At 73.1% G+C, this 97,179-nt stretch carries 90 protein-coding genes, 1 tRNA gene and 2 pseudogenes (1 of these 93 cut by a window edge); 48 read left to right on the top strand and 45 right to left on the bottom strand.

Annotation, left to right across the window (positions count from 1 at the left end; all coding sequences use genetic code 11):
- Positions 1–224: the 3' portion of a DegT/DnrJ/EryC1/StrS family aminotransferase gene (locus ABTZ99_RS13975; RefSeq protein ID WP_499611401.1), read on the top strand. The gene continues 895 nt to the left of window position 1, outside the view; only the last 224 of its 1,119 coding nucleotides appear in the window; the start codon falls outside the window, past its left edge; it ends in the stop codon at positions 222–224.
- 33 nt (positions 225–257) lie between these two features.
- On the opposite strand, the gene ABTZ99_RS13980 is transcribed toward ABTZ99_RS13975, so the two are convergent.
- From ABTZ99_RS13980 to ABTZ99_RS14005, 6 genes are all read right to left on the bottom strand, one after another.
- A complete protein-coding gene (locus ABTZ99_RS13980) occupies positions 258–1,262 on the bottom strand; it encodes a histidinol-phosphate transaminase (RefSeq protein ID WP_499611403.1) in 1,005 nt (334 codons plus the stop codon).
- Complete coding sequence (locus tag ABTZ99_RS13985) at positions 1,259–2,551, bottom strand: FAD-dependent oxidoreductase (RefSeq protein ID WP_499611405.1); 1,293 nt, start codon at positions 2,549–2,551, stop codon at positions 1,259–1,261. Before ABTZ99_RS13985 ends, ABTZ99_RS13980 begins: the two co-directional genes overlap by 4 nt.
- On the bottom strand, positions 2,548–4,206 hold the full coding sequence (locus ABTZ99_RS13990; protein WP_498780302.1) for a prenyltransferase/squalene oxidase repeat-containing protein: 1,659 nt from the start codon (positions 4,204–4,206) through the stop codon (positions 2,548–2,550). The genes ABTZ99_RS13985 and ABTZ99_RS13990 overlap by 4 nt, the downstream gene beginning before the upstream one ends.
- Positions 4,203–5,222, bottom strand: a complete 1,020-nt coding sequence (locus tag ABTZ99_RS13995) for a UbiA family prenyltransferase (RefSeq protein WP_499611408.1) — start codon at positions 5,220–5,222, stop codon at positions 4,203–4,205. The genes ABTZ99_RS13990 and ABTZ99_RS13995 overlap by 4 nt, the downstream gene beginning before the upstream one ends.
- A gap of 30 nt (positions 5,223–5,252) precedes the next feature.
- Positions 5,253–6,272, bottom strand: a complete 1,020-nt coding sequence (locus ABTZ99_RS14000; RefSeq protein ID WP_499611410.1) for a polyprenyl synthetase family protein — start codon at positions 6,270–6,272, stop codon at positions 5,253–5,255.
- An 81-nt stretch (positions 6,273–6,353) separates the two neighbouring features.
- Positions 6,354–7,367, bottom strand: coding sequence for a methyltransferase (locus ABTZ99_RS14005; RefSeq protein WP_498780307.1), 1,014 nt, complete (start codon positions 7,365–7,367; stop codon positions 6,354–6,356).
- 74 nt (positions 7,368–7,441) lie between these two features.
- Here ABTZ99_RS14005 and ABTZ99_RS14010 point away from each other — a divergent pair, with 74 nt between their 5' ends.
- A complete protein-coding gene (locus tag ABTZ99_RS14010; protein WP_499611412.1) occupies positions 7,442–8,305 on the top strand; it encodes a TauD/TfdA dioxygenase family protein in 864 nt (287 codons plus the stop codon).
- Here the strand turns inward: ABTZ99_RS14010 and ABTZ99_RS14015 are convergent.
- A complete protein-coding gene (locus ABTZ99_RS14015) occupies positions 8,299–9,468 on the bottom strand; it encodes a cytochrome P450 (RefSeq protein ID WP_498780310.1) in 1,170 nt (389 codons plus the stop codon). The genes ABTZ99_RS14010 and ABTZ99_RS14015 overlap by 7 nt on opposite strands.
- A 75-nt stretch (positions 9,469–9,543) precedes the next feature.
- Here ABTZ99_RS14015 and ABTZ99_RS14020 point away from each other — a divergent pair, with 75 nt between their 5' ends.
- Both ABTZ99_RS14020 and ABTZ99_RS14025 read left to right on the top strand, forming a co-directional pair.
- Positions 9,544–10,704, top strand: coding sequence for a nucleotide disphospho-sugar-binding domain-containing protein (locus ABTZ99_RS14020; RefSeq protein WP_499611415.1), 1,161 nt, complete (start codon positions 9,544–9,546; stop codon positions 10,702–10,704).
- Positions 10,701–11,885 carry a cytochrome P450 gene (locus ABTZ99_RS14025; protein WP_499611417.1) on the top strand — a complete coding sequence of 395 codons (1,185 nt, stop codon included), beginning with the start codon at positions 10,701–10,703 and terminating at the stop codon, positions 11,883–11,885. The genes ABTZ99_RS14020 and ABTZ99_RS14025 overlap by 4 nt, the downstream gene beginning before the upstream one ends.
- On the opposite strand, the gene ABTZ99_RS14030 is transcribed toward ABTZ99_RS14025, so the two are convergent.
- From ABTZ99_RS14030 to ABTZ99_RS14040, 3 genes are read right to left on the bottom strand one after another with little or no spacing between them, the layout of a single operon-like run.
- Positions 11,845–13,248, bottom strand: a complete 1,404-nt coding sequence (locus ABTZ99_RS14030; protein WP_498780316.1) for a condensation domain-containing protein — start codon at positions 13,246–13,248, stop codon at positions 11,845–11,847. The genes ABTZ99_RS14025 and ABTZ99_RS14030 overlap by 41 nt on opposite strands.
- The gene (locus ABTZ99_RS14035; RefSeq protein WP_499611419.1) at positions 13,241–14,476 is read right to left on the bottom strand and encodes a beta-ketoacyl-[acyl-carrier-protein] synthase family protein; all 1,236 of its coding nucleotides are present in this window, start codon (positions 14,474–14,476) and stop codon (positions 13,241–13,243) included. Before ABTZ99_RS14035 ends, ABTZ99_RS14030 begins: the two co-directional genes overlap by 8 nt.
- The gene (locus ABTZ99_RS14040; protein ID WP_498780319.1) at positions 14,473–14,733 is read right to left on the bottom strand and encodes an acyl carrier protein; all 261 of its coding nucleotides are present in this window, start codon (positions 14,731–14,733) and stop codon (positions 14,473–14,475) included. The genes ABTZ99_RS14035 and ABTZ99_RS14040 overlap by 4 nt, the downstream gene beginning before the upstream one ends.
- Before the next feature lie 125 nt (positions 14,734–14,858).
- Here ABTZ99_RS14040 and ABTZ99_RS14045 point away from each other — a divergent pair, with 125 nt between their 5' ends.
- The 6 genes from ABTZ99_RS14045 to ABTZ99_RS14070 are packed head-to-tail and all read left to right on the top strand — an operon-like array spanning position 14,859 to position 21,536.
- Positions 14,859–16,331 carry an AMP-binding protein gene (locus tag ABTZ99_RS14045; RefSeq protein WP_499611422.1) on the top strand — a complete coding sequence of 491 codons (1,473 nt, stop codon included), beginning with the start codon at positions 14,859–14,861 and terminating at the stop codon, positions 16,329–16,331.
- Complete coding sequence (locus ABTZ99_RS14050; RefSeq protein WP_499611424.1) at positions 16,288–17,064, top strand: hypothetical protein; 777 nt, start codon at positions 16,288–16,290, stop codon at positions 17,062–17,064. Before ABTZ99_RS14045 ends, ABTZ99_RS14050 begins: the two co-directional genes overlap by 44 nt.
- A complete protein-coding gene (locus ABTZ99_RS14055; RefSeq protein ID WP_498780322.1) occupies positions 17,061–17,549 on the top strand; it encodes a phosphopantetheine-binding protein in 489 nt (162 codons plus the stop codon). Before ABTZ99_RS14050 ends, ABTZ99_RS14055 begins: the two co-directional genes overlap by 4 nt.
- Positions 17,546–18,925 carry an AMP-binding protein gene (locus tag ABTZ99_RS14060; RefSeq protein ID WP_499611426.1) on the top strand — a complete coding sequence of 460 codons (1,380 nt, stop codon included), beginning with the start codon at positions 17,546–17,548 and terminating at the stop codon, positions 18,923–18,925. The genes ABTZ99_RS14055 and ABTZ99_RS14060 overlap by 4 nt, the downstream gene beginning before the upstream one ends.
- Entirely contained in the window at positions 18,922–19,812 is an 891-nt protein-coding gene (locus ABTZ99_RS14065) for a thioesterase domain-containing protein (RefSeq protein WP_499611429.1), read from the top strand. The genes ABTZ99_RS14060 and ABTZ99_RS14065 overlap by 4 nt, the downstream gene beginning before the upstream one ends.
- Positions 19,809–21,536: a condensation domain-containing protein gene (locus ABTZ99_RS14070; RefSeq protein ID WP_499611431.1), complete on the top strand. Its 1,728-nt coding sequence runs from the start codon at positions 19,809–19,811 to the stop codon at positions 21,534–21,536. Before ABTZ99_RS14065 ends, ABTZ99_RS14070 begins: the two co-directional genes overlap by 4 nt.
- A gap of 12 nt (positions 21,537–21,548) precedes the next feature.
- Here the strand turns inward: ABTZ99_RS14070 and ABTZ99_RS14075 are convergent, their stop codons facing one another.
- Positions 21,549–24,821, bottom strand: coding sequence for a hypothetical protein (locus ABTZ99_RS14075; RefSeq protein ID WP_499611433.1), 3,273 nt, complete (start codon positions 24,819–24,821; stop codon positions 21,549–21,551).
- A 313-nt stretch (positions 24,822–25,134) separates the two neighbouring features.
- Between ABTZ99_RS14075 and ABTZ99_RS14080 the strand changes: the two genes are divergently transcribed.
- The 5 genes from ABTZ99_RS14080 to ABTZ99_RS14100 all read left to right on the top strand — a co-directional run bounded on the left by ABTZ99_RS14080 (position 25,135) and on the right by ABTZ99_RS14100 (position 29,579).
- A tRNA-Arg gene (locus tag ABTZ99_RS14080) sits at positions 25,135–25,208 on the top strand.
- Between the two features lie 310 nt (positions 25,209–25,518).
- Positions 25,519–26,547 carry a pectate lyase family protein gene (locus tag ABTZ99_RS14085; protein WP_498780328.1) on the top strand — a complete coding sequence of 343 codons (1,029 nt, stop codon included), beginning with the start codon at positions 25,519–25,521 and terminating at the stop codon, positions 26,545–26,547.
- 14 nt (positions 26,548–26,561) lie between these two features.
- Positions 26,562–27,566, top strand: coding sequence for a pectate lyase family protein (locus ABTZ99_RS14090; protein WP_499611437.1), 1,005 nt, complete (start codon positions 26,562–26,564; stop codon positions 27,564–27,566).
- 19 nt (positions 27,567–27,585) lie between these two features.
- Positions 27,586–28,581, top strand: a complete 996-nt coding sequence (locus tag ABTZ99_RS14095) for a pectate lyase family protein (RefSeq protein WP_499611439.1) — start codon at positions 27,586–27,588, stop codon at positions 28,579–28,581.
- Positions 28,578–29,579, top strand: coding sequence for a pectate lyase family protein (locus ABTZ99_RS14100; RefSeq protein ID WP_499611442.1), 1,002 nt, complete (start codon positions 28,578–28,580; stop codon positions 29,577–29,579). The genes ABTZ99_RS14095 and ABTZ99_RS14100 overlap by 4 nt, the downstream gene beginning before the upstream one ends.
- Positions 29,580–29,655: 76 nt before the next feature.
- Here ABTZ99_RS14100 and ABTZ99_RS14105 read toward each other — a convergent pair whose 3' ends face one another.
- Both ABTZ99_RS14105 and ABTZ99_RS14110 read right to left on the bottom strand, forming a co-directional pair.
- Complete coding sequence (locus ABTZ99_RS14105; RefSeq protein WP_498780335.1) at positions 29,656–30,327, bottom strand: lytic polysaccharide monooxygenase auxiliary activity family 9 protein; 672 nt, start codon at positions 30,325–30,327, stop codon at positions 29,656–29,658.
- A 205-nt stretch (positions 30,328–30,532) separates the two neighbouring features.
- Entirely contained in the window at positions 30,533–31,765 is a 1,233-nt protein-coding gene (locus ABTZ99_RS14110; protein ID WP_499611445.1) for an SGNH/GDSL hydrolase family protein, read from the bottom strand.
- A gap of 222 nt (positions 31,766–31,987) precedes the next feature.
- Between ABTZ99_RS14110 and ABTZ99_RS14115 the strand changes: the two genes are divergently transcribed.
- Positions 31,988–33,154, top strand: coding sequence for an endo-1,4-beta-xylanase (locus tag ABTZ99_RS14115; RefSeq protein WP_498780339.1), 1,167 nt, complete (start codon positions 31,988–31,990; stop codon positions 33,152–33,154).
- Positions 33,155–33,274: 120 nt separating this feature from the next.
- On the opposite strand, the gene ABTZ99_RS14120 is transcribed toward ABTZ99_RS14115, so the two are convergent.
- The 3 genes from ABTZ99_RS14120 to ABTZ99_RS14130 all read right to left on the bottom strand — a co-directional run bounded on the left by ABTZ99_RS14120 (position 33,275) and on the right by ABTZ99_RS14130 (position 35,503).
- Positions 33,275–33,691, bottom strand: coding sequence for a DUF3995 domain-containing protein (locus ABTZ99_RS14120; protein WP_498780341.1), 417 nt, complete (start codon positions 33,689–33,691; stop codon positions 33,275–33,277).
- A 232-nt stretch (positions 33,692–33,923) separates the two neighbouring features.
- The gene (locus ABTZ99_RS14125; RefSeq protein WP_498780343.1) at positions 33,924–34,490 is read right to left on the bottom strand and encodes an NAD(P)H oxidoreductase; all 567 of its coding nucleotides are present in this window, start codon (positions 34,488–34,490) and stop codon (positions 33,924–33,926) included.
- Positions 34,487–35,503 carry an NADP-dependent oxidoreductase gene (locus ABTZ99_RS14130; protein ID WP_498780344.1) on the bottom strand — a complete coding sequence of 339 codons (1,017 nt, stop codon included), beginning with the start codon at positions 35,501–35,503 and terminating at the stop codon, positions 34,487–34,489. Before ABTZ99_RS14130 ends, ABTZ99_RS14125 begins: the two co-directional genes overlap by 4 nt.
- Positions 35,504–35,608: 105 nt before the next feature.
- Here ABTZ99_RS14130 and ABTZ99_RS14135 point away from each other — a divergent pair, with 105 nt between their 5' ends.
- A complete protein-coding gene (locus ABTZ99_RS14135) occupies positions 35,609–38,707 on the top strand; it encodes an AfsR/SARP family transcriptional regulator (protein ID WP_499611449.1) in 3,099 nt (1,032 codons plus the stop codon).
- A 4-nt stretch (positions 38,708–38,711) separates the two neighbouring features.
- Here ABTZ99_RS14135 and ABTZ99_RS14140 read toward each other — a convergent pair whose 3' ends face one another.
- The 5 genes from ABTZ99_RS14140 to ABTZ99_RS14160 form a co-directional block, all read right to left on the bottom strand.
- Entirely contained in the window at positions 38,712–39,314 is a 603-nt protein-coding gene (locus tag ABTZ99_RS14140; protein WP_499611451.1) for a hypothetical protein, read from the bottom strand.
- On the bottom strand, positions 39,311–40,930 hold the full coding sequence (locus tag ABTZ99_RS14145; protein WP_498780348.1) for a vWA domain-containing protein: 1,620 nt from the start codon (positions 40,928–40,930) through the stop codon (positions 39,311–39,313). Before ABTZ99_RS14145 ends, ABTZ99_RS14140 begins: the two co-directional genes overlap by 4 nt.
- Complete coding sequence (locus ABTZ99_RS14150; protein ID WP_498780349.1) at positions 40,927–42,078, bottom strand: toxic anion resistance protein; 1,152 nt, start codon at positions 42,076–42,078, stop codon at positions 40,927–40,929. The genes ABTZ99_RS14145 and ABTZ99_RS14150 overlap by 4 nt, the downstream gene beginning before the upstream one ends.
- Positions 42,078–43,154, bottom strand: a complete 1,077-nt coding sequence (locus ABTZ99_RS14155) for a hypothetical protein (protein ID WP_498780351.1) — start codon at positions 43,152–43,154, stop codon at positions 42,078–42,080. Before ABTZ99_RS14155 ends, ABTZ99_RS14150 begins: the two co-directional genes overlap by 1 nt.
- Positions 43,155–43,226: 72 nt before the next feature.
- Entirely contained in the window at positions 43,227–44,429 is a 1,203-nt protein-coding gene (locus ABTZ99_RS14160; protein ID WP_499611454.1) for an MFS transporter, read from the bottom strand.
- Positions 44,430–44,487: 58 nt separating this feature from the next.
- Between ABTZ99_RS14160 and ABTZ99_RS14165 the strand changes: the two genes are divergently transcribed.
- On the top strand, positions 44,488–44,949 hold the full coding sequence (locus ABTZ99_RS14165) for a helix-turn-helix domain-containing protein (protein ID WP_499611457.1): 462 nt from the start codon (positions 44,488–44,490) through the stop codon (positions 44,947–44,949).
- On the opposite strand, the gene ABTZ99_RS14170 is transcribed toward ABTZ99_RS14165, so the two are convergent.
- The 3 genes from ABTZ99_RS14170 to wrbA are packed head-to-tail and all read right to left on the bottom strand — an operon-like array spanning position 44,943 to position 46,881.
- Positions 44,943–45,089 (bottom strand): hypothetical protein, encoded by a 147-nt coding sequence (locus tag ABTZ99_RS14170; protein WP_498780356.1) that lies wholly within the window; start codon positions 45,087–45,089, stop codon positions 44,943–44,945. The two genes, ABTZ99_RS14165 and ABTZ99_RS14170, sit on opposite strands and share 7 nt — an antisense overlap.
- A 35-nt stretch (positions 45,090–45,124) precedes the next feature.
- Positions 45,125–46,246 (bottom strand): serine hydrolase domain-containing protein, encoded by a 1,122-nt coding sequence (locus ABTZ99_RS14175; protein ID WP_499611459.1) that lies wholly within the window; start codon positions 46,244–46,246, stop codon positions 45,125–45,127.
- Positions 46,246–46,881 carry an NAD(P)H:quinone oxidoreductase gene (gene wrbA / locus ABTZ99_RS14180; RefSeq protein WP_498780359.1) on the bottom strand — a complete coding sequence of 212 codons (636 nt, stop codon included), beginning with the start codon at positions 46,879–46,881 and terminating at the stop codon, positions 46,246–46,248. The genes ABTZ99_RS14175 and wrbA overlap by 1 nt, the downstream gene beginning before the upstream one ends.
- Before the next feature lie 75 nt (positions 46,882–46,956).
- Here wrbA and ABTZ99_RS14185 point away from each other — a divergent pair, with 75 nt between their 5' ends.
- Positions 46,957–47,415 carry a MarR family winged helix-turn-helix transcriptional regulator gene (locus tag ABTZ99_RS14185; protein ID WP_498780360.1) on the top strand — a complete coding sequence of 153 codons (459 nt, stop codon included), beginning with the start codon at positions 46,957–46,959 and terminating at the stop codon, positions 47,413–47,415.
- A gap of 131 nt (positions 47,416–47,546) precedes the next feature.
- On the opposite strand, the gene ABTZ99_RS14190 is transcribed toward ABTZ99_RS14185, so the two are convergent.
- The 3 genes from ABTZ99_RS14190 to ABTZ99_RS14200 all read right to left on the bottom strand — a co-directional run bounded on the left by ABTZ99_RS14190 (position 47,547) and on the right by ABTZ99_RS14200 (position 53,054).
- A complete protein-coding gene (locus ABTZ99_RS14190; RefSeq protein ID WP_499611463.1) occupies positions 47,547–50,306 on the bottom strand; it encodes a discoidin domain-containing protein in 2,760 nt (919 codons plus the stop codon).
- Between the two features lie 224 nt (positions 50,307–50,530).
- Complete coding sequence (locus ABTZ99_RS14195) at positions 50,531–50,989, bottom strand: pyridoxamine 5'-phosphate oxidase family protein (RefSeq protein ID WP_498780364.1); 459 nt, start codon at positions 50,987–50,989, stop codon at positions 50,531–50,533.
- Positions 50,990–50,993: 4 nt separating this feature from the next.
- Entirely contained in the window at positions 50,994–53,054 is a 2,061-nt protein-coding gene (locus ABTZ99_RS14200) for a diguanylate cyclase domain-containing protein (protein WP_499611466.1), read from the bottom strand.
- A 280-nt stretch (positions 53,055–53,334) separates the two neighbouring features.
- Between ABTZ99_RS14200 and ABTZ99_RS14205 the strand changes: the two genes are divergently transcribed.
- Positions 53,335–53,991 carry a thiaminase II/PqqC family protein gene (locus ABTZ99_RS14205; protein WP_499611469.1) on the top strand — a complete coding sequence of 219 codons (657 nt, stop codon included), beginning with the start codon at positions 53,335–53,337 and terminating at the stop codon, positions 53,989–53,991.
- A gap of 135 nt (positions 53,992–54,126) precedes the next feature.
- Here ABTZ99_RS14205 and ABTZ99_RS14210 read toward each other — a convergent pair whose 3' ends face one another.
- The gene (locus tag ABTZ99_RS14210) at positions 54,127–56,271 is read right to left on the bottom strand and encodes a putative bifunctional diguanylate cyclase/phosphodiesterase (RefSeq protein WP_498780367.1); all 2,145 of its coding nucleotides are present in this window, start codon (positions 56,269–56,271) and stop codon (positions 54,127–54,129) included.
- Positions 56,272–56,407: 136 nt separating this feature from the next.
- Positions 56,408–56,602, bottom strand: a complete 195-nt coding sequence (locus tag ABTZ99_RS14215; protein WP_499611473.1) for a hypothetical protein — start codon at positions 56,600–56,602, stop codon at positions 56,408–56,410.
- A 106-nt stretch (positions 56,603–56,708) separates the two neighbouring features.
- On the opposite strand from ABTZ99_RS14215, the gene ABTZ99_RS14220 reads away from it, so the two are divergent.
- The 4 genes from ABTZ99_RS14220 to ABTZ99_RS14235 all read left to right on the top strand — a co-directional run bounded on the left by ABTZ99_RS14220 (position 56,709) and on the right by ABTZ99_RS14235 (position 60,308).
- Positions 56,709–57,881 (top strand): metallophosphoesterase, encoded by a 1,173-nt coding sequence (locus ABTZ99_RS14220; protein ID WP_499611475.1) that lies wholly within the window; start codon positions 56,709–56,711, stop codon positions 57,879–57,881.
- A gap of 200 nt (positions 57,882–58,081) precedes the next feature.
- Positions 58,082–58,519 (top strand): tyrosinase family oxidase copper chaperone, encoded by a 438-nt coding sequence (locus ABTZ99_RS14225; RefSeq protein ID WP_499611477.1) that lies wholly within the window; start codon positions 58,082–58,084, stop codon positions 58,517–58,519.
- Between the two features lie 34 nt (positions 58,520–58,553).
- On the top strand, positions 58,554–59,375 hold the full coding sequence (locus ABTZ99_RS14230; RefSeq protein ID WP_499611480.1) for a tyrosinase family protein: 822 nt from the start codon (positions 58,554–58,556) through the stop codon (positions 59,373–59,375).
- Positions 59,376–59,396: 21 nt separating this feature from the next.
- Positions 59,397–60,308, top strand: coding sequence for an NAD-dependent epimerase/dehydratase family protein (locus tag ABTZ99_RS14235; protein WP_498780374.1), 912 nt, complete (start codon positions 59,397–59,399; stop codon positions 60,306–60,308).
- Here ABTZ99_RS14235 and ABTZ99_RS14240 read toward each other — a convergent pair.
- Together ABTZ99_RS14240 and ABTZ99_RS14245 are read right to left on the bottom strand one after the other, a co-directional pair.
- Positions 60,305–60,556, bottom strand: coding sequence for a hypothetical protein (locus ABTZ99_RS14240; protein WP_499611483.1), 252 nt, complete (start codon positions 60,554–60,556; stop codon positions 60,305–60,307). The two genes, ABTZ99_RS14235 and ABTZ99_RS14240, sit on opposite strands and share 4 nt — an antisense overlap.
- A 73-nt stretch (positions 60,557–60,629) precedes the next feature.
- Positions 60,630–61,121: a DUF4383 domain-containing protein gene (locus ABTZ99_RS14245; protein WP_499611486.1), complete on the bottom strand. Its 492-nt coding sequence runs from the start codon at positions 61,119–61,121 to the stop codon at positions 60,630–60,632.
- Positions 61,122–61,218: 97 nt separating this feature from the next.
- On the opposite strand from ABTZ99_RS14245, the gene ABTZ99_RS14250 reads away from it, so the two are divergent.
- The 10 genes from ABTZ99_RS14250 to ABTZ99_RS14295 all read left to right on the top strand — a co-directional run bounded on the left by ABTZ99_RS14250 (position 61,219) and on the right by ABTZ99_RS14295 (position 71,567).
- Positions 61,219–61,617 carry a TOBE domain-containing protein gene (locus tag ABTZ99_RS14250; RefSeq protein WP_498780379.1) on the top strand — a complete coding sequence of 133 codons (399 nt, stop codon included), beginning with the start codon at positions 61,219–61,221 and terminating at the stop codon, positions 61,615–61,617.
- Positions 61,617–62,360 carry a molybdate ABC transporter substrate-binding protein gene (gene modA / locus ABTZ99_RS14255; protein ID WP_499611488.1) on the top strand — a complete coding sequence of 248 codons (744 nt, stop codon included), beginning with the start codon at positions 61,617–61,619 and terminating at the stop codon, positions 62,358–62,360. Before ABTZ99_RS14250 ends, modA begins: the two co-directional genes overlap by 1 nt.
- Entirely contained in the window at positions 62,357–63,163 is an 807-nt protein-coding gene (modB, locus tag ABTZ99_RS14260) for a molybdate ABC transporter permease subunit (RefSeq protein ID WP_499611491.1), read from the top strand. Before modA ends, modB begins: the two co-directional genes overlap by 4 nt.
- Positions 63,160–64,209 (top strand): ABC transporter ATP-binding protein, encoded by a 1,050-nt coding sequence (locus ABTZ99_RS14265; RefSeq protein ID WP_498780384.1) that lies wholly within the window; start codon positions 63,160–63,162, stop codon positions 64,207–64,209. Before modB ends, ABTZ99_RS14265 begins: the two co-directional genes overlap by 4 nt.
- Positions 64,210–64,319: 110 nt before the next feature.
- Entirely contained in the window at positions 64,320–65,372 is a 1,053-nt protein-coding gene (locus ABTZ99_RS14270) for a medium chain dehydrogenase/reductase family protein (protein WP_499611495.1), read from the top strand.
- A gap of 216 nt (positions 65,373–65,588) precedes the next feature.
- A complete protein-coding gene (locus tag ABTZ99_RS14275; RefSeq protein WP_498780387.1) occupies positions 65,589–66,452 on the top strand; it encodes a geranyl diphosphate 2-C-methyltransferase in 864 nt (287 codons plus the stop codon).
- A gap of 13 nt (positions 66,453–66,465) precedes the next feature.
- Positions 66,466–67,548, top strand: coding sequence for a family 2 encapsulin nanocompartment cargo protein terpene cyclase (locus tag ABTZ99_RS14280; RefSeq protein ID WP_499611548.1), 1,083 nt, complete (start codon positions 66,466–66,468; stop codon positions 67,546–67,548).
- Positions 67,549–67,594: 46 nt separating this feature from the next.
- On the top strand, positions 67,595–69,007 hold the full coding sequence (locus tag ABTZ99_RS14285) for a family 2B encapsulin nanocompartment shell protein (RefSeq protein ID WP_499611498.1): 1,413 nt from the start codon (positions 67,595–67,597) through the stop codon (positions 69,005–69,007).
- Between the two features lie 92 nt (positions 69,008–69,099).
- Complete coding sequence (gene argS / locus ABTZ99_RS14290; protein WP_499611500.1) at positions 69,100–70,872, top strand: arginine--tRNA ligase; 1,773 nt, start codon at positions 69,100–69,102, stop codon at positions 70,870–70,872.
- A gap of 92 nt (positions 70,873–70,964) precedes the next feature.
- Entirely contained in the window at positions 70,965–71,567 is a 603-nt protein-coding gene (locus ABTZ99_RS14295; protein ID WP_499611503.1) for a DinB family protein, read from the top strand.
- 138 nt (positions 71,568–71,705) lie between these two features.
- On the opposite strand, the gene ABTZ99_RS14300 is transcribed toward ABTZ99_RS14295, so the two are convergent.
- Positions 71,706–72,611 (bottom strand): oxidoreductase, encoded by a 906-nt coding sequence (locus tag ABTZ99_RS14300; protein WP_499611505.1) that lies wholly within the window; start codon positions 72,609–72,611, stop codon positions 71,706–71,708.
- Positions 72,612–72,742: 131 nt separating this feature from the next.
- On the opposite strand from ABTZ99_RS14300, the gene ABTZ99_RS14305 reads away from it, so the two are divergent.
- Positions 72,743–73,624 (top strand): helix-turn-helix transcriptional regulator, encoded by an 882-nt coding sequence (locus tag ABTZ99_RS14305; RefSeq protein WP_499611508.1) that lies wholly within the window; start codon positions 72,743–72,745, stop codon positions 73,622–73,624.
- A gap of 28 nt (positions 73,625–73,652) precedes the next feature.
- Here the strand turns inward: ABTZ99_RS14305 and ABTZ99_RS14310 are convergent, their stop codons facing one another.
- From ABTZ99_RS14310 to ABTZ99_RS14320, 3 genes and pseudogenes are all read right to left on the bottom strand, one after another.
- Positions 73,653–74,498, bottom strand: a complete 846-nt coding sequence (locus ABTZ99_RS14310; protein ID WP_499611511.1) for a phosphotransferase — start codon at positions 74,496–74,498, stop codon at positions 73,653–73,655.
- A gap of 92 nt (positions 74,499–74,590) precedes the next feature.
- Complete coding sequence (locus tag ABTZ99_RS14315) at positions 74,591–76,330, bottom strand: glycoside hydrolase family 13 protein (RefSeq protein ID WP_499611514.1); 1,740 nt, start codon at positions 76,328–76,330, stop codon at positions 74,591–74,593.
- Positions 76,331–76,374: 44 nt separating this feature from the next.
- Positions 76,375–76,542: pseudogene (locus tag ABTZ99_RS14320) on the bottom strand (MMPL family transporter); the annotation flags it as partial.
- A 100-nt stretch (positions 76,543–76,642) separates the two neighbouring features.
- On the opposite strand from ABTZ99_RS14320, the gene ABTZ99_RS14325 reads away from it, so the two are divergent.
- The gene (locus tag ABTZ99_RS14325) at positions 76,643–76,927 is read left to right on the top strand and encodes an ANTAR domain-containing protein (protein WP_499611516.1); all 285 of its coding nucleotides are present in this window, start codon (positions 76,643–76,645) and stop codon (positions 76,925–76,927) included.
- A gap of 7 nt (positions 76,928–76,934) precedes the next feature.
- Here ABTZ99_RS14325 and ABTZ99_RS14330 read toward each other — a convergent pair whose 3' ends face one another.
- The gene (locus ABTZ99_RS14330; protein ID WP_498780400.1) at positions 76,935–77,633 is read right to left on the bottom strand and encodes a GNAT family N-acetyltransferase; all 699 of its coding nucleotides are present in this window, start codon (positions 77,631–77,633) and stop codon (positions 76,935–76,937) included.
- A gap of 154 nt (positions 77,634–77,787) precedes the next feature.
- Here ABTZ99_RS14330 and ABTZ99_RS14335 point away from each other — a divergent pair.
- The 3 genes and pseudogenes from ABTZ99_RS14335 to ABTZ99_RS14345 all read left to right on the top strand — a co-directional run.
- Positions 77,788–78,012: pseudogene (locus tag ABTZ99_RS14335) on the top strand (MFS transporter); the annotation flags it as partial.
- Between the two features lie 55 nt (positions 78,013–78,067).
- Positions 78,068–78,310, top strand: a complete 243-nt coding sequence (locus ABTZ99_RS14340; protein ID WP_499611551.1) for a hypothetical protein — start codon at positions 78,068–78,070, stop codon at positions 78,308–78,310.
- Entirely contained in the window at positions 78,280–78,705 is a 426-nt protein-coding gene (locus ABTZ99_RS14345) for an MFS transporter (RefSeq protein WP_499611519.1), read from the top strand. Before ABTZ99_RS14340 ends, ABTZ99_RS14345 begins: the two co-directional genes overlap by 31 nt.
- On the opposite strand, the gene ABTZ99_RS14350 is transcribed toward ABTZ99_RS14345, so the two are convergent.
- A complete protein-coding gene (locus ABTZ99_RS14350) occupies positions 78,706–80,313 on the bottom strand; it encodes a TlrC/CarA/OleB/SrmB family ABC-F type ribosomal protection protein (RefSeq protein ID WP_498780404.1) in 1,608 nt (535 codons plus the stop codon). It lies immediately after the preceding gene.
- A 219-nt stretch (positions 80,314–80,532) separates the two neighbouring features.
- On the opposite strand from ABTZ99_RS14350, the gene ABTZ99_RS14355 reads away from it, so the two are divergent.
- The 5 genes from ABTZ99_RS14355 (at position 80,533) to ABTZ99_RS14375 (ending at position 85,534) form a co-directional block, all read left to right on the top strand.
- On the top strand, positions 80,533–81,540 hold the full coding sequence (locus tag ABTZ99_RS14355) for a protein kinase family protein (RefSeq protein ID WP_498780405.1): 1,008 nt from the start codon (positions 80,533–80,535) through the stop codon (positions 81,538–81,540).
- A gap of 1 nt (position 81,541) precedes the next feature.
- A complete protein-coding gene (locus ABTZ99_RS14360; RefSeq protein ID WP_498780406.1) occupies positions 81,542–82,522 on the top strand; it encodes a hypothetical protein in 981 nt (326 codons plus the stop codon).
- A complete protein-coding gene (locus ABTZ99_RS14365; RefSeq protein ID WP_499611523.1) occupies positions 82,522–83,757 on the top strand; it encodes an adenylosuccinate synthetase in 1,236 nt (411 codons plus the stop codon). The genes ABTZ99_RS14360 and ABTZ99_RS14365 overlap by 1 nt, the downstream gene beginning before the upstream one ends.
- An 18-nt stretch (positions 83,758–83,775) precedes the next feature.
- Entirely contained in the window at positions 83,776–84,411 is a 636-nt protein-coding gene (locus tag ABTZ99_RS14370; RefSeq protein ID WP_498780410.1) for an NUDIX hydrolase, read from the top strand.
- Positions 84,412–84,559: 148 nt separating this feature from the next.
- Complete coding sequence (locus tag ABTZ99_RS14375) at positions 84,560–85,534, top strand: heme-binding protein (protein WP_499611526.1); 975 nt, start codon at positions 84,560–84,562, stop codon at positions 85,532–85,534.
- Positions 85,535–85,598: 64 nt separating this feature from the next.
- On the opposite strand, the gene ABTZ99_RS14380 is transcribed toward ABTZ99_RS14375, so the two are convergent.
- From ABTZ99_RS14380 to ABTZ99_RS14395, 4 genes are read right to left on the bottom strand one after another with little or no spacing between them, the layout of a single operon-like run.
- A complete protein-coding gene (locus ABTZ99_RS14380; protein WP_498784126.1) occupies positions 85,599–86,867 on the bottom strand; it encodes a ferritin-like domain-containing protein in 1,269 nt (422 codons plus the stop codon).
- Positions 86,864–87,670 carry an HvfC/BufC family peptide modification chaperone gene (locus ABTZ99_RS14385; protein ID WP_499611529.1) on the bottom strand — a complete coding sequence of 269 codons (807 nt, stop codon included), beginning with the start codon at positions 87,668–87,670 and terminating at the stop codon, positions 86,864–86,866. The genes ABTZ99_RS14380 and ABTZ99_RS14385 overlap by 4 nt, the downstream gene beginning before the upstream one ends.
- Positions 87,660–88,496, bottom strand: a complete 837-nt coding sequence (bufB, locus tag ABTZ99_RS14390; protein ID WP_499611532.1) for an MNIO family bufferin maturase — start codon at positions 88,494–88,496, stop codon at positions 87,660–87,662. Before bufB ends, ABTZ99_RS14385 begins: the two co-directional genes overlap by 11 nt.
- Positions 88,496–89,224, bottom strand: a complete 729-nt coding sequence (locus ABTZ99_RS14395) for a hypothetical protein (protein ID WP_498784131.1) — start codon at positions 89,222–89,224, stop codon at positions 88,496–88,498. Before ABTZ99_RS14395 ends, bufB begins: the two co-directional genes overlap by 1 nt.
- A 349-nt stretch (positions 89,225–89,573) precedes the next feature.
- On the opposite strand from ABTZ99_RS14395, the gene ABTZ99_RS14400 reads away from it, so the two are divergent.
- On the top strand, positions 89,574–90,017 hold the full coding sequence (locus tag ABTZ99_RS14400; protein WP_498784133.1) for a PRC-barrel domain containing protein: 444 nt from the start codon (positions 89,574–89,576) through the stop codon (positions 90,015–90,017).
- A 91-nt stretch (positions 90,018–90,108) separates the two neighbouring features.
- Here the strand turns inward: ABTZ99_RS14400 and ABTZ99_RS14405 are convergent, their stop codons facing one another.
- The 3 genes from ABTZ99_RS14405 to pdxR all read right to left on the bottom strand — a co-directional run bounded on the left by ABTZ99_RS14405 (position 90,109) and on the right by pdxR (position 93,391).
- Positions 90,109–90,960, bottom strand: a complete 852-nt coding sequence (locus ABTZ99_RS14405) for an alpha/beta fold hydrolase (RefSeq protein ID WP_498784134.1) — start codon at positions 90,958–90,960, stop codon at positions 90,109–90,111.
- Between the two features lie 76 nt (positions 90,961–91,036).
- On the bottom strand, positions 91,037–91,771 hold the full coding sequence (locus ABTZ99_RS14410) for a hypothetical protein (protein ID WP_499611536.1): 735 nt from the start codon (positions 91,769–91,771) through the stop codon (positions 91,037–91,039).
- Positions 91,772–91,969: 198 nt separating this feature from the next.
- Entirely contained in the window at positions 91,970–93,391 is a 1,422-nt protein-coding gene (pdxR, locus tag ABTZ99_RS14415; protein ID WP_499611539.1) for a MocR-like pyridoxine biosynthesis transcription factor PdxR, read from the bottom strand.
- Positions 93,392–93,437: 46 nt separating this feature from the next.
- Here pdxR and ABTZ99_RS14420 point away from each other — a divergent pair, with 46 nt between their 5' ends.
- Positions 93,438–94,379 carry an aldo/keto reductase gene (locus ABTZ99_RS14420; RefSeq protein ID WP_499611541.1) on the top strand — a complete coding sequence of 314 codons (942 nt, stop codon included), beginning with the start codon at positions 93,438–93,440 and terminating at the stop codon, positions 94,377–94,379.
- 58 nt (positions 94,380–94,437) lie between these two features.
- Here the strand turns inward: ABTZ99_RS14420 and ABTZ99_RS14425 are convergent, their stop codons facing one another.
- Positions 94,438–94,893 (bottom strand): Lrp/AsnC family transcriptional regulator, encoded by a 456-nt coding sequence (locus ABTZ99_RS14425; RefSeq protein WP_498784142.1) that lies wholly within the window; start codon positions 94,891–94,893, stop codon positions 94,438–94,440.
- 76 nt (positions 94,894–94,969) lie between these two features.
- Here ABTZ99_RS14425 and ABTZ99_RS14430 point away from each other — a divergent pair, with 76 nt between their 5' ends.
- Positions 94,970–95,902 (top strand): SMP-30/gluconolactonase/LRE family protein, encoded by a 933-nt coding sequence (locus ABTZ99_RS14430; RefSeq protein ID WP_498784144.1) that lies wholly within the window; start codon positions 94,970–94,972, stop codon positions 95,900–95,902.
- A gap of 276 nt (positions 95,903–96,178) precedes the next feature.
- Positions 96,179–97,179: LacI family DNA-binding transcriptional regulator (locus ABTZ99_RS14435; RefSeq protein ID WP_499611544.1), on the top strand; the 1,001-nt coding region annotated here is incomplete at its 3' end.

Here is a 97,179-nt window from a genome sequence, read left to right on the forward strand (position 1 = left end):
AGGTCGACGACCGCGACGGGTTCATGCGCCGCATGGAGGAGGCGGGCATCATGGCCAGCCAGGTGCACGAGCGCAACGACGTCTACACGACGGTGCGCGAGTACGCCGCGCTGCTGCCCGGCCTGGACAGCGTGGGCGCGCGGATGGTGTCCATCCCGGTCGGCTGGTGGCTGACCGAGGACGAGCGCGGGCACATCGCGTCCACCATCAAGGCGGGCTGGTAGGGACGCGCGCCGCGCCGGGGCCCGGCGCGGCGCTCACCTCCGGGAGCGGGCGAAGGCCAGGAACCGGTCGTTGGCCTCGGCCGTGCCGACCGTGACCCGCACACCCCGACCGTCCAGGCACGCCACCAGGATGCCCGCGGCCCGGGCGTCGGCGGTGAACGCGGCGCTGTCCTCCCCCAGCGGCAGCCACACGAAGTTGGCCTCGCTGTCGGGCGCGGTGTACCCGGCGTCGCGCAGCCCGGCGACCAGCCGGGCGCGCTGCGCGGCCACGTCGGCGCACCGCCGCGACAGCTCCTCGGTGACGTCCGGGTCGAGCGCGCGCAGCGCGGCGGCCTGGCCCAGGGAGTTGGCGAAGAACACCATGCCGGTCATCCGCGCGGCCATCACCCGGTCCGCGGGCAGCACCGCGTAGCCGACGCGCAGCGCGGCCAGGCCGTAGGCCTTGGAGAAGGTGCGCAGCACGCACACGTTCGGGTGGTCGCGGTACAGGTCCAGCGCGTCCGGGAAGTCCGGGTCGGTGACGAAGTGCCGGTAGGCCTCGTCGATCACGACCGGCACGTCGGCGGGCACGCGGCCGAGGAACTCCTCCAGCTCGGCGCGGCCCAGCGCGGAACCGGTGGGGTTGTTGGGGTTGCAGATCAGCACGCACCGGGTGGCGCCGGTGACGGCGTCGGCCATCGCGCGCAGGTCGTGCCGGTAGCCGTCCATCGGCACGGGCACGCCCTCGGCGCCCGCGTTGGCGACGATCAGGGGGTACCCCTCGAACGACAGCGCCGCGTGCACGACCTCCGGCCTCGGCCCGAACGACTGCACCAGGTGCTGCAACAGCCCCGCCGAGCCAGGTCCGACGAGCACCGCCTCCGGGGCGACGCCCAGGTGCCGGGCCAGCCCGGCGGTGAGCGCCCCGGCCAACCGGTCGGGGTAGCGGTTGAGCAGCGCCGCGCCCTCGGCGACCACCTGCCGCAGCGCGGGCAGCGGCGGGTGGGGCGTCTCGTTCATGGACAGGTCGTGCAGCCGGTCGGCGTCGACGGCGGTCATCGGACCTCGCTTCCCCTCGGGTCGGCCGCGGGCAGGTCGTGGGCACGCCGGTCGGCGAGCACGCCCAGCTGGTAGAGCCGGTCGACGAACGTCAGCGGCCGGACGTCCGTGCCGGACATGTTGCCCGCGGTGCGCCGCAGCAGCCGGGGGTTGGCCGCGGTGCGGCGCATCATCCGCGCGCCCAGCAGCCGGGGTGCGCCGGACAGGGCGGTGATCATGCGGGCGGCGTTGTGGCTGACCGTCGCAATGTGGTCCAGGCTCGGCCGCCGGGCCGCCTCGTACGCCGCCAGTGCCTCGTCCACCGCCGGCTCCTCGCCCATCACCGACCGCGCGGCCAGCACCTCTCCCAACGCCTCGGCCAGCCCTTCGGCATCGGCCAGCGAGCTGTTCACGCCCTGCGCCGCCATCGGGTGCACGGCGTGCGCGGCCTCGCCGACCAGCGCCAGGCCGGGCACGGCCAGCCGGCCCGCCCGCAGCCGGGACACCCCGAACAGCTGCCGGCGGTGCAGGCTCGCCTCCAGCGCGGGCGCGAGCGGCGCGAGCGCGGGCACCTCGGCGAGCACGCCGCCGACCCAGCGGCCCAGCTCGGCCAACCCGGTGGCGCGGAACTCGTCGGGCGCGACCTGGACGTAGAGCCGGCAGCGGCGACCGGGCAACGGGTAGACCAGCCGCAGGCCACGCGCGGTGCGGTAGGCCGTCACCTCGCCGGGCACGTCCGCGTCGGCCACGTCGAAGGCCAGCAGCCGGTGCGGGTACTCGTCCCGGTCGACGCTGATCCCGGCGTCCTTGCGCAGCGCCGAGGACATGCCGTCGGCCGCCACGACCAACCGCGCGCGGACCTCGCCGCCGTCGACCGCCACGCCCGCGACCCGTCCGCCCTCGCGCAGCACCCCGTCCACGCGCACGCCGCGGACGATCTCCACGGTCTCGGGGAGCGAGCGGGTGATCGCCGCGCACAGGTCCTCGTAGGCCGCGCACAGCACCTGCCGGTGCGGACCGGGCAGGGTGCCGTACTCGACGGCGAGCAGCGCGGTGCCGTCGCCGTCGCGGATGGCCAGCCGGTCCACCGGGCGCGCGTCGGCGGCCCTGAGGTCGTCCAGCGCGCCCCAGTCGTCGAGCACGCGCACCGCGCCGGGCTGGAGGATCTCGCCCTTGGCGGTCGGCGCGGGGGTCTGCCTGCGGTCCAGCACCAGCACCCGCAGGCCGGTCCCGCCCAGCGCCCGCGCGGCGGCCAGCCCGGCCGCGCCCGCGCCGGACACCGCCACGTCGACGGTCCCCGGGAGCGTCATCGGACGGCGGCCCGGTACTCGCCCAGCGCCTTGAGCGCCACGGCCTGCGTGACCACGCCGTTGGCGTAGCGCACGTGGTGGCGGATGTAGTTGCACACCCGCGTGGGCTCCCACCCGCCGTCCGGTCCGGCGGCGGCCACCAGCCAGGCCGCGCCCCGGTCCACCGCGTCCGCGCCGGCTCCCGCCGCCAGCAGCGCCTGGACCGCCCAGGACGTCTCTTCGACCGAGCCCTCGGTCCCGTCGCCCGGGCCCCACGAGCCGTCCGGCAGCTGGGTGCGTAACAACCAGTCCACCGCCTTGCGCACGACCTCGTGCCCGTCGTGCCCGGCCCGCGCCAGCGCGGCGACCACGACGGCGGTCCCGGACGTGTGGTCGCGGTACCACAGGTTCTCGAACGTGCCGTCCGGGTTCTGCGCGGTGAGCAGCCACGCGACGGCGGAGGCCACGGCCGGGTCGTCGGCGGGGCGGCCCGCGTCCAGCAGGGCCTGGATCGCCTGGCTGGTGATCGCGGGGCACGGCCCGTCGTTGGCGAGCTTGGTGTCGCGCACCCACAGGCTCCACGAGCCGCGCGTGTCCTGCCGCCCGGTCAGCCACTCCAGCCCACCGCGCAGGTGGGCGTCCTCGGCGGCGCCGGGCAGCCCGGCCAGCGCGCTGAGGATCTCGGCCGACTCCAGCGTCACCGGCCAGCCGCGCCGGGTGGAGAAGCTCCAGCCGCCCGCCGGGACGTCCAGGATCGTGAACGGCTCGGTGGTGCGGGCGGCGTGCAGGAAGTCGCGGGCCGCGCGCAGTCGGGGGTCCGCGGCGTACCCGGCGGCGACCAGGCCGGTGGTGGCGTAGCCGGTGCGGGTCAGGTCGAGGTTGGCCACCGCGTCCCACGCGCCCTCGGGCCGGACCGCGGCGCGCAGCCAGCCCGCGATGGCGTCGGCGATGTCGGGCGCCTCGCCGGAGCGCGCCAGGCCGAGCAGCACCAGGGCGGCCGGCCACGGGTCCTCGCTGAGAGCCCCGGTGCGCCCCTCGTGCTCGTACACCGCGCGGACCAGTCGCAGAGCCGCCGGACGGGCCAGGCGCAGGGTGAACCGGCGGACCGGCCCCGTGGGCAGCAGGCCGTCCTGGGCCAGCGCCAGGCCGACGAACGGCGTCGTGCGGAACGAGATCAGCCGCCGCCGCAGCTTGTCGGCCAGCACGATCTCCAGCGGCAGCCGCCGCAGCGCACCCGCCTCGGCGGTCAGCCCGGCCAGGGTCAGGAACTGCCGGCACATCAGAGCCACCGCGCGGTCGGTCACCGCGTCCACCCCGCCCAGCGCAGCCAACGCGGCACGCCCGGCAGTCACGGCCGTCGCGCTGACCTCCGGCGAGACGACGCGCAGGGCGGCGGTGGCGATGGCGGTGGGCACGGCCTCGCTGGGCGCGCCGTCCACCCCGCCCCAGCCGCCGTCGTCGCGCTGTCGGTCGCGCAGCCAAGCCGCGCCGCCCGCGACGAGGTCGGCGTGGGCGACCGGGTCGGCGGCGTGCAGCGCCGTGATCGTGCCCGCGGTGCCCAGCACGGAGGCGGGCGGGTCGTCGGTGAACGCGCCGTCCGGGCGCTGCCGGGCCAGCAGCGCCTCCGCGCCGCGCTCCACGGCCTTCGCGACGTCGACCAGCGACACGGCTGTCATGTCTTGTCCTCCAACGGGATCAGGCGGCGCGAGCGGGCCCCGGGCGGCCGGGACGTGCCCAGCTCGTGCCTGCTCCGCATCGCCGACTGCGTCCACCATGTCAGCGCGGCCAGCGGCAGGGCCAGCCCCAGTTGCCAGCCGACGCCCAGGCCGAGGCCGACGGTCGCCGAGGCGAGCACGAGCCGTTCGACCACCAGCACTTCGTGGCTCCGCAGCGCGACGACCACCGGCACGTCCGCGCGCCGCCGGACCAGGGGCGCCAGCGCGAGCACGCCCAGCGCCGCCACGACGGCCAGCGTCACCAGGTACGCCGTGCGGTCGCCGACCGCGGACAGCAGCCCGCCCGCCACTGCCGCGCCGATCACCGCCAGGTACAGCGCGAGGACCGTCCACACCGCGAAGGGCGTGCCGCGGCGCACCGGCAGCGTGCCGTAGCCGCCCGCGCGGTCGCCGTCCACGTCGCGCAGCGCGCCGACCAGGTTGGACGCCGTGTCGTGCAGCCAGAACACCGCCGCCATCGCCACCACCGCGGCGATCCCCGACGACGGCCACGTCCCGGCCACGCACACCCCGTACACCAGGGCGATCGCGCCGAGCGCGCCGCGCACCAGGTTGCCCGCGATGCCGCGCGCCTTGGCCCAGCGGCTGTAGGCGACGATCCCTAACACGCCGAGCACGGCGGCCAGCAGCGTCGGCCACCCGCCCAGCACGGCGATCGCCGCCACCACCAGCATGCACAGCACACCGCACGCCCGGGCGACGCGCGGGCTCAACCGTCCCGACGGGATCGGTCGGTGCGGTTTGCCGATGGCGTCCAGGTGCCGGTCGAAGTAGTCGCCCAGGTAGTGCCCGCCCAGCCAGCCCGCGGTGGGCGCGGCCCACGCCGCGAGCAGCCGCCACGGGTGCCCGGCCGCGCCGGCCAGCACCGCGCCACCGAGCCCGACCAGCCCGACGTACCAGAGCGTGTAAGGGCGCCACGTCTCCACGTGCGCCCGGACCGCCGCGCCGAAGCCCACGTCCTCACCCCCGGCCGAACGGCGGTGCGCTCACCGCGCCCCGCTCGTGGTCCAGCGCGCGATGTCGGCCAGCGCGGTCGCGTGCGGCGACGGTGACAACCCCGCCAGCCCGGCCAGCGCCAACTCCACGTGCGACACCATCCGCCGGCGCGCGCTCTGCACCGCGCCGGAGGCCGTCACCAGGTCCCGGACCCACCGCACGTCGCCCTCCCGGGCGGCGCGGCGGCCCAGGACGTCCCGCAGCTCCCGCCGATCGGCCTCGTCGGCCGCCTCGTAGGCCAGCAGCACCGGCAGCGTCGGCCGTCCGTTGAGCAGGTCGCTGTCGCCGGGCTTGCCGGTCTCCTCGGGCGTGGCGACGAAGGTCAGCAGGTCGTCGCGGATCTGGAAGGCGATGCCGACGTGCTCGCCGTAGGAGGCCAGCATCGTGCCGGTGTCCGCGCCGGCGCCGCCCAGCGTCGCCCCGATGTAGCAGGCGGCCCGGAACAGCGCGCCGGTCTTGAGGCGCACCATCTCCTCGTACCAGCGCGCGCCCTCCTCCAGGTCGCCGACGAGGCGCGACTCCAGCACCTGGCCGCGGCACAGGTCACGGCCGACCTCGGCCAGCTCGCCGACCGCCGCCACGACGCGCGCGGGCGAGGCCGACCACGGTTCGTCCACAAGGGACTCGAAGGCGCTGAAGATCAGGCCGTCGCCGGTGACGATCGCGTTCGGGACTCCGTAGGCGGCGTGCACCGACGGCCGACCGCGGCGCACGTCGTCGCCGTCGATGATGTCGTCGTGCACGAGGGTCGCGGTGTGGACGTACTCCAGCGCGAGCACGGCCGCGGTGACGCGGAGCGGGTCGCCGCCGACGGCCTGCGCGGTGTGCAGCGCCATCAGCGGGCGCAGCAGCTTCCCCGCCGGCACCAGGGCGAACCGCGCCATGGAAGCCAGCTCGTCGGTCGTCTCCGGCCAACGGCGGCGCAACTCCTCCTGGAGGAGCCGTCCCGACTCGCTGCGGGCCAGACCGTCGAGGAAAGTCCGATACTGCGGTGAGTCGGAAACGGTCATGCGCGTCCGCCCTTCGACAGGCGACAGGTTTGACGCTCAGCGTGACGGTAAGGCGCGGGGAATCCCGCGGCAAGAAGCCGATCAGCGCAACGCCGACCGGAACTCCATGAGCGCCAAGCCATCCGAGCCCGCGAACGTCCGCGCCGGCGCCAGTCCGACCGACGCGGCGAGCGCGTCGTGCGCCGCGCGGTCGCGCTCCCGACCGCCCACCTCCACCAACATGCGGAGGTCGAACGGCGACAGGTGCGGCACGTGCGGCTCGGTGGGCAGCACCTCGACCACGAGCACTCGTCCGTCCGGACCGGCCGCTTCGGCGCAACGGCGCAGGATCGTCGCGGCGGACGCGTCGTTCCAGTCGGTCAGCACGCGCGAGACGACGTAGACGTCCGCGCCTGCGGGCAGCGGCTGGAAGAAGTCGCCCTCGACCACCTCGACCCGGTCGCCCAAGCCGTTCTCGGCGAACCGCGCCGCCGCCGTGGCCACCGGCTCGGCCCGGTCGACCAGCATCCCGCGCAGGTGCCCGTGCGCCGCCAGCAGCTCGGCCAGCAGCGCGCCCGAGCCGCCGCCGACGTCGGCCACCAGCCCCGCCTCCGGCCACGGGTAGAGCTTCGCCACCTGCGGCGCGGTCATCGCCTGGAGCCCGGCCATCAGCCGGTCGAAGTGCGCGCGGTACTCCGGGGTCGCGTCCAGGTCGGACCAGAAGTCGCGGCCGTGCACCGACGCGTAGCCCGGTTCGCCCGTGCGGACCGCGTGCGGCAGGCCGAGCGCGGCCAGGTCCATCCGCGCCGGGAAGCCGTCCAGGTCGAACCTCGTGCCGTAGCCGGTGTCGCCGCGGTCGCGCAGCAGTTCGCCCAGTCCGGTCAACGCGAACACGTCCGGTGAGACCTCCGCGAACACCTCGCGGTGGACCAGGTGGCGCAACAACCTGCCCAACGCGTCGCGGTCGGCGCCGCAGCGCCGCGCCAGCTCGGTCAGGTCGGTGGCGCCGTCGGCGATCAGGTCGGGCACGCGGAGCGTGACCGCCGTGCGCACGGCCATCGGGGTGACCAGGTCGGTGAGCGCGTCCAAGCGCTCCCCTGCGTTCTCGGGCGGCATCGGCGCAGCGTCCCGAACCGCACCACCGCAGTCAACCCGTGGACCAAACCCCCTTCGTGGCACAGAATGGCCCGATGACGAGTGTGACCGCCCCGGAAATCCGGCTGGTGTCCGGCGCCCTCGGCGCGGAGATCAGCGGCATCGACCTGAACACGTTGACCGACGAGCAGTTCGACCTGATCCGCGATCGGCTGCTGCGTCACCAGGTGGTGTTCCTGCGCGGTCAGGGGAACCTGACGCCGCAGGCGCACATCGACTTCGGGCGGCGCTTCGGCGAGGTGGAGCTGCACCCCTACCTGCCGCGGCTGGAGAGCCACCCGGAGATCGTCGTCATCGACTCGGAGGACGGGGCGAAGGTCGACGTGTGGCACACGGACATGACCTTCCACGAGAGCCCGCCGATCGCGTCGGTGCTGCACCTGAACGAACTGCCGCCCCACGGCGGCGACACCATGTGGACCAACCAGTGCCTGGTCTACGAGTCGCTGTCGGCCCCGCTGCGCGACCTGGTGGACGGCCTGACCGCGATCCACACCATCCGCGTGGGCGACGAGTTCTCCAGCCGCGCCGAGCACCCGGTGGTGCGCGTGCACCCGGAGACCGGCCGTCGCTCGCTCTACCTCAACCGCCTGTTCACCTCGCACATCCCCCAGTTGTCGCGCAACGAGAGCGACGCCCTGCTGGAGTACCTGTTCCGGTTCTCCGAGGGACCGCAGTTCACCTGCCGCTTCCGCTGGCAGCCCGGCGACGTGGCCATGTGGGACAACCGGGTCACCCAGCACTACGCCGTCAACGACTACCGCGAACGCCGCCGCGGCCAGCGCATCACGGTGCTGGGCGACGTGCCGACGGGCAACCCGCCGCGCTGGGAGCACTACCAGCCCGCGCCGGGCGAGCGGTACTGGCCCGACCGGGTCAACGCGGTGGAGAGCTACTGATCCTCCCGCCACACCACCGGGAACCTCTCGATGCCCCCGTTGATCCGGTCGTGGCGCCACGGCAGCTCCTCGACCCCGATCGCGGGCGCGAGCCCCGGCAGGCGGCGCAGCAGCGTCGCGATGGACAGCTCGACCTCCATCCGGGCCAGGGCCGTGCCCAGGCAGAAGTGCGGCCCGTAGCCGAAGGCCAGGTGCGCCGTCCGGGCCACCCGGTCGATGTCGAACACGTTGGGGTCCTTGAAGACCCGGGGATCGCGGTTGGCCACCCACGGGACGGCCATGACGCGGTCCCCGGCGCTCATCGCGACGTCGCCGACGGTCACGTCCCCGGTGACGACCTGCACCCGGAACATGCTGCTGACTGCGGTGTACCGCAGGATCTCCTCCACCGCGGCGGGGATCTTCTCCGGTGACCGCACCAGCTCCGCCAGCTGCTCCGGGTGCTGGAACAGCACCCGCACGCCCGCGGCCGTCGAGCCGACCTCCAGGCCGCCGCGCAGCAACCCCATGGCCAGCACGATGATCTCGTCGTCGGACAGGCCGTGGTCGTCGCCGCCCTCCAGCCACACCGACAGCAGGTCGTCGCCTGGCTCGACCCGCTTGGCGGCCAGCTGCCCCGCCAGGTAGACCCACAGCGACTTCGCGGCCTCCGCGGAGTTGTAGTCCACCACCGAGTTCAGGCCCGCGAGCCAGCCGTAGAACCGCTCGCGGTCGGCGGCCGGGACACCGATCACCTCGCAGATCACCAGCAGCGGCAAGGGCGCGACGAGACCGCTGACCAGGTCGGCGGGCCGCGGCCCGGCGATCATCGCGTCCACCAGCTCGTCCACCAGGGCCTGCACGCGCGGGCGGTAGTGCGCCATGCGGCGACCGCCGAACGCGCGGCTGCCCACCCGGCGCACCGCCGCGTGCGCCGGGCCGTCCTGGTTGAGGTCGCGCAGCGGCGGCTGGTCCGGCGGCGGCCGGTGCAGCACCCGGCTGAACCGCGGGTCGGCCAGCACCTTGACGCACCCGGCGTAGTCCAGCACGAGCCAGGCGGGCTCCCCGTCCGGCAGCAGCACCCGGCTCACCGGGTCGGTCTCGATCATGCCGAGGAGTTCCGGCGACAGCTCGCCGGTGAACGGCTCGAAGGGGTACCGGCGCAATTCGGGTAAGGCGGCCACGGCGGATAAGACTGCGCCCGAACCCCCGCTGCGTCAACGGATTCCGCACGCCCCGTGCGCGGGTTAGCATGCCGGGTGCGCATTCTGATCTCGACCTGGGGCTGGCGCTCGCACTTCTACTGCCTGGTGCCGTTGGCGTGGGCGCTGCAGGCCGCCGGGCACGAGGTGCTGGTGGCCACCCAACCCGGGCTCGCGCCGGTCGTGGACGAGGCCGGCCTGGTCGCCGTGCCGCTGGGTCCGCACCTGGACTTCGAGGCCGTGTTCACCGACCGGATCGGCAAGGTCGGTGGCGGCACCGGCGCGCCCGATCCGGACGGTCCGACGATCACCCCGGACGGCGGTGTGGTTCAGATGGCCGACGCCTGGGTGGACGACCTGGTCGCGTTCGGACGGTCCTTCCGGCCGGACCTCCTCCTGTGGGAGCCGTTCAACCTCGCCGCGGCCGTGGCGGCGGCCGTGCTGGACGTGCCCGGCGCGCAGGTCCTGTGGGGACCGGACCACGGCTCCACGCTGGCGTGGGACCACGAGGGCGTCTTCGGCCCGCTGGCACGCCGCTTCGGGATCACGTCGTCGGACGTGCGCGTGGCGGGCGGCCTGATGATCGACCCCGTGCCCGCGCCGCTCCAGGTTCCGCTGCCCGTGCCGAGCCTGCCGATGCGCTACCTGCCCTACAACGGCACCCACGTCCTCCCGCCGTGGCTGCACGAACCGCCGAGCCGCCCGCGCGTGTGCGTCACCGGCGGCACGGTCGCCGGGCCGGGGCTGTCCGAGCGGGCCGATCTCGCGGACGTCATCCGCGCCGTGGCCGACCTGGGCGCGGACGTGGTCGTCGCCGTGGCCAAGGCGCACCGCGACGCGCTGCCCCCGTTGCCCGACACGGTGCGGGTGGCCGACGCGCCCCTCGCGCTGCGCCTGGCGCTGCCCGGCAGCGCGGCGTTCGTCCAGCACGGCGGTGCGGGCACGATGATGACCGCCCTCGTCCACGGTGTGCCGCAACTGATCCTGCCGCAGGTCGGCGACGAGCACTTCAACGGCGAACGCCTGCTGGTGTCCGGCGCGGGCCTGGTGCTGGAGGAGCCCGACGTCGCGTCGGTGCGCGACAGCGTCGCCGCGCTGATGGACGGTGGGCCGTGGCGGGAGGCCGCCGAACTGCTGCGCGACCGCATCCACGCCATGCCCACCCCCGCCCAGGTGGTCGACCAGCTCGTTGCCTACGCCGAAGGACGCCACCCGTGATCCGCTTCCCGCTCCCGCCCGCGCCGTCGCTGCACCACCCGTCGCCGGAGTACGCGCGCCTGCGCGCCGAGGACCCGGTGCCGCGGGTGGAACTGCCCGACGGCACCCTCGCCTACCTCGCGACCCGGCACGCGGACGTCCGGAAAGTCTTCAGCGACCCCAGGTTCAGCCGTGCCGCGGCCACCGGGCCGAAGGGTCCGGAGTGGGAACTGGGATCGCTGGCCGACGACTCGCTGCTGGGCATGGACCCGCCCCTGCACACCAAGGTCCGCCGCGTGGTCGGCAGCGCCTTCACCGCACGCCGCGTCGAGGACCTGCGCGCGACGGTGGCCGGGCTCGTGGACGGCATGATCGACCGCCTCGAACAGGCCGGCCCCGGCGCGGACCTGAGCGCGCACGTGTCCGCGCCGCTGCCCATCGCCGTGATCAGCGGGCTGTTCGGCGTGGCCGACGAGGAGCAGGACCGGGTCAAGGAGTGGTCGGACGCGCTGGTCGGCGATTGGCGGGCCGACCCGGGCCCGCCGCGCGCGGCGCTGGCCGCGTTCGGGGAGCTGATCGGGAAGCGGCGCGCGAACCCCGGCGACGACCTGATGAGCGCCTTGGTCGCCGCGTGGGACCGGGAGGACTCGCTGTCCGAGCGGGAACTCGTCTCCGTCACCGCCGGGCTGCTCGCCGGCGGCCACGAGTCGACCACCAACCAGATCAACCTGTTCGTCACCGTCCTGTCGAGCCACCCCGACCAGCTCGCCGCCCTGCGCGGCGACGACCCGCACGCCGTCGCGGTGGCCGTGGAGGAGCTGACCCGCTACATCCAGCTCGGCGAGAGCGGCATCCTGATGCCCCGGGTCACCCTCGAGGACATCGACCTGGGCGGGGTCCCGGTGCCGGCGGGCTCGGTCGTGCTGCCCGCCGTGGTGTCGGCCAACCGCGACGAGTCGGTGTTCCCGGACGCCGACCGGCTCGACCTCACCCGCTCCCCCAACCCGCACATCGCCTACGGCGCCGGCCCGCACCACTGCATCGGCGCTTCGCTGGCCCGCATGGAGCTCCAGGAGGCGCTGGGCGGACTGCTGCGCCGGCTGCCCGGCCTCCGCCTGGCCGTGCCGGAGTCGGAGCTGCGCCTCAAGCCCGGCCTGGTGGTCAGGAGCTTCCGGGAGCTGCCGGTGACGTGGGGCCGATAGCGGGCGCGGTCGGGTCGAACGCGGCCGCCAGCGCCACCTCCTCGACCGCGTGGAGCATCGTCTCCACCTGGTCGGTGGTGAGCACGGCCATGTCGAACACCATCTGGAGGTGGATCGTGCCGGGGCGGTCCTCGACGCTGATGAACAGCTGGTCGGGCATCGCGTCGAGGTGGCCGTCCCAGGACAGGAACGTCCGGGGCAGCTCGGCCCGCACCCGCTCCTCGGTCACGGGCTCGCCGTCGGTCAGCTCCTCGGCGTCCGGGCGGGTGCTGAACCTCAGGTCGCTGATGCGGCAGGTGACCGCGGCCGGGTGGCCGCGTTCGGCGTCGAGGCGGTCGACCAGGCGGTCGAGCTGGTCGGGGTCGTAGTAGGCGCGCATCCACGCCGCCGTCGCCGCGTGCCGGGTCCGCGCCACCACCTCGTCCACCGTGCCGCGCAAGTCCAGCGTCACCACCGAGTTCTGGCTCAGCGTGCCGATCACGTCGGCGAAGCCCGGCCGGAACCGGTTGCTGACGATGACGTTGGTGGTGAGCGGGTCCACGCCCGTGGCGCGGCCGATCGCGATGGCCAGCACGGCCAGCAGCACCCGCGCGGTGTCGGTGCGCGTGCGGCGGGCGATGGCCAGCACGGCCAGGTGGGCGGCGGAGGACCTGAACCGGCCGTGCCAGTAGCGGTGCCCGAGCCGCCCTTCCGGGTACTTCGGCTCCCCGAACGTCGCGCGCGGCAGGTCCCGGAGTTGGCGCTCCCAGTAGCGCATCGCGCCGTCGCTGGTGCGCCGCGCCTCGGGCGTCTGCTCGCGGCGCGCGAGGTCCAGCGCGGTGACGGCGTCGGGGGCCGGCCGGCGGTCGGCCAGCTCGCCGACGCCCAGGCCGGTCATCAGCAGCAGCGTGCCCGTGCCGTCGGCGACGAGGTGGTTGACCGCGAACACCAGGTGCGCCGCCTGGCCGCGGTGCTCCAGCACCGCCAGCCGGACCAGCCACGGGGTGTGGCCGTCGAACGGGGTCATCATCCACTCGAACCAGATCTTGTGGCTGTGCCCCAAAACCTCAGCGGGGTCCACGTCGTCGTCGAAGGCGGTCACCTCGACGTCGATCTCGCCGGATTCCACGACCACCTGGCACGGCTCGCCGTCGTCGCCGACGCCGAGCCTCATCCGCAGCGCGGGGTGGCGGCACATCATCGCGCCCAGCCGGGCCGCCAGGTCCGCGACGGTCACGCCCTCGGGCAACGGGTGCGCGCCGCTGTTGTTGTGCGGCCAGCCGGTCGCGCGCATGTCGCGCATGATCGCCTTCTGGCCCCACGTCAGGGGCGCGGTGCCCGCGCCGGGTCCGGAGAACGGGACGGTGACTCGGCGCTCACGCATCGGCGCGCCCGAGGATCACGCTGACGTTGTGGCCGCCGAAGCCGAACGAGTTGGACATGACGGTGCGCGCGGGCGCGGCGAGGGCCTTGTCCCGGACGTGGTTCAGGTCCATCGACGGGTCCGGCTCGTCCAGGTTGTGCGTCGGGGGCAGCAGCCCGTGCCGCAGCGCGGCGATGCCGATGGCCGCCTCCACCACGCCGGACGCGCCGAGCATGTGCCCGGTGACGCCCTTGGTCGAGCTCACCGGCGGCATGGCGCCGCCGAACACGCTCGTGATGGCCTTGGCCTCCGCGGCGTCACCGGCTTTGGTGGCGGTGCCGTGTGCGTTGAGGTAGTCGACGTCCGCGGTGGTCAGGCCCGCGTCGCGCAGGGCGATCTCCATGCTGGCCGCGGCGCTGGAGCCGTCCGGGCGCGGTGTGGTGGGGTGGTAGGCGTCGTTCGTCGCGCCCCAGCCCAGCACGTCGGCGTGCGCGGACGCGCCGCGCGCCCGCGCGAACCCCGGCCGCTCCAGCACCAGCACGCCCGCGGCCTCGCCGAGCACCAGGCCGTTGCGGCGGCGGTCGAACGGCCGGCTCGCGGTCGCCGGGTCGGGCCAGCCCTTGGCCAGGGCCAGGGCGTTGCCGAAGGCGTCGGCGAAGGTCGGGAACAGCGGAGCCTCCGAACAGCCGCACACCACCACGTCCGCCTCGCCGGCGCGCAGGATGCGCAGCGCCTCCCCGATGGACTGGCCGCCGGCCGCGCAAGCCGTGCCGACCGACGAGGTGTAGCCGCGGATCCCGAACTTGATCGCGGTGCGCGCGGCGGCCATGTTGGGCAGCACGCCGGGCAGCATGAACGGGCTGACGCCCAGCCGTCCCCGCCGCGACCGCTGCACCGCCTGGTCGGCCAGCGTGTCCAGCCCGCCGACGCCCGACACCACAACGGCGACCCGGTAGGGGTCCACGTCACGGCCCACTTCGAGGCCCGCGTCCGCCAACGCGTCCTCGGCCGCCCGCAGCGCCATCACGATCGACCGGTCCACGAGCCGCGCTTCCTTGGCCGGGATCACGCTGTCCGCGGCGATCGGCGGGGCGAACGCGGCGACGTCCACGACGCCGCGCAACACGTGGTCCTCCGGTGGAGCGGACAGCCCGGAGCGGCCCGCGCAGACGGCGTCGAACACCTCGTCCACCGCCGTGCCGACCGGCGTGACGAGCCCGATGCCGGTGACGGCGGCCCGCGCGGTCACGTCGCGGCCGAGGTGCTGATCCGCTGGGCGACAACGGCGCAGAACTCGCCGACGGTCAGGCCGGCGAAGGACTCGGCCTCCTCGACCTCGAAGCGCACCCCGTACCGGTCCTCCACCCGCAGGGCGAGTTCGGCCAGGGCCAGCGACTCCAGGTCGGCGCCCGCGGGGCCGAGCACGGTGTCCTCGTCGATCCCGTCGGTGCTGTACTTCATCTCGGTGAGCGACTCCAGCAGGAAGTCGCGGATCTCAGCGGTCATCGTCCACGCGCCCTTTCCCGGCCGGTGAAGGGAGAGTTTTTGCCATCAGGTCCCGGCCGTCAAGCAACCGTTCGCCGAACCGACGCTATGGACCGCGCTCGCTTCGGGACCGCAGAATGTGCGGCATGGCGACGACCGCGCTGGACCTGGTGACCGGCGTCGGCGCGCCGCCGCCCTCGGCCGCCGTCGTGCCGCCCGGCGGTGGCGCGCTGACCTACGGCGAGCTGTCCGACCTGGTGGAGCAGGTCGGAACCGCGTTGCGGCACAACGAGAAGGCCCTCGTGCTGTGCGCGGGCGACCGCGACCTGCCCACCGTGCTGACCTATCTCGCCGCACTGCGGTTGGGCCACACGGTCGCATTCCTTCCCGCGACCGCCGAGGTCTTGTCCGCCTACCGGCCCGATTTCGTCGTCCCGGCGCCCGGCGCGCACGACGACCTGACGGCCGCCGGCTACCGGCCGACCGGCGAATCCCCGGTCGGCGCAACGGTCTTCCGCCGCACCTCCGGCGGTCCGCTCACCCCGATCTCCGACGAGACGGCCCTCCTGCTCACGACTTCGGGGACTACGGGAAGCCCGAAGGCGGTTCGGCTGTCGTACTCGGCGATCGCCGACAACTCCCGTGCGATCGTGGACGCCCTGGGCATCACCGCGGCCGAGCGCGCCGCCACCACGTTGCCGATCACCCACGCCTACGGGCTTTCCGTGCTCAACAGCCACCTGATCGCCGGGGCGAGCGTGGTGCTGTCCGACAGCCCGCCGCTGGCGCTCGCGACGTGGGACCGGCTGGCCCGCACGGGCGTGACGTCGTTGGCGGCCGTGCCGACCACCTACGCGGCGTTCGGGCCGGCGCACGTGAACCTCCTGGAGCGCACGGCGATCCGCACGATGACCCAGGCGGGCGCACGGCTGCCCGACGAGCTGACCACCCGGTTGGCGGGGATGATGCGGCGGCGCGGCGGCCGGTTCTTCACGATGTACGGGCAGACCGAGGCGACGTCCCGGATGGCCGTGCTCGACCCGGCCGACCTGCCCGAGCGCCTCGGTTCGGTCGGACGGGCCGTGCCGGGCGGCGTCTTCACCATCGCCCCCGGCCCACCGCACGCCCGGGCCGTCCCCGGCGAGGGCGCGGTGCGCTACCGGGGGCCGGGCGTGATGCTGGGCTACGCGTCGTGCCGGGAGGACCTGGCCCGGGGCGCCGAAGTGGACGTGCTGGACACCGGCGACCTGGGCTACCTGCATGCCGGCTACCTGTACCTGACCGGCCGCACCAAGCGCATCGCCAAGGTGCTCGGCGTCCGCACGAGCCTGGACGACCTGGAGCGCCTGGTGGAACGGCCGGAGCACCCCACCGCGGTGCTCGCCGACGACGACGTGGTCTACCTCGTCGGCGCGGGCGACTCCGCCGTTCACGAGCGGCAGCGACGGCACTTGGCCGATTCGCTCGGCGTGCCGAGCCGGCACGTTGTCCTCCGGCAGGTCGACCGATTACCGCGCACGCCCGGCGGGAAGGTCGACTACCCGGCACTGGCCGAAGTCATCGGGAGGTCCGGCGGTGGAGCTGAGCAGTTGGCGTCGACTGTCCGACCGGGGACCTGACCTGGTGCTGTGCCTCGACTTCCCCGGCGGGAGGGCGTCCGCGGGCTTCCCCGACCTGGCGGCCTCGTCGACCGTCGACGCCTCCTTCCTCCACGTGGGACGGATCGGCGCGGGCCCGCTGGACGAGGCGGTCGCCCGGTGGGCGGACGAGGCCCTGGCGGGTGGCGGCGCCGTTCGCGCCGTCCTGGGCTACTGCGCCGGCGCGTCGCTGGCCACCTGCGTGGCCGACGCGGTGGCCGAGCGGCAACCCGCTCCGCGGGTCCTGCTGTTCGACGCCGCGCGGACCGGCGCGGGCTCCCTGGCGGGCGAGTTCAGCGGCATCGTCCACGCCTCCGCCGAGCACCTGACCGAGCAGGAGCTGGAGGACGCCCAGACCCTCGCCGACACCCTGGTCGAGGAGCACCCCGACGACCTGCCCCGCGTGGCCGACGCCCTGGCCGCGCGTTACGACGACTTGATGCGGTCGGTCGCCGGCCGCCTGTCGCTCGACGACTACTTCCGCGGCGAACTGGTCAAGGGCTTCCGCACCTACATGGACTACCTGCTCCTGGCCTCCGGGGGCCGCTTCGAGCTGAAGGCGGGCGAGCCCTTGTTCGTGCACTCCCGGGACTACCCGCTGCCGGTGGACGACGACGTCCACCTGACCGTGTTCGACGTGGAGCACGAGGAGCTGCTGCGCGACGACGAGGTCCGCGCCCACGTGACCGCCCACCTGAGAGGAGTGCCGGCATGACCCCGTCCCGGGTTACCGAGCTGCTGCAGTCGCACCCCGGCGTCGGCCGGGTGGAGGTGGCGGTCGTGCGCCACGACGGGCGCGACGTCGTCGTGGCCGCGGTGGAGCCCACCGAGTACCTGAGCGGCACGGTGCTGCGCAACCACGTCCGGCAGCAGCTGGACGGCCCGGTCGGCGTGCTGGTCGTGGACTCCCTGCCGGTGACCCCCGACGACCTCGCCGCCGCCCTGGCCGACGGCCGCTGCACCCTGTTCGAGGACCCGCGCGACGACGTCGAGCGCCGCGTCGCCGCCATCTGGGCGGAGCAGCTCGACGTGCGCGCGGTGGGGGCCACCGACGACTTCCTGGAGCTGGGCGGCGATTCGCTGTCCGCCCTGGGCATCATCTCCGCCGTCGAGGCCGAGTTCGACCGCCCCGTCGACGTCTACGAGTTCATGACCGCGTCCAGCGTGCGCCGCCTGGCGGAAGTCCTCCGCCAACCATGAACCTCCCCGTACTCCGACGGATCGCCGACATCGCCCGCGACGCGCCCGAGCGCCCCGCCCTGATCGGCTTCGACGCCGACCTGGCGGAGGTGGCGCTGTCGTGGCGGGAGTTCGCCGACCGCGCCACGGCGACCGCGAGCCGGACGACCGGCCCGTACGCCGTCGTGGAGGCCGCCAACACCGTGGACGCGGCCGTCGCCATCGCCGCGGCCCTGGCGGCCGAGGTGCCGGTGTTCCCGCTCAACCCGGCGACGCCACCCGCCGAACGGGACGTCCTGCTGTCACAGCTGGAGTCCCGGTTCGTCCAGGAGGACCACGGCGTCGCCTACCTCCTGGCGACCGGCGCGAGCACGGGCATCCCGAAGATCGCCGCCCGCCCGGGCCCGCTGCGCCACGACCCGCGCCGGACACCGTCGTTGGCCATCCGGCAGACGGGGTGGCGCACCGGCCAGCGGCACCTCATCGTCGGCCCGCTCTACCACGCCGCGCCGTTCACGTCGTTCGTGGACGCGGTCCTCGACGCCAACACCGTGGTGCTGCAACGCTTCTTCGCGCCGCGGTGGACCGTCGACCTGATCCGCGAGCACGGCGTCGAGTGGGCGCAGCTGACCCCCGCGCACATGCGCGAGATCCTGGCGACCACCCCGGACCCGGCCCACTTCGACAGCCTGCGGGCGGTCCTGCACACCGCCGCCAAGTGCGACGACGACACCAAGCGCGGCTGGCTCGACCTGCTGGGCCCGGAGCGGGTCTTCGAGCTGTACGGCACGACCGAGGGCATCGGCGTGACCCTGGCCCGCGGCGACGAGTGGCTGGCCCGTCCCGGCACGGTGGGCCGCGGGGTCCTCACCCGGATCCGCATCCAGGACGACGCCGGGCGCCCGACCCCGCCGGGCACCCCCGGCACCGTCTACCTGCGCACCCCGGACGCGATCACCCGCGCCGACTACCTGGACCACCGGACCGTGCGCACCACGCCGGACGGGTTCGCCACCGTGGGCGACCGCGGCAGGCTCGACGAGGACGGCTACCTCTACCTGGAACCACGCGCGCACGACACGATCAACGTGGGCGGCGAGAAGGTGGACCCCGAGGAGGTCGAGGCGGCACTGCGCCACCACCACGCGGTGCTCGACGCGGTGGCGCTGGCCGTCCCCCACGACACCCTGGGATCGGTGGTGGGCGTGCACGTGGTCCTGCGGCCGGACAAGACGGCCCGCCGCGTCGAACTGGCCGCGCACTGCGGACGCCTGCTGGCGGGCTACAAGATCCCCAAGCACTTCACGTTCGTCGACCGACTCCCGCGCACGGCGGCCGGAAAGCTCCAGCGCTGGCGCCTGTCTCCCGACTCCGAGGGCGGTGCACCACCCCGATGAACACACCCGTCGACACCGACTACCACCGCCCCCGCGACCCGGTCGAGCTCTGGCTGTCCCGCGTCTGGCAGGACGTCCTCGGCTTCGGCGTGGGCATCAGGGAGAACTTCTTCGGCGTGGGCGGCAACTCCCTGGACGCGGCCCGCGTGATCAACGCGGTGCTCACCGGACTGGACGTCCGGCTACCGCTGAACGTCATGGCGGAACGCCCCACGGTCGAATCACTCGCCGCGACCCTGCGCGAGCACAACGGCCGCCTGGCGGGCCCCCTGGTGCCCGTCCAGGACGGCGACGGCACCCCGCTGTTCCTGATCCACCCCGACGACGGCCAGGTGGCCCGCTACGCCCGGCTCGCGCAGGACCTCGGCGAGGACCAGGCGGTGCACGGCCTCCAGGCACCCGGCCTGTACGACGACACGGCGTCGATCGACTCGGCGTCGATCGACTCGGTGCCGGCCCTGGCCCGTGCCTACGCCGACGCGATCCGGGCCGCTCACCCGTCCGGCCCCTACGTCCTGGGCGGTGCGGGCGCGGGCGCGGTGATCGCCTTCGAAGTCGCCGCCCTGCTCCCGGACGTGCGCCTGATCGCCGACCTCGACCCCCGCCTGGTCGAGGCCGAGCCCTCCGACCTCGCAGACCCGGAGCAGGCGCTGGCGGACTGGAAAGCACGCGACCTGGTCCCGCCCGACACGACAACGGCGTTCGTGGCACGGGTGACGCGGGTGCGCGAGGCGTTGGGCCGGGCCGTCGCCGCTTGGCGGCCGTCGCCGTCGGCCGCTCCGGTCGACGTCTTCGGCGAGACGGCGAACCCCTGGCCCGACGACGCCACCGTCCGCCGGCACCAGGCCGGCGACCTGACGACGGCGCTGCGGACGGCACTGCGATGAACGCGCCCACCCGGCCGCGGAAACGACGGGTGCGCCTGACCACCGTGCGCTCGGAGGCGGTCGAGTTCGCCGGTCTGAGCCACCGCGAAGGACCGCTGACGCTCGGGCAGCTCAACATCCAGCGCTGGCTGATGCGGACCCCGGACCACTTCCACGCCACCCTGGCCGTGGACCTGCCGGTGCCCCGGGACGTCCACGTGGCGGACGTGACCGCGGCCGTGGCGGTCCTGGTGGCCCGCCACGAAGGCCTGCGCACCTCGTACTCGGGCCGTGAGGATCCCCGGCAGACCGTGGCGGCGTCCGGGGTGGTCCCGGTGGTCGTCTGCTCGCTGGGCGACGGCACGTGGGGCGAATCCGACCAGCCCGCGGCGGCGTCAGCGCTCCTGCGCCGGCTCCAGGACGCGCCGGACGGCACGCGGCCCGCGGTGCGCCTGGTGGTGGCGGTGGCGCCGGAGCAGGACGACCTGGTGGTGGCCTGCGCCGCCGAGTTCTCCCACATGGCCGTGGACCGGGCGGCGATCGAGGTGCTCAAGCACGAGTTCCGGGAACTGACCGCCACCCCGTCACTCCGCGAGGTCGGCCCACCGCGTCGCCAACCGCTGGACCAGGTGGAGATCGAGGCCACCCCGCTGGAACGGCGCCGGGCACGGGCGGCGCTCGACCACATGGACTCGATGTCCCGCCGGACCCCGCGCGCGCTCTACCTGCTCCCCGGCGCCCGCGCCACCGGCGACTCGATGGCGGTGGAGATGTCGTCCCCGGCGGCGGGGCGGGCGCTGCGCCGGATCGCCGCCCGGACCAGGACGAGCCGCTCCAGCATCGTCCTGGCGGCGATCAGCGCCGTCCTGTCCCACCGCACCGGCTACCGGGAGCTGATCCTGCCCCTGCTGTCGGGCAACCGCTTCGACCGCGCCCTGACCGGGTACGTGGGGACCCTGGCCCAGGGCTGCCTGGCCGCCGTGGACGTGGTGGACCACGACTTCGACGCCCTGGTCAGGCACACCTGGACCGCCGTCCTGGAGTCCAGCAGGCACGGCCGGTACGACGCCGCGGCCCGGTCGGCGTCCGACGACCGGACCGCGCACGACCGCGGCCTGGTGTTCAACTACGACCCGCTGTTCAACAGCACGGTGCCGGAGTCGTGGTTCGGCCCCAACACCCCCTTCACCGGCCAAGCCCCCGCGCCTCCCACCCTCGACGAGACGACGATCCGCTGGCGCCCCACCCCCCGCAACGGCACCCCGCTGCGCTTCGGCCTGACCAGCGTCGAGCCCCACCTGGTCCTGGACGTCTGGACCGCCGACACCGGCCTGGTCCCGCACGAGGAGGTCGAGTCCCTGCTCTCGGCGGTGGAGCGCCTGCTCCTCGCCGCGGCGCGCGCGAACCTGACCCCCGCGGCGCAGCGGGAGGCGATAGCGCTACCGCCCATCGTCCGCCCCGACAACTGGCACTTCGTGGACAACTGCTGGGTGGACCTGACCGAGGTGCAGGCACTGCTGGACGACGCCCTCACGCCGTCCACCAGCCGAATCCTGCCCGCCGAGAACGGGATCCCGCTGGTGGCCCACCTGACCGCCACCCCCGAGGTCCACACGCCGGAGGAAGCCCACCTCCGCTGCATGGCCGCACTCCCCCGCTACCCCGCGGCCCTGACACCACGCCACTACGTGCTCCACGCCTCCGCTCTCAGCGACCCGCCGCTGACCTCCGGCACCGGCCGCTGACGCCGTCCGCGTTCACTCCGCGCTGGTGAACACCTCCGACGCGGCCTCGCGCACGTCCGGGTCGTCGTGCCGGCGCAGTCCGCGCAGCAGGTCGCGCCACTGCGCGGGCCACCCGGCGTCACGACCGGCGGCGGTCGTGATCGACAGGGCCATCGCGGGCGCGCCCTCGGCGACCAGGGTCCCGGCCACGTCCAGCAGCCGCGGCCGGGACACCCGCCGCAGCACGTGCGGGAGCACGTCCGCCAGTTCCCTGGCGGCCTGCCACGCGATGGTCGGCCGCACGGCCAGCCGTGCCACCTCGCGCAACGCGTCCAGTTCCGGGCCGGATTCCTCCCACGGGACGGCGACCACCGCGAGCTTGACCGCCCACGGCAGGCACCCGGCCGCGACGAGGTCCGGGACCAGGGCACGTGCGGCCGCACGCGATCCGTCCGAGTCACGCCTCTCGGCCAGCTGACCCACGAGCGCCGCGATCCGCTGCCGCGCGGGCAGGTCGCGGTCCTCCTCCGCGTCGAACCGGCCGAGCTGCGCGAGCAGCGCCGCGACCACGGCCCTCAGTGGCGTCACGTCGGCCGTCGTGGACTGCCGCACGAGAGCGACCAGCGCGTACCACCAGGTCGCCGTGTCGGCGAGGTCGGTCACGCGGCCGACCAGCAGCTCGGCGCCGCCCTCCGACCAGCGCGCCCAGTACGGCGCCGCGCCCAGCCCGAGCCGGGCGGTGTCCGGGTCGGGCGAGTCCGCGAGCACCCGCACCAGGTCCGCGTACCGGGCGCGGTGACGGCGCGGCACCGCGTCGGGCCACTGGACCACCGCGCCCGCCACGGCGTGCTCGTCGGCGACGGCCCGGGCCAGCAGCTCCCAGGCGGCCTCGTCGTCGAGGAACCACCGCGTCGCGGACACCAACGCGCGCCGCACGTCGCGATGGCCGTTCTCCCAAGCCCCGGCCAACGCCGCCACCGCGCCCGGCGTGCGGTGTTGCGCGATCAGCCGCACGGCTTCCTTGCGCGCGGTCACCTTCGGCCCTTCGAGCACGGGTGCGAGCAGCGCGCCGAGCCGGTCGGGCGAGGTGAACCGGGCGCAGCGGGTCATCGCGTACACGGCGACCCGCGCGCGGTCGGTGTCGACGTGCGCGAGCAGGTCCGGCAGCACGTCGGCGGGCTCGTCGGTCCACGCCAGCGCGGCCAGCGCCGCCTCCACCACCTGCACCTCGCCGTCGGCGAGGAACCCGCGCACCAGGTCGGCCGTGCCCGGCAGCCGGCCGAGCGCCCGCACGGCGCCGGCGCGTTCGTACGGGTTGGCGTGCCGGGACGTCCCGAGCGCGGCCAGCTCGGCGGCGAACGCGGTGACCTGGCGCGGCAGCCACCGGTCGAAGCACTGCCGGAACGGCGGCACGTACCGCACGCCCCGGCGCAGGAACCGGCCGTGCGGGGACCGGCCGATCACCCGGTCCAGCAGGTCGGTGCGGCGCAACGAGACCGCGGCCTGCACCGAGGGCAACGTGATGGTGGACGGGTCGTCCGCGAGCACGCGCTCCACCCGTGCGTCGCGCTGGTCGCGCGGCGCCAGCCACAGGTCGACCGCGCGCCGCACCACGCCGTCGTCCTCGGCCGACCGCGCCTGGTCCAGCAGGTCCTGCAGGCCCGGCACGTGCCAGGCGCGCCGGCCGAGACCCATGGCGAGCCCGAGCACGACCTCGAACCGGCCGCGCCGGGCGTCGGCGACCAGCCTCGGTCGCAGCGCCTCGAACACCGGGTGCTCGGCGCCGCGCGGCAGCGACCGGTCCAGCCCGTGCAGGTCGACCCACGGCAGGTGGGCGCCCAGGTGGGCCATCCCGGCCAAGCCCGCGTCGACGAGTTCGGGACGGCGGGACACCGCGCCCTGGCGGATCAGCGCCTCCGCCAGGTCGCGCACCCCGGACCGGGTCTGCCAGGAGCAGTCCCGGGCTTGGGTCGCATCGACCATCACCTTGGTGAACGCGTCGGCCTCGGCCGGGCGGAACAGCCACGCCGGCACGGCGGCGAGCGCGGTGATCGCGGCCGACCGCACCGGGTCCTGCTCGTTGGCGAGCCTGGTCAGGCCGGTGACGACACCGCCGAACACCTCCGGGTCGCGGGTGGCGGCGGCCGCGGCCAGGTACAGCGGGTACGCCTCGGCGCGTTCGTCGGCGGTGGCCCGGCGGGTCGCGGCGAGCAACGTGTCGCGGGCGTCCGGCCAGGCCAGGCGGGCGGTGACGGCGAGTCGGGAGCCGGGGTCGTCGGCGACCCGGCGCAGGGTCAGCAGCCGCCGGGCGACGGCGTGCCGTGCGGCGGAGGGCAGTTCGTCCACCGCGGTCAGCGGGACGTCCGGGCGGTCGCCGAACGCGCCGGCGAACACCGCCGCCCGCCGGGACGGCGCGATCGCGCGGAGGAACCGGGTCAGGTGCGGGCCGTGGAGCAGTCGGGCGACGGCGATCAGCTCCTCGTCGCCGGTCACGGCCAGCGCGCGCCACAGGGACCGCCGATCGGGCAGGTGCCCGGTGCGGCGGGGGTCGGCCAGCAGGCGGGCCACGCGCGCGGGCGCGTGCCGGGCGAGACCGCCGATCACGCCGTCGAACTGCCACGACAGCGGCGCGTGCGGCAGCACCCGGGCCAGCAGGTCGAGCACGCGGTCGGGCTCGGCGGGCGCGGCCCCGGCCACGGCCGCGCCGAAGCGGTGCCACACCGTCGGCCACTCCACCGGCGCGGTGGCGTCCAGCTCGGCGGTGACGAAGTCCAGCAGCACGGCCGGGTGCCGGCGGCCGAGCGAGGTCCAGTTGGTCACCGCGTGCTCCAGGTCGGGCAACGCCTCCGCGACCACGTCCGACGAGCAGACCGGGAGCAGGCCGACGGCCTCGTGGTCGCCGAACGCCGCGCGCACCACCGGCAGCAGCCGCTCGGCCAACGCGTGGCGCCCCTGGCGGCGCACGGCGGTGTAGAGGACCTGTCGCAGCGCGGTCGGCAGGTGCGGCAGCCGGGCCAGGAACACCTCGGCGGGCACGTCCAGCCGGATCGCCGCGCCGATCGCGTGGCGGACCACCGAGGTCTGCTCGGCCGAGAGGCATTGCTCGACGTGCTCGCGGTGACCCGCCACGTAGGCCAGGTGCAACGCCGTCCGCCGTTCGAACTCGCCCCGTTCCGCCAGCTCGCTCACCAGCGCGGCCAACCCGGTCGAGCCGGCCGCCTCGCGGGCGGTGCGGGCGAGGAGGCGTTGACGCGCGCCGTACGGCAGCGGGTCGAGGGCCTTGAGCAAGCGTCGCGCGGTGGTCACGGCCGGATTCTGGTCAACGGGCGGACGGTCCGCCACCGGATTCGGAGAATGACCCGGAAATAGTTTGACGGCACCCCGGGCCGATCGGCACGATGGGTCCACACCGAGCCGAGGAGCGGACATGACGAACACGCGTCGACGCCGTCCGGGCAGCCCGTGCTCCCCGCCGTGACCTGTTGAAAGGTCCGGTCCAGGGAGCCGCCCGTCGGGGAACCGACCAGGGCGGCTTTCTCTTTTCGCGCACCGCGAAAAAGGGAATCGGAAGACCGGGGACGCCATTGTCGGCGACCGCGGAGAAGTGCCGCACGACCAGGCCCCCATAGCTCAGCAGGACAGAGCGCGCCGCTACGAACGGCGAGGTCCCAGGTTCGACTCCTGGTGGGGGCGCCGCTGGAACCCAGTGCCACCGCGTCTCGCCGGGACGAGCCCGGCGGGGCGCGGTCGGCGGTTCCAGACCAGCACCGCCTTCGCGCGCGGCGGGCGAGAATAGCCGCGCAGAGCATTCCCGGTTACCCGGAATGGGCCTTCGGTGACACATATGTGAACCCGTTCGTCGAATAGGGCGGCCACATATGTGAACCTCGAACCGGGGCCGCCACGGGCCGTTGACACGCCGGAAACATGCGCTACGGTGCGATCAGAGAGCGCTTTCCCGATAACCCCTGCACTCACCCCTCATACGGGAGAGGAAATAGCCATGCCCACATCTTCCGGGAACCGGCGCGCCCTGCTGAAGGTCGTCGTGGCCGCCGCGCTGGCCACGACCGCGGCCACCGCGCCCGGCGCCGCGCCGGCGTTGGCCGCGACCACCGCGGACGGGTTCGCCTCGGTGAACGCACTGGGACAGAACGGCACCACCGGCGGCGCGGGCGGCGCCGTCGTCACGGCCACCACCACGGCGCAGTTCCTGGACTACATCTCCCGGCCGGAACCACTGGTCGTGCAGGTCAAGGGCACGATCACGCTGCCGACCGGCACCAGCGACGGCATGCACCCCGTCGCCTCCGACAAGACGATCACCGGTCTGGGCTCCGACGCGCGGCTCGTCGGCGGCGGGCTCACCATCGGCCTGCCGGTGGACGACGACGTCACCACGCCCCCGGCCAACGCCGTGCACAACATCATCATCCGCAACCTCGCCCTCTCCGGCGCCACGGACGACCTGATCAACGTGCAGATGTTCAGCCACCACATCTGGATCGACCACAACGACTTCTCCGACGGCGACGACGGCGCGGTCGACATCAAACGGGGCAGCGATTTCGTCACCGTCTCCTGGAACAGGTTCCACGACCACGACAAGACGCTGCTGCTCGGGCACGACGACGACAACGGCGCGCAGGACATCGGTCGCCTGCGGGTCACCTACCACCACAACTACTTCGACGGCTCCGACCAGCGCAACCCGCGCGTCCGGTTCGGCGAGTCCGTGCACGTCTACAACAACTACTACCGCGACAACAGCTACGGCGTGGCCTCGGCGATGAACGCGGGCGTGGTGCTGGAGGGCAACTACTTCTTCAGCGTCAACAACCCCGGCCGGGTCGACTTCAGCGGCGACCTGGGCCGGATCGTCGCCCGCGACAACATCCTCGTCGAGTGCAACCACGAGATCGAACTCCGCGGCTCCGTGGTCGAGCCGCGCACGTACTACGGCTACACCCTCCACCGCGCCGCCGAAGTCCCCACGATCGTGCCCGCCGGTGCGGGCACCGGTCGCAGCTGACAGGAGCACCGACCATGAGCGACATCAGCAGGCGCAGCCTCCTCACCGGCGCCGCCGCGACGGCCCTCACCGCCGTCACCGCGCGTGCCGCGACCGCCGAACCCGTCCGCACCAGCCCGGTCACCACGAGCCCGGTGTGGGCGGCGCCGTTCCAGACCGCCGACGGGTTCGCCGGCACGAACTCCCTCGGCCAGAACGGCACCACCGGCGGCGTCGGCGGACCCGTGGTCACCGTGCGGGACACCGAGACATTCCTGGACTACTGCGACCGCAACGAAGCCTACGTGATCCAGGTCGACGGGATCATGACGTTCAGCAGCAAGCAGGGCCTGCGGTCCAACAAGACCGTCATCGGCCTGCCCGGCGCGGAGATCCGAGGTGGCGGCCTCGACATGTACCGCCGGCAGAACGTCATCATCCGCAACCTCAAGTTCACCGGCGCGGACGACGACGCGATCAGCATCCAGCAGTCCTCCCACCACATCTGGATCGACCACTGCGACTTCAGCGGCGGCGCGGACGGCCTGATCGACATCGTCCGGGGCGCCGACTTCATCACCGTGTCGTGGAACGACTTCCACGACCACAGCAAGACCGCGCTGCTCGGCCACTCCGACTCCAACGCGGGCCAGGACACGGGCAAGCTGCGCGTCACGTTCCACCACAACTACTTCAACGCCACCGAGCAGCGGCACCCGCGCGTCCGCTTCGGCGAGCCGATCCACGTCTACAACAACTACTTCCGCGACAACCGCCTGTACGGGGTCGCGTCCACGGAGAACGCCGGCGTGCTGGTGGAGGCCAACTACTTCGAGAACGTGCCGCACCCGATCTACTCCGGCTACGACGAGAGCGGACCGGGACGCGTGGTGCAGCGCAACAACGTCTTCGTCAACTCCGGCACGCCGCAGACCCTCGGCACGGTGGTCGAACCGCGGACCTACTACGCCTACACCCCCGACAACCCGTCGACCCTGCCCACCACCGTCCCCGCCGGTGTCGGCGTCGGCCGGATCTGACCCCAGGAGGACCAGGACCATGAGCGCCATCAACCGTCGTCGGCTGCTCGCCGGGACGGCACTCGCCGCCGTGGCCGCCGCCGTGCCACGCGCCGCCTGGGCCGGAGTCGGCCCGCTGGACGCCGCCAACGGGTTCGCCGGGGTCGACGCGCTGGGCCAGAACGGCACCACCGGCGGCGCGGGCGGCCAGGCGGTCACCGTGACCACGGCCGCCGCCCTCGCCGACTACGTCGGCCGCAAGGAGCCGTACGTCATCTCGGTGTCCGGCCGGATCCAGACCGGCGACGAGATGCTGACCGTCGTCGCGAACAAGACCATCGTCGGCGTCGGCTCCACCGCCGAGATCACCGGCGGCGGGCTGCAACTCGGCTCCACCACCCGCCCGGGCAACAACGTGATCATCCGCAACCTGCGGTTCACCGACGCCTCGGACGACTCGATCAGCGTCACCAACTCCGCGCACCACGTGTGGATCGACCACTGCGACCTGTCCGACGGCTACGACGGCCTGCTGGACATCAAGCGCAACTCCGACTACGTCACCGTGTCGTGGAACCACTTCCACCACCACAGCAAGGCCGCCCTGCTCGGCCACTCCGACACCTACACCACCGACAAGGGCAAGCTGCGCGTCACCTACCACCACAACTTCTTCGACGGCACGGACCAGCGCCACCCGCGCGTGCGCTTCGGCGAGCCCGTGCACGTCTACAACAACTACTACCGGGGCAACTCGCTCTACGGTGTCGCGTCCACCATGGACGCCGGCGTCGTGGTCGAGGGCAACTACTTCGAGAACGTCGCCTACCCGGTCCTGTCCGGCTACGACAAGAGCGGGCCGGGACGCGTGGTGGAGCGCAACAACATCTACGCGGGCTCGGGCGCGCCGGAGACGCTCGGCTCCGTCGTGGAGCCGCGCACCTACTACAGCTACACGGTGGACGACCCCGCGTCCGTGCCGCGCATCGTCACGGCGGGCGCCGGTGTCGGTCGCGTGCAGGGGGTGGCGCGGTGAAGAGGAGCACCGCGGTCGCGCTCGCCGCGACGGTGATGGGCAGCCTGGCCGTCGCCACACCGGTGACCGCCGCTCCGGCGGTCACCGCGGACACCGCGCCGATCGGGTTCGCCGCCGTCAACGCCCTCGGCCAGAACGGCACCACCGGCGGCGCGGGCGGCCCCGAGGTCACCGTGTCCACCGCCGCCGACCTCATCGCCGCGATCAAGGCGACCGGGCCACGCGTGGTGCGGGTGCAGGGCATGATCACGCTGCCGGCCGGCATGCACGACGTGAGCTCGGACAAGACCATCGTGGGCGTCGGCGCGGCGTCGGGCGTCACCGGCGGCGGGTTCACCATCGGCCTGCCGGTGAGCGAGACGACCACGCCCCCGGCGGGCGCCGTGCACAACGTGATCATCCGCAACCTGGTGTTCCGCAACGCCACTGACGACTCGATCAACGTCCAGATGTTCAGCCACCACGTCTGGATCGACCACAACGACCTCTCCCGCGGCTACGACGGGCTCATCGACATCAAGCGCGGGTCCAGCTACGTCACGGTGTCGTGGAACCACGTGCACGACCACGCCAAGAACATGCTGCTCGGGCACTCCGACAGCAACGGCGCGCAGGACACCGGTCACCTGAAGGTCTCCTACCACCACAACTTCTTCGACAAGACCTCGCAGCGCAACCCGCGCACCCGGTTCGGCAACCCCGTGCACATCTTCAACAACTACTTCCTCGACAACAGCGACACCGGCCCCGCGTGCCAGGCCCAGTCCGGCTGCTGGATCGAGGGCAACTACTTCGACGACGTCGAAGAGCCCATGACCAACAGCTACTCCGGGCCCAAGGGCAACATCGTCGAGCGGAACAACGTCTACGTGAACAGCGGCAAGCCGGTCGTCGGCGGCACCGTCACCGACCCGCGCACCTACTACCAGTACACCCTCGACCCGCCCGCCGACGTGAAGGCGCTCGTCACCCAGGGCGCCGGCACCGGCAAGGTCTGACCCGACACGTCACGCGGAGCGGTGGAAGGTGTTCCGCGCCCACCCCTGCCCGGATGGGCGCGGAACGGTCATCCGGTTACTGGAAGATGACGTCGCTGCAGAAGTAGTACGACTGATCCGAGTGGCTGGCCTGCCAGATCGCGTAGACCACGTGGCGGCCGGTGCGGCTGCCCGCGTTCACCGCGACCCGGTAGTGGTCCGACGGCGCGTAGCGGCCCGTGGTGGCGACCAGTTCCAGGTGGTTCCAGCCCAACGGCGTGGTGGTCGCGTCGTAACCCTGCCGCGACACGTACACCCGCAGGTAGTCCGCGCCGTGCCGGGCCTGGTCCCAGATGTCGAGCGTGAACTGCCGCGGCTTGGTCACGGCCTTCCACTGACCCGGGTTGTCCAGCGCCGCGTAGCGCATGCCACCGGTCCGGCCGCCGCTGCACAGCTGGCCGTTGGGGATGGCGCCCTGGTGGTTGCCCGCGACACCTTCGCGGTACAGGCCGTTCCAATTCCACATGGCGGTGGTGTCGGCCTGCCACGCCTGCCAGCACATCGGGTCCTGCTGGGCCATCGTCGGGTTCTGGAAATCGCTGCCCCACCGCTGCCAGCAGCCGTAGTTGCGCGACGGCGGGTCGACGGTCGACCCGTGCGCCTGGGCGACGCCGGTCATCATGCTCGCCATGAGCCCGGCGACGACCGCGACCGTCGCGAAGGCCTTGACGAGCAAACTCTTGTTCGCAGGGACGGATATGAGCGCCACTCTCTCCTCCTCGTTGAGGACAACCATGTTGGTAGTGACCATGGGTGGGCTGGGAGCGCTCCCAAATCGCACTGTAACCAAGCGTGCGCGGAAATGGGAAGTGGTGGCGGACAAGGCGTTCGCATTCGACGCGCATTCGACCGCAATTCGACGAAACGCCCTCCCGACGGCTGTCGGGAGGGCGTTTCGGGCGAGCCTGCCGGCGCTACAGCACGGACAGGTCGACGGCTTCGGCCATCGCCCGGTAGCCCGCGTCGTTCGGGTGCAGCCGGTCGCCGCTGTCGTAGGCGGGCCGCAACGCGTCCGGGTCCGCCGGGTCGGCCATCGCGCGGTCGAAGTCGACCACCGCGTCGAACTCGCCGGAGGTGCGGATCCAGGCGTTCACCTCGTCCCGCACCGCCTCGCCCGCCTCGGTGTGGTACGCGGCGCCCTTGAACGGCAGGAGCGTGCCGCCGACGACCCGCACGCCCCTCGCGTGCGCCTTGCCGATCAGCTCCCGGTAGCCCTCGATCAGCTCGGCCGCCGTGACCACCGGGTTCGGCGTGGTGCAGTCGATCGACAACTGGCTGAACCCGATGTCGTTGATGCCCTCCAGCAGGATCACCGTGCGCACGTCCGGCTGCGCCAGCGCGTCGCGCTCGAACCGCGCCGTCGCCTTCTCGCCGAAGCACGACGAGTCGTTGAGCACGCGGTTGCCGCCGATGCCCGCGTTCACCACGCCGCGCCGCCCGCCCAGCCGCTCCGCCAGCTCGTCCGGGTAGCGGTTGTCGCCGTCCACAGTGGACGCCGTGCCGTCCGTGATGGAGTCGCCGAACGCCACCACGACCTCGCGCCGCGGCGTGAGGTCGACGACCTCGACGGCGTTGAGGTAGAACCACGACGACGACGTCTCGGTGAAGGCGTCCGCCGCCGCGTCGGCCCGGTGGTCGCCGGACGCCCGCCAGCTCGTCGCGCTCGCGAACGCGTGCCCGGTGGCGGGCCCCGTCCTCCCCGCCAGGTACAGCGTCACGGTGACCTGGCTCAGCGGCGGCACGGCCAGCGGCGCGAGGTCGCCGACCGCCTCACCGCCGACCGGCACCGTCACCGAGCGCCGACCGTCGAACGTCAGGTGCCGCACCGTGTTCGGCCGCAACGCCGCGCCCTGCGCCGTCCGGGCGATCGTCGCGCCGGTCACGACCAGCGGGGACGTGCCGTAGGCGTTGGAGAGCCTGATCCGCACCGCCGCGCCGCCGTCGCTGGTCCGCACCACCTGGCGGACGGTGTGGTCGTCGAACCCGACCGTTCCCCAACTCGGCCCGAACACGTCGGTCGGCGCGTGCGGCGAGGCGGCCCACGTCGCGTTCCACCCGACGCCCGGCGCACCGACCGAACCCGCCGCCCCGCCCGGGACCAGTGCCAGTCCCAGCACGGCGACCAGCGCCACCGCAAGTTTCCTCATCCTCGTGCCCCCCGGTCACTCACTTGTCCGTTCGGCGACCACCGTAGCGCTCGACCCCGACAAAACTCTCCGACCAGCACCGACGGGCGGCGGTGACTACTTGACGAAGTCTTGACGATCGCCCGGCGGCCGTCTTAAGGTCCGGCATCTCGAAAATTGCCGGATCAATGACGAAACTTTCGAACGCCGCCGTCGTAGTCGTCCGAGAAAGCGAAGACCGCCATGAAGTCGATCCGCCTCGTCACCGCCGCGCTCGCCGCGGTGGCGTTGACCTCTCCGCTGGCCCTCGTGGCCGCGGCCTCTCCCGACACGGGTGAGCTGTCCGCGGGCCACGCGAAGAAGGACAGCCTCCGCTGGGTGGCGCCCAAGGGGTTCTACATCGGCACCGCCGCAGCCGGTGGCGGCCACCACGAGGACCAGCCCTACCCGGACCCGTTCACCAAGGACCTCGAGTACCGCTCCGTGCTGGCCAAGGAGTTCAGCTCGGTGTCCGCCGAGAACCAGATGAAGTGGGAGTACATCCACCCGGAGCGCGACCGCTACAACTTCGGGATGGCCGACGCCATCGTGAAGTTCGCGCAGCGCAACCGCCAGGTGGTCCGCGGGCACACGCTCCTGTGGCACAGCCAGAACCCGGCGTGGCTCGAGCAGGGCGACTTCTCCGCCGAGGAGCTCCGCGAGATCCTGCGCGAGCACATCACCACCGTGGTCGGCCGCTACAAGGGCAAGATCCAGCAGTGGGACGTGGCCAACGAGATCTTCACCGAGACCGGCGCGCTGCGCACCACCGAGAACATCTGGATCCGCGAGCTCGGCCCCGGCATCATCGCGGACGCGTTCCGCTGGGCGCACGAGGCCGACCCCAAGGCCGACCTGTACTTCAACGACTACGGCGTGGAGAGCGTCAACGCCAAGAGCAACGCCTACCTCGCGTTGATCAAGGACTTGCAGGCGCAGGGCGTGCCGGTGCACGGCTTCTCCGCCCAGTCGCACCTCAGCACCCGGTACGGCTTCCCCGGCGACCTGGAGACGAACCTGAAGCGGTTCGCCGACCTCGGTCTCGGCACCGCCATCACCGAGCTGGACGTGCGGATGGACCTGCCGGCGGACGGCAAGCCGACCGCGGAGATGCTGGCCAAGCAGGCCGACTACTACAACCGGACGCTCGTCGCGTGCCTCAACGTGGAGGGCTGTGACTCCTTCACGATCTGGGGCTTCACCGACAAGTACTCCTGGGTGCCGGTGTTCTTCGCCGGCGAGGGCGCGGCGACCGTGATGTGGGAGGACTTCTCCCGCAAGCCCGCCTACGACGTCATGCAGTGCACGCTGGCCAAGGAGTCGGTCGAGCGCGGCGAGCGCCACCCGCACCTGCCGGCCTGCGCCAAGTAGGTCCCGACGCACGTTCCACCGCGTCACCGCAAGCCGTCGGCCCCCGTCCGGACCCCGAGTCCGGGCGGGGGCCGATCACCACTTCACCGATCACCAGGTCACGGGTCGGCGCGCCACGGATCAGCCGCCGAACGCGATCACCGCGCAGGACGTGGCCAGCGCCAGGCACAGCGGCGAGTAGACCCGCAGGTCGAGCCGGGCGAACTCGGTCGACCTCCGGGACGAGACGGCGAGGCCGCCCGCTCCCCGCAGCAGGAACACCGCCGCCACGCCCGCCGTGCCCACCGCCGTCAGCCACGCCGGTCCGGGCACGCCCACCAGGCCCGCCCGGCCGACCACGAGGTACGCGGCCACGCCGAGCAGCACGGCCACCGCGAGCGTGAGGCCCGCCGAGGGCAGCTCCTCCGGCGGCACGTCCACCACCCGCCGGGCGAACTCCTCCCGGCTCCGCAACGGCCACGGCGAGAAGACCCACAGCACGTGCAACGCGCCCACGAGCACCAGCACACCCGCCGTGAGCAGGGCCAACACCGTCATACGACACCCCCGTACGCTTGCGTATGGTCGCAGCTACCGCACGCTAGCGCACGGAAGCTGAGGGACCGTGACGCAAGCCACGGCGAGGCGGGAACACCGAGCGCCCACCGACCGTTGGAACACTCGGTCGGTGCGGTCCGTGTCCCCGGGCCTCACCAAGCGCCTTCGCGGAATACCGTTCGGCTGGAGCCGCGTCGAGCCACTCGCCGAGAGGCGACCGCCGCGCCGACCCTCACACTTCCACCAGACCGGTGACGTCCCGGAGCACCCCGCGGACGTGGTCGTCGCCGGCGAGCGTGCCGTAGAGCAGCGTCAGCGAGGCGTCGGTGATCCCGCAGTAGTCGGACACCCCCGCCCGCAGCTGCCGGTCGAGCACGTCGTCCATGCCACGCTCGGCGAACGTCTCCCGCGTCTCGCCCGCCAGCCCGATCCACCGCATCCGCTTGCCGGCCAGTCGGGGACGACCGCGGCCGTAGGCGAAGCCGTAGTTCCACACCCGGTCGACCCAGCCCTTGAGGATCGCGGGCGGCCCGAACCACCAGACCGGGAACACCACGAGCAGCAGGTCCGCCGCCTCGATCCGGGCCATGTGCTCCCGGACCGGCGCCGAGTACACCTTGTCCCGGTCGGCCCAGTCGGGCTCGTCCTCGGCCGTCATGCGCGGGTCGAACCCCTCGGCGTGCAGGTCGAGCAGGTCCACCTCGACGCCGTGCGCGATCAGGTGGTCCACCAGCCTCGACGCCACCTGGGACGTGAGCGAGTCGGCGCGCGGGTGGGCCACCACCACAAGTGCCTTCACCGCGCGTCCAGGCGGACGAGCATCTTGCCGGTGTTGGCGCCGCGCAGCACGCCGAGGAACGCCTCCGGCGCCTTCTCCAGCCCGTCGTACACGGTCTCCTCGGTGCGCAGCCCGCCGTCCGCCAGCCACCCGGCGACACGCCCGACGTACTCGGGGAACCGGTCCAGGTAGGAGCTGACCACCATGCCGCGCAGGCTGAGCTGCTTGGTCGCGGCCGGGTACAAGTTCGGCCCGGGCACGGGTCCGGTCGCGTTGTACTGGCTGATCGCGCCGACCAGCGCGATCCGGCCGCCGTCGCGCATCGCCCCGATGGCCGCCTCCAGGTGGTCACCGCCGACGAGGTCGACGTAGACGTCGACGCCGTCCGGCGCGGCCGACGCCAGCTGGTCGGCGACGGCACCGGCCCGGTAGTCCAGCGCGGCGTCGAACCCGAAGTCCTCCACCAGCTTCCCGGCCTTCGCGGGCCCGCCCGCCGAGCCGATGACCCGCGACGCGCCGAGCCGCCTGGCGAGCTGCCCCGCGACACTGCCGACCGCGCCCGCGGCGGCGGACACGAAGACCACGTCACCGGGCCGCACGGGCGCGATCTCGGTCAGGCTCACGTACGCGGTGAGCCCCGGCGTGCCGAGCACGCCCAGGTAGGCGGACGCGGGCGCGATCGCGGTGTCCACGACGGTCGCGGCCGACGCGTCGACGACGGCGTGCTCGCGCCACCCGAGGAAGTGGACCACGGTCGCGCCGACCGGCACGGCGTCCGACCTCGACGCGACGACCTCGCCGACCGCGCCGCCCTCCAGCGCCGCCCCGAGCCGGAACGGCGGGATGTAGGACTCTGCGTCGTCCATCCGACCGCGCATGTACGGGTCGACCGACATCCACGTGTTGCGCACGAGCACCTGGCCGTCGTCCAACGCGGGCAGCTCGACGGTCGCGAGCGTGAAGTTCTCCGGTGTGGGCGCGCCGACCGGACGTGACGCGAGCCGGATCTCCCGGGTGGTGGTGATGATCGTCATGATGTGCCTCCGAGCAGGGGTTTCGCTTCTGGGGACCACCTTGCCGAGGCGTTGTTCGGGTTCTGCTCGGGTCCTGTTCGGACCGCCTCGACTACGGTGGCGGCCATGCGTTTCGGGGTGCTCGGTCCGCTGGACGTCCGGACCGCGGACGGCACGCCGGTCAAGGTGCCCGAGCGCAAGGTGCGGCTGCTGCTCGCCGACCTGCTGGCCGACCGCGGCCGTCCCGTGTCGGCGGACCGGCTGGTCGCCGACCTGTGGGGTGACGACGGCCCCGGCAACCCGCTGCGGGCGCTGCACGCGAAGGTGTCGCAGCTGCGCCGGGCGCTGGAGGAGGCCGAGCCGGGCGGCCGTGACCTGGTCGAGTCGCGGTCGCCCGGCTACCTGGTCCACGCCGACTCGGTGGACGCCGACGTGTTCGCGGAGCTGACCGCGCGGGCCCGTGCGGCCACCGATCCGGCGGCGCGGGCCGCGCTGCTGACCGACGCGCTGAACCTGTGGCGCGGCCCGGCGTTCGCGGACTTCGCCGACCTCGACTTCGCCCGGCCGGCGATCACCAGGCTCGAGGAGCAGCGGCTGGTCGCGCTGGAGGACCTGGCCCTGGCGCGGCTCGACCTCGGCGAGCACGCGGCGGTGGTGTCCGAGCTCGCGGACGTGGTCGTGCGGCACCCGTTGCGGGAACGCCTGCGTGCGATCCACCTGCGCGCGCTCTACCGGGCGGGACGGCAGCACGAGGCCCTGGCCGCCTACGACGAGCTGCGCCGTCGGCTGGCCGACGAGCTGGGCGTCGACCCGAGCCCCGAGCTGGCCGCCCTGCACCGCGCCATGCTGGACCAGGACCCCCGCCTCGCGCCGCCGGTCCGGCCGGGCACCAACCTGCCGAACCCGCTCACCGGGCTGGTGGGCCGGGAGCGGGACGTGGCGGAGGTGCGCCGGCTGCTGGCCGAGCACCGCCTGGTGACGTTGACCGGACCGGGCGGTGTCGGCAAGACGAGGCTCGCGGTGGAGACCGCCCGGCAGCTGGTGGACGGGTTCCCGGACGGCGTGTGGGTGGTCGAGGTCTCGGCGCCGTGCGTGCTGCCCGACCTGCTCACGGCGGCGCTGGGCATCCGCGACGACGGCACCTGGGGCGGTGAGCACGTCGACGCGGCCGAGCGGCTGACGACGGCGTTGCGGGACAAGCGGATGCTGCTCGTGCTGGACAACTGCGAGCAGATGATCGCCGAGGTGGCGGAGCTGACCGCGGCCGTGCTGCGGACCGCGCCGCACGTGCGCGTGCTGGCGACCAGCCAGGAGCCGCTGGCCGTGGCGGGCGAGGTGCGGCACACCGTCGCGCCGCTGGCCGAGTCCGCCGCGGTCGAGCTGTTCGTCGCCCGGGTCGGCGCGGCGGGCGGGTCCGCGTCGGACCTCGCCGCGGTGGCCGCGATCTGCCGGCGGTTGGACGGCATCCCGCTGGCGTTGGAGCTGGCCGCGACCAAGGTGCGCGCGTTGGGCGTGACCGGCGTGCTGTCCCGGCTGGACGACCGGTTCCGCGTGCTGGCGGGCGGGTACCGGGACGCGCCGCCCCGGCAGCGGACCCTGCGCGCGATGCTCGACTGGAGCTGGGAGCTGCTGGACGACGCGGCGCGGGTGGTGCTGCGCAGGCTGGCCGTGCACCACGAGGGCTGCGCGTTCGAGGCGGCCGAGGCGGTGTGCGGCGGTGACGACGTGCTGGACGTGTTGACCGGTCTGGTCGACCGGTCGCTGGTGGTCGTCGTGGAAGGCGCGGGCGGCACCCGGTACCGGCTGCTCGAATCGCCGGCGGCGTACTGCGTGGAGCGGCTGGCCGAGGCGGGCGAGCTGGACGAGGTCCGCGCGCGGCACGTCGAGTACTACACCGGCCTGGCCGAGCAGGCCCGCCTGCGCGGGCCCGACCAGCACGAGTGGTTGCGGCGGCTGGACGCGGAGTCGGCCAACCTGCGCGGCGCGCTGGACCACGCCGTGCGCCGAGGGCTGGTCTCGCCCGCGTTGCGGCTGGTGGACGCCCTGGCGTGGTACTGGGTGCTGCGCGGCAGGCTGGGCGAGGCGCGCCGGGCGTTCGAAGCCGCGCACGCGCTGGGCCGGACCGGCGCCACCACCGCCTGGCACACCGCGATCCGCATCCTGACCGGTGACGGCACGGACCGCGCCGAGCGGATCGGGGCCGCGCTGCGGTCGTGCCCCGAACCCCACGCGTCCTGGTTCCTCGGCCACGCCCTGTGCGAGATCGGCGACATCACGTCGGCGGAGGAGCTGACCGACCGGGCGTTGACGGGCTTCGCCGCGACCGGCGACCGCTGGGGCACCGCGGCGGCGCTCGGCGACCGCGCGCTCCAGCGCTTCGTGCGCGGCGACCTGTCGGCGGCGGCACGGGAGGGCGAGCGCAGCGTCGTGCTCTTCCGCGACCTCGGCGACACGTGGGGCCAACTGCGCGGCACCAGGGTGCTCGCGTTCGTGGCCGAGGCGTTCGGCGACCACGACGAGGCGGCCGACCGGTTGCGCGCGGGCCTGCGGCTCGCCGACCGGCTCGGGCTGTGGCCGGCGGTGTCCGACCTGACCTCGGGCCTCGGCCGCATCGCGCTGCTCGCGGGCGACCACGCGCGGGCACGGGAGCACCACGAGCGCGCCGCGCACCTGGCCTCGCAGCACGGTTTCCGGGCCGGTGAGGTCAACGCGCGGCTGGGCCTGGCGCTCGGTGCCCGCCGTGAAGGCGATCTCGACACCGCCGAGGAGCTGCTGAACGCCGTGCTGGACTGGCACGACGAGGTCGGGCTGACCAGTGCGAACGCGTTGGTGCTCGCCGAACTCGGCTTCGTCGCCGAACTGCGCGGCGACCCCGCCACGGCCGCCGCACGGCACCGGGATAGCTACGCGGTGGCCGCGGACACCGGCGACCCGCGTGCGCTGGCGTTGGCGCTGGAAGGCCTGGCCGGCGCCGCGGACCCGGTGGACGCCGCGATCCTGCTCGGCGCGGCGGACGCGGCCCGGCGGTCGCGCGGCGCTCCCCTGCCACCGGCCGAACGCGGCGACGTCGACCGCATCACCGCGCGTGCCGGCGTTGCGCTGGGGCCGGAGGCGTTCGCCGAGCACTTCGCCCGCGGCGCCACCCTCACCCCGGATCAGGCGCGGGCTTCAGCGGGCGCGAACGTGGAACACCCGGGGCCTGAGCGTTCGACACGCGCGGGGTGAAGGGTCAGGGCTGGTTGCCCGGGTCGCGTTCGCGCAGGTAGCGGGTGTGGTCGGCCTGCTGGTTCACGTCCACCGCGTACACGCGTTCGGCCAGCCGGTGGGCCTCGGCCTCCAGCAGCCCGAGCTGGGTCACCAACTCGTCGCCCGGACTCGGCTCGCCGCCCGCGCGCTGCTTCACCGCGAACCACCACGGCAGGTTCAGGTACGTCTGCACGGACAGTGGCAGGTCGGTGCGCGCCAGCCGGACCACGGTGTGCCGCAGGTCCGGGTTGGCGGCCAACGCCTCGTGCCGGGTGAGCAGGTCGCCGAGCACCGCGCCGATCCGGCCGACGGCGGCGACCGCGGGCTCGGGCATCCGGGACGACTGCGCGCCCACCTCGCGCACCAGCCCGTCCAGTTCCGCGCGGAGCAGGCCTGCCTCGGTGACCGCGTCCACCGGCACCAACCGGACCTTCTCCGGCGGCGCGAGCAGCGCGCCCACCGCGTACAGCCCGGCCACCACGACCGGCCACGCCCCGCCGACCACGCCGGTCAGGTGCAGCAGCACGCCGACGAGACCGCCGACGCAGCCGACGAGGTTCTTGGTCGAGCCCAGGTAGCGGATCATTGGTAGCCGCGGATCTCCTGGAACACGTCGCCCAGTTCGGTGGCGCGCGCGTCGAACACCTTGCCGCCGGTCATGGTGGCCACCTCGCCCAGCTCCGCGCTGCTGCCCTCGCCGAACAGCACGGTGAACACGGGCACCTGCCGCACCGACGCGGGCACCGAGCCGAACGACGCCCGGAACTCGGCCAGGCCCGAGCCGTTCGCGTTCTCGCCGTCCGTCATCAGCACGATCGAGGTGAACCGGTCCGGGTCGGCCGCCACCAGCGGCTCCATCACCTCGTAGGCGCGGGACAGGCTGTCGTAGATGGCCGTGCCGCCGCCTTCCACCAGCCCTTCGGCGTACGCCTTGATCTCCGCCAGCTCGGCCCGCGGGTCGCCCTCGGGCAGGGTGAACGTCCGCGGCTCGCCCGGTTCGGTGTTGAACGGCAGCATGGTCACCTCCTCCCGGCTGCGGAACCGGCGGAAGCGGCCGGTGAGCGAGTCGTCCGCGCCGGTCAGGCCGACCAGCGCGGACCTGAGCGACGCGATCCGGTCGCCGGCCATCGAACCGGACGTGTCGAGCACGTACAGCGTGCGCGACGGACGCCGGATCTCGTTGAAGTAGGCCGAGAGCAGGGCGTCGACGGAGTCGCGCGCGGCCGGGAACGGCAGCTCCACCAGGTCGCGCACGGCGAACCGGGAGTCCAGGTCGACGCCCGGCACGACCGGCCGCCGGTGCGTGGTCTCCATGATCCGGCGCTGCACGTCCGGCGTGCGCAGGTGGTCGGTGAGGCGTTGGTGCGCGTCACGGGCGTCGTCGCCGGAGTCCGCGAGCAGGGTCAGCGGGTAGTCCGCGGTGACGACGCCGTCGTCCGGGTAGACGAGGGTGAGCGGCTCGGGCAGCGTGCCGGCGGCGTTCATGGACAGCAGCACGGACTCGTAGTTGATCAGCCCGTCGACCTGCGCGCCGGGGTCCTGGCCGGTGGCGCGGCGCTGGTAGGCCTCCGACAGCCAGCCCGACGACCCGGCGGACAGCGACTGCGCGGCGAAGAAGCCCTTCAGCCGCGGTGTCACCGCCGCGATCTGGCCCGCGTCCACGGCGTTGCCCGCGCCCGCCAGCGCCGACGCCACGCCGACCAGGGCGGAGAAGCCGGAGTTCGACGACGACGGGTCGGTCATGCCGTAGCTGAACTCCTTGTGCCCGGCCCGCTCGGCGATCTCGCCCCAGCCGACCCGCCGGTCGGCCCAGCCCAGCCGCTGTGCCGACGACGTCGACAGGCCGAGCACCACCGGCGAGCTCATGATCTTGACCTGGTTGCCGAGCCGTGCCGCGGCCTCCGGGATGCCGGCCGGGTAGCGGTTGGACGAGAACCAGACGGCGTCGTACTTGCCGTCCACCTCGCCCTTCGCCAACGCCTCGGCGCCCTCCAGCGTGCCGGTGAAGGTGAACCTCACCTCGACGCCGGTGGCCTCGGCCGCCTCGTCCAGCACCGGCTGGAGGTCGGTCAGCTCGCTGCCCGCGAGCACCCGCAGCACACCGGGTTCGGCCGGGCCGGCGGGCCGCGCCGGGTCGGGCCCGGCCTCGCCGGTGCACCCCGCCACCACCAGCACGGCGGCGAGCACGAACGCTGTCCTCATCGGTCCCCCTCGACCGCCGCCGCGTCGTGCGAACGGCGCAAGTGCTCTTCCGCGCGGCGGATCTCCCCCGACAGCGACTCGACCGTGACGGCCATCGTGCGCACCGCGTCCGCCCGGTAGCCGTCGACCGCGTCGATCGCCGCGTAGATCCGGTCGAACGACGCGCGGATCGTCTCCACCGCGACGGCCGGGTCGCTGCTCGCCCGGCGGATCTCCGCGCCCTGCAGGTCCAGCAGCTCGGTGTTGGCGCGGATGAGCCCGTCCGTGGTGGCCTGCAACGCGGCGACCTCGTCGAGCACGTCGCGCCGGCTCGCCAGGGCGCCGCTGACCAGCAGGGCGATCCGCAACGCGGCCACGGTCGTGGTCACCGCGCGTTCCACGCCCCGGATCAGCTCGTCGTTGTTGCGCCGCACCAGGTCCAGGGCCAGGTAGCCCTGCGCGCTCACGGCGAGCTGCGTGAGCAGGTCCTGGTGCCGTTGCCGGATCGGGTGCAGCACGTCCGCGCGCAGCGCCCGCGCCCGGTCGGGGTCGGCCAGGTCGAGCACCTCGGCCTGCCGGTCGATCGCCGCGTCCACCGCCTCGGCGAACGCGGCGGCCTCGGCCAGCTTGCCCATGGCCCGCCACAGCCGCTCGCGCTCGCCCTTGATGGCCGCGTTGTCGCGGCGCAGCACGTCCTGCCGGTGGCGCAGGTCGACCACCAGCGCGTTCACCGGCTCGCCCGCCGCCCGGTAGCGGCCGAGGGCCTTCTTGGCCGCGTTGGCGACGGGGAAGACCTTCAGCAGCTTGCGGCCGGTGATCGGCAGCTTCGCCGGGTCCAGCTCGGCGACGGTGCGGCGCAGGTCCGACAGCGAGGTGGTGACCCGGACCTGGGGCGAGTCCTCGCGCAGCGCGCGGGCGGAGCGGTCGAGCATCGTGCCCGCCACGCCCGCCGCCGCGCGCATGTCCGCCTCGCCGACGGCGAGCGCGTCGTCCAGCACGGCGGTGAACTCCGGCGACCGGACGTCCAGCGCCCGGAGACGTTCGGCGAACCGCTCGGCCCGCCGGTCGACGTCCGCGCGCACGTCCTCGCCGAGGGTGACCAGGCCGGCCGCGCGTTCGACGGGGACCGGGGTCACGGGCTCCGGCGGCGTGAGGGTGAACTCGTCCATCACGCGGAGACCGCGTCGAGCAGGCGTTCCAGCGTCTCGAACGACGGCGGCTCGACCGCGTCCACCAGGTCCGCGGGCGCCCGGTCGCCGACGACCTCGGCGAACACGCGCGGGTCGGACGTGCGGAAGCCGAACGTGGCGGCGAGCTCGGCCAGCTCCGGATCGGTGCTCAGCAACCGGCCGACCTGGTCGCCCCGGTCGGACAGCGGGACCAGGGTGTGCTTGGAGTAGACCGTCGGCGCGAGGTAGAGCAGGCGCATGTCGGCGCGGATCGAGCCGTCGGCGCGCCGCACCCGGTCGAGGTACTGGGACTCGTAGATCAGCGCGAGCGGCGTCTTGCCCATGCCCGCCGCGAGGTAGTCCTCGAACGGCCCTTCGGTGCTGTTCTGCGTGTAGCCCTGGTCGCGGAAGAGCCTGGCGACGTCGGGCAGCACGGCCGCTTCCTGCTCCGGCGTACCGACCACGGTGTTGCCGTTGGCCACGAACGACACGATCGACAGGTACATCGCGGCGGAGTTCGACTCGCCCGGGTTGGTCGTGGTGATGAGGACGTTCTTGCGGGCCGGGTAGGCGGTGTTGCCGGGCAGCTGGTCCCAGCGCGTGCCCGCCCTGGTCAGCTCCAGGTACTCGGCCACGTCGAGCACCTGGTAGTCGCCCGCGCCCTTGGTCACCACGCCGGCGGCTTCGAGCAGCTTCACGATCGGCTCGAACGTCGCCACGGCCATCGGCGACTGGAACGGCGTGTGCGCGGCGGTCGTCTTGCGGTCGCGCTGGATCCGCTGCGCGGCCGGCGAGGACGACGGGAACGCGAACTCGTACTTGCCGAGGTCGACGGAGGTGGCGATCTGCCGTGAGCCGGCCGTGTCCACCTCGACCTTCAAGCCGTGCTTCGCGAACGCCTCGACCACCCTCGGGTCGCTGAAGAAGGCCAGCTTCTCCGACCCGATGACCCCGCGCACGGTGGTCAGCCCGCCTCGGGCCCCGCCCTCCGCGTCGTCCGAACGACCCCACACGACCACCGCGACGACGGCGGCCAACAACACCACGGCCAAGCCGATGGACACCCGGCGCTTCACCTGACCCGCTCACCCCCGTGTTCACCGGCGATCATCTCCGCCGCTCGACTCGTTTGACGCGCGAAGCGGCGATCAAGGGGCGAACGGTTGATGAACGGACGGCGTCGAAACCGCGTACACGGCGGCGGCCACGGTGAGCGCGCACGCCGCGTACGCGGTCGTGCGCGGAGAGGTGAGCTCGGCGAGCGCCGGCCCGGCCAGGGCGCCGACGACCGTCGCCGCCGCCTCACCCGTGACCAGCAGCGCGCCGACCCGGCCCAGCACTCCGGTCGGCGTCACCCGTTGCAAGGCGGTCTGCGTGACGACCAGTGCCGCCGAACCGGACAACCCGATCAGCGCGGCGGCGGGCAGGGCGGCGGTCAGCGACGCCGCGTTGAACAACAGCACGAAGCCGATGGAGGTGGTGGCGAGCGCGCCCGCCAGCAGCGGACCCGACGGCAGGCGGTCGACCAGGACGCGGGTCGCCGGCGCGCCGAGGAGGAAGCCGACGCCCAGCGCCGACATCACCAACCCGACCGGTCCCTCGCCGCCCAACGCGGTCATCCCGAACGGGACCAGCAGCGCGCTGAGCGAGGCGTTCGCGGTCAGGAAGGCGGTGCTGACGACGAGGAGCACCCTGGCCGTCCGCCCCGATCGCACGAACGCGAGTCCTTCACGCAGTCCCCCGCCGACGCCCGGCCGTTCACCGCCGCCCGCCCCGTCACGGCCGCCCCGGGACAGCAACGCGATCAACCCGGCCGAGACCAGGTAGCTCGCCGCGTCCGCCACCACCAGCACCGGGAAGCCGACCAGCGCCGTCAACGCGCCGCCCAGCGGTGCGCCGACGAGTCGCGCCAGGCCGTCGGTGGTGGAGTTCAGGGCGTTGGCGCCGCTCAGCGCCGCGCCGGTGCCGACCACGACGGGCGTGTGCGCCTGGGCCGCCGGTCGGAACACCACCGTGCCCGTGCTCTCCACGACCACCGCGACGTAGACCAGCCAGAGGTCGCCGGGCTCGCGGGCGAAGAGCAGCAGCGTGACGGCGGCGGCACGCAGCACCTCGGCCGCGACCATCGCCCGCCGCCGGTCCCACCGGTCGACCAGCACCCCCGCGACCGGCCCGAGCAGCAACGGCGGCAGGAACTCCGCGGCCAGCGCCGCACCCGCGGCCGACCACGAGCCGGTCAGGTGGAAGACGTGCGCGGGCACGGCGACGACGAGCAGCCAGGTGCCGAGCACGCTGACGGTCCGTGCCGCCCACAGCAGCCGGAAGTCCCTCACGCGCAGAGCGGTCAACACCCGATGACTATCTCCAGAAGATAGCCATCGTGAACAGTGTTCTGACAAGATTGACCGCGTGGGACAGGAACTCGGTCGGCGGCTACGGGCGCTGCGCGCCGCGAACGGGCGGACGGTGGCCGCGGTCGCCGCCGACGCGGGACTCTCCGTGCCGTACGTGGCGAACCTGGAGAACGGCCGGGGCAACCCCACCGTCGACGCGCTCGGCCGGCTGGCCGGGGCGCTGGGCACGCGGCTGACCGTCGGGTTCGCCGACGACGACCACCCCGCACCCCCGCCGACCGACGTGCCCGCGGCGCTGGTCCGGCTCGGCCGCACCACCCGCTTCCGCCGCGACGTCCGAGCCGTGGCCGAGGCGACCGGTCAGGACGCCGCCGACCTGGCCGGCCGACTGCTGGACGCGCTGGCCCGCCTGTCCGCCCTCACCGGCCGCGACCTCACCGAGCCGGACTGGCTGCGGCTGCTCGACGCGCTGCTGCTCGTCGCCGTGCACCCCGACCCGGGTGAAGGGGCTCAGTAAGCCATGAAAAGGATCTCGTCCCGCGAGTAGTCGTGGCCCGGGTGGTTCTCCTTGAGGTGCTTCTGGGTCTTCTCCACCAGGTCGTCCTCGTCCTTGCCCTGGATCGGCTCGCCGCAGGGGCAGGTGATGTTCCGCTTCATGACAATCCTCCGCTGGTGATCTCTCCCTTTCGACTCTACTGAACGTGACGACGTTGTCGACCGAGCGAGTTCGGGGCCGCCGGCGCCCGCAGCACGGCCGCCACCAGACGGTGGTTCTCCGCCGCGCCCCCACCACCACCGACCGCGAACCGGCGGCGGGTGTAGCTGTAGGCGACGCCGCTGCGCGGATCGGCGAACGCCTGCGCGCCCACCGCGCCGCTGTGCCCGAACGCGTCCGCGCCCAGCCCCGCGTACCGCACGCCCTGCGCCTCGAAGCCGAGCAGGAAGTGGTCCCGCTCCCCCGTCACCAGGTCGACGCCGGTCGAGTGCGGCCGGGTGAACTCGGCCAGCACGTCCGGTCCGAGCAACGGCTGCCGACCGTCCACCGGACCGATCGCCGCCGCGTACATCCGGGCCAACCCGCGCGCGCTGCCCACGCTGCCCGCCGACGCCTGCCCCAGCTCGCGCACGCGCCGCGTGTTCGCGAACGCCACCAGGTCCAACGGCGCGTTGAACGCGAGCGCGGTCAACCCCTCCGGCGTCGGCGGCGGCGAGGCCGGCGGCTGCACGGGCGTGTACCGGGGTTCCAGCTCCGCCGGCAGCCCGAGGTGGAAGTCCAGCCCGTACGGCGCCCGCACCCGCTCCTCGTACACCTGCCGCAACGTCCGCCCGGTCGCCCGGCGCACCACCTCGCCGGCCAGCGCGCCGATCGTCAGGGCGTGGTAGCCGTACCCGTCCCCGAACGCCGGGCGCTCACCGGCCAGCCGTTGCGCGAGGAGCCGGTCGTCCGCCAACTCCTCCGCGTCGAACCCGCCGGGCACGCCGACGAGCCCGGCCCGGTGCGCGAGCAGGTCCCGCAGCGTCACCCGCTCCTTGCCGCCGGCGGCGAACTCGGGCCAGTACGACGCGACCGCGCGGTCCAGGTCGAGCACGCCGTCCTGCACCAGCAGCGCGACCACGAGGTGCGCCGCGCCCTTGCCCGAGGAGTACAGCGCGAGCAACGCGTCCTCCGCCAACCCCGCCCAGAGGTCGACCACCAGCTCTCCGCCCCGGTAGACGGCCAGCTGTGCGCCGAGACCGGGCTCGGCGGCCACCACCGCCGCGAATTCCTCGCGCACGCCCTCGTAGCCCGGCGCGACGGCGCCCTGGACGGTCATCACGCCGCCGCGACCGCGCGGGCGAAGCGGACCACGCGCTCGGCCTGCACCCGTGCCGCCGCGCGGACGGTGTCGTCCACGGCCGCCGTGCCGCCCGCGTCGTGGTGCGAGGTGCCGTACGGGTTGCCGTCGGCGAACTTGTCCGGGTGCGTGTAGCCGGGCGCGACCACGATGCCGCCGAAGTGGTGGAACGTGGTGGCCAACGCCAGCAGCGTCGACTCGTGGCCGCCGTGCAGCGTGCCGGTCGACGTGAACCCGCTGTAGACCTTGTCGGCCAGCAGACCCCGCTGCCACACGCCGCCGAGCGTGTCGAGGAACTGCTTGAGCTGCGAGGCGACGTTGCCGAACCGGGTCGGCGTGCCCACGATCACCGCGTCGGCCCAGACCAGGTCGTCGGCGACGGCGACCTGCAGGTCGGCGGTCGCGGCGTCGTTGGCGGCCCACTCGGGGTTGGCGTCGATCGCGGACCGCGGCGCGAGCTCCGCGACCTTGCGCAACCGGACCTCGGCGCCCGCCTTCTCCGCGGTCTCGGCCATCTCCTGGGCGATCTGCGCGATGTTGCCGGTGGCCGAGTAGTACACGATCGCGACCTTCACGCGGCCGTCCACGACGGCCCCCTCCTGCTGCTTGATCATGACCACGACGATATAGTCATAGTCGGTGATCGTCAATATTGGTGACTATCACCTCAGGTGACCAAAGGAGGGTCCATGCGCCGAGGCGAGCGCAAGCACACCGACCCCGACCTGGGCGTGCTCACCGGCCGGCTGCTGTTCGCCGTGCAGGAGGAGCTGTTCGACACCCTCGCCCGGGACGGCTACCCCGACCTGCGCCCGCAGCACGGCGCGGTGCTCGCCTACCTGGACGAGGAGGGCACCCGGGCCACCGACCTCGCCCGCCGGTCCGGCCAGCACAAGCAGGTCGTCGGCAAGGTGCTCGACGAGTTGGAGGCGCTGGGGTACGTCACCCGGCAGCCGGACCCGGACGACCGGCGCGCGAAGCTGGTCGTGCCCACCGAGCGGGGGCTGGCCCAGATGAGCCGGTCGGACGCGATCGTGGCCGCCATCGAGCGCCGCCACGCCGAACGCGTCGGCGAGGACGCGTTCGACGGGTTCAAGCGGCTGTTCCGGGAGGTCGTGGCCGGTCAGCGGGCATGGCGCGACGGGTGAGCCGGCGGCGCGGCACGCGCGGGTCAGCACCCGGTCGGGACGGGCGAGCGGAACGGCAACCGGGGCGTCTGCGGTGGCACGGGGGTGGTCCCGCCGGCGTCGTTGCCGTGGGACCACCCCCGGTCGAGGCGTCAGCCCGCGTACGCCTCGAACTCGGCGAGCTGCGCGGCGGGCCAGCCCGTGTTGCCGGTGAACGTCAGCCGCAGGTAGCGGTGCGCGCCGGAGACCGGGACGCTCACCTGGTTGCCGGACGCGGGGTCGAACCGGAACCCGGCCGACGCCACCAGTTGGCCGTAGGTCGCGCCGTCCGCGCTGCCGGACACGGACAACGTCTGCGTGCGCGCGGCCCACGCGGTGGCCGGCGGGAGCTTGAGCACGAGCCGGTTCACCGCGATGCGGCTGCCCAGGTCGACGGTGAACGTCTGCGGGAACGCGTTGTTCGGGCTCTCCCAGTAGGTGTTCGCGTCACCGTCCACCGCGTTGCCGCCCGGGAAACCGCCGTTGGCCGAGGCCTGGACCGGCTTGCCGCGCGCCACGTTGCCCTGCGGCGGCGGTGAAGTGGTCGTCGTGGTGGTGGTTGTTGACGCGTACGCCTCCAGTTCGGCCAGCTGGGCGGCGGGCCAGGCGGTGTTGCCGGTGAACGTCAGCCGCAGGTGGCGGTGCGCGCCGGAGACCGGGATGGTGACCTGGTTGCCGGTGGCGGGGTCGAAGCGGAACCCGGCGGAGGCCGTGAGCGGGCTGTAGTTCGTGCCGTCCGTGCTGCCGGAGACGCTCAGGGTCTGCGTGCGCGCTTCCCACGCGGCGGGCGGCGGGAGCTTCAGCACCAGGCGGCCGACGTTCTCCGACCGTCCGAGGTCGACGGTCAGCGACTGCGGGAACTGGTTGTTCGCGCTCTCCCAGTACGTGGTCGCGTCACCGTCCACGGCGTTCGCGGCCGGGAAGCCACCGTTCGCCGTGGAGGCGCTGACCGCCTTGCCCCTGGCCAGGTTGCCGCCCGGCGGAACGGTCGTCGTGGTCGTCGTGGTCGTGGTGGTCGTGGTGCTGGTCGGCGGGTTGGTCGGATCGGTGTAGATCGGGTCCGGCCACGGGCCGCAGTACGACGGGCCGTCCCAGCCGGAGTTGCCCGCGCCCTTGGTGAGCTGGAACCCGTTCTCGCCGAGGCAGCTGTAGACGCCGGCCCGGCCGAGACCGGTCGCGGTGACGTTGGTGAACGACGCCGCGCCCGGCGACTGGAGCTGGATGCCGAACGTGCCCGCGCCGTTGATGCGCACGCCGTCGAAGTGGACGTTCGTGATCGTGCCGCTGATGAACTGGATGGCCTCGTAGTTGCTGTCGATCAGGTCGGTGTCGGTGACGTCGATCCGGCCGTTCATCGCGCCGTCCCGTGCGTCGAACCACAGCGCGCCCACACCGAACTGCCAGTTCGAGTCGAGCACGCCGGCGCGCAGCGTGGTGTTCTTCGACAGGGTGGTCGTGCCGGACAGGGGCACCGACGAGAAGCGGTTGCCGACGTGGATGCCGCCGCCCTGGTCCTGGGTGTCGGCCACGACGTTCTCGGTGGCGACGTTGTCCCGGCCGCCGTAGATCGCGATGCCGTTGGCCTTCATCGGCACCACCACCGTGTTGCGCCGGATGGTGTTGCCGTGATCGGCCTGGTGCTCCGACCAGAACGCGATGCCGTCGTCGCTGATGTTGCGGAACAGGTTGTGCTCGATCAGCACGTCGCTGATGCCGCGGTGCAGGTTCATCCCGTCGGCCAGCTGGTCGACGACCTTGTTGTCGCGGATGGTGAGGCCGGAGAACGGGCCGTCCAGCCACAGGCCGACCTTGGTGTGCTGCAGGAACATGCCGGAGATCACCGAGCCGCCGCCCAGCGCGCCGCCGATGGCGTTGGTCTGGTCGCAGTCGACCCGGTTGGTGACCTCGCCGATGATCGCGAAGTCGTGCAGGCCGACGCGCGTGCTCACGCCGGAGGTGCCGCCCTGGCCGCAGCTCGACGGCTCGCCGAGGCCGTAGAAGCCGACCCGGTCGCCGGCGACCACGCTGTGCCAGTGGCCCGCGCCGCGGACGGTGACCTGGTCGACGGTGACGTGCTTGGTGACGGTGAACCGCCCGGCCGGGATCCACACCTCGCGGCCGGAGGACTTCGCGGCGGTGACCGCGGCGTCGAAGGCGGCGTTGTCGTTCGTGCCGTCGTCCGGCGTGGCGCCGTGGTCGGTGACGGAGACCGAGTTGGCGGGTCGCGCGGCCGCGGGGGCGACGAGCTCGAAGTCGGCCAGGTCGATCGTGTAGGACGGCGCGGTGTCGCCCGCGTCGACCTGGAGCTTGACCTTCGAGCCCGCGGCGAGCGTGCGACCGAACAGGGCGCGGGTGGAGTCGTAGAGGTGGTGCGGCTTGCCCTGGTTCGGGTCGTTGGCGTAGGGGTAGCCGCCGTAGCGCCACGCGTACTTCGAGGTCAGCGTGAGGCTGCCGGTCTTCGTGCCGTCGAGGTAGAGCGACAGGGGCGCGGTGATGCCCGCGCCGCCGTTGCCGTCCGGGACGCTGTACCGCAGGTCGATCGAGTTCGCGGGCTCGGTGAGGGTGAACTCGACGAACTTGCCCTGGCCGGACAGGGTCACGGCACGGCGGCCGGACGCCTCGCCCTCCAGCGTGCCCTGGCGTCGGCCGGGCCCGATCTTCGTGCCGTTCGTGGCGGCGGTTTCGGCCTCGTGCTCGACGAACGGCACGTCGGCGCCCCGGCCGGGGATCCCGAACGGCGACGTGGCCGCCGCGGCGACCTGGGCGGCGACCTCGCCCGGCGCGGCGGCGATGGTCAGCGCGGCGAGCAGGGACGTGGCCACCGCCGCCGCGCCGAGCGCCACTGGGCGTCGGAGGGTGGGGTTGACTCGCATGGGTTCAGCCCTTCGTTGGACGGGACCTCGAGCTGCGGGCAGGGAAGTCACAAGGTGTGGCGTGGCGCACACCATAAGCAGGACGATCAGGTGACCGCAAGATGTCTACTGAAAGACGCAAAAAGTTGACTACCGCGTCTACGGGCAGGCCGCAATGGCCGCTTGCACGGCGCTTGCGGAAATTTGCGTTCGTTTGCGGGGCCGCTCGGCGGTCTTCCCGGCGGTCAGTAGGTGCCGCTGAGCTTGCGGTGGTCCCAGGAGACGACCGAGGTGGGCGCGAACCGCAGCCCGACCCGTTTCACCGCCTGGGCGGTCACGAACGCGTCCAGTTCCGGCCCGCTGTGCCCGGTGTAGCGCGCCGCCACCGCCACGCCGATGCGGGCCACCTCGGCCCGCTCCTCGACCAGCCGGGCGTCGCACTCCATGGCCACGCCGCGCAGCTGGTCGTAGGTCTCCCCCGCCTCCAGCTGCAACGTCGCCTCCGGCTTGCGGCGCAGGTTCGCCACCTTCTGCGACGACCGGTAGGTCCAGCCGACCAGTTCGCCGTCCTCCACCACGAACCACAGCGGCACGAGGTGCGGCCTGCCGTTCGGGCCGATCGTGGCCACCGTGACGACGCGCTGCTCCTCCAGGAACGCGCGCACCTCGTCCGTCGACATCGTGATCAGGGCCCGGCGCGACATGGCGTCAGGATAGGCGGCTGTCCTCCCGCGGCACCGCCGAGCCGGGTCCGGCGGACAGGTCGCCGACCACGCCCTTCTCCAGCAACGCCAGGAACACGTCGACCAGGTCCGGGTCGAACCGCGCGCCGCGGCCGGAGCGCAGCTCGCGCACGGCCTGCTCGTGGGTCAACGCACGCCGGTGCGGCCGGTCGGCGCGCATCGCCGCCCACGCGTCGCACACCGACAGGATCCGCGCCTCGACCCGGATGCCGTCGCGGGCCAGGCCGTTGGGGTAGCCGGCGCCGTCCCACCGCTCGTGGTGCTGGCGGATGACCTCGGCCACCTCGCCGTGGTCGGGCAGCACGCCGACCATGCGCGCGCCGCTGTCGGGGTGTTCGTGCAGCAGGTGCCACTGCTGGTCGGTGAGCGGGCCGGACTCGGTGAGCAGGTCGTCGGGCAGCACGATCATGCCGACGTCGAGCAGCCGTCCCGCGCGGTGCGCGTTGTGGACCTCGGCGTGGTCCCGCTTCAGGTGCTCGGCGACGGTGCGCGCCCACTCGGCGATGGCCAGGCTGCGCCCGGGACTGGCCACGCGCAGGTCGACCAGGTCCGCGACCTGGTTCAGGTAGTCCACCGCGACGTCCTCCCGGTGCTCGGTGAGCGATGTGCCACCGGCGACCGCCCGGTCCCGACCGAGATCCTTGGCCAGGTACAACGCGCGGTCAGCCGCCGACACCAACGCGGACGCGGTGCCGTAGTGCGGCGCGAACGCGGCGGTGCCGGCGGAGAGCGTAACCGTCACCGATCTACGACCGCTCACGGCGATCGGATGGTGGGAGACCCCGTGCCGCAACCGTTCCGCGAGGCGGCTCAGGTTCTCGGCGTCCACACCGGTCGCGATCAGCGCGAACTCCTCGCCGCCGTACCGGGCGAGCACCCGGCCCGGCCCGGCGATCGCGCGCAGCCGGTTGGCCACCTCGACCAGCACCCGGTCACCCGCCGGGTGCCCGAACCGGTCGTTGATCGACTTGAACCGGTCGACGTCGAGGATCACCACGCCGAGCGGTAGCCCGGTGCGCCTGGCCCGTGCCAGGTCGTCGGCCAGGCGCGCCTCGAAGTAGCGACGGCTGCGCAACCGGGTGAGGCTGTCGGTGATGGCGAGGCTGCGCTGGTCGACCGCGAGGCCCGCGAGGCGGGTGGCGGTCAGCGCGAACAGCACCGCGCAGCCCGCCGCGATCACCGGCACGTCCCGGCGCACGCCCTGGGCGTTCTGCACCAGCAACAACGCCGGTCCGATCAACGCGCCGCCGGACAGGATCGCCAGCCGCGGCCAGCTCAGCCGCAGCGCGGGCACGTCGACGGCCTGCGCCATCCGCCCCATCGACGGGTGCAGGGCGCACGCGCCGAGGGCCAGGTTGCCCGTCAGCCAGATCGCGTCCAGGAAGTTGCCCGCCGCGTAGCTGAGGTCAAGGCGCTGCAACACGTACACGGTGTCGGCCGTGAGGATCGCGGCCAGCCACAGGACCAGCAGCACGAAGGACGCGTCACGCCGCCCGCCGCCGAACAGCAGCCGCAGCGAGACCAGCAGCAGCACCAGGTCCATCAGCGGGTAGGCCAGCGACACCATCTCGACCAGCAGCGGCGTGCCGAGCCGGGTCTGCGGGCCGATCACGAAGACCCACGACAGCAGGCCCGCGACGACCGTGAGGGAGACCGCGTCGAGGAGGCTGGGCAGGTCGCGGTCGGCGCGGCGCTGCCGGATCAGCATGAGCAGGCCGACCACGACGAGCGGGTAGTGGCCCAGGTAGAACGCGTCCGCGATGGACGGGTAGCTCGCGTCGTTGAGCACGTAGTGCGCGATGTAGAACGTGGTGTCGGCCAGGGCGTACACGAGTTGGCTCAGGCCGAGCACGATCCACGGCGCGCGGGGTTCGGGCCGGTTGCGCCGCACGCCCCACCACACGGCGAAGGCGGCGGACGTGCTCACCGCGCAGTAGACGACCACCCGCAGCGGAATCGTGCCGACGAAGATCGGCAGCGCGTAGTAGACCCCGACCGATAACAGGCCGAAAGCCAGGTAACCCATCCACAGCTGATGCTGTTTACCGATCGGGATTTCGCCGTTTTCGACCGACGGTTCTCCGGCGACGCGCAATCCCGGCACTCCCCACTGAGGCAACGCTGACGTTCGACAAGGCGGGGACATGAGACCGGTAAAGGGGAGTCCGCGTCAATCCCTGTTGCCGACTCTTCATCCACAGAACCGACGCGCATGCCCATCCGCGCGACGCCGGGAGGCTCTATAGAGTGCCTATTGGTCATGCCGCCGTCTCCGGTGACGGGCGGTGCCGGGACGAGGGGGAACGATGGCGAAGGACGCGAAAGACCTGTTGGAGCGGGTGCGGGAGGAACTGAAGGGCGAGGGCGGGACGAACCGGCTGGTGCCGCTGATCGCGTCCGGCGAGGCGCCGCTCGCCACGTTGCAGGCGTTGGCGGCCGAAGAGCACCGCATCGTGCAGAGCGACTGGCGAGCGTTCCTCACGTTGGCCGCGCAGTCTCCCGTGCCGGCGCAGCGCGAGTTCTTCGCGACGGTCGCCGGAGGCGAGGGGCTGGCGTTGGCCAAACTGGCCGATTTCGCCGCCGCGTGCGGCCTGACCTCGGATGACGTGGCCGCGTACCGACCGTTGCCGGGATGTCAGGCATATCCGTCGTTCGTGGCCAGGCTGGCGTTGGACGGCAATCCGCACGACGCGCTCCTCGCGATTCTGGCGAACTTCGCGGAATGGGGCGGCTATTGCGCGACGATCGCCGCCGCGCTGCGCGAGCACTACGGTTTCGACGACGCGGGCTGCGCGTTCTTCGACTTCTTCGCCGAACCCGCGCCGGAGCTGGACGCCCTCGGCCTGCGCGCGTTGGACGGCGTCCTGGACACCGGCTGGTCCCCCGCCGCCGCGATGCCGGCCGCCCGCCTCCTGCACTCCTACGAGCTGATGTTCTGGAACACCCTCGCCGACCTCCCCTGACTCGCGCGTGTCGAACGTCCAGGCCCCGCGTGTCGAACCCTCAGGCCCACTGAGTCCTACGTTCGGGTACCCGCCGGCGGTTCAACCCGGAAACCCGGGCGTTGAACCCAGGGGCCTGAAGGTTCGGCACGCGGGTCAGTGGGGGACGGAGGGCTGGGTGTCCCAGTTCTCGGCCAGGTCGGGGCGGCCGAAGAGGTAGCCCTGGGCGTAGGCGCAGCCGGCGTTGCGGAGCCAGTCCGCCTGGGCCTGCGTTTCGATGCCCTCGGCCACGGTGTGGGCGCCCAGGACCTCCGCCAGGTCGATGATGCAGCGCACGACGCCTGCGGTGCGCCCGGTTTCGGAGAGGGCGTTGGTGAACGACCGGTCGATCTTCACCACGTCGAACGGGTAGCGCTGCAGGTAGCTCAGCGACGAGTAGCCGGTGCCGAAGTCGTCCAGCGCCACCCGCACCCCGGTCTCCCGCACCTCCATCAGCCCGCGCATCGCCGCGCCGTCGGCCCACACCGACTCGGTCACCTCGATCGTCAGCCGCTCCGGCGGGAGCCCGGTGGTCTTGAGCACCCGGTCCAACGACGGCAGGAACGCGGGCGCGGACAGCTGCCTGGTCGACACGTTCACCGTCACCCCGAGCGCACGCCCCTGCTCGCGCCACCGCATCGCCTGCTCGCACGCGCCGGCCAGCACCTTGTTGCCCAGCGGCACGATCAGGCCGGTCTCCTCCGCCAGCCCGATGAACTCGCCGGGCCCGAGCAGCCCGTGCCCCGGCCGCTGCCACCGCACCAACGCCTCCGCGCCCGCCGCCTGCGACGTCGCCAGGTCCACGATCGGCTGGTAGTGCAGCACCAGCTGCCCGTCGGACACGGCCGTGCGCAGGTCGGCCTTGTCGCGCTGCCGGGCCAGCACCCGCTCGCCCATCTCCGGCCGGAACAGCCGGATCCGCCCGCCTCCCTCGCGCTTGGCCACGTACATCGCGGTGTCCGCGTCACGCAGCAGGTCCGCCGTACCCACCCCCGGTGACGACACCGCGATGCCGACGCTGGCCCGGATCACGGTGTCGTGCCCCAGCCCGGTCAACGGCCGCGCCAGCTCCGACAGGATCCGGGTGGCCAGCCGTGCCGCGTCACGCACGTCGTGACCGGGCGCGAGGACGGCGAACTCGTCGCCGCCGAGCCGCGCGGCGGTGGCCACGGGCCCGACGGCCCGGCCGATCCGCTCGGCCGCCGACACCAGGTACCAGTCGCCCGCCTCGTGCCCCTCGGCGTCGTTGACCTCCTTGAACCCGTCGAGGTCGATCACCAGCAGGCCCACCGCCTCGCCGGCCGGCAGCGCCTGGTCCACCAGGTGCAGGAAGTGCGTGCGCCCGGCGAGCCCGGTCAGCTCGTCCCGCTCGGCCCGGGTGCGCAACTGGTCCTCCAGCTCACGGCGCTTGCTCACGTCCAGCGCGGTGACCAGGGTGTGCCGCTCGGAGACGTCGTCGACCGGCACCGCCTGCACCGCGAGCACGCCGGTCGAACCGTCCGCCCGGGTCACGCGGACCTCCACCGCGTCGTCGGCCGAGCGGCAGCCGCGCTCGCAGTCGGTGATGTCCGGACCGTGCGGGCACGGCACCCGCCCCGGGCTCGCCCCGGACCAGGCCAGCAGCTCACGGGCCCGGTCGTTGTGCAGCCGCGGCGCGCCGTCGGCGTCGACCAGCACCAGCCCGACCGGGCTGGCCCGCACGACGGCCTCGACGGTGCGGTGCGCGTCCCGCACGAGCCGCGCCGAGCGCGCCGTCTCGTGCAACGCCGTCGCCACGACCGCCAGGCCCACCAACGGCATCACGACGGAGGCGACCATCGGCCCCGTCACCGCGACGGGGGTGACCGAGAGCCACACCGTGAACCCGGTCAGGAACCCCAACAGGGCAGGCATCGCCCGGAGGGGGAAACGCTCGTGGTCGGCGCCGCGCAGCGCGCGCTGCACCGTCACGGCGAAGACGAAGCCGAGCGCGGGCTGCGGCGTGGGCAGCACGAACATCGCGCCGTGCACGACCGCGCACTCCACCAGCGCGATCAGCCAGCTGTCCCGGTTCGGTCGCGGCAGCCACGACACGAGCACCAGCGGCACCAGCGCGGCCAGCACGAAGCGGCCGGGCCCGGCCCCGATGACCACCAGCTGGACCGCGAACGCGATGGAGCTGAGCCAGGCGTAGGCCCCGGTGAGCAACCGGACCCGGCGCAGCCCGGCCTGACCGGGTGACGAAAGCGGGTCGTCCACCACGGAGCGGGTTGGACGAGCCACGCCCGGTTACCCCCAAGTCAAGCGGCGATCGGCTGAACACCCTCGCGGAAGATCGAACTATCCATACCGGTGTTCACGTTCTCAACCGCCATTCGGGTGAGTCCACTATGGACCTGCCCCGGAGGCGCGGCGAAGATCAGGATCCGGGGACGGAGCCGTGCGGCGGCTCGCTGTCGGGCAGGGGGTCCGGCGTGGTCCTGGCGAGGTCCGCGGCGACCGCCTTGGCCTCGTCGATCCGGCGCCGCGAGGCGGCCAGCCGCTCGTCCTCCTCCGGCGTCTCGACCCGGAACTCCTCCGGCGAGTGACCCTCGCGTTCACGCTCGTCAGCCATGCGACCAGGGTTTCCGCCCACCCCGGCGGCAAACTTGGACACCGGCCGCACGGCGGGCTACCGTCGATAAGAGCCCGCTGGTTCGTAAAGCCGCCGAGGAGACCCGATGTCGAGCACGACGACCGCGCCGCCCCGCCCGTCCGCGCGGCGCCGCGTCATCTTCACGGCGGTGCTGCTCACGGTGACCGCGCTGCTGTTCTGGGTGCCCTGGACGGGCCTGCTCGCACCGGGCGCGCGGTGGCCGTGGCCGGTGCAGGTCCTCGGCACGGCGTTCTTCGTCGTCACGTCGGTGGCGTTCCCGCTGCTGCTGGTCCGCGCGCACGGCCGCCGGCACTCCGACCGGGCGTCCCGGGTCGCGCACCTGGTGCTGGGCGTGGCGTGGGTGTTCTTCGCCTGGACCCTGATCACGCACGTGCTGCGGATCGTGCTGGCGGTGGCGGGCGTGGAGAACCCGTTCCGGGCGCGGTTCGTCGCGGTCACCCTGCTCGTCGTCGGCCTGGCGCTGGTCGGGTACGGCCTCCGCGAGGCGCGCCGCGTGCCGCGGGTGAAGCGGACCGACGTGCCGCTCCCCCGGCTGGACGCGGCGTTCGACGGGCTCACCGTCGCGGTGCTCGCGGACACCCATTACGGCGCGATCGACCGCACGAAGTGGTCCGCGGACACGGTGGCGGCGGTCAACGCCCTCGACCCGGACGTCGTCGTGCACGTCGGCGACATCGCGGACGGCACGGTGGAGCAACGCCGCGGCCAGGCCGCCGCACTGGGCGACATCCGGGCACCGCACCGGTTCTACGTATCGGGCAACCACGAGTACATCAGCAACGCCCAGGCGTGGCTGGACCACATGACCGAGCTGGGTTGGACGAGCCTGCACAACCAGCACCGGGTGCTGGACCGCGGCGACGCCCGGCTGGTCTTCGCGGGCGTGGACGACATCACCGGAGCGCACTCGGGCGAGGCCGGGCACGGTGCGGACCTCGACGCCGCCCTCGCGGGCACGCGCGCCGACGACCCGGTGGTGCTGCTGGCGCACCAGCCCAGCGAGATCCCCAAGGCCGTCGCGGCGGGCGTCGACCTCCAGCTGTCCGGGCACACGCACGGCGGGCAGATCTGGCCGTTCCACCTGCTGGTGCGGCTCCAGCAGCCGGTGCTGGCGGGGTTGAGCCGCCACGGCGAGCGCACCCGGCTGTACACGAGCCGGGGCGCCGGTTTCTGGGGTCCGCCGCTGCGCGTCTTCGCACCGAGCGAGATCTCGTTGCTCACGTTGCGCGCCGCCTGATCCACCGCCCGTGCACGCGGGCGCGCACCCTGGGTACTTCGGCCCTACCCACAAAGGTGCACACCTGACACGAACGGGTGAGTGCCGTTGTTCGACGGCACGAGCGGTCGCACGCTCGGCGGAGAGGTGCGGTCGGTCGCGGTCGGAGTCACGACACCGTTGGGGGGCCTCGAAGAACCCGACGCCGCCGAAGGACTCCCATGAACGACATCTCCCGCCGAGACGTGTTCCGGCACGGCGCGACCGCCGCTCTCATCGCCGTCACCGCGGCCGGTTTCGCCGGCCTCGCCTCCTCCGGCGCCGCGGCCGGTCCCAGCAGGGTCGCGGCCCTCGCCGATCCCCGTGACTTCGAGGAGACCTACAAGGGCAAGAAGATCAAGGGCGAGCACGACAAGGCCAACGGCAAGCACAAGGTCCACATCAACGGCAAGAAGCTCGGCGTCATGCAGGTCGAGCTGCCCGTGGCGCCCGACTCGACCGCGACCTACACCGCGGTGCTCAGCACGCTCAACCACTTCGACCCCGTCCCCCTGGACGAGGGGGACAACCGGGACGGCCTCAAGAAGCTGGCGAAGCTCGCCGTGGACCAGCTCGGAGACCAGGAGCTGACCCACGACGCCGACCACCCGCACAAGTGATCGGCGCCCGACCGCCCGCGAAAGGAACGAAGCCATGGGCACCCGCAAGAGCGCGGCCGCGCTGACGGCCACCGAGAAGGCCGACTTCGTCGCCGCCGTGAAGGCGCTGAAGGCGCAGGCCGGCGGCCGCAACTACGACTGGTTCGTGCGCACCCACATGACGTACTTCAACGCCGTCAACAGCCACAACTACGCGCACATGTCGTCGTCGTTCCTGCCGTGGCACCGGCGGTTCCTGCTGGAGCTGGAGAACGGCCTCAAGGCGATCAACCCGGCGGTGGACCTGCCGTACTGGAACTGGACGGCCAACCGCTCCACCACCGGCGCGCCCTTCACCTCCGACTTCATGGGCGGCAACGGCTCCGGCGGCAACGGCGCCGTGCTCAGCGGCCCGTTCGCCGGCTCCACGAGGTGGCGGATCAACGTCAGCGCCACGTCCTCGACGTCGTTGCGGCGGGCGATGGCGCTGCGCGGCTCGCTGCCCACGACCTCCGACGTCGACACCGTCATGGGCGTGTCGACCTACGACGTGTCGCCGTGGAACTCCTCGTCGAGCAGCGGCATGCGCAACCGCGCGGAGGGCGGCCTGTCGCCGAACCTGCACAACCGCGTCCACGTCTGGGTCGGCGGCCACATGGCGCAGGTCGACTCGCCGAACGACCCGGTGTTCTTCCTGCACCACTGCCACATCGACCGGCTCTGGTCCCGCTGGCAGGAGCGCTGGGGCTTCGGCGCCGACCGGTACCGGCCCGGTGGTGGCGTGGCGAACGTGGTCGACGTCGAGGAGACGTTGGAGCCCTTCGGCGTCACCGTGTACTCGACCCTGGACCACCGGGGCAGCTACACCTACGCGTGACGGGACGGGCATGATCGGTCCGTGAAGGTCCTGGTGGTGGGTGCGAGCGGGTTGGTCGGGCAGCACGTCGTCGGACGGTTGCGGGCACGGGGGCACGAGGTGACGTCCGTGGCGCGGACCGCGCGCGACGGCGTCGACCACGCCCTCGACGCGACGACGGCCGCGGAGGCGGAGTTCCGGGCGTTGCTCGCGGGGCACGACGGCGTGGTGTTCGCGGCCGGCGCGGACGACCGGGAGGTGCCGCGCCGGCCCGCTTACCCGGTGTTCCACCGGGGCAACGTGGCGCCGGTCGTGCGGCTGCTCACCGCCGCGCGCGAGGAAGGGCTGAGCCGAGCCGTGGTGCTCGGGTCGTACTACACGCACTTCCACCGGCTGCACCCGGAGTGGGAGCTGGCCGAACGCCACCCGTACGTCCGCAGCCGGGTCGAGCAGGCACGGGCGGGCCGTGCGGCGGCGGGGCCGGACCTGCCGGTGGCGGTGCTGGAGCTGCCGTTCGTGTTCGGCCGGGCCGGTGACCGGCTGCCGAACTGGTCGGGCCCGTTGGACAAGTGGGTCCGGTCACGGTCCCCGCTGCTCGCGCCGCCCGGTGGCAGCGCCGCCACGACGGTCGCGCAGGTGGCCGAGGTCGCCGTCGACGCGCTGGAGCGGGCGTCCGGTGAGGACATCCCCGTGGCGGCCGAGAACCTGACGTGGCCGGACATGATCGGTCGCATCGCGGCCGCCGCCGGTCATCCGCGCGAGGTGCGCCGCCTGCCGGGCGCGGTGGTGCGGGTGGCGTTGCGGTTGACCGGGCTCGTGCAGCGGCTGACGGGCAGGCAGTCGGGGTTGGACCCGGCGCGCGCGGCCTCGCTGCTGCTGCGCGAGCTGTTCGTCACGCCGATCCGGCCGGGTTCGGTGGACGACGCCCTCGCCGAGACGTTCCCGCGGGCCTAGTACGCGCGCCGGCCGGGTGCCGGCGGGTCGTAGTCGTAGTCGTCGTCCTCGGGCACGTCGAACGGGAGCGGGCGGTTGGTCCACGAGTCGATGAGCACCACGAGGGCTCCGCAGACGATGACGACGACGCCGACCCAAGCCAGGCCACCCCAGATCAGGATGCCCGCGATCAGCACCAGCGGCAGGACCATGAACAGGCAGAACGGGTCCACTCGCCCGAAATGCCGTTGTCCTCCGGAACTCGCCATCTACGCCCTCCCAGTCAAGCGCCTCCCCGGGTGAACTTACGCGACGTGGTCCGCGCGGCCTTCAGCCGGGCGGTCACGCACCGCGTTGTTCGCGGCCGGGGTACCGGCCTCGGGCGCGTTCGGCGACCGTGGCGAGCACGGCCGAGATGATCATGCCGGCTCCGAGCCCGAGGTGCAGCAGGTTGTCGGCCGGGTTGACCGGGGCGAAGTTCGCCGCGCCGCCGTCGTGGTCGATCGAGTGCACCACCGAGCCGTAGGCCCACAGCACCAGGTAGATGAACCCGCCGGCGACCAGGAACAGGCGTGACGCGCCCCGTGAGGACGCCGCCAGGATCCCGGCCACGCCGAACAGCAGGTGCAGGGCGTTGTGCAGCACCGAGACCTGGAACACGCCGAACAGCAGGGCCTCGGAGGCCGGTCCGGCGAAGCGGATGCCGTCGAGGGCGACCGTCGCGCCCGGCACGAACCCCAGCACCCCCACCAGCAGGAACACCGCTCCGCCGGTCAGCGCGAGCGCCTGGACGGGACTGCGGCGGGCGCCGACGCGGTCGTTCGAGGTCGTCATGGCGGTCCTCCGATCAGGGTTCGGGTGGCGTACCCGGCGGGTCGGGGGTGAAACGAAGATCACAAACTTCCGCAGGTGCGGAGTTACACTGCTGGATGTGCCGAATCTGCGGATCAGTGACGCCGCCGCCCTGCTCGGGGTGAGCGACGACACCGTGCGCCGGTGGATCGACCAGGGCCGCCTGGCCGAGGTGCAGCTGGACAGCGGGCGCAAGGGTGTCGACGGTCGCGAGCTGGCCGAGTTGGCCCAACGCCTGGCCGAGGCGCCGGAGCCGGGCGTGACGGTGGCCGCGTCGGCGCGCAACCGGATGCGCGGGATCGTCACGCGCGTGGTCAAGGACGGGGTCATGGCGCAGGTCGAGCTGCAGGCCGGGCCGTTCCGGGTGGTGTCGTTGATGAGCCGCGACTCGGCCGACGAGCTCGGCCTCGAGGTGGGCGCCGTGGCGGTCGCGTCGATCAAGTCCACGCACGTCGTCGTCGAGATCCCGGAGGCGTGATGCGCGCGCCGGCGCTGGTGGCGCTGCTGGTGGTGCTGGCGGGTTGCGGCGCGTCGGGAACCACCGCGGAGGACCGGATCACGGTGTTCGCGGCGGCGTCGTTGACCGAGGCGTTCACCCGGCTGGGCGAGGACTTCGAGGCGGCCAACCCCGGCGTGGACGTCATGTTCAACTTCGGCGGCAGCTCGGCGCTCGCGCGGCAGATCGGGCAGGGCGCGCCGGCGGACGTGTTCGCCTCGGCCGCGGCCGCGAACATGGCGCAGGTGGTCGACGCGGGCGGGACGGCCGCCGAGCCGGTCACGTTCGCGCGCAACCGGTTGGCGATCGCGGTGCCCGCGGGCAACCCGGCGGGGATCACCGGCCTGGCGGGCTTCGCGGACGACGCGGCCAAGATCGCGTTGTGCGCGCAGGAGGTGCCGTGCGGCGCGGCGGCGAAGCGGGCGTTCGAGGCCGCCGGGGTGGTGGCGCGGCCGGACACCGTGGAGCAGGACGTGAAAGCGGTGCTGACCAAGGTGCGGCTCGGCGAGGTGGACGCGGCGCTGGTGTACCGGACGGACGTGGCGTCGGCGGCCGGCGAGGTCGAGGGCATCGGGTTCCCGGAAGCCGACCGGACGGTCAACGACTACCCGATCGCGCCGTTGGCCAAGGCCCGCAACGCCGCCGGCGCGCGGGCGTTCGTGGCTCACGTGCGGTCCGACCGGGGTCGGGCGGTGCTCGCCGGGGCCGGGTTCGACGCGCCGTGAGGTCGACCCGTCGTCGGACCCGGGGCCGGCTGCCGGTGGCGCTGGCGCTGCCGGCCGTGGTCGGGCTCGCGTTCCTGCTCGTCCCGTTGGTGGGCCTGCTGATCCGCGCGCCGTGGCGCACGCTGCCGTCGAGGCTGTTCAGCGCGTCGGTCGGCGAGGCGCTGCGGCTGTCGTTGGTGTGCGCGAGCCTGGCGACGGTGGTGTGCCTGGTGCTGGGCGTGCCGCTGGCGTGGCTGCTGGCGCGCGGCGACGTGCCGGGGCGGGGCGTGCTGCGGGCGCTGGTGACGGTGCCGCTGGTGCTGCCGCCCGTGGTGGGCGGGGTGGCGTTGCTGTTCGTGCTCGGCCGGCGCGGGCTCGTCGGGCAGCACCTCGACGCGTGGTTCGGCGTCTCGCTGCCGTTCACCACCGCCGGGGTGGTGCTGGCGGAGGCGTTCGTGGCGATGCCGTTCCTGGTCATCTCGGTGGAGGGCGCGCTGCGGGCGGCCGATCCGCGTTACGAGGAGGCCGCCGCGACGCTGGGCGCGTCGCGCTGGCTGGCGTTCCGGCGGGTCACGTTGCCGTCGATCCTGCCGGGCGTGGTCGCGGGCACGGTGCTGTGCTGGGCGCGGGCGTTGGGCGAGTTCGGGGCCACCATCACGTTCGCGGGCAACTTCCCGGGCGAGACGACCACCATGCCGCTGGCCGTGTACCTGGCCCTGGAGACCGATCCGGACGCGGCGATCGTGTTGAGCGTGGTGCTGCTGATGGTGTCCGTGGGCGTGCTGGCCGCGCTGCGCGACCGGTGGGTCAGCGGGCCGTCATGACGCTGCACGCCGACCTGAGGGTGACCCGCGGCGCGTTCCGGCTCGCCGCGGAACTGGTGGTGGAGCCGGGCGAGGTGGTCGCCCTGCTCGGCCCGAACGGCGCGGGCAAGAGCACCGCGCTGCGCGCCCTGGCGGGGCTGCTCCCGTTGAGCGGCGGGCACATCCGGCTCGGCGGGCAGGCGTGGGACGTGCCGCCGGCCGTGTTCCGGCCCGCCGAACGGCGTCCGATCGGCGTGGTGTTCCAGGACTACCTGCTGTTCGCGCACCTGTCGGCGTTGGAGAACGTCGCCTTCGGGCTGCGGGCCCGGGGCGCGGGCCGTGCGGCGGCGCGGGCGGAGGCGGCCCGGTGGCTGGACCGCGTCGGGCTGGCCGCGCACGCGAAGGCCAAGCCGCGCGCGCTGTCCGGCGGGCAGGCGCAGCGCGTCGCGCTGGCCCGCGCCCTGGCCACCGGCCCGGACCTGCTGCTGCTGGACGAGCCGCTGGCCGCGCTGGACGCGGCGACCCGGCTGCACGTGCGCGCGGAGCTCGGCAGGCACCTGCGCGACTACCCCGGCCACACGCTGCTCGTCACGCACGACCCGCTGGACGCGATGGTGCTCGCCGACCGGCTGGTGGTGCTGGAGCACGGCGAGGTCGTGCAGGAGGGAACGCCGGCCGACGTGGCCCGCCGCCCGCGCACGGACTACGTCGCCGACCTGGTCGGCCTCAACCTGTACCGCGGCACGGCCCACGGCACGACCGTGTCGTTGGACGCCGGCGGCACGCTCACCGTGGCGACGCCGGTGACCGGACCGGTGCACGTGGTGTTCCCCCCGACCGCGGTCGGCCTGCACCCGGAGCGCCCGGTCGGCAGCCCGCGCAACGCGTGGCGCGTCACCGTGGCCGGGATCGAGCAGCACGCCCACACCACGCGCGTGCGACTGGACGGCGTGCCGCCCGTGCTGGCCGACGTCACCACCGCGACCGTCGCGGACCTCCGGCTCCGGCCCGGTGACGAGCTGTGGGCCGCCGTGAAGGCCACCGAGGCACACGCGTACCCGTCGTAACGAGTGTGAGTGACCAACCACTCTTTCCCTGATTCGCCTTGACATGACCCCTGTCGGCCGCGTTGACTCAGTCATGAGTGACTGACCACTCACAGACTCTGGAGGAAGCGATGAGCAAGCAGTCCGCCGAGCAGGTCCTGGAAGTCGTGCTGCCGGGCGTGGTCGAGCCCGAGGGCCTCGAGCTGCACCACCGCGAGCGCCCGACCCCCGGTCCGGGGCAGGCGTTGGTGCGGGTCGAGGCGTCCGGGGTCTCCTTCGCCGAGAAGCAGATGCGCAAGGGCAAGTACTTCGACCAGCCCCCGTTCCCGTTCGTGCCCGGCTACGACCTGGTCGGCACGGTCGCGTCGGTCGGCGCCGGCGTGGACCCGGGCCTGGTCGGCGGGCGGTTCGCGGCGCTGACCAAGACCGGCGGCTGGACCAGCCACGCCCTGGTGGAGGCGGCCGACCTGGTGCCGGTGCCGGCGGGCGTGGACGCGGCCGAGGCGGCGGCGCTGGTCGTCAACGGGGTGACCGCGTGGCAGATGGCGCACGGCTTCGCCAAGGTCCGGGCCGGCCAGACCGTGCTGGTGCTGGGCGCGAACGGCGGCGTCGGGTCGTTGCTCGTGCAACTGGCCGTGCTCGCCGGCGCGCGGGTGATCGGCACCGCTTCGGCGCGGCACCACGACGCGGTCCGGGCGCTGGGCGCGATCCCGGTCGACTACCGCGACGCCGACGTGCCGGGCAAGGTCCGCGAGTTGGCCCCGGACGGCGTGGACGCGGTGTTCGACCACGTCGGCGGCCCCGGCCTGGTCGACTCCTACCGCCTGCTCGCCCGGCGGGGCGCGCTCGTCGCGTACGGCAGCGCGTCGACGAAGGACGAGCCCGGCTCGGCCATGCTGCCGGTGTTGAAGCTGGTCGTGCGCCTCCTGTGGTGGAACGCGCTGCCCAACGGGCGCCGCGCCACGTTCTTCAACGTGTGGGCGGGCAAGCGCAACGCCGCGAAGTTCCGCGCCCGGCTGGCCCGCGACCTCGGCACGGTGTTCGGCCTGCTCGCCGACGGCTCCCTGACGCCCACGATCGCCGCCCGCGTGCCGCTGGAGCGGGTCGCGGACGCCGTGCGCCTGGCCGAGTCCGGCACCGTCACCGGCAAGGTGGTCCTCCTCCCGCAGCCCTGGACGGAGTAGTCGCGCGCCGGAACACCCACTCGGCGTGTTCTTTCCATCACCGGTGCGGGTGAAAAATGCCGCATTGAGTGAGAGAAGTAGTCTAGGTGGATTCTCTTTTCCCCTGTCGACCGTGCCACTCAAATGGGTGACTGCGCCCGTCCGGAGCACGGTGTTAGTTTCGCCGAAGACCAAAACAGGCGTGGGTCGCGGCAAACGACGTGGGGAGCTCATTCAATGGCGACATTCCAGGACACCGAGGGCCGACCGGTGCTGCGCACCGATTACCAGCGCTCGATCGCCACGTACTGGAACAACGAAAAGAATCCGGTCAACCTGCGCCTGGGTGAGGTCGACGGCCTCTACCACCACCACTACGGCATCGGCGACTACGACCCCGCCGTGCTGGAGGTGCCCGCCGAGCGGCGCGACGAGGCCGTGATCGCCGAGATGCACCGGCTCGAGACCGCGCAGGCCGACGTGCTGCTCGACAACCTGGGCGACATCGGGCCCGACGACCGGCTGCTCGACGCGGGCTGCGGCCGGGGCGGCACCAGCATCATGGCCAACCAGCGCTTCGGCTGCCGGGTCGACGGCGTGTCCATCTCGGAGAAGCAGGTCGAGTTCGCCAACGCGCAGGCCCGCAAGCGGGGCGTCGCCGACAAGGTGAGGTACCACCTGCGCAACATGCTCGACACCCGCTTCGAAACGGGCTCGATGAAAGGCATCTGGAACAACGAGAGCACCATGTACGTCGATCTGCACGAACTGTTCGCCGAACACGCGCGCCAACTCGCGCCGGGCGGTCGCTACGTCACCATCACCGGGTGCTACAACGACGTCACCGGCGGCCGTTCGCGCGCGGTGAGCCAGATCGACCAGCACTACATCTGCAACATCCACCCGCGCAGCGAGTACTTCAAGGCGCTGGCGGCCAACGATTTCGTCCCGATCAACGTGATCGACCTGACCGCGGCGACGATCCCGTACTGGGAGTTGCGCGAGAAGTCCTCGGTGGCGACCGGGATCGAGGAGGCGTTCCTGACCGCTTATCGCGAGGGCAGCTTCCACTACCTGCTCATCGCGGCCGACCGTGTCTGAGCGGGTGGGCGCGATGCTCGACGACGTGGTGGCGGGGGCGTCCCGGCTCGCCGGGCCGTCCGGGCTGGGCACCTCCGCCGCTCGCCTCGCCGAGCTCTTCGGCCACCACCCCGCCTACGCCGAACGGCCGTGGGGCGACGGCACGGCGCCGCCCCTCTACGTCCCCGTGGTGGAACGGGTCGACGAGCCGCTCGGGGCGGAGGTCGACGACCGGCTCGTCGCCTGGGCCAGGGAGTGCGGGTTCGCCGAGGACGACCTCGAACCGCTGCGCAAGGCGGGCTTCGGGCGGCTGGCCATGCTCACCCACACCGACACCGACGACCCCGAGCGCCTGCTGATCGCGGCACGGCTCAACGCCGCCTGGTGGGCGGCCGACGACCTCTACGCCGACGACAGCGGGATGGGCGCCGTGCCGGTGGACCTGCCGCCGCGGCTCGCGCTGGTGATGTCGGCCATGGACCCGGTGGCGCCGGCCGGCGAGTTCTCCGCCGAGCTGGACGAGGCGCTGCGCGGCGACCCGGTGCTGGTGGCCCTGAACTCCGCGATCGGCCACCTCGCCCGACGAGGCACGCCGGCGCAGGTCCAACGAGCCTGCTACGCCACGTTCGCGATGTTCGTGAGCTGGAACTCCTACGCGGCGTGGCGGCACACGGGCAAGTACCCGCCCGCGTGGGAGTACCTCGCCGCCCGGCAGCACGACAGCTTCTACACGTCGATGACCGTGGTCGACGCCGTCGGCGGCTACGAGCTCACCGCGAACCTGTACTACGACCCGCGCGTGCGCCGCCTGCTCATGCAGGCCGGGACCGCCTCGGTGCTGGTCAACGACCTGCACTCGGTGGCGAAGGACGCGGCCGACGAGACCCCGGTCTGCAACATGGTCCTGCAGGTCGTGGCCGACCGGAACTGCTCGGTCGAGGAGGCCACCGCCGTCACCGTCGGCCTGCACAACGACGTCGTCCGCGACTTCGAGGCGGGCCACCGGGAGCTGCAGGCCCTGCCGTCGCCGGAACTGCAGCAGTTCCTGCGCGGCGTCCGGGCGTGGATGGGGGGCGGGTTCGAATGGCACTCCACCAACCCGCGCTACCGGACCTGACGCTCCGCTCCCCCGATCCCATCGACGACGACAGGTGGTTCTGGCAGTGACTGTCACGGAGTCCGCGGACCTGGACGTGAACGGCGACCGACCGCGGCAGAGCCTGGACACGGCCGCCGCGCGGAACCTCGCGACGACCACCAAGTCCGAACCCCAGATGCAGAACATCTCGTCGAGGTGGCTGCTGCGCCTGCTGCCCTGGGTCGAGGCGTCCGGCGGCACCTACCGGGTGAACCGGCGGCTCAGCTACACCGTCGGCGACGGTCGGGTGACGTTCACCCGGGTGGGCGCGCAGACCCGGGTGATCCCGCAGGAACTGCGGGAACTGCCGCTGCTGCGCGACTTCGACGACGACGAGGTGCTGGCCGCGCTGGCCGACCAGTTCGTCCAGCACGAGTACGGGCCGGGCGACGTGATCGTGGAGCGGGGCCGTCCCGCCGAGGAGATCTTCCTGCTCGCGCACGGCAAGGCGGACAAGGTCGGCGTGGGCGAGTACGGCGACCAGGTCGTCCTCGCCGTGCTGGCGGGCGGCGACCACTTCAGCTACCAGGCCGTGGTGGAGTCGGACGACTTCTGGGAGTACACCGTCAAGGCCGTCACGGCGTGCACGGCGCTGCGGATGACGCAGACCGCGTTCGAGGCGATGGTCGAGCGGTCGGACGCGTTGCGCGCCCACGTGGAGAGCTTCCGCGCCGGTCGGCGTCCCGCGCAGAACGCCGCGGGCGAGGCCGAGATCGAGCTGGCGTCCGGCCACGAGGGCGAGGTGTCGCTGCCGGGCACGTTCGTCGACTACGAGGTGTCGCCCCGCGAGTACGAGCTGAGCGTGGCGCAGACCGTGCTGCGGGTCCACACCAGGGTCGCGGACCTCTACAACGAGCCGATGGACCAGGTCGAGCAGCAGTTGCGGCTGACCATCGAGGCGTTGCGGGAACGCCAGGAGCACGAGCTGGTCAACAACCGCGAGTTCGGCCTGCTCGCCAACGCCGACCTGTCCCAGCGCATCCACTCCCGCACCGGCCCGCCGACCCCGGACGACCTGGACGCCCTGCTCGCCGTGGTGTGGAAGGAGCCGACCTTCTTCCTGGCCCACCCGCGCACGATCGCGGCGTTCATGAAGGAGTGCAGCCGACGCGGGGTCTACCCGAGCGGTGTCGACCACAACGGCCACCAGATCCCCGGCTGGCGTGGCGTGCCGATCTTCCCGTGCGGCAAGATCCCGGTCAGCAGGACCAGGACCAGCTCGATCATGCTGATGCGCGCCGGCGAGGACGCGCAGGGCGTGATCGGCCTGCGCCAGACCGGGTTGCCCGACGAGTACCAGCCCGGGTTGAACGTGCGGTTCATGGGCATCGACGAGAAGGCGATCACGTCCTATTTGGTCAGCGCCTACTACTCGGCCGCGATCCTGGTGCCGGACGCGCTCGGTGTGCTGGAGGACGTGGAAGTCGCCCGGGAGTAGCGCCGGCGCGCGCGGCGACGGCGCCGACCCTGCTCGGCCGAGGACCGGTGGAGCCTGGGACAATCGCCTTCCGACGAAGGAGGCTGTGTCAGGTGAGTGCCCACCACCAGGAGGTGCCGTCGCTGCTGGAACGGATCGCCACGACGATGTCGGAGGCGATCGGCCGGGTCCGTGAGGACCTGGCGGGCGCGGATCCGGTGGTGCGACGATCCGATCGCGCCGATTTCCAGTGCAACGCACCGCTGGCGCTGGCCAAGCGGGTCGGTGTGCCGCCGCGCGACCTGGCCGCGCGGGTCGTGGCCGCGCTCGACGTCGAGGGCGACGCGGTGATCGGGTCGGTGGAGCCGTCCGGGCCGGGTTTCCTCAACGTCACCGTGACCGATGGCGCGGTCTGGGAGCAGGTCGCCGCCCGCCTGGCGGACGCTCGCCTCGGGGTGGGCGCGACCGAAACCGGTCGCCGGGTGGTGGTCGACTACTCCGCGCCCAACATCGCCAAGGAGATGCACGTCGGGCACCTGCGCACGACGATCATCGGCGACGGCCTCGCGCGCGTGCTGGGCTTCCTCGGCGCGGACGTGCTCCGGCAGAACCACCTGGGCGACTTCGGGACCCAGTTCGGGATGCTGATCCAGTACCTCGACGAGCACCCCGACGCCGCGTGGCACCAGGACGAGCTGGGCGAGGGCGCCTCGGCGGTGTCGGCATTGGACGGTCTGTACCGGTCGGCGCGGGCGAAGTTCGACGCCGACCCGGACTTCGCCGACCGGTCCCGCTCGCGGGTCGTGGCGCTCCAGGCGGGCGACCCGGAGACGGTCGCGGTCTGGCAGGACATCGTCGCGGAGTCCGAGCGGTCGTTCAGCGCGATCTACGACCGGCTGAACGTGCTGCTGACGCCGGAGGACTCGGTCGGCGAGTCGTTCTACAACCCGATGCTGGGCGACACCGTGCAGGAGCTGGTCGACGCGGGCCTGGCGGTGCAGAGCGACGGCGCGCTCGTGTTCTACTCGCGGGAGGTCTCCGGGCCCGAGGGCAAGCCGGTCACCCTGATGGTCCGCAAGCGCGACGGCGGGTACGGCTACGACACCACGGACCTGGCCACCATCCGCTACCGCCTGCGCGACCTCAAGGCCAACCGGTTGGTCTACGTCACCGACTCGCGGCAGGCGCTGCACTTCCAGCTGGTCTTCGAGGCGGCCCGACGGGCGGGCTGGCTCACCGACGGCGTCACCGCCGAGCACGCCGCCTACGGCACGATCCTCGGTCCGGACGGGACGCCGTTCAAGACCCGGGCGGGCGGCACGGTCCGCCTGATGGACCTGCTCGACGACGCGGTGTCGCGCGCGCGGGCGATCGTCGAGGAGAAGAACCCCGACCTCGACGCGGCCGAGCTCGACCGGATCGCCGAGTCCGCGGGCATCGCCGCGGTCAAGTACGCCGACCTGTCGACCTCGCGGGTGAAGGACTACTCGTTCGACGTCGACCGCATGGTGTCCTTCACCGGCAACACCGGGGTCTACCTGCAGTACGCCCACGCCCGGATCAGCTCGATCCTGGGCCACGCGGGCGACGAGGGCACGACGGTCGACCGCACCGTGCCGCCGCACCCCGCCGAGCGGGCGCTCGGTCTGGCGCTCGACGCCTACGGCGCCGTCGTCACCGAGGTCGCCGCCACCCTCGAACCGCACCGGCTCTGCGGCTACCTCTACGACCTGGCCCGCGCGTTCACCGCCTTCTACGACAACTGCCCCGTCCTCAAGGCCGAGGAACCCGTGCGCGGCAACCGACTGGCCCTGTGCCGGCTGACCGCGCGGACCCTCGGCCACGGGCTCGACCTGCTGGGGATCACGGCGCCGCAACGGATGTAGCCCGACCGCGGCGTTCAGGTGGTCGCGGTGGCCGTTCCCGCCGGGTCGGGCGGGAACAGCCGGGCGGCGGCCGGGTGCGGGGCCGGTGGTGCATGCTCGTACCCGTGATCGACGACTTCGCGAAGCAGTACCTGCACGGCGACCTGCGAGAGATCCGCGAGGTGATGCTCCGGAAGCTCGACGGGCTGTCCGAGTACGACGTGCGCCGTCCCCTGACCGCGACCGGCACCAACCTCCTCGGCCTGGTCAAGCACCTGTCCTTGTCGGAGTCCCGGTACTTCGGCGAGGTCTTCGGCCGACCGTTCCCGGAGGCCCTCCCCCGGTGGGACGACCGCTCGCAGCGCGGCGCCGACCTGTGGGCGACCGAGCACGAGACGCGCGAGGACGTCATCGGCCTGTACCGCCGCGTCTGGACGCACTCCGACGCGACGATCGCCGCGCTCGCCGTCGACGCGCCCGGTCACGTCCCCTGGTGGCCGCGTCCCGACGTGATGTTGTTCAACGTCCTGGTCCACGTGCTCACCGAGACCAGCCGGCACGCCGGGCACGCCGACATCCTGCGCGAGCAGCTGGACGGCGCGGTGGAGATGGACGCGGGGAGCATGGCCCGGCAGGGGCGGGACGCGGCCTTCTGGGCGGACCGGCGCGCGCGGATCGAGCGGGCGGCCAAGGCGGCCGACGCGGCGACGACCTGATCCGTCGAGCGCCACCACCGCTTCCGCCCCAGGCTCACGGGCTGGATCGCCGACCGGTTCGTGCGGCCCACCCGGGACGACCGAGCTCCGATCACGGCCGGGTGGTCGCGGCGGGCGGGACGGCCGGTGACCGCGGGTTCAGAGGTAGTGGACGCCGGTCAGGTCCTCGGCCGCCGCCCAGAGCCGCCTGCCGATGGCAGGGTCGGCTGCTTCCCGGCCGAAGCGGGCTTCGGCGACGGGGCCCACGGTCTCCCAGAGCCTGGCGGGCCCGAAGAACTGGCCGCCCCGCACGCCGGGTTCGGTCGCGGCGTGCAGCTGCGGCAGGGCTCCCCGCTCCACCGGCTGGGTGGCCAGCAGGCCGAGCCGCGCGATCACCCGCCCGAGCCGGCCGCGGTGCTCCCACGCGCGCGGGGTCAGGTTGGTGCGGGTGAGGCCGGGGTGGGCCAGCACGCCGAGGATCGGCGACCCGGCGGCGCGCAGGCGGCGGTCGAGTTCGACGCCGAGGACCGTGGTGGCGAGCTTGGACCGGCCGTAGGCGGGGGCGCCCCGGTAGCGGCGCTCGGACATCAGGTCGTCGAAGTCGAGGTGCGCGTTGCGGTGGGTGATCGAGCTGAGGTTGACCACGCGGGCTTGCGGGGCCGCGGCCAGGTTGTCGAGCAGCAGGCCGGTCAGCGCGAAGTGGCCCAGCGCGTTGGTGGCGAACTGGAGCTCGAAGCCGTCGGCGGAGGTGCGGCGCGGGCCGAGCAGGACGACGCCCGCGTTGTTGACCAGCAGGTCGATCGCCGGGTGGTCGACGGCCAGCTTCGCGGCGAACGCGCGCACCGAGTCGAGGGACGCCAGGTCCAGCTCGCGCACCTCGGTGTCGCCGCCGATGCGGAGGGCGGCCCGCTCGCCGGCGGCGGTGTCGCGGACGGCGAGCACGACGTGGGCGCCACGGCGGGCCAGTTCGGCCGCGGTGACCAGGCCGAGGCCCGAGTTCGCGCCGGTCACGACGGCGACCCGGCCGCGCTGGTCGGGGATGCGGTCGGCGGTCCATGCGGTCATCTGCTGCTCCTGGAGGTGTGGGTGTCCGGCGCCGACGACGTTAGGTGTGGTCGGGGCAGGCTCGGTCGGTCCCGGTTTCCTGGGTCTGCGGGACCTACCCCGGGTGTCCGGCGGCGGGACACACTGGTGGCATGAGCAGCCCTCACCCCTACGCCCGCGAGCTCGGCGACTTCCTGCGCGCCCGGCGCGGCCGGCTGCGCCCGCACGACGTCGGCCTGGAGCCGGGCGGGCGGCGCAAGGTCTCCGGGCTGCGGCGCGAGGAGCTGGCGTTGCTGGCCGGGTTGAGCACCGACTACTACCAGCGGATCGAGCAGGGCCGGGAGGTGCGGCCGTCCGACGACGTCCTGGACGCGCTGGCCGGCGCGCTCGGCCTCGGCGACGAGGAGCGCCGACACCTGTTCACCCTGGCTCACGCGGCCCGCCGGCCGATGCCCACCCGGGTGGACCGCGAGCCGGAACGGGTGCCGGCCGGCACGCGTCGGCTGCTGCGGGTGGCGGACACGCCGGCGGTGGTGCTCGGCAGGCACCTGGACCTGCTCGACTGGAACCCGATGGCGGAGGCGCTGCTCGGCGACCCGGGCGACTACCCGCCCGACCGGCTCAACATGCTCCTGCTGCTGTTCGACGACGCGCGGACCGGCGCGCGCAGCTGCCCGGACTGGGAGCGGCAGGCGCTGGACTACATCGGCATGATGCGCGCCGCGGTCGCCACCGACCCGACGCACCCCCGGGCCACCGCGATCGTCGGCGAGCTGAGCATCCGCAGCGCGGAGTTCCGGCGGCTGTGGGCCCGGCACGACGTGCGCGAGTCGGTCAGCGGCACCAAGACGTTCCGGGTTCCGGAGGTGGGCGACATCGTCCTGGACTGGGACAGCTACCCGCTGCCCGGCAACCCCGGACCGGTCATGCTCGTCTACACCGCCGAACCGGGCAGCGCCGACGCGGACCGGCTGCGACTCCTGGCCTCGCTGCACGCGACCCGCTCGGCGTCCGCGGGCGGGCGCCCCTCCTAGCGTCCGGGGGCGTGGGCGGGCGGGGCGGTCACCCGTCGAGGTGGTGTCGGTCGAGCCCGGCCCGGAGCCGGTCGAGCCACTCCGCGCCGAGCCGGCGGCCGTCCGGGAACCGGTCGTCGCGGTCCCAGCGCCAGGTGGTGATCATCGCCAGGACGAGGAGCCTGCACTCGCGCACCGACTCCCGGTCGACGCCCCGGTAGTGCTCGTCGACGTCTTCGGGCGCGTGGGCGAGGTCGAACTCGACGGGTCCGCGGCAGCACGTCTCGAGGTCGATGAACAGCGGTCCGCCCGTCGTGGCCAGCACGTTGCCGGGGTGCGGCTCGCCGTGCAGCAACTGCTCGGCGGCGCCGCGCCCGGTGATCGCCCGTCGCAGGCTCCGCAGCGCGTCGGCGAGGAGTCGCCGGTCGGCGTCGGCGAGCGCCGGGGTGCGGTCGCGGTCTGCCACGAGTCGTTGTGCCTGCTCGATCCGATCGGTGAAGTGCGGCGCGGGGACGTCGACCCGGCGCAGGCCGGCGTGCAGCCGTTCGAGCGCGTCGGCGTAGTCGGCCGGCGGGATCTCCTGGTGCGTCGCGGATTCGTAGTAGGTCCACAGGGTGATGGCGAAACCGTCGCGTTCGTGGACGCGTGGCTCGACCCGCGGCTCGAGAGCGCCCACCGGACCACCGGCGGCGGCGAGCCGTCGTGCGAGGTCGATCTCGAACTGCGCGACCTGCTGCGCCACCGGCGCCACCCGCGCCAGCACGTCACACGGCAGCAGGCGCAGGGTGAGCGTGTTCGAGGCCTGGAGGACGACCGCGTCGTCGACCGCCAGACCGAGCGCGGCGGCCGTCGAGGTGCTCGCGGCCACCGCGCGTGGCACGTCCGATGCGTCCATCGTCCCCCTCCGTGGTACGGGCGGGGCGATTGTCCGGCAGGACGCCCGCCGGTGTGAAACGACTTCGTCGGGCGTCCGCCGCGATCCGCGGGTCAGGCCGGGTCGGACCGGGTGAGGACCAGCGCCTCCCACGGCCGGAGGTCGACCCGCCCGGGTGAGATCAGCGCCTCGTCGGTGTTGGCCAGGACGACGTCGGCGGCGGACCAGTCGGGGTCGAGCTCGGCGGTCTGCGGTGCGCCGCCGAGGTTGGCCACGACGAGCAGCCGGGTGTCGTCCAGGGTGCGTTCGTAGGCGTAGACCTGCGGGTGGTCGGGCAGGAGCATGCGGAAGTCGCCGAGGGCGACGACGGGGAGTTCGTGGCGCAGTCGGATGAGCGCGCGGTAGTGGTTGAAGACGGAGCGGGGGTCGTCGTACTGGGCCTGGGCGTTGAGCCAGGTGTGGTTGGGGTTCACCGCGAGCCACGGTTCGCCGGTGGTGAAGCCGGCGTTCGGGGTGGCGTCCCACTGCACGGGGGTGCGGGCGTTGTCGCGGCCCATCGCGCGCAGCCCGCGCAGCACCGACTCGGGGTCGCCGCCGGCGGCGACTGACTGGCGGTAGTGGTTGAGCGACTCGACGTCGCGCATCTCGTGCACGCCGGCGAACGGCGCGTTCGTCATGCCCAGTTCCTCGCCCTGGTAGACGTAGGGCGTGCCGCGGTGCAGGTGCAGCACGGTCGCCAGCGCGGTCGCCGACTCGCGCCAGCGCTCCCCGTCGTCGCCGAACCTCGACACCACGCGGGGTTGGTCGTGGTTGTTCCAGTACAGGCTGTTCCAGCCCACCTCGGCCAACGCCGTCTGCCAGCGGCCCAACGACGCCTTCAGGTCGCGCAGGTCCAACGGCTTCGGGTCGAACTTCCCGCCGGGCCCGTGGTCGAGCGAGACGTGCTCGAACTGGAACACCATGTCCACCTCGCGCCGCGCGGGGTCGGTGAACAGCCGGGCCTGTTCCCACGTCACGCCCGGCATCTCCCCCACGGTCAGGAACTCGCCGGACCGGCCTTCGAACACCTCGCGGTTCATCTCGCGCAGGAAGTCGTGCACGCCAGGGCGGGTGGCGACGTGCGGGAACCCGTCGCCGAGTCCGCCGACGCCGGTGGTGGCGCCGTCGGGCAGGTCGGGGTCCTTGGAGATGAGGTTGATGACGTCCATCCGGAAGCCGTCCACGCCCCGGTCCAGCCACCACCGCATCATCGCGTGGACGGCTTGGCGGACCTCGGGGTTCTCCCAGTTCAGGTCCGGCTGCTTGCGGTCGAACAGGTGCAGGTAGTACTCGCCCGTGGCCTCGTCCAACGTCCACGCGGGGCCGGAGAAGAACGACCCCCAGTTCGTCGGCTCCGCGCCCGGCTGACCGGCTTCGAAACCGTCGCGGGGCGGACGCCACCAGTACCAGTCGCGCTGGGGATTGTCGCGCGACGACCGGGACTGCACGAACCACGGGTGCTCGTCGGAGGTGTGGTTGACCACCAGGTCCATCACCAGCTTCATCCCGCGCGCGTGCACCTGCGCCAACAGCGCGTCGAAGTCCTCCAGCGTGCCGAAGACCGGGTCGATCGCCTGGTAGTCCGAGATGTCGTAGCCGTTGTCGGCCTGCGGCGAGGCGTACACCGGCGACAGCCAGATCACGTCCACGCCGAGCCGCTCCAGGTGGTCCAGGCGTGACGCGAGCCCGGCCAGGTCGCCGACGCCGTCACCGTTCGAGTCGGCGAAGCTGCGGGGGTACACCTGGTACACCACCGCCGAGGTCCACCACGGCGCCGTGGTCCGGGTCGTAGCCCGCGCCTGGTCCAGTGTCATGTCCCATCCTCACCTGGTTCGTCGGACGTCGTCCCAGTCCACCACTACCCGCGCGGCGCCGCACCCGACACCGCCGTCCCCCGTCCGGACGCACGCCCCCGCCACCCGAACCTCGGTCCTGTGTGGACGGTCAGCGCGGGCACCGGCAGGGACCGCACGAGCAGGGTGTCCAGCAGCACGCCGAACGACACCAGGAACGCCATCTGGACCAGCCTCGCGCAGCACGAAGTCGCAGAGCAACCACCGGTTGTCGTCACCGACGCTCACCACGGCGTGCGCGGTGTTCGCGCCCGGGGACCAGCCGAACAGGTGGTGAGGGCCGGGGCTGGCGGCGCGGCGCGGCCGGACCTGGTGCTCAGCGAGGGGGAACGGGAGGCGAGCACGCTGCGCGAGGCGTTGGCCGGCCGCGGCACGACCAGCCAGGCCGTCGGCCTGCTGATGGCCGGGCACCGCTGCGACGCCGACGCCGCGTTCCGGCTGATCACCGCGATGTCCCAGCGCCGCAACGTCAAGGCGCGCGACGTCGCGGCCGAGCTCGTCGCCCGGTTCGTGGCCGGGCTGCCGTCCGGGCGATCCGACGTGCCGTCCGACGGCTGAGGCCCGGTCAGGCGGGCAGGCCCGCCGGGGCGTGCGCGGGCACGCGGAGCAGCGTGATGGCGGCGGGCGTGCGCACCCGGAAGCCCAGCGACTCGTAGAGCCGGATGGCGGAGGTGTTGGTCGCGGCGGCGTGCATCAACACCTGCTCGCCCCGGGCCCGGATCCCGGCCGCGACGGCGAGCACCAGCCGGGTGGCCAGGCCCTGGCCGCGGTGCGCGGGATCGGTGCACACGGCGCTGATCTCCGTCCACCCCGGCGGGCGCAGGCGTTCGCCGGCCATCGCGACCAGCGCGCCGTCGCGCCGGATGCCCAGGTAGGCGCCCAGTTCCACGGTCCGCGGCCGGAACGGTCCGGGCTGGGTGCGCTCCACCAGGTCCAGCATCTCCGGCACGTCCGCGGGCCCGAGCCGGACCGCCTCGGCGTCCTCGGCGACCCGCAGGCCGTCCTCCACCAGCTGCACCACGTCGATGCGCTCGACGACCTCCCAGTCGGCGGGCGGCGCGAGCGCCGAGGTGATCGGCACGATCGCCTCGGGCCCGGCGAGCGCGGCGACGTCGGACCACACCCGCTCGTCCGGCCGGTCGGGCAGCCCCACGAACGTCGCCACGTCCGGCGGGTAGCGCACCGCCTGGCCGTGCCGTTCGGCGAAGCGGGCGTGCGGTCCGGTCAACGACGTCCAGGCCGGGTTGTCCAACGGCGAGGCCATGCGCGGTACCCCCAGTAGTTCGCGACTGCGCGAATCATCCGCGCCGCCGGGCCGGTCTGTCCACCGCCCCATCGCTCTCGGCGGAATCCGTCCTGGGCCGGACGGGCGGCGGTCCGCGTGCCCCGGGCGGGCGCGGTCGCCAACGTCCGCCGGCATGGGGCGACGACCGGGACCGGACTTCACCAAGCTGTGGTTCGCCTCCGCCGTGTCCAACCTCGGCGACGGCATGACGATGGCCGCCGGTCCGCTGCTGCCGGCCTCGCTCACCGACGACCCGGCGCTGGTGGCGGGCGCGGTGTTCGCCCAACTGCTGCCGTGGCTGCTGTTCTCGCTGGTCAGCGGCGTGATCGTGGACCGGTTGGACCGGCGGAAGCCGGCCGTGGCGGCGAACCTGGCCCGCGGCACCGGCGCAGACCCCGGTCGAACGGCGGACGGTGCGCGCGGAGATCGGCGAAGGGCTGCGCCGGCTGTGGCGGCACGAGGTGCTGCGGACGCTGGGCCTGTGCCTGTGCCTGTGCCTGTGCCTGTGCCTGATGAACCTCACGCTCATGGGCGCGCTGTCGATCCTGGTGCTGTACGCCGGTGAGCGGCTGGGCCTGGACCCGAGGTGGTTCGGCCTGCTGCTCAGCACGATCGCGGCGGCGGCGTGCTCGGCACGGCGGTCGCCGGCCGGTTGATCGACCGGTTCGGGCCGACCGCGCTGCCGCGGGTCGGCCTGGTGGTCGAGGCGGGCACCCACCCGGGGTTGGCGCTGGCGCGCGAGGTGTGGGTCGCGGGCGCGGTCCTCGCGGTGTTCGGCGTGCACGCGGTGGTGTGGACCGTGATCACGCAGTCCGTCCGGCAGCGGGAGGTGCCCGACGAGCTGCGCGGCCGGGTGGGCAGCGCCTACTCCCTGCTCAGCGTCGGCGGGTCCGCGCTGGGCACGCTCGTCGGCGGCCTGCCGGCCCGCCGGTTCGGCGTCACCGCGCCGTTCTGGTTCGCGGTCGTGGTGGTGGCGGGCGTGGCCGCGGTCGCGTGGCGGCCGTTCGCGGCGGCGACCGTCCTGCACCGGTCGGTCGCCGCCGCGGGCTGATCAGGTCACCTCGCCGTCCTCCAGGTGCAGCCGGGTGCCGCGGAACCCGGCCCGGGTGCGCCGGTCGTGCGTCACCACGACCAACGCGCCCGGGTAGTCCGCCAGGGCCTGTTCCAGGTCCTCGACCAGGCCCGGTGACAGGTGGTTGGTCGGCTCGTCCAGCAGCAGCAGGTCGACCGGCCTGGTCACCAGGCGGGCCAGCTCGGCGCGCCGCCGCTGCCCGTAGGACAGCTCCCCGACGCGGGTGCGCAGGTCGCGCCGGTCGAACAGGCCCAACGCCAGCAGCACGTCCACGTGCTCGTCGGGGTGACCGGGCAGGCCCTCGGCGAACGCCTGGAGCACGGTCAGCTCCGGCCGCCACGGCGGCTCCTCCTGCCGCAGGTGCCCGACCCGGCCCGGCACGTCGACCACGCCGGAGTCCGGGCGCAGCTCACCGCTGAGCACCCGCAGCAGCGTGGTCTTGCCCGCGCCGTTGGGGCCGGTCACCAGCAGCCGCTCCCCCGGCCGCACGGTCAGGCGCAGCACCCGCAGCCGGTCGCCGACGCGCACGTCCGACAGCTCGGCCGCCCACCGGGCGTCGCCGTCGCCGCCGGGGAGTCGGGTGGAGAACCGCAACGGCTCCGGCGGCGGGGCCACCGGGTTGGCGGTCAGCCGCGCCCGGCGTTCCTTGGCGTTGCGGATGCGGCTCATCGCGCCGTGCCCGCGGCCCCTGGCGCGGAACGGCCCGGCGGCGAACACGGCCAGCGGCAGCTTGCGCGGGATCTCCCCGAGCTGCCGCGTCGCCGTGGACAGCAGGCGGTCCTGGCGGGTCAGCTCGGCCCGCCACTCCCGGTGCTCGCGCAGGCGTCGCGCCCGTGCCGCGGCCTTGGCCACGAGGTAGCCGTCGTAGCCGTCGCCGAACCGCGCCGCGCGGCCCGCCTCGACCTCGACGATGGTGGAGGTGACCCGGTCCAGGAACTCGCGGTCGTGGGTGATCGCGACGACGGTCCCGGTGTGCCGGGCCAGGTGCTGTTCCAGCCACGTCACGGCCTGGTCGTCCAGGTCGTTGGTCGGCTCGTCGAGCAGCAGCAGCTCCGGAGAGGACGCCAGGGTCGCGGCGAGCGCGAGCCGCGAGAGCTCGCCGCCGGACAACGTGCCCAGCGCGCGCCGCCGGTCCAGGCCGGGCAGCCCGAGGCCGTGCAGGGCCACCTCCACCCTCGTGTCGGCCTCGTACCCTCCCCTGGCCTCGAACAGCTCCACCAGGGACGCGTAGTGCTCCGGGTCGGCGCGCGGACCGGCCAGGTCTGCCTCGGCCCGGCGCATCCGGTCCTCCAGGTCGCGCAGGTCGGCGAGCGCGAGGTCGACCACGTCGGCCACGGTGGCGTGCGGCGGCAGGTCCACCGACTGGGCCAGGTACCCGATCCCGCCGGGTGCGACGACGGTGACCTCGCCGTGGTCGGGCGCCACCCGGCCCGCGACGATCGCGAGCAGCGTGGACTTGCCGGACCCGTTGTCGCCGATCACGCCGACCTTCTCGCCCGGTTTGACGGTCAGCGAGACCGCGTCGAGCACGACCCGGTCGTGATAGCTCTTGGTGACGTTGTGCAGGGCTAGTTGCGCGGTGCGCAAGGCAGACTCCTGTTCCCGGCGCGGCACGCCGAGTCATCGGTGCGGAGGGTGTGGAGAAGCGCTCGCGGAGCGGGGCTCGACGCGATCGCGGATACCGATGATCACAGGAAGTACAACATCGCCCGAAACCCTAGCCGAACGGCCGACCCGGCGGTACGTGACGGGCGACACAGCGATATTCCATCCCACCGCACGGTTTGAGTCGTCTAGACTCAAACTATGTTCACCAGGGACGAAGCGCTCGAACGAGTAGAACGGGCGGGCTCGGCGGCCGACCTGTTCGGCCCGGTCGACCCCGACCCCGCCCGCCGCAAGGAGGCCCAGCGGCTCTACCGCGGCCTCGCCGCCGTGCTGCACCCCGACCGGGTCGGCGCGGACGACACCAGGGCGCACGCGGCGTCGGCCGAGCTGACCCGGCTGCACCACGAGTGGCAGCACGGCACGTCGGTCGAGCTGCGCACCGACCGCGGCGCCTACCGGCTCGCCGGACGGCACGCGGTCGGCAGCGTCGCCACCGTCTACCGCACCGACGGCGCCCCCGTGGTCAAGGTCGTGCGCAACCCCGCCCTCAACCCCCTCCTGCACGCCGAGTGGGACGCGCTGCGCCGACTCGCCCGCTTCACCGACCGGCACGACTGGCTGCGGCCCTACTACCCGCACCTGATCGACACCTCCGGCGAGGTGGCCCGCGGCTCGCGCGCCTTCACCGTGCTCGCACCGCTGGTGGACGGCTTCGTCACGCTCGCCGACGTGCGCGGGGCGTTCCCGCGCGGCCTGGACGGCCGCGACTACGCCTGGATGCACCGCAGGCTGCTGCGGGCCGTCGCCGGCGCGCACCGGGTCGGCCTCGTGCACGGCGCGATCACCGCCGAGAACGTGCTGGTGCACCCCGGGCAGCACGGCGTCGTGCTGGCCGGCTGGACCTTCGCGGTCGGCGCGGGCGAACGACGCCTGGCCACCGACAAGACCACCGCCTACCCGCCGGAAGTCCACGACGGACGACCGGCCACCCCCGCCACCGACGTCCACATGGCGCACGCGCTGATGCTGGACCTCCTGGCGGAGGGCGAAACCGCACAACGCAGGTTCGCCCGCGGCTGCGCGCAGGACGACCCGACCCGACGGCCCGACGCCGTCGACCTGCTCACCGAGTACGACGACCTGCTCGAAGACCTCTACGGCGAACGGACCTTCCGCCCGTTCGCACTACCCAGGACAGGAGCCTGACATGGGACACGGCAAGTGGGACGACAACGCCTACGCGGCGGCCAGGACCTTCCGCGCCGCCAAGGGCATCGACGACTTCGGCTACACCGCCACCATGCGGTCGCGCCCCTCGAAGGAGTGGAAGGCCGACCCGTCGCTCGACCCCAAGGGCGTGGCCGCGCGCGAGTGCCGAGACTCGCCCGACCACGCCGACTCGACCCCGATCGCGGTGCTGTTCGACGTCACCGGCTCGATGGGCCGCGTGCCGCAGATCATGCAGCGCAAGCTCGGCAAGCTGCACGGCCTGCTGCAGCGCAAGGGCTACCTCGCCGACCCGCAGCTGATGTTCGGCGGCATCGGCGACGCCGACAGCGACCGCGTGCCGCTGCAGGTCGGCCAGTTCGAGTCCGACAACCGGATGGACGAGCAGCTGCGCACCATCTTCCTGGAGGGCAACGGCGGCGGGCAGAAGAGCGAGTCCTACGAGCTCGCCGCCTACTTCGTGGCCCGGCACGTGGTCACCGACGCCTGGCAGAAGCGCGGCCGCAAGGGCTACCTGTTCCTCATCGGCGACGAGCTCAACAAGCCACGCCTGGAGGCGCGCCACATCCGCCGGATCATCGGCGACGACGTCAAGGAGGACATCGACCCCGCCTCGGTGTACCGGGAGCTGAGCCGCAGGTGGCACGTGTACTTCGTGCTGCCCAACCAGTCCTCGTACTACCACGACCAGGACATCGCCGACCACTGGCGCGACCTGCTCGGCCAGCGCTTCCTCAAGCTCGACGACCCCGGCGCGGTGTGCGAGCTGATCGCCGCCACGATCGGCATGGAGGAACGCGTGGTCGACCTCGACCAGGCGATGGTCGACCTCGCCGAGGTCGGCTCGGTCGCGGAGAGCGAGGCCGTCGGCAAGGCCCTCGTCCACGTCGGCGGGAAGACCGTGGCCACCACGGCCACGCCCCCGCTGCTGGACGGCCCCGACGACGTCACCCTCACGTGATGGACGGGCACGTCATCGTCGTCGGCCTCGGGTTCGGCGACGAGGGCAAGGGCGCCGTCGTCGACGCCCTCTGCCACGACGCCCCGGTCACGTCGGTGGTCCGGTTCAACGGCGGCGCCCAGGCCGCGCACAACGTCGTCGTCGGCGACCGGCACCACACGTTCAGCCAGTTCGGGTCCGGCACGCTCGCGGGCGTGCCGACCCACCTGTCCCGGCACGTCCTGGTCGAACCGATCGCCCTGGCCGGCGAAGCGAACGCACTGGCGGACCTCGGCGTCGCCGACCCGCTGCGGCTGCTGTCGATCGACGCCGACGCCCTGCTCACCACGCCGCTGCACGTCGCCGCCAACCGTGCCCGCGAGGACGCTCGCGGGCACGCCCGGCACGGCTCGTGCGGCAAGGGCATCGGCGAGACGGCCTGGTACGGCCTGCTCGCCGACCGCGGCGCGACGCCCGGCGAGGTCGTCGAAGGCCAGGAGGTCATCGGCGACCCCGGGCCGCCGCCGACCGTCGGCGACTGCGCCCACCCGGCCGTGCTGCGGGCCAAGCTCGACGCCCTGGCCCGCTTCTACGAGCCGCTGATCGGCGCCGGCCCGTCCGTCGACGACCTCGTGTCGCTGTACCGGGACTTCGCCGGCGCCGTCCGGGTCACCACCGGCGACGAGGTGGGCCGCCTCGCCGACCGCGGACGCCTGGTGTTCGAAGGCGCCCAGGGCGTGCTGCTCGACCAGTGGCACGGGTTCCACCCGCACACCACCTGGTCCACCGTCACGCCCGACAACGCCCGCGGCCTCCTCGGGCACCGCCGCGCCACCGTCCTCGGCGTGACCCGGACCTACCAGACCCGGCACGGCGCCGGACCGCTGCCCACCGAGGACGACCAAGTGCTCGCACGCTTCCCGGAACGCCACAACGACACCGGCCGCTACCAGGGATCGTGGCGCGCCGGACACCTCGACGCCGTGCTGCTCCGGTACGCGGTGGACGCGTGCGGTGGCGTAGACGCGCTGGCCGTCACCCACCTGGACGCACGCGACCTCCAAGTCGCCACCGCCTACGACGCCCCCCTGCCGGCCACGGACCTCACCGCGTTCCTCGGCCACCGCACGCCCACCCTCACCGCCATGCTGGACCCCGAGACGTGGCTGGCGCACCACCTCGACGTGCCGGTGCTCGTCACCGGCGCCGGGCCCGACCGCGCGGACTACACCGTGCGCGCACCGGCGCTTCGCTGAATGCGGGACAATCGGGCCATGATCGAGTCGACCCTGGTGTCGGTGGACGTGCTGGCGCTGCGCTTCGACCCGACCGCGCGCGCCGTGCTCCTCGGCATCGCACCACGCGCCCTCGACCCGTTCGCGGGCGTCCTCGCCCTGCCCGGCGTCCTGCTGGGCAAGGGCGAACGGCTGCGTGACGCGGCACGGCGCGCGGTCACCGGCAAGCTCGGCGTGCCCGAGCACGCCATCTCCGCCTCCGGCCAGCTGACCACGTTCGACGAACCGTCCCGCGACCCGCGCGGACCCACGTTGTCCATCGCCCTGTGGGCCACCATCGACCCCGCCGGGCTCACCGGCGACGGCCCGACCTGGACACCGCTCGCCGACGTGCCGCCGCTCGCGTTCGACCACGACCGCATCGTCCGCGACTGCCGCCCCCTGCTCGCCGACCACCTCTGGCGCGACACCGCCTTCACCGCCGGTCTCCTCGGCCGCGAGTTCACCACCGCCCACGCGCTCGACGTCACCGAATCCCTCACCGGCGACCGGCCCTACCCCGCCAACCTCGGCCGCACCATGGAACGCGTCCCCGGCCTGGAACGCACCACGCAGCACGCCGCCGCCCTGCCCAAGGGCGGACGACCGCCGTCCGTCTGGCGCTGGACCACCTAGCCCGGCGGTCGCGCCACGCGACGGGCCCGTCTTCGATCGTGTGACGGGACTGCGATGACGGGTGACGCCGCCAGGGTTGCCTTGAACAGCGTGACGGCCACGGCCGACGATGCCCCAAGGGGGACGGCGAACACACCTGGAGCGCCTGATGCCACTCAAGGCACAAATCGCGGACCTGTCACGCTTCCAGCAACTGCTGATCGGCACCTGGACCAACCAGGACCTGCCCGGCACCGGCAAGGGCGGCCCGAACAGCCCGTACTCCTACAACGTCATGCCCCTGCCGCAGCAGTCCCCCCAGAACGGGATGGACCTGGGGTACATCCTCAAGAACTTCACGTACTACGAGACCATCGTCTTCAAGGGCATGGACGACGTGGCCAGTCCGGTGGAAGCGCCGAACCGCGGCGGCACCTACCAGCAATCACCCTACGTCCTGTTCTACGACCAGCAGATCCGCTTCGCCGAAGGCCCCGGCATCAACACCATCGTCCACGAGGAGAACGGGGCGTGGCTCCACCTGCAGACGGAGAAGCAGCAGATCGGGCCCTACCCCTACCCGACGGACAACCCGGCCACCGAACCCGGCGAACCCGAACCACAGCCACCGACCCAGACGATCTGCAAGCAGATCTCGGTGCCGCACGGCGTCTCGGTCCTGGCCCTCGGCTACTCCAAGGACGGCCTCTTCGCGCCGCTGATCCCCGACGCGGACCCGCCGCTGCCGACCCCCGGCGGCCTCGACACCTCCGTGTACGACGACACCCTCACCGACCAGGGCAACTACCAGAACCCCCAACCCGCGCTGACCAAGCAGATCACCCTGCCGCTGCAAGCCGCGATCCTCGACCTCATCGGAGCAGGCCACGGCATCAGCGACTACATCCACTGCCAGGTCGACACCGGCAACGGCGGCGCGGTGATGAACATCCCCTTCGAGAAGGGCAAGGCGGCGCTCACCGGCTACGCCGCCGACTACTGGCTCATGTCACTCGACGGCGGGACGAACTACGACATCCTCGCCTACACGCAGCGGATCGTCCTCGACCTCGTGATCCGCGACAACCACTACACCTTCCCCCACCCGACGTCCAACGTCCTCACCAGGCTGAAGACGACGTAGCGCCGCGGACCGCGTCGGCCACCGGGAGGATCGCCCACCACGGCCGACGCGGTCCACCACGCCACTAGAGGTCCTTCGGCATCTGGTCGCTGATCAGCCACAGCACGCTGTTGTCCCCGCCCAGCGCCGGGTAGTGCGGCACCACCCGCTCGCACAACTCCTTCAGGTGCCGGGTCATCGACTCCCCTTCGGGGAACTCGTAGTACTCGAACGTCGGCGCGGCCTGCATGCCCTTGTAGGGCCCCGTGGTGATCGGCGTCCGGACCAACTCCTTGATCACCCCGAACAGAAGGCCCTGCATCGCCGCGATGAACACGCGCTCCAACCCGTAACGCGCGCTCGTCGCGCCCGGCTTCACGTCCTTCCCTGACGTGTTGTAAAGCTCGTCCAGCAGGGCGAGCACGTAGGTGTAGGCGGCGCACGCCAACTGCCCCAGGTCACGGACCGGGCCTTCGGGGTACTCGGCCACGCGCGGGTTCCGCGGCACCGGGTGGACGTCGCCGATCAGCTCCCAACCGTCGGCGATGCGCTTGAACTTCACGTAGTGCGGGAACTCGAACAGGCCCTGCTTCGCCTTGTCCGGGTCGTCCGGGTTGTCCGACACCTCCTGCTGGTCCGGGTCCATGCCCTCGCCCTGCTCCACGATCACGTTGATCGCGGTGAGCGCCGTGTACAGGTCGTGCACGATGATCGGCTCGCCGCCACCGCCCTCGTTCCAGTAGGTGTTGGTGTACTGCAAGTCCAACCTGTTGTGCTTGAACAGCTCCCGCTCCTGCTCGTCGCCCGGCCCGTGCCGCGTCGGCGCCGTCGGGTCGACACCGCACAACCGCTCGAAACCGTCGTAGATCGCCTTGTAGAACTGCCCGATCGTCTGGTACTCGCCCGACTGCCCCGGCGCGCCCACCTTCGCCGGGAGCTCCAGCGGCATGAAGACGTCCTTGACCAGGTCCGTGGTCAGCGGGGCCAGGTCGAGCTCGAGCCGCGGCACCCGGTGCAACATGTCCGAGGGGTACGCCGGCACGAAGTCCGGGTTCTGGAACTTGATGTCGTCACCGCGCCCGATGGCCACGATCAGGTTGCGCACCAGGGACAGGTGCAGCATCTCCTCGACCACGACGCTCTTGATCAACCGGAACGCGCCCGGCCCCGCCGACCACTGCGACACGTTGTCGGTCTTGATGGAGTACGCCGCGTACAGGTACAGCGGGATGGTCGACAGCTCCAGCCGCGCCGCGTCGTAGAGGTGCGAGAACAGCGAATCGACCGAGTCGATCGGCTTGTCGGCCCTGGGGACCCGGTAACCCCCGGGCAGAGCGGTGTGGGTGGTGGTCATCGGTGCGACGTCCTTCCGTTGAGTCCGACGATCAGTCGTTCGGCCAGCCAGTCCCGCAGGCACGCGTCGGTCTGCCGCGGGGCCAACCCCGCCTCGTCACCGGCCCGCCCCAGCGGCGTGCCGGCCCGCAGCGCCGCCAGCAGCCGGAAGCGCGGTTCGTCCAGCTCCGCCACCGTCACCACGAAGTCCTTGCGCGACACCACCAACCGGACCTCGACCGGCCGCGGCAACGGCGGATCCTGCCCGGCGCGCACCGCCACGGCCAAGGTGTGCACCGGGAAACCCGCCCGCACCAGCCGCAGGCACTCCACAGTGGACACCACGGTGCCGCCCCACGCGGCTGAGCCGAACACAGGCGGGGCCGGTGGCGGATCGCGGAACTCCGCGCCGGCCGCACCGTGCGCCTCGGTGAACGCCCGCTCGAACCGGACGACGTCGACCAGCAGGTCGATCCAGGGCTCCCGCTCCCCCGAGACCACATCCGGCCGACCGGCGACCAGGTGGTCCGCGAACCCCGCGCCCAGCGCCTCCAACGTGTAGCTGCGCGAAGGACGGGACCGCAGGTACTCCCGCGCGAACTCCTCGAACAACTCCGCACCGAGCAGGCGCCGGGCGACCGGGTAGTGCGCGCTCAGGCAGTCGACCAACCGCGCGCGGTAACCGTGCTGGTAGATCGCCAACCGCCGCGCCGCCGGCAGCCGCGCCGTCCCCACCACCACGCCCGCCACCTCACCGACACCCTCCGGATCCAGGATCGCGCCCTGCAACCAGCCCTGCAGCCGGCGCAACCCCTCAGCCGACACGGGCCGCCCGCTCCCGCGCCTTGTCCAACTCGGCGGTCAGCACCGGGAACGGCGGGATCCGGTCGTCCCACTCGAGCAGCACCGACACCGACGGCAGCAGACCGGTCGCGAACTCGTACAGGTCCCACACCGGATCGGCCACCGGCCGGTCGTGCGTGTCGATCAGGTGCGTGCCGCGGTCCGCGTGCCCCGCGAGGTGCACGTACACGACCCGGTCGGCCGGCAGCGCCCGGACGTAGTCGTACGGGTCGAACTCGTGGTTGACCGCCGACACGTAGACGTTGTTCACGTCCAGCAGCAACCCGCACCCGGACTCCTCCGCCAACCGGGCCAGGAACTCGCACTCCGGCACGGTCGACTCCGTGAAACCCAGGTACGTGCTGGGGTTCTCCAGGACCAGCGGGCGCTCCAGCACGTCCTGCGCCACCCGGACCCGGCGCACGACGTGCCGCAACGACTCCTCCGTCAACGGCAGGGGCAGCAGGTCGTGCGTGTTCACCCCGAGCACCCCGGTCCAGCACAGGTGGTCCGACACCCACGCGGCGCGCACGGAGGTGGCCAGCCGCCCCACGCGGCGCAGGTAGTCCAGGTCCAGCGGGTCGGTGCTCCCGATCGACAGCGACACCCCGTGCAGCACCACCGGGAACCGCTCGGCGACCTGGTCGAGCAGGTACCGGGCGTAACCGCCGTTGTCCAGGACGTTCTCCGTGATGACCTCGAACCAGTCCACCCCGGACGGCCCCCGCAGCACCTCGTCGGCATGACGCGAGCGCAGGCCGACGCCGAAGCCCAGCTCCGGCAGGCCGAGCCGGTCGGGCGCCGGCATCAGGTGCGGCCCACGTAGCGCGGGAGTTCGCCGGCCTTCCCGGGCTCCGCGGCCCGCTTCGTCCTGCCGGCCCTCTTGGTCTTCCCGGTCTCCTCACTCTTCCCGGTTCCCTTGGCCTTCCCCGCCTTCGCGGTCGCGGTCGGTTTCGCGCTCAGGGTGGCGAAGAGCTGCGCGCGATCCGTCTCGTACGGCGGCACCTTGTCGTTCGGGTAGCCCTCGCCGGGCGCCGGGTCGAACGCCACGCCGGCGTCCCACATCCGCGCCTCGAACCGCGTGCGCGCCAGCTTCCACACGCTGGTGCCCTTGAACGGGCCCGCCGACGCCACCCGGCACTCGTTGATCGGGCTCGCGCAACTGCCGTTGGCGCTGCACGACTGCTCGCCCGGCTTGGTCTGCTCGAACTCGCTGCCGGCGTAACCGCACCCGCCCTGCCCGCGGCAGTGGTTGTCGCCGTGGCAGACGTGCAACGCCGTGGCGCAGGTGCCCGCGCCGGGCAGCTTCGCGTTGCCGGACTCGTCGTGGCCCTTGCAGGCGTTCAGCCCCATGCACACGTGCAGCTCGAGCACCGGCGCGGTCGTGGTCATGCTCTCCCGCGGACCACCTGCCTCGTGGCTGCCCTCCCGCAGCTGCCGCCCCGCCGGCCCGCCGGTCAGGAACAGCGCGGCCTGTTCCGCCGACATCCCGTCGGCGCCATGGCCGTTGCCGTGATCGTGCCCGCCACCCGTCATCGCAACCACCTTCCAGCGCACAGCGTCACCGGGCTCCCCGGCCGGAGCCGGTCAATCCCTCTCTACACCCCGGATGCGCGCGAACCGACGACCGTCGCGATGCCCGCCCCGTTAGGGGACGAACGTCATCAGCCCGAGGCGGGCTTTCATCACGTTCAGTGAGGCCAACCGAGCGAGGGTCCTTCGAACGTGGCGACGTCCGGGCGTCTGTCCGAACGCGACAGCGCGGGATCGGCTTGATGATCACTTTCGGTTAGCACTGAAGCTATCGTGATAACAATTCACGAAAGGTCTCGGAAGCCACCCGAACGGGTACTCCCCGGTGGTCCATCCGACCAAGGAGGCCGAGATGCACCCGCTCCCCATCCCCTTCATGCCGTGGGCTTGGCGCAACGTCGGCGACCTGCTCGACGGGCGCGACACCGACTCGCCCGAGGCCGACGAGGCGACCCGGTCCGCCGACCGCCACGACCGCCCGGACATCGGCCTGCTCGGGTACCGGGTCGAGGCGCTCGACGGCGCGATCGGCGAGGTCGACCAGGCCAACGCCCGCGTGCCCGCCGACTGCCTGCTGGTCGACGCCGGCACGTGGCTGTCCCACCTGAAGGTCGTGCTGCCGGTCGGCGCGGTGGCGAAGGTCGACCACGACGCGAAGACGGTCTTCGTGGACCGCACCAAGGACCAGGTGCGGCAGGCGCCGGAGTACGACGAGGACACGTTCGACCCCGACGACTACCGGCAGCGCCTCGGCGACTACTACACCGAGAGCTACCGGACCACGCCGCCCGCGTGAACCGCGGCAAGCGTGAGTCCGACAGCCGTGAACCCGGTCCACACCGGACCGACGCCCGGCGGCCGCCACCCGGCCGCCGGGTGCGGGCGGGCTAGGCGCCCAGCTCCATGATCCGGGCCGCGACCTCGGCCGGCGCTTCCAGCGGCAGCATGTGGCCCGCGTCCTCCACCACCACCGACTCGCCGCCGACCGCCGCGGCCAGCGCCTTGGCGTTGGACTCGGGCACCAGCCGGTCCTCGTCGCCCACGATGGCGATCACCGGGCGTTCGCCCGCGACGGTCAGGGCGGCCTCGCGGTCGTACCGGTCGACCGCCGGCCGGAACAACGCGATGGTCTCCGGCCAGTGCGACCACACCATGTCCGCCGTGAGGTCCACGTCCTCGTCGCGGGGCTCGTCGCCGAACAGCCACCAGCGCAACCCGGCCGTCTTCGCGGGCTCGATCTTCTCCCGCACCGCCCGCACCAGCGGCCCGAACGCGCGTTCCAGCTCGCGCACCAGCTTGCCGAGCGCCTTGGGCCAGGCCAGCGACGTCTCCGCCAGCCCGGTGGCGGCGGTCGAGACGAACACCACGCCCGCCACCCGCTGCCGGTAGAGGCGGGGACGGCGTTCGGCCATCGCCATCGCGGCCATGCCGCCCATCGAGTGACCCGCGACGACGACCCGCCCCTCGGGGACCAGCCACTCGATCAACTCGCCCAGGTCGTCGCCGAGCTGCTCGATCGTCGCGGTCTCCTTGTCGGCGGGAGAGGACGCGCCGTGGCCGCGGTGGTCGTAGGCGATCACCCGCACGGACTCCGGCAGCGCCGCCACCACCCGGTGCCAGCTGCGGTGGTCCAGCGCGTAGCCGTGGGCGAGCACCACGGTCAACTCGGCGTCGGGCGGGCCGCTGCGTGCCACGTTCAGCTCCGTGCCGTCCTCAAGCCGCAACCGCTCGGTCGCCATGGCCGCTGCCCCTTCCGTCGTCGGACCTCGACTTGACCAACGAGTAACAAGGGCGGACGTCACGCGCGGCCGGCCGCTACGACCAGTCGGGCTGCCGGAGCAGCGCCAACCTCCGGTCGAGGAGGGCGGCGAAGTCGTGCGGGCGCCCGACGACCAGTTCGACGTCGTGCGCCGCGGCGGTGCGGACCACGACCACCTCGCCGCCCGGCGCGTCCCGGGTGTCGGCGACCCAGACGTCGGTGATCTCGCGCAACGGCAGCTCGCCGCCGGAGACGTCCGGGGTGGACGGTCCGGTGACCACGTGCCAGCGCAGCAGCTCGCCGTCGAAGTTGGCGTGGGCGAGCACCGGGTGCCCGGTGGCGTTGCGCACCTGCCGCGACGAGCTGCGCACGCCGAGCGTGGTGCCGGCGATCGCGCCGCCGGACGCGTCCAGCAGCACCGCCTTCGCCTTCGTCACCAGCGCGCCCGCGACCGCCGTCGCCACGACGACGGGCAGGGCGAGCAGCGCGCTCCCGGTGAGGAAGCCGAGCCCCAGCGCCTGCGCCGCCCCCGCGTAGAGGACCAGCCCGGCCCACCACCCCGGCCGGTGCACGTAGACCCGGCGGACCAGGAACCACACCGGTATGACGGCGCCGATCACCAGCAGGACCCAGCCCGGCACGGCCAGGCCGGACCAGGGCGCCACCAGGGCGAGGACCAGGCTGATCACCGGTGGCGCGAGGAAGCCGAGCAGCACCAGCGCCCGGGCCCGCGACCACCGCCGCTCGAACTCCACGCGCACCGACTCGTGCACGCCGAACGGCATCCGCACCCCGCACCACCTCCCGACATCAGCGTAACGTCACCGTTTCCGGCGCATTCGGCACGCACGGTGATGATCGTCGGGCGGCCGCACCCCTGCGGACCGGGTTCGGCCGGAACGCGGTGTTCGGGTGCACCCTGCCGGCCGCGCCGGGGCGGGGCCGGGCAACCGGCACGACGAGGCGGTCGGGCGGCTGGGCGCCGATCGCTAGGCGGAGGTCGGGGTCCGTCGAGTGGCCGACCGCAGCGCCTCGCGCAGGAGCGTGACGGCCGCCGGGATCTCGGTGTCGCCGATGTTGCCGTACCCGAGGACGAGGGCGCGTCCCGGCGACTCCTCCGCGCGGTAGTCGTCCAGGTCCGCCAGGCGCAGGCCGGCGGACGCCGCGACCTGGACCGCGCGCCGGGTGTCGGTGTCGTCCGGCAGGTGCAGGAGGACGTGCAGCCCCGCGGCGGTGCCGGCCGGACGGCCCTCCGGCACTTCGGCGGCGAGGGTCTTGAGCAGCAGGTCGCGGCGGGCGCGGAAGCGGCGGCGGGCGGCGCGGAGGTGGGCGTCGTACCAGCCCCGGTCGATGAAGGTGGACAGCGCCAACTGGTCGAGGACCGGTGGCGCGACGGCCACCGGGTTCGCGGTCCGCAGCGCGGGGATCACGGTCGCGGGCGCGACCAGCCACCCGAGGCCGAGCGCCGGTGAGAGGGTCTTGCTGACCGTGCCGAGCAGGAAGACCCGGCCCGGGTCCATGCCCTGCATGACGGCGACCGGGTGGTGGTCGTAGCGGAACTCGGCGTCGTAGTCGTCCTCGATGACGAACCCGTCGACCTCTCGGGCCCACCGCACCAGGCGCGCCCGGCGCGCCGGCGACAGCACCGTGCCGGTCGGGAACTGGTGCGCCGCGCCGACCACGACCGCCCGGGCCGGTGTGCGGGCCAGGTCGTCCACCCGCAGGCCGTCGTGGTCCACCGGCACGAGGTGCACGCGCAGGCCGGTGCTCGTCGCGGCGGCGCGCAGCCGCGGCCAACCCGGGTGTTCGACGGCCACGTCCCTGATCCCCTCCGCGTGCAACGCGCGGCACGTGCGGACGAGGCCGTCGGTGACGCCGGCGCACACGAACACGGACGCGGCGTCGGCGTCCGCGGCGCGCGACCGTCGCAGGTAGTCCGCGAGCGTGCCGCGCAGCGCCGGGTGCCCGGCCGGGTCCGGGATGTCCAGGTCGTAGTGGACGGCCGAGCCGATGACCGCGCGGACCGCGTCGGCCCACCGACGGCGCGGGAACGCCCGCAGGTCCGGCAGACCGGGCGCCAGGTCGTACCGGATCGCCGGCCGGGCCGGTGCGCCCTGCGCGCGGGGGCGCAGGGCGTCTGCCGCCGGTGACCACGAGACCCGCGTGGCCGAACCCACCCGCGCGGTGAGGTAGCCCTCCGCGACCAGTTGCCCGTACGCCTCCGTCACGACCCAGCGGGAGCAGCCGAGGTCCTCGGCCAGCGCCCGGCTCGGCGGCACGGCGGCGCCCTCCGCCAGCCGGCCGTCCCGGATCGCGGCACGCAGCGCATGCGCCAGGCGGTCGTGCAGGCGGCCACGCCCACCGACCTCCAGGAGCGTCGCCCACGCGAAATTGGTCTGGGAAACCGTCACGGGATTGGAGCGTACTGCCGAGCCGACTCCGCCTACGGTGACGGTCATGGTTGAGAAGTTGGCTCTTGGGGCCATGTTGTTCGGCACGGCCACCGACGAGCGGCGGTCGTTCGAGATCCTGGACCGCTTCGTGGACGCAGGCGGCGTCTGGATCGACACCGCGAACTGCTACGCGTTCTGGGCGGACCCGAGCGGGTTCGGCGGGCAGAGCGAGGCGTTGCTCGGACGGTGGCTGGCGAGCCGCCCCGGCGTGCGCGACCGCGTCCGGATCAGCACCAAGGTGGGCTGCGAGCCGACCGAGGCGGGCCGGTTCCCGGAGACGGCCGAGGGCCTGTCGGCAGGCGTCGTCAAGAACGGGATCGAGGCGAGCCTCCGGCGGCTCGGCACGGACCACGTCGAGCTGTACTGGGCGCACAAGCCCGATCCGGTGACACCGCTGGAGGAGACGGTCGCCGCGTTCGACGAGCTGGTGTCCGCCGGCCTGGTCGGCCGCCTCGGCTGCTCCAACTACCCCGTCTGGCAGGTCGAACGGGCGCGGCAGCTCGCGCTGGCCGATGGCCGGGTCGGCTACACCGCGGTGCAGCAGCACCACACGTACCTGCAACCGCGCCCCGGGACGCGGCCCACGGTGGTGCACCGGTTCGGCGCCGTCAGCGACGAGGTGATCCACTACCTGGAACACCACTCCGACATGGCGCTGTGGTCCTACACGCCGCTGCTGAGCGGCCGGTACACCCGCACCGACAAACCGCTGCCCGCCGAGTACGACCACCCCGGCACCACCGACCGCCTGGCCGTCCTCGACGAGATCGCCGCCGAGACCGGCACGAACCGCAACCAGGTCGTGCTCGCGTGGCTGACCGGCGGCGGCACGGACGTCACGCCGATCGTCGGCGTCAGCGCGGTCGAGCAGCTGGACGACGCGTTCGCCGGGGTGTCGTTGGAGCTGACCGCCGACCAGCGCCGACGCCTCGACGCGGCCGCCTGAGGGCCGGGTTCACCGGAGGGGGTCCGGTGAACCCGGCCACCGGTCGCGCTCGCCCGGCCTACGCGCGGGGAGGGCTCGGGTCGGGCGTCCGTTCGAAGCACGTCTCCAGCACCACGATCGCGTTCGTGCCGGACACGCCGGCGATGTCGTGCACGTCCTTCAGCACCGCCTGCAACGCGCGGGTATCCGTCGTGCGCACCTTGAGCAGCAGCGACGCCGTGCCCGCCACGATGTGCGCCTCCTCCACCGCGGGCAGGGCGCGCAGCGCGGCGGCCGTCTCCGGCGAGCCGACCCACGCCGACGAGTCGACCAGGACGAACGCGAGCACGTCCAGCCCCAGCGCGATCGGGTCGATCTCCACCGTCGTCCGCCTGATCACACCCCGCTCGCGCAGCTTGCGCACCCGCTCGTGCGCCGCCGCGGCGGACAGCCCGACTTGCGCGCCCAACACCGCGTACGACTGCGTCGCGTCCGTCCGCAGCGCGGCCAGCACGGCCCGATCCGTGTCGTCCATCTCTCCCACCCTCACCTGATGTCATCCGGCAGTATAGGTTGGCCACCGGATGTAATTCGGAGCAAAAGGGGAAACTATGGACGTCATCCCGACGACGGTGGAATCGTTCGACGACCGGCTGCTGCTGTTCGGCGACGACCTGCTGGAGCGCCTCGCCACCGGGTGCAAGTGGACCGAGGGCCCCGCCTACGTCCCCGCCGGCCGGTACCTGCTGTTCAGCGACATCCCCAACGACCGCGTCCTGCGCTGGGACGAGACCACCGGCCACGTCGGAGTGTTCCGCTCACCGGCCGGCTACGCCAACGGCCGCACGCTCGACGCGCGGGGCCGCGTCGTCACCTGCGAGCAGGGCGAGCGGCGGGTCGTGCGCACCGAGCACGACGGCTCGACCACGGTCATCGCCGACCGCTTCGACGGCAAGCGGTTCAACAGCCCCAACGACGTCGTGGTCGCGGCCGACGGCGGCGTGTGGTTCACCGACCCGCCCTACGGCATCCTCAGCGACTACGAAGGCGTGCGCGCGGAGTCCGAGATCGGGGCCTGCCACGTCTACCGGGCCGACCCCGTGACCGGCGCGGTGGAGGCCGTCGCGGAGGACTTCGTGCGACCCAACGGCCTCGCCTTCTCCCCCGACGGCACCCGGCTCTACATCGTGGACACGCGCCGCAACCACATCCGGCGCTTCGACGTGGACGGCACGAGGCTGCGCGGCGGCGACGAGATCGCCCGCTGCGCGAACGGCCAGTTCGACGGCATCCGCCTCGACGACCAGGGCCGGATCTGGGCAGCCGCCGGCGACGGCGTCCACTGCATCCACCCCGACGGCACGCTGCTGGGCCGGATCGGCGTGCCCGAGGTGGTCTCGAACGTGTGCTTCGGCGGCCCCAAGCGCAACCGCTTGTTCATCACCGCCACCACGTCGGTCTACACGTTGCTGTTCAACGTCAACGGCGCCCGGCCGCCCTACTCGGTCGCCCCCGATTCGCCCGGCGCGACCTTGCCCGCCTGAGGCAGCGCGGAGCACCGGCCGCACCGGGCGGTAACCGCTTTCCACCCTGTCAAGGCTTGACCGATCCACGTTGTGTTAACGCTAACCGAGGACGTTGAGCGTGAGCTTCGCGCGACGCGCAGTGCCCGGTTGATTTCGTGAAGGATCAAGTTCGCCACCAGACTGTGACCCGCAACACCCTTTCTGTTAGCGTTCCCAACTAACGACCCCGATCCAGTCGTCCACAATGGACCTCTGGAAGGTTCCGGAACGACTCCGACGTACTATGATCCACCGATGGTCACCATCGCCGACGTCGCCCGGGCGGCGGGAGTCTCGCCCAGCACCGTGTCGTACGTGCTGTCCGGCAAGCGCTCGATCTCGGAGACCACCCGCCGTCGCGTGCACCACAGCATCCGCGCGCTGGGCTACCGGCCGAACGCGGGCGCGCGGGCGCTGGCGAGCAGCCGCACGAACGTGCTCGCCCTCGTCGTGCCGCTGCGCGTCGACCTGAACGTCCCCGTGGTGATGCAGTTCGTCGCGGCCACCGTCACCGAGGCCCGCTCCCACGACCACGACGTGCTGCTGCTGACCGCGGACGAGGGCGCGGACGGCCTGCACCGGGTGGTGGCCTCCTCGCTCGCCGACGCGATCATCGTGATGGACGTCGAAGCGGCCGAGCCCCGCGTGCCGGTGCTGCGCGAGCTGGGCAGGCCCGCGGTGCTGATCGGCGTGCCGGACGACCCGCACGCGCTGACCTGCGTCGACCTCGACTTCACCGCCGCCGGGTCGGAGTGCGTGCACCACCTCGCCGACCTCGGTCACCGCGACATCGCGCTCATCGGCCCCTCCCCCGCCGTCTACCGGCGCGGCACGAGCTACGCCGGCCGGTTCCTGAGCGGGTTCCGGCGGACCGCCGCCAGCCTCGGCGTCGAGGCCGCGACGCTGGCCTGCGTGCCGACCTACGACGGCGTCCGGGAGTGCCTGGACGGCCTGCTCGCCGGTCACGGCCCCGTCACCGGACTGGTGGTGCACAACGAGGCCATCCTCGGCCCGCTGCTGTCGGAGCTGGCGCGTCGGGGCCTGAGCGTCCCGCGTGACATCTCCGTGCTGGCGGTCTGCCCGCCGGACGTGGCGCAGGCGCAGGCCGTGCCGCTGTCCTCGGTGGACCTGCCGGCCGTCGACCTCGGGCGGCTGGCGGGGGGGGGGGGGGCGGCGGGCGGCGGCGCGCAGCGCCGCCCCCCCGCGCGACAAACCGCGCCCCCCCCCGCGGCCGGGAGCGATCGCCGACGAGAAAG

Source organism: Actinosynnema sp. NPDC002837 (genome assembly GCF_040295345.1).
GTDB lineage: Bacteria > Actinomycetota > Actinomycetes > Mycobacteriales > Pseudonocardiaceae > Actinosynnema.

Excerpts from the sequence above, each read along its gene's own strand:
- ABTZ99_RS13980 (WP_499611403.1), bottom strand. The coding sequence starts at position 1,262 with ATGACCGCCGTCGACGCCGACCGGCTGCACGACCTGTCCATGAACGAG.
- ABTZ99_RS13985 (WP_499611405.1), bottom strand. The coding sequence starts at position 2,551 with ATGACGCTCCCGGGGACCGTCGACGTGGCGGTGTCCGGCGCGGGCGCG.
- ABTZ99_RS13990 (WP_498780302.1), bottom strand. The coding sequence starts at position 4,206 with ATGACAGCCGTGTCGCTGGTCGACGTCGCGAAGGCCGTGGAGCGCGGC.
- ABTZ99_RS14000 (WP_499611410.1), bottom strand. The coding sequence starts at position 6,272 with ATGACCGTTTCCGACTCACCGCAGTATCGGACTTTCCTCGACGGTCTG.
- ABTZ99_RS14005 (WP_498780307.1), bottom strand. The coding sequence starts at position 7,367 with ATGCCGCCCGAGAACGCAGGGGAGCGCTTGGACGCGCTCACCGACCTG.
- ABTZ99_RS14010 (WP_499611412.1), top strand. The coding sequence starts at position 7,442 with ATGACGAGTGTGACCGCCCCGGAAATCCGGCTGGTGTCCGGCGCCCTC.
- ABTZ99_RS14030 (WP_498780316.1), bottom strand. The coding sequence starts at position 13,248 with ATGCGTGAGCGCCGAGTCACCGTCCCGTTCTCCGGACCCGGCGCGGGC.
- ABTZ99_RS14040 (WP_498780319.1), bottom strand. The coding sequence starts at position 14,733 with ATGACCGCTGAGATCCGCGACTTCCTGCTGGAGTCGCTCACCGAGATG.
- ABTZ99_RS14045 (WP_499611422.1), top strand. The coding sequence starts at position 14,859 with ATGGCGACGACCGCGCTGGACCTGGTGACCGGCGTCGGCGCGCCGCCG.
- ABTZ99_RS14055 (WP_498780322.1), top strand. The coding sequence starts at position 17,061 with ATGACCCCGTCCCGGGTTACCGAGCTGCTGCAGTCGCACCCCGGCGTC.
- ABTZ99_RS14060 (WP_499611426.1), top strand. The coding sequence starts at position 17,546 with ATGAACCTCCCCGTACTCCGACGGATCGCCGACATCGCCCGCGACGCG.
- ABTZ99_RS14065 (WP_499611429.1), top strand. The coding sequence starts at position 18,922 with ATGAACACACCCGTCGACACCGACTACCACCGCCCCCGCGACCCGGTC.
- ABTZ99_RS14070 (WP_499611431.1), top strand. The coding sequence starts at position 19,809 with ATGAACGCGCCCACCCGGCCGCGGAAACGACGGGTGCGCCTGACCACC.
- ABTZ99_RS14085 (WP_498780328.1), top strand. The coding sequence starts at position 25,519 with ATGCCCACATCTTCCGGGAACCGGCGCGCCCTGCTGAAGGTCGTCGTG.
- ABTZ99_RS14090 (WP_499611437.1), top strand. The coding sequence starts at position 26,562 with ATGAGCGACATCAGCAGGCGCAGCCTCCTCACCGGCGCCGCCGCGACG.
- ABTZ99_RS14095 (WP_499611439.1), top strand. The coding sequence starts at position 27,586 with ATGAGCGCCATCAACCGTCGTCGGCTGCTCGCCGGGACGGCACTCGCC.
- ABTZ99_RS14110 (WP_499611445.1), bottom strand. The coding sequence starts at position 31,765 with ATGAGGAAACTTGCGGTGGCGCTGGTCGCCGTGCTGGGACTGGCACTG.
- ABTZ99_RS14115 (WP_498780339.1), top strand. The coding sequence starts at position 31,988 with ATGAAGTCGATCCGCCTCGTCACCGCCGCGCTCGCCGCGGTGGCGTTG.
- ABTZ99_RS14120 (WP_498780341.1), bottom strand. The coding sequence starts at position 33,691 with ATGACGGTGTTGGCCCTGCTCACGGCGGGTGTGCTGGTGCTCGTGGGC.
- ABTZ99_RS14130 (WP_498780344.1), bottom strand. The coding sequence starts at position 35,503 with ATGACGATCATCACCACCACCCGGGAGATCCGGCTCGCGTCACGTCCG.
- ABTZ99_RS14135 (WP_499611449.1), top strand. The coding sequence starts at position 35,609 with ATGCGTTTCGGGGTGCTCGGTCCGCTGGACGTCCGGACCGCGGACGGC.
- ABTZ99_RS14140 (WP_499611451.1), bottom strand. The coding sequence starts at position 39,314 with ATGATCCGCTACCTGGGCTCGACCAAGAACCTCGTCGGCTGCGTCGGC.
- ABTZ99_RS14145 (WP_498780348.1), bottom strand. The coding sequence starts at position 40,930 with ATGAGGACAGCGTTCGTGCTCGCCGCCGTGCTGGTGGTGGCGGGGTGC.
- ABTZ99_RS14150 (WP_498780349.1), bottom strand. The coding sequence starts at position 42,078 with ATGGACGAGTTCACCCTCACGCCGCCGGAGCCCGTGACCCCGGTCCCC.
- ABTZ99_RS14170 (WP_498780356.1), bottom strand. The coding sequence starts at position 45,089 with ATGAAGCGGAACATCACCTGCCCCTGCGGCGAGCCGATCCAGGGCAAG.
- ABTZ99_RS14175 (WP_499611459.1), bottom strand. The coding sequence starts at position 46,246 with ATGACCGTCCAGGGCGCCGTCGCGCCGGGCTACGAGGGCGTGCGCGAG.
- wrbA (WP_498780359.1), bottom strand. The coding sequence starts at position 46,881 with ATGATCAAGCAGCAGGAGGGGGCCGTCGTGGACGGCCGCGTGAAGGTC.
- ABTZ99_RS14185 (WP_498780360.1), top strand. The coding sequence starts at position 46,957 with ATGCGCCGAGGCGAGCGCAAGCACACCGACCCCGACCTGGGCGTGCTC.
- ABTZ99_RS14190 (WP_499611463.1), bottom strand. The coding sequence starts at position 50,306 with ATGCGAGTCAACCCCACCCTCCGACGCCCAGTGGCGCTCGGCGCGGCG.
- ABTZ99_RS14195 (WP_498780364.1), bottom strand. The coding sequence starts at position 50,989 with ATGTCGCGCCGGGCCCTGATCACGATGTCGACGGACGAGGTGCGCGCG.
- ABTZ99_RS14200 (WP_499611466.1), bottom strand. The coding sequence starts at position 53,054 with ATGGGTTACCTGGCTTTCGGCCTGTTATCGGTCGGGGTCTACTACGCG.
- ABTZ99_RS14205 (WP_499611469.1), top strand. The coding sequence starts at position 53,335 with ATGGCGAAGGACGCGAAAGACCTGTTGGAGCGGGTGCGGGAGGAACTG.
- ABTZ99_RS14215 (WP_499611473.1), bottom strand. The coding sequence starts at position 56,602 with ATGGCTGACGAGCGTGAACGCGAGGGTCACTCGCCGGAGGAGTTCCGG.
- ABTZ99_RS14220 (WP_499611475.1), top strand. The coding sequence starts at position 56,709 with ATGTCGAGCACGACGACCGCGCCGCCCCGCCCGTCCGCGCGGCGCCGC.
- ABTZ99_RS14225 (WP_499611477.1), top strand. The coding sequence starts at position 58,082 with ATGAACGACATCTCCCGCCGAGACGTGTTCCGGCACGGCGCGACCGCC.
- ABTZ99_RS14230 (WP_499611480.1), top strand. The coding sequence starts at position 58,554 with ATGGGCACCCGCAAGAGCGCGGCCGCGCTGACGGCCACCGAGAAGGCC.
- ABTZ99_RS14240 (WP_499611483.1), bottom strand. The coding sequence starts at position 60,556 with ATGGCGAGTTCCGGAGGACAACGGCATTTCGGGCGAGTGGACCCGTTC.
- ABTZ99_RS14245 (WP_499611486.1), bottom strand. The coding sequence starts at position 61,121 with ATGACGACCTCGAACGACCGCGTCGGCGCCCGCCGCAGTCCCGTCCAG.
- modA (WP_499611488.1), top strand. The coding sequence starts at position 61,617 with ATGCGCGCGCCGGCGCTGGTGGCGCTGCTGGTGGTGCTGGCGGGTTGC.
- ABTZ99_RS14265 (WP_498780384.1), top strand. The coding sequence starts at position 63,160 with ATGACGCTGCACGCCGACCTGAGGGTGACCCGCGGCGCGTTCCGGCTC.
- ABTZ99_RS14270 (WP_499611495.1), top strand. The coding sequence starts at position 64,320 with ATGAGCAAGCAGTCCGCCGAGCAGGTCCTGGAAGTCGTGCTGCCGGGC.
- ABTZ99_RS14275 (WP_498780387.1), top strand. The coding sequence starts at position 65,589 with ATGGCGACATTCCAGGACACCGAGGGCCGACCGGTGCTGCGCACCGAT.
- ABTZ99_RS14280 (WP_499611548.1), top strand. The coding sequence starts at position 66,466 with ATGCTCGACGACGTGGTGGCGGGGGCGTCCCGGCTCGCCGGGCCGTCC.
- ABTZ99_RS14295 (WP_499611503.1), top strand. The coding sequence starts at position 70,965 with ATGCTCGTACCCGTGATCGACGACTTCGCGAAGCAGTACCTGCACGGC.
- ABTZ99_RS14300 (WP_499611505.1), bottom strand. The coding sequence starts at position 72,611 with ATGACCGCATGGACCGCCGACCGCATCCCCGACCAGCGCGGCCGGGTC.
- ABTZ99_RS14305 (WP_499611508.1), top strand. The coding sequence starts at position 72,743 with ATGAGCAGCCCTCACCCCTACGCCCGCGAGCTCGGCGACTTCCTGCGC.
- ABTZ99_RS14310 (WP_499611511.1), bottom strand. The coding sequence starts at position 74,498 with ATGGACGCATCGGACGTGCCACGCGCGGTGGCCGCGAGCACCTCGACG.
- ABTZ99_RS14315 (WP_499611514.1), bottom strand. The coding sequence starts at position 76,330 with ATGACACTGGACCAGGCGCGGGCTACGACCCGGACCACGGCGCCGTGG.
- ABTZ99_RS14330 (WP_498780400.1), bottom strand. The coding sequence starts at position 77,633 with ATGGCCTCGCCGTTGGACAACCCGGCCTGGACGTCGTTGACCGGACCG.
- ABTZ99_RS14355 (WP_498780405.1), top strand. The coding sequence starts at position 80,533 with ATGTTCACCAGGGACGAAGCGCTCGAACGAGTAGAACGGGCGGGCTCG.
- ABTZ99_RS14360 (WP_498780406.1), top strand. The coding sequence starts at position 81,542 with ATGGGACACGGCAAGTGGGACGACAACGCCTACGCGGCGGCCAGGACC.
- ABTZ99_RS14365 (WP_499611523.1), top strand. The coding sequence starts at position 82,522 with ATGGACGGGCACGTCATCGTCGTCGGCCTCGGGTTCGGCGACGAGGGC.
- ABTZ99_RS14370 (WP_498780410.1), top strand. The coding sequence starts at position 83,776 with ATGATCGAGTCGACCCTGGTGTCGGTGGACGTGCTGGCGCTGCGCTTC.
- ABTZ99_RS14375 (WP_499611526.1), top strand. The coding sequence starts at position 84,560 with ATGCCACTCAAGGCACAAATCGCGGACCTGTCACGCTTCCAGCAACTG.
- ABTZ99_RS14380 (WP_498784126.1), bottom strand. The coding sequence starts at position 86,867 with ATGACCACCACCCACACCGCTCTGCCCGGGGGTTACCGGGTCCCCAGG.
- bufB (WP_499611532.1), bottom strand. The coding sequence starts at position 88,496 with ATGCCGGCGCCCGACCGGCTCGGCCTGCCGGAGCTGGGCTTCGGCGTC.
- ABTZ99_RS14395 (WP_498784131.1), bottom strand. The coding sequence starts at position 89,224 with ATGACGGGTGGCGGGCACGATCACGGCAACGGCCATGGCGCCGACGGG.
- ABTZ99_RS14400 (WP_498784133.1), top strand. The coding sequence starts at position 89,574 with ATGCACCCGCTCCCCATCCCCTTCATGCCGTGGGCTTGGCGCAACGTC.
- ABTZ99_RS14405 (WP_498784134.1), bottom strand. The coding sequence starts at position 90,960 with ATGGCGACCGAGCGGTTGCGGCTTGAGGACGGCACGGAGCTGAACGTG.
- ABTZ99_RS14420 (WP_499611541.1), top strand. The coding sequence starts at position 93,438 with ATGGTTGAGAAGTTGGCTCTTGGGGCCATGTTGTTCGGCACGGCCACC.
- ABTZ99_RS14425 (WP_498784142.1), bottom strand. The coding sequence starts at position 94,893 with ATGGACGACACGGATCGGGCCGTGCTGGCCGCGCTGCGGACGGACGCG.
- ABTZ99_RS14430 (WP_498784144.1), top strand. The coding sequence starts at position 94,970 with ATGGACGTCATCCCGACGACGGTGGAATCGTTCGACGACCGGCTGCTG.